97 protein-coding genes and 1 other RNA gene (2 of these 98 cut by a window edge) are annotated in these 115,343 nt (G+C 57.8%); 53 read left to right on the top strand and 45 right to left on the bottom strand.

Annotated elements, in window-relative coordinates:
* Positions 1-529, bottom strand: the start of a protein-coding gene (locus ABNH18_RS14665) for an ATP-binding response regulator (RefSeq protein WP_349383549.1). The gene continues 1,211 nt to the left of window position 1, outside the view; the window shows 529 of its 1,740 coding nt (coding positions 1-529); the start codon lies at positions 527-529; its stop codon lies beyond the left edge, outside the window.
* Between the two features lie 161 nt (positions 530-690).
* Here ABNH18_RS14665 and ABNH18_RS14660 point away from each other — a divergent pair, with 161 nt between their 5' ends.
* Complete coding sequence (locus ABNH18_RS14660; protein ID WP_349383548.1) at positions 691-2,235, top strand: hyalin; 1,545 nt, start codon at positions 691-693, stop codon at positions 2,233-2,235.
* A 77-nt stretch (positions 2,236-2,312) separates the two neighbouring features.
* Here the strand turns inward: ABNH18_RS14660 and ABNH18_RS14655 are convergent, their stop codons facing one another.
* From ABNH18_RS14655 to atzF, 4 genes are all read right to left on the bottom strand, one after another.
* Positions 2,313-3,260 (bottom strand): bile acid:sodium symporter family protein, encoded by a 948-nt coding sequence (locus tag ABNH18_RS14655; RefSeq protein WP_349383547.1) that lies wholly within the window; start codon positions 3,258-3,260, stop codon positions 2,313-2,315.
* A gap of 57 nt (positions 3,261-3,317) precedes the next feature.
* Positions 3,318-4,193 (bottom strand): AEC family transporter, encoded by an 876-nt coding sequence (locus ABNH18_RS14650; protein ID WP_349383546.1) that lies wholly within the window; start codon positions 4,191-4,193, stop codon positions 3,318-3,320.
* A 101-nt stretch (positions 4,194-4,294) separates the two neighbouring features.
* Positions 4,295-5,011, bottom strand: coding sequence for a GntR family transcriptional regulator (locus ABNH18_RS14645; protein WP_349383545.1), 717 nt, complete (start codon positions 5,009-5,011; stop codon positions 4,295-4,297).
* Positions 4,998-6,794, bottom strand: a complete 1,797-nt coding sequence (atzF, locus tag ABNH18_RS14640; protein WP_349383544.1) for an allophanate hydrolase — start codon at positions 6,792-6,794, stop codon at positions 4,998-5,000. The genes ABNH18_RS14645 and atzF overlap by 14 nt, the downstream gene beginning before the upstream one ends.
* A gap of 331 nt (positions 6,795-7,125) precedes the next feature.
* Here atzF and ABNH18_RS14635 point away from each other — a divergent pair, with 331 nt between their 5' ends.
* A complete protein-coding gene (locus ABNH18_RS14635; protein WP_349383543.1) occupies positions 7,126-7,977 on the top strand; it encodes a patatin-like phospholipase family protein in 852 nt (283 codons plus the stop codon).
* Positions 7,978-8,098: 121 nt separating this feature from the next.
* Here ABNH18_RS14635 and ABNH18_RS14630 read toward each other — a convergent pair whose 3' ends face one another.
* The 3 genes from ABNH18_RS14630 to ABNH18_RS14620 form a co-directional block, all read right to left on the bottom strand.
* On the bottom strand, positions 8,099-8,428 hold the full coding sequence (locus ABNH18_RS14630; RefSeq protein WP_349383542.1) for a hypothetical protein: 330 nt from the start codon (positions 8,426-8,428) through the stop codon (positions 8,099-8,101).
* A gap of 17 nt (positions 8,429-8,445) precedes the next feature.
* Positions 8,446-9,243 carry an aldo/keto reductase gene (locus tag ABNH18_RS14625; protein ID WP_349383541.1) on the bottom strand — a complete coding sequence of 266 codons (798 nt, stop codon included), beginning with the start codon at positions 9,241-9,243 and terminating at the stop codon, positions 8,446-8,448.
* Positions 9,244-9,416: 173 nt separating this feature from the next.
* Positions 9,417-10,625, bottom strand: a complete 1,209-nt coding sequence (locus ABNH18_RS14620; protein WP_349383540.1) for an FAD-dependent oxidoreductase — start codon at positions 10,623-10,625, stop codon at positions 9,417-9,419.
* Between the two features lie 147 nt (positions 10,626-10,772).
* Here ABNH18_RS14620 and waaA point away from each other — a divergent pair, with 147 nt between their 5' ends.
* Positions 10,773-12,053 carry a lipid IV(A) 3-deoxy-D-manno-octulosonic acid transferase gene (waaA, locus tag ABNH18_RS14615; RefSeq protein WP_349383539.1) on the top strand — a complete coding sequence of 427 codons (1,281 nt, stop codon included), beginning with the start codon at positions 10,773-10,775 and terminating at the stop codon, positions 12,051-12,053.
* 473 nt (positions 12,054-12,526) lie between these two features.
* Here the strand turns inward: waaA and ABNH18_RS14610 are convergent, their stop codons facing one another.
* Positions 12,527-13,945: a TolC family outer membrane protein gene (locus ABNH18_RS14610; RefSeq protein ID WP_349383538.1), complete on the bottom strand. Its 1,419-nt coding sequence runs from the start codon at positions 13,943-13,945 to the stop codon at positions 12,527-12,529.
* Positions 13,946-14,110: 165 nt separating this feature from the next.
* On the opposite strand from ABNH18_RS14610, the gene thiC reads away from it, so the two are divergent.
* The 8 genes from thiC (at position 14,111) to yihG (ending at position 24,318) form a co-directional block, all read left to right on the top strand.
* Positions 14,111-15,985 carry a phosphomethylpyrimidine synthase ThiC gene (gene thiC, locus ABNH18_RS14605; RefSeq protein ID WP_349383537.1) on the top strand — a complete coding sequence of 625 codons (1,875 nt, stop codon included), beginning with the start codon at positions 14,111-14,113 and terminating at the stop codon, positions 15,983-15,985.
* Positions 15,978-16,613 (top strand): NUDIX domain-containing protein, encoded by a 636-nt coding sequence (locus ABNH18_RS14600; protein ID WP_349383536.1) that lies wholly within the window; start codon positions 15,978-15,980, stop codon positions 16,611-16,613. Before thiC ends, ABNH18_RS14600 begins: the two co-directional genes overlap by 8 nt.
* Positions 16,610-17,068 carry a DUF1249 domain-containing protein gene (locus ABNH18_RS14595; RefSeq protein ID WP_349383535.1) on the top strand — a complete coding sequence of 153 codons (459 nt, stop codon included), beginning with the start codon at positions 16,610-16,612 and terminating at the stop codon, positions 17,066-17,068. The genes ABNH18_RS14600 and ABNH18_RS14595 overlap by 4 nt, the downstream gene beginning before the upstream one ends.
* Positions 17,069-17,297: 229 nt before the next feature.
* Positions 17,298-18,104, top strand: coding sequence for a 3',5'-cyclic-AMP phosphodiesterase (gene cpdA, locus ABNH18_RS14590; protein ID WP_349383534.1), 807 nt, complete (start codon positions 17,298-17,300; stop codon positions 18,102-18,104).
* Between the two features lie 210 nt (positions 18,105-18,314).
* Positions 18,315-18,905, top strand: a complete 591-nt coding sequence (locus ABNH18_RS14585) for a YqiA/YcfP family alpha/beta fold hydrolase (protein ID WP_349383533.1) — start codon at positions 18,315-18,317, stop codon at positions 18,903-18,905.
* Between the two features lie 81 nt (positions 18,906-18,986).
* Positions 18,987-20,873: a DNA topoisomerase IV subunit B gene (gene parE / locus ABNH18_RS14580; RefSeq protein ID WP_349383532.1), complete on the top strand. Its 1,887-nt coding sequence runs from the start codon at positions 18,987-18,989 to the stop codon at positions 20,871-20,873.
* Between the two features lie 154 nt (positions 20,874-21,027).
* Entirely contained in the window at positions 21,028-23,265 is a 2,238-nt protein-coding gene (parC, locus tag ABNH18_RS14575) for a DNA topoisomerase IV subunit A (protein WP_349383531.1), read from the top strand.
* A gap of 162 nt (positions 23,266-23,427) precedes the next feature.
* Entirely contained in the window at positions 23,428-24,318 is an 891-nt protein-coding gene (gene yihG, locus ABNH18_RS14570; RefSeq protein WP_349383530.1) for a 1-acylglycerol-3-phosphate O-acyltransferase, YihG family, read from the top strand.
* A 104-nt stretch (positions 24,319-24,422) separates the two neighbouring features.
* Here yihG and ABNH18_RS14565 read toward each other — a convergent pair whose 3' ends face one another.
* The gene (locus ABNH18_RS14565; RefSeq protein ID WP_349383529.1) at positions 24,423-25,163 is read right to left on the bottom strand and encodes a TIGR04219 family outer membrane beta-barrel protein; all 741 of its coding nucleotides are present in this window, start codon (positions 25,161-25,163) and stop codon (positions 24,423-24,425) included.
* Positions 25,164-25,310: 147 nt separating this feature from the next.
* Between ABNH18_RS14565 and ABNH18_RS14560 the strand changes: the two genes are divergently transcribed.
* The 3 genes from ABNH18_RS14560 (at position 25,311) to ABNH18_RS14550 (ending at position 27,434) form a co-directional block, all read left to right on the top strand.
* Complete coding sequence (locus ABNH18_RS14560) at positions 25,311-25,835, top strand: DUF4262 domain-containing protein (protein WP_349383528.1); 525 nt, start codon at positions 25,311-25,313, stop codon at positions 25,833-25,835.
* 51 nt (positions 25,836-25,886) lie between these two features.
* Positions 25,887-26,426: a DUF2058 domain-containing protein gene (locus ABNH18_RS14555; RefSeq protein WP_349383527.1), complete on the top strand. Its 540-nt coding sequence runs from the start codon at positions 25,887-25,889 to the stop codon at positions 26,424-26,426.
* A 162-nt stretch (positions 26,427-26,588) separates the two neighbouring features.
* Positions 26,589-27,434, top strand: coding sequence for a CvfB family protein (locus ABNH18_RS14550; protein ID WP_349383526.1), 846 nt, complete (start codon positions 26,589-26,591; stop codon positions 27,432-27,434).
* A gap of 73 nt (positions 27,435-27,507) precedes the next feature.
* Here ABNH18_RS14550 and ABNH18_RS14545 read toward each other — a convergent pair whose 3' ends face one another.
* Positions 27,508-29,700 carry a TonB-dependent siderophore receptor gene (locus tag ABNH18_RS14545; RefSeq protein ID WP_349383525.1) on the bottom strand — a complete coding sequence of 731 codons (2,193 nt, stop codon included), beginning with the start codon at positions 29,698-29,700 and terminating at the stop codon, positions 27,508-27,510.
* A gap of 169 nt (positions 29,701-29,869) precedes the next feature.
* Between ABNH18_RS14545 and ABNH18_RS14540 the strand changes: the two genes are divergently transcribed.
* Entirely contained in the window at positions 29,870-30,484 is a 615-nt protein-coding gene (locus tag ABNH18_RS14540; protein ID WP_349383524.1) for a trimeric intracellular cation channel family protein, read from the top strand.
* 20 nt (positions 30,485-30,504) lie between these two features.
* Here ABNH18_RS14540 and ABNH18_RS14535 read toward each other — a convergent pair whose 3' ends face one another.
* Positions 30,505-30,780, bottom strand: a complete 276-nt coding sequence (locus ABNH18_RS14535; RefSeq protein WP_349383523.1) for a DUF2218 domain-containing protein — start codon at positions 30,778-30,780, stop codon at positions 30,505-30,507.
* A 92-nt stretch (positions 30,781-30,872) separates the two neighbouring features.
* Between ABNH18_RS14535 and ABNH18_RS14530 the strand changes: the two genes are divergently transcribed.
* The 3 genes from ABNH18_RS14530 (at position 30,873) to ABNH18_RS14520 (ending at position 33,145) form a co-directional block, all read left to right on the top strand.
* On the top strand, positions 30,873-31,304 hold the full coding sequence (locus ABNH18_RS14530; protein ID WP_349383522.1) for a MarR family winged helix-turn-helix transcriptional regulator: 432 nt from the start codon (positions 30,873-30,875) through the stop codon (positions 31,302-31,304).
* A 112-nt stretch (positions 31,305-31,416) separates the two neighbouring features.
* Complete coding sequence (locus ABNH18_RS14525; RefSeq protein ID WP_349383521.1) at positions 31,417-31,989, top strand: DUF2780 domain-containing protein; 573 nt, start codon at positions 31,417-31,419, stop codon at positions 31,987-31,989.
* A gap of 70 nt (positions 31,990-32,059) precedes the next feature.
* The gene (locus tag ABNH18_RS14520; protein ID WP_349383520.1) at positions 32,060-33,145 is read left to right on the top strand and encodes a metal-dependent hydrolase; all 1,086 of its coding nucleotides are present in this window, start codon (positions 32,060-32,062) and stop codon (positions 33,143-33,145) included.
* Between the two features lie 27 nt (positions 33,146-33,172).
* Here ABNH18_RS14520 and ABNH18_RS14515 read toward each other — a convergent pair whose 3' ends face one another.
* Positions 33,173-34,183 carry a zinc-binding alcohol dehydrogenase family protein gene (locus tag ABNH18_RS14515; protein ID WP_349383519.1) on the bottom strand — a complete coding sequence of 337 codons (1,011 nt, stop codon included), beginning with the start codon at positions 34,181-34,183 and terminating at the stop codon, positions 33,173-33,175.
* A gap of 151 nt (positions 34,184-34,334) precedes the next feature.
* Here ABNH18_RS14515 and ABNH18_RS14510 point away from each other — a divergent pair, with 151 nt between their 5' ends.
* Together ABNH18_RS14510 and ABNH18_RS14505 are read left to right on the top strand one after the other, a co-directional pair.
* Complete coding sequence (locus tag ABNH18_RS14510) at positions 34,335-35,816, top strand: amidase (RefSeq protein WP_349383518.1); 1,482 nt, start codon at positions 34,335-34,337, stop codon at positions 35,814-35,816.
* 334 nt (positions 35,817-36,150) lie between these two features.
* Positions 36,151-38,391, top strand: a complete 2,241-nt coding sequence (locus ABNH18_RS14505; RefSeq protein WP_349383517.1) for a TonB-dependent receptor domain-containing protein — start codon at positions 36,151-36,153, stop codon at positions 38,389-38,391.
* 148 nt (positions 38,392-38,539) lie between these two features.
* On the opposite strand, the gene ABNH18_RS14500 is transcribed toward ABNH18_RS14505, so the two are convergent.
* The 9 genes from ABNH18_RS14500 to trxA form a co-directional block, all read right to left on the bottom strand.
* Positions 38,540-39,457, bottom strand: a complete 918-nt coding sequence (locus ABNH18_RS14500; protein WP_349383516.1) for a metal-dependent hydrolase — start codon at positions 39,455-39,457, stop codon at positions 38,540-38,542.
* Between the two features lie 15 nt (positions 39,458-39,472).
* Positions 39,473-41,218: an SDR family oxidoreductase gene (locus tag ABNH18_RS14495; RefSeq protein ID WP_349383515.1), complete on the bottom strand. Its 1,746-nt coding sequence runs from the start codon at positions 41,216-41,218 to the stop codon at positions 39,473-39,475.
* A 253-nt stretch (positions 41,219-41,471) separates the two neighbouring features.
* On the bottom strand, positions 41,472-41,840 hold the full coding sequence (locus tag ABNH18_RS14490) for a NirD/YgiW/YdeI family stress tolerance protein (protein WP_349383514.1): 369 nt from the start codon (positions 41,838-41,840) through the stop codon (positions 41,472-41,474).
* A 168-nt stretch (positions 41,841-42,008) separates the two neighbouring features.
* Positions 42,009-42,977 (bottom strand): 1-aminocyclopropane-1-carboxylate deaminase/D-cysteine desulfhydrase, encoded by a 969-nt coding sequence (locus ABNH18_RS14485; RefSeq protein WP_349383513.1) that lies wholly within the window; start codon positions 42,975-42,977, stop codon positions 42,009-42,011.
* Positions 42,977-44,257, bottom strand: a complete 1,281-nt coding sequence (locus ABNH18_RS14480) for a DSD1 family PLP-dependent enzyme (protein ID WP_349383512.1) — start codon at positions 44,255-44,257, stop codon at positions 42,977-42,979. The genes ABNH18_RS14485 and ABNH18_RS14480 overlap by 1 nt, the downstream gene beginning before the upstream one ends.
* A gap of 71 nt (positions 44,258-44,328) precedes the next feature.
* Positions 44,329-45,690: a D-arabinono-1,4-lactone oxidase gene (locus ABNH18_RS14475; protein WP_349383511.1), complete on the bottom strand. Its 1,362-nt coding sequence runs from the start codon at positions 45,688-45,690 to the stop codon at positions 44,329-44,331.
* 91 nt (positions 45,691-45,781) lie between these two features.
* Entirely contained in the window at positions 45,782-47,257 is a 1,476-nt protein-coding gene (gene ubiD, locus ABNH18_RS14470; RefSeq protein WP_349383510.1) for a 4-hydroxy-3-polyprenylbenzoate decarboxylase, read from the bottom strand.
* 179 nt (positions 47,258-47,436) lie between these two features.
* Complete coding sequence (gene rho, locus ABNH18_RS14465) at positions 47,437-48,696, bottom strand: transcription termination factor Rho (protein WP_349383509.1); 1,260 nt, start codon at positions 48,694-48,696, stop codon at positions 47,437-47,439.
* 288 nt (positions 48,697-48,984) lie between these two features.
* Entirely contained in the window at positions 48,985-49,311 is a 327-nt protein-coding gene (gene trxA, locus ABNH18_RS14460; RefSeq protein ID WP_007150985.1) for a thioredoxin TrxA, read from the bottom strand.
* 187 nt (positions 49,312-49,498) lie between these two features.
* On the opposite strand from trxA, the gene ppx reads away from it, so the two are divergent.
* On the top strand, positions 49,499-50,989 hold the full coding sequence (gene ppx / locus ABNH18_RS14455; protein ID WP_349383508.1) for an exopolyphosphatase: 1,491 nt from the start codon (positions 49,499-49,501) through the stop codon (positions 50,987-50,989).
* Between the two features lie 121 nt (positions 50,990-51,110).
* On the opposite strand, the gene ppk1 is transcribed toward ppx, so the two are convergent.
* The 3 genes from ppk1 to hemB form a co-directional block, all read right to left on the bottom strand.
* The gene (ppk1, locus tag ABNH18_RS14450; protein ID WP_349383507.1) at positions 51,111-53,225 is read right to left on the bottom strand and encodes a polyphosphate kinase 1; all 2,115 of its coding nucleotides are present in this window, start codon (positions 53,223-53,225) and stop codon (positions 51,111-51,113) included.
* A 242-nt stretch (positions 53,226-53,467) separates the two neighbouring features.
* The gene (locus ABNH18_RS14445) at positions 53,468-53,596 is read right to left on the bottom strand and encodes a hypothetical protein (RefSeq protein WP_349383506.1); all 129 of its coding nucleotides are present in this window, start codon (positions 53,594-53,596) and stop codon (positions 53,468-53,470) included.
* Between the two features lie 246 nt (positions 53,597-53,842).
* Entirely contained in the window at positions 53,843-54,853 is a 1,011-nt protein-coding gene (gene hemB / locus ABNH18_RS14440; RefSeq protein ID WP_349383505.1) for a porphobilinogen synthase, read from the bottom strand.
* Between the two features lie 281 nt (positions 54,854-55,134).
* On the opposite strand from hemB, the gene ABNH18_RS14435 reads away from it, so the two are divergent.
* The 3 genes from ABNH18_RS14435 to ABNH18_RS14425 all read left to right on the top strand — a co-directional run bounded on the left by ABNH18_RS14435 (position 55,135) and on the right by ABNH18_RS14425 (position 56,757).
* Positions 55,135-55,557 carry a VOC family protein gene (locus ABNH18_RS14435; protein ID WP_349383504.1) on the top strand — a complete coding sequence of 141 codons (423 nt, stop codon included), beginning with the start codon at positions 55,135-55,137 and terminating at the stop codon, positions 55,555-55,557.
* Positions 55,558-55,560: 3 nt separating this feature from the next.
* Positions 55,561-56,058, top strand: coding sequence for a transcription elongation factor GreB (gene greB, locus ABNH18_RS14430; protein ID WP_349383503.1), 498 nt, complete (start codon positions 55,561-55,563; stop codon positions 56,056-56,058).
* A gap of 66 nt (positions 56,059-56,124) precedes the next feature.
* Positions 56,125-56,757: a DUF502 domain-containing protein gene (locus tag ABNH18_RS14425; protein WP_349383502.1), complete on the top strand. Its 633-nt coding sequence runs from the start codon at positions 56,125-56,127 to the stop codon at positions 56,755-56,757.
* A 157-nt stretch (positions 56,758-56,914) separates the two neighbouring features.
* Here ABNH18_RS14425 and ABNH18_RS14420 read toward each other — a convergent pair whose 3' ends face one another.
* The 4 genes from ABNH18_RS14420 to fadI all read right to left on the bottom strand — a co-directional run bounded on the left by ABNH18_RS14420 (position 56,915) and on the right by fadI (position 62,891).
* Entirely contained in the window at positions 56,915-58,147 is a 1,233-nt protein-coding gene (locus ABNH18_RS14420; RefSeq protein WP_349383501.1) for an alpha/beta hydrolase, read from the bottom strand.
* Positions 58,148-58,223: 76 nt separating this feature from the next.
* Positions 58,224-59,117 carry an alpha/beta hydrolase gene (locus tag ABNH18_RS14415; RefSeq protein WP_349383500.1) on the bottom strand — a complete coding sequence of 298 codons (894 nt, stop codon included), beginning with the start codon at positions 59,115-59,117 and terminating at the stop codon, positions 58,224-58,226.
* Between the two features lie 115 nt (positions 59,118-59,232).
* A complete protein-coding gene (locus ABNH18_RS14410) occupies positions 59,233-61,527 on the bottom strand; it encodes an acyl-CoA dehydrogenase (protein WP_349383499.1) in 2,295 nt (764 codons plus the stop codon).
* A gap of 62 nt (positions 61,528-61,589) precedes the next feature.
* Entirely contained in the window at positions 61,590-62,891 is a 1,302-nt protein-coding gene (gene fadI / locus ABNH18_RS14405) for an acetyl-CoA C-acyltransferase FadI (protein ID WP_349383498.1), read from the bottom strand.
* A gap of 205 nt (positions 62,892-63,096) precedes the next feature.
* On the opposite strand from fadI, the gene ABNH18_RS14400 reads away from it, so the two are divergent.
* The 3 genes from ABNH18_RS14400 to ABNH18_RS14390 all read left to right on the top strand — a co-directional run bounded on the left by ABNH18_RS14400 (position 63,097) and on the right by ABNH18_RS14390 (position 65,989).
* On the top strand, positions 63,097-63,729 hold the full coding sequence (locus tag ABNH18_RS14400; RefSeq protein ID WP_349383497.1) for a TetR/AcrR family transcriptional regulator: 633 nt from the start codon (positions 63,097-63,099) through the stop codon (positions 63,727-63,729).
* A 128-nt stretch (positions 63,730-63,857) separates the two neighbouring features.
* Complete coding sequence (locus ABNH18_RS14395) at positions 63,858-64,775, top strand: alpha/beta fold hydrolase (RefSeq protein WP_349383496.1); 918 nt, start codon at positions 63,858-63,860, stop codon at positions 64,773-64,775.
* A gap of 227 nt (positions 64,776-65,002) precedes the next feature.
* The gene (locus ABNH18_RS14390) at positions 65,003-65,989 is read left to right on the top strand and encodes an alpha/beta fold hydrolase (protein ID WP_349383495.1); all 987 of its coding nucleotides are present in this window, start codon (positions 65,003-65,005) and stop codon (positions 65,987-65,989) included.
* Between the two features lie 225 nt (positions 65,990-66,214).
* Here ABNH18_RS14390 and epmA read toward each other — a convergent pair whose 3' ends face one another.
* Both epmA and efp read right to left on the bottom strand, forming a co-directional pair.
* Entirely contained in the window at positions 66,215-67,150 is a 936-nt protein-coding gene (gene epmA / locus ABNH18_RS14385; RefSeq protein ID WP_349383494.1) for an EF-P lysine aminoacylase EpmA, read from the bottom strand.
* Between the two features lie 2 nt (positions 67,151-67,152).
* Positions 67,153-67,722, bottom strand: a complete 570-nt coding sequence (gene efp, locus ABNH18_RS14380; protein ID WP_349383493.1) for an elongation factor P — start codon at positions 67,720-67,722, stop codon at positions 67,153-67,155.
* A gap of 24 nt (positions 67,723-67,746) precedes the next feature.
* Here efp and epmB point away from each other — a divergent pair, with 24 nt between their 5' ends.
* From epmB to ABNH18_RS14365, 3 genes are all read left to right on the top strand, one after another.
* Positions 67,747-68,775, top strand: a complete 1,029-nt coding sequence (gene epmB / locus ABNH18_RS14375) for an EF-P beta-lysylation protein EpmB (protein ID WP_349383492.1) — start codon at positions 67,747-67,749, stop codon at positions 68,773-68,775.
* A gap of 245 nt (positions 68,776-69,020) precedes the next feature.
* A complete protein-coding gene (locus ABNH18_RS14370) occupies positions 69,021-70,781 on the top strand; it encodes a cyclic-di-GMP receptor FimW-related protein (protein ID WP_349383491.1) in 1,761 nt (586 codons plus the stop codon).
* 255 nt (positions 70,782-71,036) lie between these two features.
* A complete protein-coding gene (locus tag ABNH18_RS14365) occupies positions 71,037-73,124 on the top strand; it encodes an EAL domain-containing response regulator (protein WP_349383490.1) in 2,088 nt (695 codons plus the stop codon).
* Between the two features lie 132 nt (positions 73,125-73,256).
* Here ABNH18_RS14365 and serB read toward each other — a convergent pair whose 3' ends face one another.
* Positions 73,257-74,492, bottom strand: coding sequence for a phosphoserine phosphatase SerB (gene serB / locus ABNH18_RS14360; protein WP_349383489.1), 1,236 nt, complete (start codon positions 74,490-74,492; stop codon positions 73,257-73,259).
* Between the two features lie 243 nt (positions 74,493-74,735).
* Here serB and ABNH18_RS14355 point away from each other — a divergent pair, with 243 nt between their 5' ends.
* Positions 74,736-75,929, top strand: coding sequence for a hypothetical protein (locus ABNH18_RS14355; protein WP_349383488.1), 1,194 nt, complete (start codon positions 74,736-74,738; stop codon positions 75,927-75,929).
* Here ABNH18_RS14355 and ABNH18_RS14350 read toward each other — a convergent pair.
* Positions 75,875-76,669, bottom strand: a complete 795-nt coding sequence (locus ABNH18_RS14350; RefSeq protein ID WP_349383487.1) for an ATP-grasp domain-containing protein — start codon at positions 76,667-76,669, stop codon at positions 75,875-75,877. The genes ABNH18_RS14355 and ABNH18_RS14350 overlap by 55 nt on opposite strands.
* 155 nt (positions 76,670-76,824) lie before the next feature.
* On the opposite strand from ABNH18_RS14350, the gene ABNH18_RS14345 reads away from it, so the two are divergent.
* Positions 76,825-77,586 (top strand): enoyl-CoA hydratase, encoded by a 762-nt coding sequence (locus tag ABNH18_RS14345; protein ID WP_349383656.1) that lies wholly within the window; start codon positions 76,825-76,827, stop codon positions 77,584-77,586.
* Between the two features lie 149 nt (positions 77,587-77,735).
* Here the strand turns inward: ABNH18_RS14345 and ABNH18_RS14340 are convergent, their stop codons facing one another.
* Positions 77,736-78,197, bottom strand: coding sequence for a flavodoxin family protein (locus ABNH18_RS14340; RefSeq protein ID WP_349383486.1), 462 nt, complete (start codon positions 78,195-78,197; stop codon positions 77,736-77,738).
* 178 nt (positions 78,198-78,375) lie between these two features.
* Positions 78,376-78,870 (bottom strand): Lrp/AsnC family transcriptional regulator, encoded by a 495-nt coding sequence (locus ABNH18_RS14335; protein WP_349383485.1) that lies wholly within the window; start codon positions 78,868-78,870, stop codon positions 78,376-78,378.
* A gap of 298 nt (positions 78,871-79,168) precedes the next feature.
* Here ABNH18_RS14335 and ABNH18_RS14330 point away from each other — a divergent pair, with 298 nt between their 5' ends.
* Entirely contained in the window at positions 79,169-80,848 is a 1,680-nt protein-coding gene (locus tag ABNH18_RS14330; RefSeq protein ID WP_349383484.1) for a 2-isopropylmalate synthase, read from the top strand.
* 198 nt (positions 80,849-81,046) lie between these two features.
* On the opposite strand, the gene ABNH18_RS14325 is transcribed toward ABNH18_RS14330, so the two are convergent.
* Genes ABNH18_RS14325 through mtgA form a run of 3 tightly spaced genes read right to left on the bottom strand, consistent with a single transcriptional unit; the run spans position 81,047 to position 83,933 of the window.
* On the bottom strand, positions 81,047-81,736 hold the full coding sequence (locus ABNH18_RS14325) for a type 1 glutamine amidotransferase (protein WP_349383483.1): 690 nt from the start codon (positions 81,734-81,736) through the stop codon (positions 81,047-81,049).
* A gap of 41 nt (positions 81,737-81,777) precedes the next feature.
* A complete protein-coding gene (locus ABNH18_RS14320) occupies positions 81,778-83,202 on the bottom strand; it encodes an META domain-containing protein (protein WP_349383482.1) in 1,425 nt (474 codons plus the stop codon).
* Positions 83,199-83,933, bottom strand: a complete 735-nt coding sequence (gene mtgA / locus ABNH18_RS14315; RefSeq protein ID WP_349383481.1) for a monofunctional biosynthetic peptidoglycan transglycosylase — start codon at positions 83,931-83,933, stop codon at positions 83,199-83,201. Before mtgA ends, ABNH18_RS14320 begins: the two co-directional genes overlap by 4 nt.
* A gap of 212 nt (positions 83,934-84,145) precedes the next feature.
* On the opposite strand from mtgA, the gene ABNH18_RS14310 reads away from it, so the two are divergent.
* From ABNH18_RS14310 to ahpF, 4 genes are all read left to right on the top strand, one after another.
* Entirely contained in the window at positions 84,146-86,755 is a 2,610-nt protein-coding gene (locus ABNH18_RS14310) for an EAL domain-containing protein (RefSeq protein ID WP_349383480.1), read from the top strand.
* Positions 86,756-86,866: 111 nt separating this feature from the next.
* Positions 86,867-87,157: a DUF3795 domain-containing protein gene (locus ABNH18_RS16930; protein WP_502876789.1), complete on the top strand. Its 291-nt coding sequence runs from the start codon at positions 86,867-86,869 to the stop codon at positions 87,155-87,157.
* A gap of 151 nt (positions 87,158-87,308) precedes the next feature.
* Positions 87,309-87,866 carry an alkyl hydroperoxide reductase subunit C gene (gene ahpC, locus ABNH18_RS14300; RefSeq protein WP_502876792.1) on the top strand — a complete coding sequence of 186 codons (558 nt, stop codon included), beginning with the start codon at positions 87,309-87,311 and terminating at the stop codon, positions 87,864-87,866.
* A 98-nt stretch (positions 87,867-87,964) separates the two neighbouring features.
* On the top strand, positions 87,965-89,581 hold the full coding sequence (gene ahpF, locus ABNH18_RS14295) for an alkyl hydroperoxide reductase subunit F (RefSeq protein WP_349383477.1): 1,617 nt from the start codon (positions 87,965-87,967) through the stop codon (positions 89,579-89,581).
* A gap of 292 nt (positions 89,582-89,873) precedes the next feature.
* Here the strand turns inward: ahpF and ABNH18_RS14290 are convergent, their stop codons facing one another.
* Positions 89,874-91,682 carry a S8 family serine peptidase gene (locus ABNH18_RS14290; protein WP_349383476.1) on the bottom strand — a complete coding sequence of 603 codons (1,809 nt, stop codon included), beginning with the start codon at positions 91,680-91,682 and terminating at the stop codon, positions 89,874-89,876.
* Positions 91,683-91,854: 172 nt separating this feature from the next.
* Positions 91,855-92,211, bottom strand: a complete 357-nt coding sequence (locus tag ABNH18_RS14285) for a roadblock/LC7 domain-containing protein (protein ID WP_349383475.1) — start codon at positions 92,209-92,211, stop codon at positions 91,855-91,857.
* A 79-nt stretch (positions 92,212-92,290) separates the two neighbouring features.
* On the opposite strand from ABNH18_RS14285, the gene ABNH18_RS14280 reads away from it, so the two are divergent.
* Entirely contained in the window at positions 92,291-92,437 is a 147-nt protein-coding gene (locus ABNH18_RS14280; protein WP_349383474.1) for a hypothetical protein, read from the top strand.
* 235 nt (positions 92,438-92,672) lie between these two features.
* Here the strand turns inward: ABNH18_RS14280 and ABNH18_RS14275 are convergent, their stop codons facing one another.
* On the bottom strand, positions 92,673-93,143 hold the full coding sequence (locus ABNH18_RS14275) for a very short patch repair endonuclease (RefSeq protein ID WP_349383473.1): 471 nt from the start codon (positions 93,141-93,143) through the stop codon (positions 92,673-92,675).
* Between the two features lie 70 nt (positions 93,144-93,213).
* Here ABNH18_RS14275 and ABNH18_RS14270 point away from each other — a divergent pair, with 70 nt between their 5' ends.
* From ABNH18_RS14270 to ABNH18_RS14245, 6 genes are all read left to right on the top strand, one after another.
* Positions 93,214-94,782 (top strand): DNA cytosine methyltransferase, encoded by a 1,569-nt coding sequence (locus ABNH18_RS14270; RefSeq protein WP_349383472.1) that lies wholly within the window; start codon positions 93,214-93,216, stop codon positions 94,780-94,782.
* Positions 94,783-94,954: 172 nt separating this feature from the next.
* Positions 94,955-97,633 carry a Z1 domain-containing protein gene (locus ABNH18_RS14265; protein WP_349383471.1) on the top strand — a complete coding sequence of 893 codons (2,679 nt, stop codon included), beginning with the start codon at positions 94,955-94,957 and terminating at the stop codon, positions 97,631-97,633.
* The gene (locus tag ABNH18_RS14260) at positions 97,630-98,616 is read left to right on the top strand and encodes a PD-(D/E)XK motif protein (RefSeq protein ID WP_349383470.1); all 987 of its coding nucleotides are present in this window, start codon (positions 97,630-97,632) and stop codon (positions 98,614-98,616) included. The genes ABNH18_RS14265 and ABNH18_RS14260 overlap by 4 nt, the downstream gene beginning before the upstream one ends.
* Positions 98,613-100,436, top strand: a complete 1,824-nt coding sequence (locus tag ABNH18_RS14255; RefSeq protein ID WP_349383469.1) for a hypothetical protein — start codon at positions 98,613-98,615, stop codon at positions 100,434-100,436. Before ABNH18_RS14260 ends, ABNH18_RS14255 begins: the two co-directional genes overlap by 4 nt.
* Positions 100,433-101,332: a hypothetical protein gene (locus ABNH18_RS14250; RefSeq protein ID WP_349383468.1), complete on the top strand. Its 900-nt coding sequence runs from the start codon at positions 100,433-100,435 to the stop codon at positions 101,330-101,332. The genes ABNH18_RS14255 and ABNH18_RS14250 overlap by 4 nt, the downstream gene beginning before the upstream one ends.
* Position 101,333: 1 nt before the next feature.
* Entirely contained in the window at positions 101,334-102,089 is a 756-nt protein-coding gene (locus ABNH18_RS14245) for a DUF6339 family protein (protein ID WP_349383467.1), read from the top strand.
* Between the two features lie 95 nt (positions 102,090-102,184).
* On the opposite strand, the gene ssrA is transcribed toward ABNH18_RS14245, so the two are convergent.
* Positions 102,185-102,541, bottom strand: a transfer-messenger RNA (tmRNA) gene (gene ssrA / locus ABNH18_RS14240).
* 411 nt (positions 102,542-102,952) lie between these two features.
* On the opposite strand from ssrA, the gene ABNH18_RS14235 reads away from it, so the two are divergent.
* Positions 102,953-103,237 (top strand): hypothetical protein, encoded by a 285-nt coding sequence (locus tag ABNH18_RS14235; RefSeq protein ID WP_349383466.1) that lies wholly within the window; start codon positions 102,953-102,955, stop codon positions 103,235-103,237.
* A 51-nt stretch (positions 103,238-103,288) separates the two neighbouring features.
* Here ABNH18_RS14235 and smpB read toward each other — a convergent pair whose 3' ends face one another.
* Positions 103,289-103,768 carry an SsrA-binding protein SmpB gene (smpB, locus tag ABNH18_RS14230; RefSeq protein WP_035459423.1) on the bottom strand — a complete coding sequence of 160 codons (480 nt, stop codon included), beginning with the start codon at positions 103,766-103,768 and terminating at the stop codon, positions 103,289-103,291.
* Between the two features lie 168 nt (positions 103,769-103,936).
* On the opposite strand from smpB, the gene ABNH18_RS14225 reads away from it, so the two are divergent.
* Entirely contained in the window at positions 103,937-105,499 is a 1,563-nt protein-coding gene (locus ABNH18_RS14225) for a sodium-dependent transporter (protein WP_349383465.1), read from the top strand.
* Entirely contained in the window at positions 105,496-105,804 is a 309-nt protein-coding gene (locus ABNH18_RS14220) for an RnfH family protein (RefSeq protein ID WP_349383464.1), read from the top strand. The genes ABNH18_RS14225 and ABNH18_RS14220 overlap by 4 nt, the downstream gene beginning before the upstream one ends.
* Positions 105,805-105,852: 48 nt before the next feature.
* On the opposite strand, the gene ABNH18_RS14215 is transcribed toward ABNH18_RS14220, so the two are convergent.
* Positions 105,853-106,260: an outer membrane protein assembly factor BamE gene (locus ABNH18_RS14215; RefSeq protein ID WP_349383463.1), complete on the bottom strand. Its 408-nt coding sequence runs from the start codon at positions 106,258-106,260 to the stop codon at positions 105,853-105,855.
* Positions 106,261-106,447: 187 nt separating this feature from the next.
* Between ABNH18_RS14215 and fur the strand changes: the two genes are divergently transcribed.
* Complete coding sequence (gene fur / locus ABNH18_RS14210; protein ID WP_349383462.1) at positions 106,448-106,852, top strand: ferric iron uptake transcriptional regulator; 405 nt, start codon at positions 106,448-106,450, stop codon at positions 106,850-106,852.
* Between the two features lie 185 nt (positions 106,853-107,037).
* On the opposite strand, the gene recN is transcribed toward fur, so the two are convergent.
* Entirely contained in the window at positions 107,038-108,705 is a 1,668-nt protein-coding gene (gene recN, locus ABNH18_RS14205; protein WP_349383461.1) for a DNA repair protein RecN, read from the bottom strand.
* Between the two features lie 272 nt (positions 108,706-108,977).
* Here recN and hrcA point away from each other — a divergent pair, with 272 nt between their 5' ends.
* From hrcA to dapB, 5 genes are all read left to right on the top strand, one after another.
* Positions 108,978-110,027 carry a heat-inducible transcriptional repressor HrcA gene (gene hrcA / locus ABNH18_RS14200; protein WP_349383460.1) on the top strand — a complete coding sequence of 350 codons (1,050 nt, stop codon included), beginning with the start codon at positions 108,978-108,980 and terminating at the stop codon, positions 110,025-110,027.
* Positions 110,028-110,299: 272 nt separating this feature from the next.
* Complete coding sequence (grpE, locus tag ABNH18_RS14195) at positions 110,300-110,890, top strand: nucleotide exchange factor GrpE (RefSeq protein WP_349383459.1); 591 nt, start codon at positions 110,300-110,302, stop codon at positions 110,888-110,890.
* 157 nt (positions 110,891-111,047) lie between these two features.
* Positions 111,048-112,973 (top strand): molecular chaperone DnaK, encoded by a 1,926-nt coding sequence (dnaK, locus tag ABNH18_RS14190; protein ID WP_349383458.1) that lies wholly within the window; start codon positions 111,048-111,050, stop codon positions 112,971-112,973.
* Positions 112,974-113,075: 102 nt separating this feature from the next.
* Positions 113,076-114,206: a molecular chaperone DnaJ gene (gene dnaJ, locus ABNH18_RS14185; RefSeq protein WP_349383457.1), complete on the top strand. Its 1,131-nt coding sequence runs from the start codon at positions 113,076-113,078 to the stop codon at positions 114,204-114,206.
* Between the two features lie 361 nt (positions 114,207-114,567).
* Positions 114,568-115,343, top strand: partial view of a 4-hydroxy-tetrahydrodipicolinate reductase gene (gene dapB, locus ABNH18_RS14180; RefSeq protein WP_349383456.1) — the 5' portion only. 52 nt of this gene lie beyond the right edge of the window; the window shows 776 of its 828 coding nt (coding positions 1-776); the start codon lies at positions 114,568-114,570; its stop codon lies off the right edge, out of view.

Raw genomic sequence — 115,343 nt, 5'->3', positions numbered from 1 at the left:
GCGGGAGCATTTTGATGATCCCGGGCGCCTCCGGTACGTAAACCAGAATAAAGGACAGCCAGGCCAGATAGACCGGGGTAATGAAGCCGATGAAAATGTCCGGATAGACCCCCATGGACACGGACGGAATCGAGGTGGCCACCGACAGGACAACCAGGCAGGTCAGCAGGGTTACCGGCGTGGCCCCTTGCAGGAATAGATAAGGGAAACTTGACCACAGAATCGCCCAGATCACGGCAAGGTAGAGGTTTAGCCGATGCCATTTCCGGGTTTTAGGCGCTTCGTGTTCCCGATGGGCGTTGTAAAACCGGATCAGGAAAAGCGATTGAGCTGCGACACAAAGCAGCACGGTATACCAGCCGATAAAGGGCGGCTCGGTACGCTGCTCCAGAAAAAATAATGGCAGTGCCGCCGCAATGAAAAACGACAGCACCATGCGTGACCCCACCTCTTCCATGAACAGGTTGTGGCGCTCCTGAAGGATGCGTTCGCGGTTTTCCGTCACCGCACGACGAAGGGTTTCTGGCATGGCTGGCAGGTTTGTAAAATGATGGTGTTCAGTCTAGCCCGATTATGACGGGGTGTAAGCGCCCCTCGGTGAAATTCACCCATGAGGGTGAAGAAGCGGTGTTCTCCCCGGTGCTCTAATGAGTGCCTCTCTGGGATGAGTCACTAATCGGGGTAAACGTAATGATCAACAAGCAACTCACTCAACTGGCTGCCGCCATCGGCGTGGCCACCATGATGACCGCCTGTGGCGGTAGTTCTTCCAGCTCTGGCGGCGGTGGCACCACCGTGGCAGAAGGGGGCAGTGGCTTTGTGGTGTTTTCGGCGGCTGAAAGCGCCGGTGCGATTGCCCTGCGCAGTGCCACGGCACGGGCGGCAGCGCTGACGGAATACCTTTACAAAACGGACGGTACCCCTGCCGGCACCAGCAAGATCGTTGATGACAATAACAACGGTTTTGAAGTGGGCCGTTTCGGCAGTGGTTACATGGCGGAACTGGACGGCACGTTCTACTTTGCAGGCAAGGACAGCAACGGCGATGTGGAGCTGTGGGCCACCGACGGCACCGGCGCGGGCACCGAGCGTGTGGCGGATATCTATCCCAATGGCAACGGTCAGCCGCACAATATGGTGCCCGCGGCTGGAAAATTGTTTATGAATGCTGTGGTGGATCAGTTTGGCCGCGAGCTGGTGGTTTTCGACCCCGTTGCTAATGACACAGTAGTGCTGTCGTCAAATATTAACGGCAACCCGACCAGCAATACGGCGCCTGAGTCCCTGACCCCGGTGGATGGCGGCCTGTTCTTCTTTGATCAGGATGCCGGCGATGTCTACTTCACCGATGGTACGGCGGCAGGAACCGCGAAGATCGCCACCAATAACGACACCATCATCGGCGGCTCTCTGACGAAATACCCGCAACTGATTGGCGATGATGATTGGTTGGGTTATAACGGCAAGCTGCTGTTTACCGGGCGTTTTAACGCCACCGATGCAGAAACCCGTCTGTACGAGCTGGATCAAGATGGCAATATCGAGGAAGTAGTCTTTGATGATGGTGGCAGCACGGTACGGCTCGATATCACTGAGAATGTGGTAATCAGCAACGATAAGGTGTATTTCGTTGCGGATAAGGGAACCAGCAGCACAGACCTGAATATCTTCGAGTATGATGGCAGCACGGTGACCAACCTGACCGCCAGCGAACTCAACAAGCCTTATGAAGATCGGTTGGTAGGCACCTCACTGGGTGTGTTTATGTACGTGGAGCAAGCCGGGGTAACCCCGTATCTGCTGCGCGTGGACAACACCAATAGCCCTGCAGGCATTGCTGCGGCGGTGCGTAGCACGGGCGATTATTCCTTCTCTGATGTTGAAGCCTGGACCATGGTGGAGGCTAACGGTACGGTGTTCTTTGCGGCGGATACCGAGGGCGCTGGTGGCAGTGATTTCGGTACCGAACTGTGGAAGACCGATGGCACCTCGCAGGGGACGGAGCTGGTCAAAGATATCGATGATACCGCGGCGGGTGCAGGTTCGGAGCCTTTCCCGCTGGCATTCATGTATCAGGTGCCGCCCATCGTGAATGGCGATTTGGGCAGCAAGTACCTGTTCGTTGCGAATGATGGCAGTTCAGGCTCGGAGCCCTGGGTGTCCGATGGCTCGGCCGCGGGCACGGTTATCCTGAAGGATATCAGCGCAGGAACGGGTAGCAGCGTGATCGACTGATTCAGGTTGTGAGCAATAGTAAAGCGGGCCTCTGGCCCGCTTTTTTTTTGGCAAATCCTTGCTGGCAAGTGTGTGTTTTACGGGTGATGCTTTTCGTTATCGCTATACGTGTGTGAAGTAGACGTATCCCGTTGCCACACGGTGGCGAGAAGGGAACCAGACAAATTATGCCAGACACTGAACAGGGCGCCGGGGAGCGCGGCCAGTGGGGTGAAGTGTTTGATCGCCAGCGCCACCCCCAGCCCGGAGTTCTGCATGCCCACCTCAATGGCCAGGGTGCGGGCGGTTATTTTGTCAAAGCGCAGCACTCGGGCGATGACATAGCCCCCCAAAAGCCCCAGCGCGTTATGTAGCGCCACCGCGATAAAGACCGCACTGCCGGCATCTCCAATACGGCTCTGGTTCAGGGCCACAATAATTCCGATGACCACCACGATAGCTGCCACCGAAATTAACGGGAACAGATCTCTTGCGGGCGTTAGTTGACGATGGAAGAAAGTGTTCAGTGCGCTGCCCGCGACAACCGGTATCACCACGATCTGGACCAGCGATAGCAGCATGCCCTCCACGGGCACCGGAATGCGCTCGCCCAGATACCACCAGGTGAGCAAGGGTGTTGCCGCAATAGCAATGAGCGTTGAGGCAAAGGTAATCGCCACGGACAGGGCCACATTGGCGCGGGCCAGGTAGGCAATAACGTTGGAAGCGGTGCCCCCGGGACAGGCGCCGACAAGGACAAGACCGATTAATAATTCCTGTGGCAGTTGCAGAAGCACACCAAGGCCCCAGGCAATCAGCGGCATCAGACTGTACTGCAGCAGAACGCCGAGCCCGATGACTGCCGGGCGGGTGAACACTCGCCGGAAATCGTCCCAGCTTAACGAGAGCCCCATGCCGAACATGATCAGCATTAACAGCGGCACAATGGCTGACTTGCCGCCCACCAGCCATTGCGGTTGCCAGTACGCCAACAGGGAAAACAAGAGCGCCCAGAGAGGGAAAAGCTGGGTAAGTCGCTGGATCATAATGCCGCCGTTTTGTTTTGGTTTTCGTCGCGGGTAGGGAAGCGCCGGTGATGTTTCCTACAGGGCAAGCATGAGCAAAAATGGCAGCAATAAAAACGCCAGAAGAGTGGAAATGACGACCATGGCGGCGACTTCCTCCGCGCCTTGATTATAGGCCTTGGCGAGCAAGTAATTAAATACCGCCACCGGCATGCAGGATTCGATCAGCACCACGCCCCGTAGCGGACCTTCCAGCTCCAGTGCCGTTACCACAGTCATGCCAACCGCAAACCCGATCAGCAACCGCAGAGCCGCAAACAGAGCGCCGGTACCCAGGAGGCGAATGCGTAATTGTGACAGGGAGACACCCAGGGTAATCAGCATCAAGGGAATGGTCACATCGCCGATCAGTTTCACGCTGTTGAACAGCCATTCAGGAAGCTGAATATCCAGCGCGACTAATGCGATGGCCAAAAACACAGACAGTAAAATTGGGTGGCGCAGCAAACTGGGGGACAGACGTTGGCCGCTGACCACCGCCAGGCCCAAGGAAAACTGGGCCACGGAATAGAGCATCATCCATGCCAGGGCCAGCGCCAGCCCGGTATCGCCAAACGCCAGCATGCACAACGGGATGCCCATGTTGCCGGTGTTGGCAAACACCAGGGAAGGCAAAAACACACGAAAGCGCTGTCGGCTAAGGCGAATCACCAGGGCGCTGATCAGTAGGGTCAGTACCAGCACGGTCAACGCCAGGGCGCCGATCTGCGTCAGCGCGGCCATGTCCAGATCGGTCTTGCCCAGGGTGGCGACAATCAGGCATGGGGTGGTGACTGTGACCACCAGGGAGGTGACCATCTGGGTATCGAAGGGTTTGCCTGCCCGCGACCAGAAAAAACCCAACCCGGCACAAAGCAGCACAGGCGCAATGATGGACCAGAGCGTGGCAAGCATGGAAAGGGATCTACGAATGCTGAATGAGGTTCGAAGTGTGAAAGCTACGCCGGCAGATGTCCACGGTTGCGCTGAGTAAGTGCCTGCTGGGTGGAGAATGTTTATTTGTCGGGCGGGCTCGTCGTCGCTTGCTGGTGACCTCGAGCGCGGGCCTGTTGCAGCATGTGCAGGGTGATTTTTCGTACTTCGTTACGGGATGCCTCTATATGCTCGCGCAACAGATTTTGTGCGTGCTGGCGGCGCCGTTGAAGCACGGCATTCAGCAATGCCGCATGCTCCTTATAGGTGGCCTCAATGCGTGCGGGTGCGGTGAAATCCAGTCGCCGGATAATGCGTAGGCGCTCGGTTAGCTCAGAATGAATGCGCGCCATTTCCCGGTTGCCGGCAGCAGCGACGAGCTGTTGATGAAAGCGTTCATCCATCTCACAGACGGTGGGGCCGTGATGGTCTTGCTCGCTGGGACTAACGCACCATAGGCTAGCGAGTTCTCTGATGGTGTTTTGCTGTTGCTGGTCGCACAACGTTTGCACTGCCGCGCATTCAAGAATAATGCGTACGTCATAGAGTTCTTCGAAGCAGGTGAAGTCGAAAGGTCTGACCTGCCACCCACTGCGATAAATCACCTCGACGTAATGCTCCCGTTGCAAACGAAACAGCGCCTCCCGGACCGGAGTTCGGGAGGCGTGCATGCGCTCAGCAATGTCGTTTTCACTGAAACGATCGCCGGGCGCCAAACGAAAATCGAAAATATCCTGCTTTAGCTGCAGGTAGATTCGCTCGGCCAGGTTGGCTTTTCTTTCGGCCCTAGGTCCCGTCATGGTTGTGGCTGAGTTGTGCGATGTAGTTTCTCCAGCCGTCGAGCGCGGTAATGTCGGTGGCATCTTCGATGGCCCATGGCTCGCAGATGAAGCCTTTCACCCAGCGACCATCGAGGGTTTCCAGGCTGCCGATACCCAGCGGTGCCGGAATCAGACCAACAAAACTGCCGAAGTGTTTCACCGGCATTTGCCACAGCTCGATGGGGATGCTGGCGCCTTCACCTGTTTCACTGCGGATCAGGCCGGGTTTCGGCGGCACCGTGTTGGCCAGGGCATAGAGGCGGTAACAGGGCGCGGTCCGTGTCGCTTCCAGTCGTACCGCGTTGCGCTCGGTGAGCTGCGTGTTCAGCGGCATGCCGGTCAGGTGTGCGCCAACCACCGCCACCGTAATCAGATCACTGTCGTCATCGTTGGCGGCCCGCGGCTGCGATGGAGGCAGGGGCTGGCCGGTGGCGCCGGCTTGCCAGGGCTGCGCCTGCTGCCAGCGTTGTCCGAAGTCAGCCAGCGCATGGTCCTGCCACGCGGGGCCAATCAGGGTGAACCCACCGGGCAGGCCGTCTTGACGAAATCCACCGGGAAGCGCCAGGGCACACAGATCCAGCAAGTTGACGAAATTGGTCCAGGTGCCCAGTTGGCTATTCAGCGTGATGGGGTCCGCTTGTACGGCGGCGCGGGTGTAAATGCCTGGCGTGGTGGGAAGCAGTAAGCCATCCACTGTGTCCATCAAGGTGTCCGATTGGCGCTTCAGTTCGGCGAGACGATATTGCGCGCGGAAACCGTCGGCGGCGGTCAGGGTGGCGGCGGGCTCGAGAATATCTCGAATGACTGGCAACAGCGCATCCGGTTGTGTGTGCAACAGGGATTCGGTGACGGTATAGCGTTCGGCTACCCAGGGGCCCTGGTACAGCAGGGCCGCGGCAGCCTCAAGCACCTGGGTATCCACGGTGACCAGGTCGGCAATTTTTTTGACCTGTTCCAGCTGTTGCTCCCACAACTGTTGGGCCTGAACGTCCCCGAACCAGGGAAGATCTTTGGGGATGCCCAGGGTGGGGCGCGCAGGCAGGTCGGTGGTTTGTAATGCCGGCGCCGGGCGGCTGTAGGCGTCTTCGTTGTCGAACTGGCTGACCACGCGGTAAACCTGTTGGGCATCGTCCACATTGAGGGCAAAGATGCTGACACAATCCAGCGTCCGGCAGGCGGGGACAACGCCCTTGGTGCTGATGGCACCCCGGGTGGGCTTAAGGCCCACGGTGTTGGTGAAGGCCGCAGGCACCCGCCCGGACCCGGCGGTATCGGTGCCCAGGGAAAAAGGCACCAGCCCCAGGCTCACGGCGGTGGCGGAGCCGGAGCTGGAGCCGCCACTGAGATACTCCGGGTTAAATGGGTTGGGCACCTCACCGTAGGGTGAGCGGGTACCCACCAGCCCAGTGGCAAACTGGTCTAGGTTGGTTTTGCCTACCACGATGGCGCCGGCTTCGCGCAGTAGTCGCACCACGGTGGCATCGTCTTGCGGGGTGTAGGAAAAGGCCGGGCACGCGGCGGTGGTCGGCATGCCGGCCACATCAATATTGTCTTTCACCGCGCAGGGAATGCCGTACAGGGGCAGCGAGGAATCGGTGAGGGCATTCGCCTGTTCAATTAACGATGACTCATCCAGCAGGTGGATCCACAGGGCACGTTCACTGTCGTGAAGTCGTGTCGCGAGTTCTTTCATGGCCTGTACCGGGGTGAGGTCACCGCTGCGGTAGGCCGCCTGCCATTGTTGAAGAGTCCAGCCAATCATAGGTTTGCACACCTTGTTGTATACAAGTAGGTATTCGGACTTTTGCAAATGCGGTGCCAGTCGGCGGGGGCGATATTTAACGTTTTGTTTTTACAAGAATTAATCGCGGCGGCCTTGAGAGATAAGGGCCATTGGGCGGACACTGGGTGCGCTAACCTGATGCGTTTGCGCGGTATCGGTGCAGACGCCTTGTGTGGCTTAACGCCGGTGATGTTGCGTGATCAGGGAAGCCGATGGCAGGGACAGTAAGGCTCTATTTCCACCGATTAGTTTGCTCTGGCATCGTGTTTGAAACGGATCCAATGGGTGGAACCGATGTGGAGGGAAAGTGATGTCTCAGCGGGCGTTGGTGGTGGAAGGTGGTGCCATGCGCGGCATTTTTGCTGCCGGTGTGCTGGATGCATTTCTGGAAAATCAGCACCATGGTTTCGACTTCGCGGTGGGCGTATCGGCGGGATCGACCAACCTGATTGGCTATCTGGCGGGAAACCATGGCAGAAGCCGGCGAATCATCACAGACCATGCTTGCCGTCCGGATTTTATTAACTGGCAGCGATTTATGGCCGGCGGGCATCTGTGTGATGTGCACTGGTTGTGGCATCAGTCCCGCCTGGATGTGCCATTAAGCCTGGAGCAGCATTGGCAGGGCAAGGTGCCCCTGTGGGTGGTAACTACCTCGGTGGAAGACGGCGCGCCGCGCTATTTTGAAACGCGCCCGGATAATCTGGATGAGGTAATGACTGCGTCCTGTTCTATTCCTTTTGCTTACCGGGATTTCCCCACCGTTGCCGGGCACCCCATGACTGATGGCGGGTTGGGGGATTCCATTCCGGTGCGCTGGGCTTATCAGCAGGGCGCTCGGGATATCACTGTGGTGTTGTCGCACCCTCAGGGTTACCGCAAACGCCCCAGTGCTCTGACGCCATTATTAAAGCCTTGGGTACGCGACTTTCCCGCCTTGTATGACGCTTTGCTTACGCGCACGGATAGCTACAACGAGTCGTTGGATTTTATCGACAATCCGCCAGCAGATTGTCGGGTGACCGTGGTCGCCCCAGACCCGCACTTTCCGGTAAACCGGTTAACCACCAATGGCCATAAACTGGATGTGGGCTATCAGCAGGGGCATCGGGCCGGGCTGCAATCGTTGGGGGCGGAAGTGAAACAAGCGTCGAGTGGCTAACAGCGAGTCGCGCATAGGTCTTTCGCTTTTCTGGAAGGCTGAGGCCGCGCGCAAACGTTTGGGCGCGGCCTCTTTGCTTGCCGGTGCAGCAAGCGCAATATCGTGTTGTAGCTTGTAGCGGTCAGCTATCTTCTTCTTCGCAATGCCATACCCAGGCATCCAGTTCGATGTGCTCGATCCCCCGGAACTGGCTCTCCATCATAAATTCGCGGCGATCGCTGAGCATGCCGCGATTGCCGCCGGCTTTCTTGATGGCCTTGGCGAGCTTCTTGTTCACGTTGTTATTGATGAAAGCATCGCTGAACAACATGCCCTGCATCTTGCTCCCCGACGACACCGAGACTTCCCCCTTTTCTTCGCACCCCTGAGGGGCTTCCCGGAGCAGCAATATTTTATCCGCCTGTGCTGCAAGGGAGGCGCCGAGTAGCAGAATGATCAGATAAAAACGCATGGTGTTTCCTGTTGTTGTTATGGGTCGGAAATATTGCAGGCCTGCCGGGCCTTGGCCACGTTCTCACGCAAATGAGCGGGGTTGATGGTGCCGGCAATGATACTGCTGACGCCAGCCGTGCCAAGGATCTGGTTCAGACTTTCCTGTACCGGATCCTCAAGGGTGTCGTTCAGGTGACCGCTGGCAAAGGCTTTTTTTATCAGGATGCCTTTGCGGTGGGCGGCGGCATGTTCGATCACCGGTATTTCGTCACTGTGCTGAAGGTTGTAGGTGACCATGGCCATGTCCGCGTGTTCCAGACAGGCAATGCCACCTGCCATGGTCTTGGTGGACATGCCGGTGGAGCGCACCAGGCCTTCCTTCTTCAGGTCGTTCAGGGCATCGAGGGTGCCCTGTTTGATGATCCCCATGTCATCGCCATCGGAGTGAACCAGTACGCAATCCAGGTAATCGGTATTAAGCCGTTTCAGGCTGCGTTGCACGGAGCGGCGAACGTGTTCCGGTGAGAAATCGAAATGGCTTTCACCGCTGTCGTTATTAAACTCTTCGCCCACCTTGGTGACGATGACCCAATCCTGTCGCCGGCTCATTAGCTGGCCAAGGCGATCTTCGCTGTGGCCGTAGGCCGGAGCGGTGTCGATCAGGTTAATACCAAGATCCTGCGCCTGGGCCAGCAGCTCGATTACCGCGTGGTCATCAGGGATGGTGAAACCGTTGGGGTATTTCACCCCCTTGTCGCGGCCGATTTTCACCGTGCCCAGGCCGAGTGCGCTGACGGTTAACCCTGTGTTGCCCAGCGGGCGCATGAAGGACATGAAAACTCCTGAATCATTCTCGCTGTAGGTGCGCTACTAGAGGCGCGGAAAAACAGTTTTGAGAAGCGAGTTACGAGTCGCGAACATCCAAAAATATTTTGTCTTTCGAAACTCGTTTCTTGTCACTCGCGTCTGGGTGTTCGCGCCTCTAGTGGCGCCCCTGCAGTGGGTAATTAGAAACAACGGTGCCAGTACGGCACGCCCATGGGGGCCTGCTCCAGTGTTGCCGGAATCGTTAACGGTTCGCCCGGCTGTAGACCACTTTCTTCTAGCAGCGCCATGACTCGATCACCCAGGTCAGGGGCCAGGGTGAGTTTGGTGGGCCAAGCGACGATCAGGTTTTGGTCCCGGCGGGCGTAGGCGTTATCGGGTTTCACCAGTGCCTGCTGTCTGGGTTCTGCGCGGGTCACATCCAGGGTGGCGAATTCTGCCTGGCTGAAATCGAGCCAGGGGAACAGCTGCTTGAGCTCAGCCCGACCGGCAGCCAGTTGTTCTTGGTTGCTACGCTCTACGCCTCGTTCCGCCAGGTCACCGCCCAAGTACCATACTACCTTGCCGTCGGGGCAGTCGTGGGTGGTAACAGTGAGCACCGGTTTATTACTGGTGCCTACGCAGTGGGCATATAAACGGTGGCCCATATCATGTTTCACCAACACCATTTTCAAGGGGCGCAGTTGACTTTGTTCTTGCTCCAGCAGATGGGCCTGATGGGCGCCATCCAGTAACGCCGGGTTGCCGTTGCCGGCGGCGAGCAGGGTCATTCGCGGTTCAATGCGTTGTCCATTAACGGTAACGGCGTGCAGGCCCCGTTCCTCCCATTGCAGAACGTCGCGTTCATTGTTGAACGCCAGCAGCCGGTCACGGACCGGGGCGCTGAGTGTCTCGATCAGGGATTCGGTGTTGATCACCAGATCGTCCAGTTTGTAGACGTTGCCCTTGAAGGCCTTGTTGGCCAGCGCGCTGGGGAAGTGGTCGCGCTTGAGCTTTTCAATGCGGCCGCGCAGCATCTTGCTGGCGAAAAAATTGGTCATCCGCGAGGCCACGGAGCCGCTGGACCACATGTGCTGGGTGTCACTCAGGACGTTCAGGTTGCGCAGGTCCACCGGATCGTCGCCGGCCATGGCGGCACGCCAGCGGTCGGGCATGTCGGAAATGGCTTCGGATTCGTTGGACAAGTTTCCGCCGAGGGCATATTTGAGGCCGCCGTGGATAATGCCCTGGCTGGCCAGGGTCTGGTCGCCGCCCAGGCTGGCGGATTCCAGCAGCAGGCACTGGTAGCCGGCGGCATGGAGCCGGTTGATCAGCCACAGGCCGGCAATGCCACCGCCGAAGATGAGAATATCCGGGCGGAGCGTGTCAGGTTTCAGGGTGGAGTCACTCATGGCTCACCATCGTTGAACAGTGCGGCTATGCTAGCATAGGCGAAGCCGCTGGCACGTACACAGGCGCTATAACAGGCAACTTGGATTACGAGGTTATTGCCTGTCGCGCTGCCCGCAAGCCGTCCTGACATCGAGACAAGAATATCTATGCGAACTGTTTATTCCGCCCTGTGGTATGTGCTGCTTCCTTTTCTTTTTCTGCGCCTGTGGCTGCGCGGCAGAAAGGCGCCGGCCTATCGTTTTCGCTGGAAAGAGCGCATGGCCTGGGGCTACCGGCCAGGCACCCTGAAAAACAGCCTTTGGGTACATGCTGTGTCGGTGGGGGAGACGCTGGCGGCGGCGCCGTTGATTGAGCGGTTGCTGGCGGATTACCCGGATGTGCCACTGCTGGTAACCACCACCACGCCCACCGGCTCTGAACGGGTGCAGGCGCTGTTCGGTGATCGGGTGACCCATGTGTATTGCCCCTGGGAATTGCCGTCGGCGCTGGCGCGTTTCATGCGCGCGTTTGATCCGCAACTGGTGATTGTGCTGGAGACAGAGCTGTGGCCCAACTTGTGCGCCGCGGTGAAGCGCCATGGCGCGAAACTGATGTTGATGAACGGGCGGCTGTCGGAAAAAAGTTACCGAGGCTACGGCAAATTGCCGCGCCTGATTCGACCCATGATGGCCCGCTTTGATGCGCTGGCGGTACAGACCCGCGTGGAAGCGGAGCGCTATATGGCTCTCGGTGCCTGGCCGGAGCGGGTGTATCCCATCGGCAGTGTGAAATTCGATATGACCCTGGATGAGGCAGTGAAGCAGGCCGCGTCAGAGCTGCGCGCCTCGTTCGGTGATCGGCCGGTCTGGATCGCGGCCAGCACTCACCTGGGGGAGGATGCTCCGGTGTTGGCGGCGCACAAAATGCTGCGTGAACAGAAGCCGGATGCGTTGCTGATTTTGGTGCCCCGGCACCCGGAACGGTTTGATGCGGTTGCCGCTCAGGTTCGCGAAGCCGGCTTGTCAGTGGCTCGCCGCAGCCAGCAGGAGCCGGCCGGTGATGCTGCGGTGTACCTGGCCGATACCATGGGTGAATTGCTGATGCTGTTTGGCGCCTGCGATGTGGCCTTTGTGGGCGGCTCACTGGTGCCCGTGGGTGGGCATAATCTGCTGGAGCCAGCCGCCTGGGAGAAGCCGGTGCTCACCGGCCCCCATCTGCATAACTTTACCGCCATCGCGCAGTTGCTGGATGATGCAGGCGGACTCAGTGTGGTTGATAACGGTGAAGCGTTGGGTGACAAGCTGCAGGCATTGCTGAATGACCCGGCGCAATGCGACCAGAAGGGCCTGGCCGCCGCTGCGGTGGTGGAAGCGAACCGTGGCGCGCTGGAAAAAGGGCTGGGATTGATCGCCATGGAGATGAATGTCGGATTACGCCCTTCGGTTTAATGCTACCTGCGGTGTGCTTGTCGCAGGTTGTGCATTAGAGGGTTTCTCGCGCAATGGAGTGATGGTCCGATTTGCGGGGATGTCTCTTTCTCTCGCCTTGGCAACTGCTGGACGCCGGATGCCCGACGACGGACGCTTGCATTCAAAACCTGGGCAGCCTTGGCCGCTTTGCTCTCTTGGTAAAACGTATGATCCGGTTGTGTCCTGAATATTCCTCAAAAGGAGTGCCGCAATAGCGACAACCATTCAGGTTATGGGGTTTTACATCAGGCGTTCGGCGTCGAGCGTCTGGCAACGAGCAAGGGCGTTCGCGATAAGCCAATCAAACGGCGAGAAGCGTATTACTCACTCTAGTCTCCGACGAAGCATAAAAAAACCGCTAGCCGTTGCCGGGTAGCGGTTTTTTTATGGTCCGGGGCCGTGCCTGCGTGTTTGCGTCAGGCATCGGGCATTCGGCGTCAGGCTCACCTGCCTCAGTTGATCGGCGAGTTGTCCTGCATCATTTCTTCGCTCTGGCCTTCCAGGTCCGGGTTGTAGAGATCCAGAGTCTGGTCCGGCGCCAGCCAGTTATTCACCGCCGCCAGGTCGCCTTGCTGCAGGTCACCGGTGGTGGATTTCAGGGTCAGAGAGTTAATGATGTAATCGTAACGGGCGTTGGCGTAATCGCGCTCAGCGGCAAACAGGGCACGTTGCGCATTGAGTACGTCGACCACGTTACGGGTGCCGACTTCATAGCCGGACTGGGTGGCGTCCAGTGCGGAGCGAGTGGAGCGTATGGCCTGCTTGCGGGCCTTGATGCGCAGTGCATCGGCTTCTACGGTGCGGTAGGCACTGCGCGCCTGTTGCACGATATCGCGTACCGCCTGGTCGTACTGGAAATCCGCGGCATCCGCACGCAGGTAGGCCTCCTTGCGACGGCTGTTCAGGCCGCCCCCCTGGAACAGGGGCATGCTCACTTCCACACCGATCTGGCGATTCTGGGTGTCGAACAGGGAGCTGTTGGAGTTGATGCCTGATGCGTTGGGGTTTTCGTCCGGTGACAGGTGGGAATGCTGGTACTGGGCTACCAGTTGCACCTGGGGCAGTTGAGCACCGAGCTGGCGCTTGGCGGTGTTTTCTGTGAGCTCGGTGTTGTAGAGCGCGGCTTGCACCTGGGGGTTCTGTACCTTGGCTTTTTCGATCCAGTCGTTCATGTCCGTGGGCTGGGGGCCTTCCATGGGCAGTTCGTCGCGCAGTTCTGCCAGGGTCTGCCACTGCTGGCCGGTAAGGGTTTCCAGCTGGTCACGGGCAATGTCGTACTGCTGACGGGCCACAATCAGGTTGACCTGGGTCAGGTCATAGGTTGCCTGTGCCTCTTCCACATCGGTGGCCGGTACCAGGCCTACATCGAAGCGCTCCTGGGTCTGTTCCAGCTGGCGGCCGATGGCTTTTTCTTCCGCTTTGGCTGACACCCAGGTGTCCCAAGAGCGCAGCACGCCAAAATAGCCCTGGGCCACACGCAGCACAAAATCCTGGCGGGACTGTTCGAAATTGGCCTGCGCGATATCGGTGCTTGATTGTGCCTCTTTATAGCCATACCAAGCATCAACACGGAACAGGGGCTGAGTCAGGGTAAAGGTGCTGACTTCGCTACCGTAGCTCTGGTCCACGTTCAGATCTTCGATTTCCCGGTCGTTGTCATAGCGGCCGTAGCTGGCTGACACGTTCGGGAATAAGGCGGCGCGGCCTTGTACCATCAGTTCCTGGTCGGCATTCCAGTTCATCCTCGCAGCGCGCCAGGTACCGTCGTAGCTCCAGGCTGCGTTGGCTACTTCAGTAAGGTCAGCAGCCTGAACGGCGCTGGCCAGTGAGGTAAGAAGAAGAACTAGGGGCGTTGCCGGGCTACGCTTCATTCTGGTGCACTCTTTTTGTGTGTCTGGTTAATCATTATGGTACTGGCAAGTACAGAAAATTAACACCGCCTGTTTGGGCCAGTTCCGCGGTTGTTTGGCTGTTGGGCGCTGGCGTATAGTGTCCGCCATTCCTGAATTTCCCTTATTTAGCTTCCGGAGGCCGACGTGCCAGACGATCAGCGCCCCATCGCCAACGCCATTGACGAATCCTGCCAGCCTATCGCCGGTTCACGAAAAATCTACGTCACGGGCTCGCGCCCGGACATTCGTGTGCCCATGCGGGAAATCCAACAGCATCCGACCCCATTGGCGGACGGAAAGTTCGAGGATAACCCACCGCTGTCGGTTTATGATACCTCCGGCCCCTATACCGACCCGGATACGCAAATCGACATCCGTAAAGGGCTGAACCCAATTCGGGATAGCTGGATTGGCGAGCGTAATGATACCGAGCAGCTGGCCGGGCTGACCAGCGAATATGGCCGCAAGCGAGCCAATGATGTGGCCAAGGCCGGTCTGCGTTTTGAGCATACCCGTATTCCCCGTCGCGCGAGCGCGGGCAAGAACGTGAGCCAGATGCACTACGCGCGCCAAGGCATTATTACCCCGGAGATGGAATATATCGCCATCCGTGAGAACCAGCGCCTGCGTGAGCATCGTGAGGCCGGTTTACCGGTAAACCAGCACCCAGGGCAGAGCTTCGGTGCGGCGATTCCGGCGGAGATTACCCCGGAATTTGTGCGTGACGAAGTGGCCCGTGGCCGGGCGGTGATTCCGGTGAACATCAACCACCCGGAAATCGAGCCGATGATCATCGGCCGCAACTTCCTCACCAAGATCAACGCCAACATCGGCAACTCGGCGGTGACCTCTTCCATTGAGGAAGAAGTGTCCAAGATGACCTGGGCTACCCGCTGGGGCGGCGACACGGTGATGGATCTGTCCACCGGTGACAATATTCACGAAACCCGCGAGTGGATTCTGCGTAATTCGCCGGTGCCGATCGGCACGGTGCCGATCTATCAGGCGCTGGAAAAGGTTAACGGCGTGGCCGAAGACCTGACCTGGGAAATCTTCCGCGATACTTTGATTGAGCAGGCCGAGCAGGGGGTGAGCTACTTCACCATTCATGCGGGCGTGCTGCTGCGCTATGTGCCGATGACCGCCAACCGCGTTACCGGTATCGTTTCGCGGGGCGGTTCGATAATGGCCAAGTGGTGCCTGGCGCACCATGAGGAAAGCTTCCTCTACACTCATTTCGAAGATATCTGCGAAATCATGAAGGCCTACGACGTGACCTTCAGTCTTGGCGATGGCCTGCGTCCTGGTTGTTTGGCCGATGCCAATGATGAAGCGCAGTTCAGCGAGTTGCGTACCCTGGGTGAGCTGACCAAGATCGCCTGGAAACACGACGTGCAGGTGATGATCGAAGGCCCGGGTCATGTGCCGATGCATATGATCAAAGCCAACATGGATGAGCAGTTGGAGCACTGTGGTGAGGCGCCGTTCTACACCCTGGGTCCGCTGACTATTGATATCTCCCCGGGCTACGATCACATCTCCAGTGCCATCGGCGCGGCCATGATTGGTTGGTACGGCACCGCCATGCTTTGCTATGTGACGCCCAAGGAGCACCTGGGGCTGCCCAACCGCGAAGACGTTAAGGAAGGCATCATCGCCTACAAGATTGCGGCTCACGCGGCGGACTTGGCGAAGGGCCATCCCGGTGCGCAGTTGCGTGACAATGCCCTGTCCAAGGCGCGCTTCGAATTCCGCTGGGAAGACCAGTTTAACCTGGGGCTGGACCCGGACCGGGCTCGTGAGTACCACGACGAGACCCTGCCCAAGCAGGCCCACAAGGTGGCGCACTTTTGCTCCATGTGCGGCCCCAAGTTCTGCTCCATGAAAATTAGCCAGGAAGTGCGCGAGATCTACGGTGATGGCACCGCCCAGGTGGCCCAAGCCGAAGCGGGCATGGAAGAAAAATCCAAGGAGTTCCGCGAGCAGGGCTCCGCGCTTTATCATGAGGCCCATGAGTAATCATTCGCTGACACCGCCATTCGGCCCGCAGGACGTGGAAGTGCTGGAACGGGATACCCCGTTCCAGGGTTTCTTTCGGGTGGATACGCTGACCCTGCGCCACAAGCAATACAACGGTGGCTGGGGCGAGCCGGTGCGCCGGGAATTGTTTGTGCGCCCGCCGGCGTCTGCCGTGCTGCCCTACGATCCGGTGCGCGGCGAAATCTTATTGGTGGAGCAGTTCCGTGTTGGTGCGCTGGAGTGGCGTCATAGCCCCTGGTGCCTGGAATTGATTGCCGGCATTGCCGACAAAGGCGGAGAAAGTGCCGCCGACCTGATTCGCCGCGAAGCGGTGGAAGAGGCCGGGCTGACCTTGGGCGCCATGGAGCCGATCGCGGCCTACATGCCCAGCCCCGGGGGCACCAATGAGCGTTTGCAGCTGTTTGTGGGGCATGCGGATCTGACTGGTGCTGGCGGTATTTTCGGTTGCCCGGACGAGGGGGAAGACATTCGTGCGGTGACCGTGAGCGCGGATCAAATCCCTGCGCTGCTGGAAAGCGGTCAGGTGGATAACGCTGCGTCCTTGATTGCCTTGCAATGGTTGCTGCTGAACCGTGCCCGGCTGGATGCGAGCTGGGGCGGGCAATGAGCCGCCGCGACCGTTACCGGCTGGATTTTCGTGCGCTGATGACTCAGTGCGAGGAAAACTATGCGCGCCTGTTGCCGTTGATGAAGGCGCTGGGTGAGCGCGACAGCATGGCGGTAGAGGTGGGGCATGATCAGCACCCCCATACCCTGCAGATGCGTGTGCTGGAGCGTTCTCCCTATACCACCACGGTGCGGCTGGAAGATCAGGAGCTGTTGGCTACGCTGCCGGCGTCCCGGTTAACCGTGCGCATGTACCATGATGCCCGGTTGGCGGAAGTCACCGAAGCACGGCCTTTCCGGCGGGTGAATGCCCGTTATGCGTATCCCAATCGCAACATGCATCAGCGCGACGAAAAGGTGCAATGGAACCGCTTTCTGGCGGAATGGCTGCGCCACCTCCATGACCACGGCCGCGATAGCGGCCACGCCTGGCGGCAGCAGGTCACGGGCAGTTGAGCGCAGGGTGGTGCGAGTTCGTGCCACTCTCCTGGCGCATAATCAACCCGCCTTGCGACTTATTCGTGGAGAAATGGTAACCAATTCCTGCTCTTGGACCTGTTTCCTAGAAAAGTGCCATCATCTTGGTTATAAGTGACACCAAGGGCAGCCTTGCGGTACTGGGGAGTACAAGGAGGGGCTGCCAACGAGACATGGGACCATAATAACGGTTACGGGAGCGGGGATCTTGACGCAGCAGTTGCAGCCCCTTCGAGTCGTACAGTTGTCAGACTGTCATTTGTTTGCCGATCCGCAAGGCAAGCTGCTGGGTTTGAATACCCAGTTCAGTCTGGACAAGGTGCTGGATCTGATTCGTAAGGAACAACCCAATCCGGATTTGATTCTGGCCACCGGGGATCTGTCCCAGGATGCCTCATACGAATCCTACGAGCGCCTGGATCGCGCTCTGTCCGGTTTTGATGTGCCCGTCTATTGGCTGGAAGGCAATCACGACAAGCCCGCGCCCATGTTGCAGGCGCTGGAAGCCCACCGCGAAAAAATGAGTCCGTGCGTACTGAATGTGGGCAACTGGACCATTGTCATGCTGGACTCCACCATTCCCGGTGAAGTGCCTGGTGATCTGTTCGATGAAGACCTGAAGTTCCTCGATACCGCCCTGCGTGATGCTACCGGCGACTACCTGATGGTATGCCTGCATCACCACCCGGTACCGATGGAATGCACCTGGCTGGATACCCAGGTGGTGGGCAGCGCTGACAAGTTTTTTGAAGTCATCGACCGCCATGAGCGTATGCGCGCCATTATCTGGGGGCATGTGCACCAGGAGTATGATGATCAGCGCAACGGCGTGCGGATGATGGCGGTGCCCAGCACCTGCGTACAGTTCAAGCCCAAGAGCGAAGACTTTGCGGTGGACGATGCCAACCCGGGTTACCGCTGGCTGGACCTGTACCCGGACGGCCGTATCGACACGGCCGTTAGCCGGGTGGAAGGGATCACCTTTGAAGTGGATTTCACGGTCAAGGGCTACTGAGATACGAGTTGAAAGTTCAAAGTTGAAACGCGAAGACTGATAGCAGCTAGATTGACTGGTTCTTTTTCCGCGCTGCCAGATGGGCTGAATCGCGCGCACGGCCGAGCGGCTCCAGAGGGCTCCGCACGGGTTTTTCAACTTTGAACTTTCAACTTGCAACTCCTCCCCATCACGTCAAACTCCTGAACAGCGTAGTAACGAGGAGTGATCATGGCTGCCCCGCAAACGTCTCTCATCTATATTCACGGCTTCAACAGCTCACCGGCTTCCCACAAGGCAGGGTTGTTGCGGGCGATGTTCGAGCAAGCCGGGTGCCCGGAACGCCTGATCGTGCCGACACTGCCGCCGTCGCCACGGCAGGCCATGGCAGAGCTGGATGCAGCTATTGCCGGAGCCGGGCCGGTGGCGTTGTTGGGTTCGTCCCTGGGGGGTTTCTACGCCACCTGGCTGGCGGAGCACCACGATTTGAAGGCCGCAATCGTAAATCCTGCGGTAAGACCGTGGCGACTACTGGACAAATACACAGGTATCCAGCATAACTACCATACCGGCGAAGCCTACCAGTTCGATCCGGTCTGGCTGGAGCAGTTGCGGCGCTACGAGGTGGCAGAGATCACCCAGCCGGAAAACCTGCTGTTGTTGACCCAGACGGGTGATGAAACCCTTAACTGGGAAGACGGCTGGGACTATTACGGCGACTGTCACCGCTATTGTGGCTTGGGTGGCAGCCACGGCTTTGATAACTTTGACGCCTTCATACCGCTGATGTTGCGGTTTTGTGGGATTGAAATACACGCCTGATGCCCGAGGCCAGATGCCGGACGTGTGATACATCATGCGTCCGGCATCTGGCGTCCTGCGTCTGGTGCTTCTGGAAAACCTATGGCCAATAACTATACGTCCGAAAATATTGAAGTGTTGTCGGGCCTGGACCCGGTGCGCAAGCGACCGGGCATGTACACCGATACCTCCCGTCCCAATCACCTTGCCCAGGAAGTCATCGACAACTCGGTGGATGAAGCGCTGGCTGGCCATGCCAAGTCGATCAAGGTCACCCTGCTCAAGGATGGCGGCGTGGAAGTGGAAGACGATGGCCGCGGTATGCCCGTGGACATGCACCCGATACAGAAAAAGCCGGGCGTGGAAGTGATCCTGTCCACCCTGCATTCCGGCGGCAAGTTCTCCAATAACAACTACCAGTTCAGCGGTGGCCTGCACGGCGTAGGCGTGTCCGTGGTGAACGCCTTGTCCACCAAGCTGGAGATCCTGGTCAAGCGTGATGGTCAGCTGCACCGCATGGAATTCGGTGACGGCGAAAAGCGCAGCGATCTGGAAGTGATCGATACCGTCGGCAAACGCAATACTGGCACCATTTTGCGTTTCTGGCCCGACGCCAAATATTTCGATTCACCGAAAATGTCGGTAACGCGCCTTAAGCATTTGTTGCGAGCCAAGGCGGTACTTTGTCCCGGTTTATTGGTGACACTGGATAACCAGCTCACCGGTGAGAGTGATGCCTGGCAGTTTGATGATGGCCTGATCGAATACCTGCTGGAATCCAGCCGCGGCTGGGAGCGGGTGCCGCAGGAGCCGTTCAACGGTGCCATGAGCGCAGAAACCGAAGCGGTGGACTGGGCGGTGACTTGGCTGCCCGAAGGTGGTGATCTGATTCAGGAAGCCTATGTGAACCTGATCCCTACGGCCCAGGGCGGCACCCATGTGAACGGCCTGCGATCCGGCCTGCTGGATGCCATGCGCGAGTTTTGTGAGTTCCGTAACCTGCTGCCCCGTGGCGTCAAACTGACCCCGGAAGATATCTGGGACCGGGCCGCTTTCGTCCTCAGTGTGAAAATGCAGGACCCGCAGTTTGCCGGGCAGACCAAGGAGCGCCTGAGCTCCCGCCAGACCGCCGCCTTTGTTTCCGGCGTGGTGAAGGATGCGTTTTCCCTGTGGTTGAACCAGCACACTGATGAAGCGGAAAAGCTGGCCGACCTGTGCATCAACAACGCCCAGAAACGCTTGCGAGCGGCCAAGAAGGTCACCCGTAAAAAAGTCACCAGCGGCCCGGCCTTACCCGGCAAGCTGGCGGACTGCACCAGTGATGATCCGTCCCAAAGTGAAATCTTCCTGGTGGAAGGGGATTCGGCGGGTGGCAGCGCCAAGCAGGCCCGCGACCGGGTCTATCAGGCGATCATGCCCCTGCGCGGCAAGATCATGAATACCTGGGAAGTGGATTCCAACGAGGTATTGGGTAGCCAGGAAATTCACGATATCGCCGTGGCCCTGGGTATCGAGCCCGGCAGCGATGATCTGGGCAGCCTGCGTTACGGCAAGGTTTGCATTCTTGCCGATGCGGACTCTGACGGTTTGCACATCGCCACGCTGATCTGTGCCCTGTTCCTGCGCCACTTCCCGGCATTGGTGAAACACGGCCATGTGTTTGTGGCCATGCCACCGTTGTACCGCATCGATGTGGGCAAGGAAGTGTATTACGCCCTGGACAAGGAAGAGCGCGATGGCGTTCTCGATCGCATCAAGGCCGAGAAAAAGCGCGGCAAAGTGAATGTGACCCGCTTCAAGGGGTTGGGTGAAATGAACCCGCTGCAACTGCGCGAAACCACCATGGCCCGTGACACCCGCCGACTGGTGCGCCTGGATGTCTCTACCGATGACGGCACCCACCAGCTTATGGATATGCTGCTGAGCAAAAAGCGCGCGTCAGACCGTAAGGTGTGGCTGGAAGAAAAAGGGAATTTGGCGGAAATATAGAAACGCTTCACGCAGCACGCTGAGTGTGTTTTCTGGAGCACAAAGGTTCATAAAAATTGGAAAATATTGCTGGTTTGGTTTTCTCGTAAAGCGTAACGACAGAGTGTTGCGTGATGCGTGTAAGCGTGCAGGCCAGCGAGTATAGCGAGCAAACATGGCTGACGAATTTGAAAGTTTTCCGTTAAAGGAATACACCGAAAAAGCGTACCTGGATTATTCCATGTACGTGATTCTGGATCGGGCGTTGCCCAATATTGGTGACGGCCTCAAGCCGGTGCAGCGGCGTATTGTGTACGCCATGAGTGAGCTGGGCCTGAAGTCCACCTCCAAGTACAAGAAGTCTGCGCGTACGGTGGGTGATGTGTTGGGTAAGTATCACCCCCATGGGGATTCTGCCTGCTACGAAGCCATGGTGTTGATGGCGCAGCCGTTCAGTTACCGCTATCCGTTGGTGGATGGCCAGGGCAACTGGGGTAGCGCGGACGATCCGAAATCGTTTGCCGCCATGCGGTATACCGAATCCAAATTGGCTCCCTATGCCGAGGTGCTGCTGTCCGAGCTGGGGCAGGGTACGGTGGAATGGCTGCCCAATTTCGATGGCACCATGGACGAGCCCAAGTTGTTGCCGGCCCGTTTGCCCAATGTGTTGCTCAATGGCACCACCGGGATTGCGGTGGGCATGAGCACGGATATTCCTCCGCACAACCTGCGTGAAGTGGCCAACGCCTGTATTCATTTGCTGAAAGATCCCGGCGCCTCGCTGGATGATCTAATGCAGTACATTAAAGGCCCGGACTTCCCCACCGAAGCGGAAGTGATTACCCCGATCAACGACATCATTCGCATGTATTCAGAGGGCAAAGGCTCTCTGAAGCAGCGCGCGGTGTACGAACGCGAAGACGGCGACATCGTGGTGACGGCGCTGCCGTACCAGGTATCCGGTGCCAAGGTGCTGGAACAGATCGCTGATCAAATGAACAAGAAAAAACTGCCCATGGTCAGCGATTTGCGTGATGAATCTGACCATGAAAATCCGACTCGCCTGGTGATTACCCCGCGCTCCAACCGGGTGGATGTGGAACAGTTGATGAGTCATCTGTTTGCCAGCACCGACCTGGAGAAAAACTACCGGGTTAACCTGAACATGATCGGCATCGATGGCCGGCCCCAGGTGAAAAGCCTGGATATGATCCTCAACGAGTGGCTGCAGTTCCGGATGGTCACCGTGCGCCGTCGTCTGCAACACCGTCTTGATAAAGTGCTGGAACGCTTGCACCTTTTGGAAGGTTTGCTGGTCGCGTTTCTGAATATCGATGAAGTGATTCATATCATCCGTACCGAAGATGCACCCAAGCCGGTATTGATGGAACGTTTCGGGGTCAGCGACCGTCAGGCGGAAGCGATTCTGGAACTGAAGTTGCGCCATTTGGCGAAACTGGAAGAAATGAAAATTCGCGGTGAGCAGGATGAGCTCAACGAAGAACGCGAATACCTGGAAACCACTTTGGGTTCCATGGCGAAAATGAAGAAGCTGGTGGCCAAAGAGCTGACCGAAGACGCCGAAAAATACGGAGACGACCGTCGCTCCCCGCTGATCGAGCGTGATGACGCCAAAGCCTTGGATGAGACTGATCTGCTCAGCGCTGATCCGATCACCGTGGTGTTGTCAGAAAAAGGTTGGGTCCGTGCCGCCAAAGGCCATGAAGTGGATGTGGAGGGGCTTAGCTACAAGGCGGGTGACAAGTACAAGGTCAGCGCCAAAGGCAAGTCCAATCAGCCGGTCTGCTTTATCGACAGCACCGGGCGCACCTATTCATTGCCCGCGCACACCTTGCCCAGCGCACGGGGGCAGGGTGAGCCCCTGTCCGGCCGGGTCAGCCCGCCTTCCGGCGCCAGCTTTATGGCGGCGGTGATGGGCAAGGACAAGGATGCCTACCTGATGAGCACCGATGCCGGTTACGGTTTCGTGGTTCGCTATGCGGACTTGCTGGCCAACAAAAAAGCCGGCAAGACGGTGTTGAGCGTGCCCAAGGGAGCCAAGGTGCTATCGCCGCAACCGATCGCGTCCCCCGCGGACGATTTGATCGCATTGGTGTCCAATGAAGGTCGGCTGCTGGTATTCCCGGTTAGCGAGTTGCCGGAGATGGTCCGTGGCAAGGGCAACAAGATGATGTCGATCCCTGGCGCCCGCGTGGCTGATCGGGTGGAGTTTGTGCAGGATATTCAGGTGGTTGGCCCGGACGATGCCTTAACTCTTTATGCGGGCAAGCGTCACCTGACGTTGAAAGCCAACGACTTGGAGCACTACTACGGTGAGCGGGGCCGCCGTGGTGCGAAGCTGCCGCGCGGGTTCCAGAACGTGGATGCCATGGCCGTGGAACGCAAGGGCTAATCGTTGGGGTATAGAAAGGAAAGGGCCGGTAATGCGTACGCGCAGCCGGCCTTTTTTCTGTGTAAACAGGAGCCGTCGCGACGGCCCTTCTGCAGGAAAGTGGTTCGCCCGGAGCGCTCTGCGGCGAGTGATAGGAATTGGAGTTAACGAGGTTTGCACGGAATGCTGAAGGGGATCCTGGCGGTTGTATTGTTGTTGCTCAACACACTGGTTCTGATTGGTCCAATGCTGCTGGTGGCGCTGCTGAAGCTGGTGCTACCCGGTGTGACCGCAAAGCGCGCCTGTTCGGCGACGGTGATGTGGATTGCAGAAAGCTGGGCTGAAATCTGCAAAGGTATTTTTGCGCTGCTGACACCGACTCACTGGGAGATTCGAGGGGTGGAGTCACTGCGCAAGGACACCTCCTACCTGGTGGTCAGTAACCATCAGTCCTGGGTGGATATCCCGGCACTGGTGCAGGCGTTTAATCGTAAAACCCCGTACTTCAAGTTTTTTCTCAAAAAAGAGCTGATCTGGGTGCCGTTTCTCGGGCTGGCTTTCTGGGCGCTGGATTACCCTTTTATGAAGCGCTACAGCAAGGCGTTTCTGAAAAAAAATCCAGCACTGAAAGGCAAAGATCTGGAAATCACCCGACAGGCCTGCGAGAAATTCCAAGGCATTCCGGTGACCGTGGTGAACTTCCTCGAAGGTACCCGCTTTACCCCGGCCAAACAGGCGGCGCAGCAATCCCCTTACCTGAATTTACTCAAGCCGAAGGCTGGCGGTGTGGCGTTTGTGCTGGCTGCACTGGGCGATAATCTGGATGCGCTGCTGGATGTGACGGTGGTGTACCCGGAGGGCGAGACACCAGGGTTCTGGGATTTGCTCAGTGGCAAGGTGCAGAGGGTGATCGTGGACGTGCGCACCTGCCCGTTGGAGCCGCGGCTGTGGCGCAGCGACTATCAGGACGATCCGGTGTTCCGTGAAGAGATTCAGCAGTGGGTGAGTGAACTCTGGCAGGAAAAAGATGCGCGTATTTATTCGATTCGCCGTGAACTACAAAGGCCTCAGTAGCGGCGAGCGAGGGATGTGTAGGTCGGCTTAGGCGTAGCCGTAAGCCGACACTAACCTTTCAACCGGCGCTACCGCCGGGTGTGGGATTATGTCCTTAAGGATCCCTAAAAGCCCAGTGAAATGGCGAGATAGGGCCCGCCCACGTCCAGGTCCGTGTCCAGATCATTCACGTCATCAAGCACGATATTCATGCGGCTGTATCCCAGCTCCAGACCCAGCAGGTAATCCGAACGCCAGCCCACACGGGCGTTATAGTCGTTCATTTTGCTGCCGTCGTAGGAAATGGCATTCACTTCCCCGCCCACGTACACCCCGGGGACCGGAAGTTGCAGCCGTGCGCCTGCGTGCAGCATGGGCAAGGTTTCATCAATGCTCAGGCTGGTTTTCCCCACCAGGCTGTTGAGGCGTAAATCCCCGTCCATGCGACGCACGGTCAGGCCGAGATCCAATTTCAGGGCATTGTCGATGGGGCTGTAATAGAAGGTGCCGTCGAGCATTTCCAGGTCAAAATCCGTGGCCACGCGGGTGTTGGCAACAAAGTTTTGCCCATTGAATGTGAAGTTGCGGCTGATGATATTGCTGGCACTGTCAGAGAGGTCGATATAGCGCAGGCGCACATTGGGAATCAGTGGCACGGCGTGCTCCACCCCCAGGTAAAGTACATTCTGGTCTGCCTTGTTGAAGCCCAGATCGTCCTGCACGTCGATGTTTGCCCCACCGGAGGCTACATTGCCTTCCAGTTCAGTGTCCCAGGTATAGCCGCCACCATAGATCGCCAGGCCGGGGGCCGCGTGGGCGAGAGGGGCGACCAGCAGCGTGGTTACCAACAAGCCAGCTCGTTTCATGGGGAATCCTCGTTATTCTGAATTTGTCCCAGTATTGCAGGTGCGGGGGATGGCACCAAGTGAAGGCGGACTCTGTTATGATTGCGTTTACACCGTGAAACCGCTTTCCAGTGCCCCAGGGTGCTGCCTGAACCTGATGATGAGTCTATGTTCCTTGATGAAATGCCCGGCAAATTTCGTTACCCGCAGCCGGAAGATGCTGAAGACAAAGCGCTGTTAGCGGACATTCAGCGCAAGGGGTGGCACCACTTTGCCGTCTCTGGTGGCGACGGTCAGCCGGGCTATACCTTCAGCGTGGGACATTTTCTTAACCTGAATCATCCGGAACTGATTGTGGTGGGGCTGAAAGATGCGCTGGCGAGTAAGCTGCTGGACAGCGCCGCGGTGCGGATTCGTGGCCTGAAAAAGCCCTACCAGCCGTACCGTCTGTATAACGATATTGCCGACGGGCTGGAAGTGATGTTCCTGCCGGTGGCGTTTCCGCACTACAAGGAATACTTGGGCTTTGCCAACTGGTTCTACCAGAGCCTGCCGGCACCGTACCCGGCGTTGCAGATGGTGTGGCCAGACCCGAAAGGCGTATTCCCCTGGCAACCCGGTTACGACACCCGTTTTCATCGCGCCCAGCCGTTGCTAGGCAAAGCGCCAGCGTCACCGCTGGGGTCGCGTTAGTCGTCTATTTACGGCCCTTAGGGGCAATTTGTTCATGGAGAGAGAGACCACATGGCGAATTCACTGCAGAAGCAATTATTGAAAGCCGGGCTGACGGACGAGAAAAAAGCCCGCAAGGCCAAGCAGCAGAAACGTGAGGACGTGAATAAGGCCAAGCGCGGTGAAATCGACATGGAAGACCCGGCGGAACGCGCTCGTCGTCAGCGCGAAGAGCAAGCCGAAGCTGATCGCCAACGTGAAGCCCAACGTAAAGCTGAGCGGGAAAAGAAAGAGATTGCCGCGCAGATCAAACAGATGATCGAACAGAGCCGGCTGGACCGTAATAGTGGCGAGGTGGCCTTCCAGTTCGTGCAGGATAAGAAGATCAAGAAAGCCTACGTCAGCGGCAAACAGCAAAAGCAACTGGAGCGCGGGCAAATCGCCATTGTTGCCTTGGGGGACAGCTTCGAACTGGTGCCCACCGTGGTGGCAGAGAAAATCCGCCAACGGGACGAAGCGGCGGTATTGCTGCTCAACGAACGTGGTAGTGATGCCGTGGACGAGGACGACCCCTACAAGGACTTCCCGATTCCAGACGACCTTATGTGGTAGGGCGCGTTGCGCCGGGTACACGCAATAAGCAGCACGCAGCACGCAAGATCAGCACCCCCTCTCCCTGTCCCTTCCTAAGGTCAGGATGTTCGCTCCCCTCTCCCGCTTGCGGAAGAGGGGTTGGGGGGAGGGCGCTTTCCCCAAACCAAACAGGCCAGACCCATGACCGTATCCCCCAAACTTGGCACTCGCCATTCCCTGGAAGTTCTCAAGGTCATTCGTAATGGCTTGCTGCTGGATGGCGGCGAGCTGGGCGAAGTGTTATTGCCGTCCCGGGAAGTGGAAGGCCAGACGTTGGCCCCCGGTGACAGCGTCATGGTGACCCTGTACAGCGATGGCGAGGGCCGGCCCATGGCGAGCCTGCGAACCCCGCGCGTGCAAGCTGGCCAGGTGGCGTCGCTGAAAGTGGTGTCCACCAGCAAGGTGGGGGCGTTTGTGGACTGGGGCATGCCCAAGGATTTGCTGCTGCCGTTTGCCGAGCAGAAGGGCCCGGTGCGCGAAGACGGCTGGGTGCTGGTGATGATGACCACGGACCGGGAAGGGCGATTGATGGTCAGCGCTCAGTTGGACCGTTTTTTGTCCGATACCTGCCAAGCCTACCAGCAGGGCGATGAAATCTCGCTGGTGGCGGCGCACAGCACTGACCTGGGCTACAAGGTGGTGGTGGATGATCATGCCTGGGGCATGATTGCGGCCAGTGAGTTGCGTGCGCCATTGCGCCCGGGGCAGCGGGTCACCGGGTATGTGCAGCGCTTGCGCGACGATCAGAAACTCAGCCTGTCATTGAATGCGCCGGGGGCCGCCAAGAGCGATGGCCTTACCGAACAGATCCTGGCCGCACTGGAAAAGGCGAGTGGCGAACTGCCACTGGGTGACAAGAGTTCGCCGGAAGCGATTTTTCAGGCCTTTCGTTGCAGCAAGAATGCGTTCAAGCAGGCCATCGGTGGGCTCTACAAAGAGCGCCGCATTGTTATCGAGAAAGAACGTATTTTTCTGTCTGAAGACTGAAAGCTTCGAGGTTTCGTAGGCCGGCTTAGGCGGAGCCGTAAGCCGGCATCCGCCTGCGATTGCTAATCCGCGATCAGAACCGGTAGTCCATCTTCAGGCTATACTTGCGGGCATCCCCGTAGTATCCCCCGTTATAGAACCCCAGATTGTTGTAGTACTTTTCGTCCGTCAGGTTGCTCACGTTGGCGCCCACCGACAGGGCGGGAGTCACCTGGTAGCGAGCCATCAGGTCCACCAGGGTGTAGCTTTCCTGAACAAACTTGTAGTCGGCGCTGGCCCCGGGGCGAGTCACGAATGCATAGGTCTTGTTCTGCCAGGACACAGCCGTGCCGACAGTTAGGCCGTTCAGGTCACCGCGGAAGCGGTACTGGGTGGACAGGCGAATCATATCTTCCGGTGAAGTGGTGTTCAGCTCATCGCCGTCCGGGTCTTCGGTAATGCGGTAGGTGTAGCCAGCTTGCACTTGCCAGTCGGGCAGAATTTCCCCGGCGGCTTCCAATTCAAAGCCATTGGTTTCCGCGCCATCTACCGCCTGGTAGGCCACGGAATTGGGCGGCCCGCCGATGATGGGCTGACCGGTGGATTCCGCCAGGTTGTCCTGATTGGTGCGGAACACGGCGACGGTGGTGTTCAGCCGGCCGTCATTGAATTCGCTCTTCAAGCCGGCTTCATAACTGTTGCCTTCTTCCGGGTCGAGAATCTGATTGTTGGCGTCGCGCACGGTTTGCGGCTGGAAGATGCTGGTGTAGCTGGCGTACACCGAATGGTGATCGGTCAGGTCGTACACCACACCCAGGTAGGGGACGACTTCGCCGTTCTCCTGGTAGTGCTCATCCACTGCGCCTTGCCAGTTGAAGCCTTGGGTGTCGGTTTCCCAGTCCACCACCTGGGCGCCAGTAATCACGGCCAGACGGTCAGTAGGTTTGAAGCGGGCGGTGGCGTACAGGCTGGTCTGTTTGGTGTTTTGATCTTCTACCGTATTGGGCGCGGCCCAGGCCGGTTTGGGAATGTCGCCATCCCAGTTAAGTAAATTAGGCACCACGTTATTGAAGTTAATCGGAGATTGGCCGGTGTAATCCCGGTCGGCATCGGAGTGGCTGGCGCCCACCACCAGTTCATGTTGGCGGCCGAAGAGGGCGAAGGGCCCGTTGGCGTAGAGATCGAATGTATCCTGGGTCTTGTCCTCCACAAAGCGTCCGGACCACAGGGTCTTGCCGCTGCCATCGCGGTTCAGCTGGCCGCCACCGGCGGAGGCCAGCTGAGCGTCATAGTTGTTCTGCTGGTTGGTGTAGGCGAACTTGCTGTACCAGCCATTTTCAAACTGATGCTCCAGGTTCAGGAAGATGGTTTGGGAATCTTGGGCCCAGCTGCTCCAGTCGGTGGCCGGGTTCAGGTCCCGATCCAGATCGGCCATGCCGCCGTCGCTGTAGAACAGGGGAATGCCGCCCCAGGTGGAGCCCATGGGGTCATAGTCCATGTAGTCCATGCCCACGGTGAGCAGGGTATTGTCGAACAGGTCGGCTTCGATCACCCCGTAGAACACCTGCTTTTCGTTTTCGTAATGATCCAGGAAAGACTCGCCTTGTTCGTAGGCGCTGACAAAGCGGCCGCGAACCCGGCCATTTTTTGACAGTGAACCGCTGGCGTCGAATTCCCCCCGATAACCCTCCCAGCTGTTTAACTCCACACCCACCTGGCCGGTGAAATCGCGGGTGGGTTTCTTGCGCACCAGGTTCACGGTGGCGGACGGGTTGCCGATGCCATTGAGCAGGCCGCTGGCACCGCGTAAGACTTCAATGCGGTCGTAGATGAAGGTGTCGGACAGGGCTGCTTGTTTCCCCAGGGTGTCGATGCGTGTGGATGGCATGCCATCGTAAAGGAAGTTGGTGATTTCAAAGCCACGGGCGAACAATTGCTGACGCTCAGTATCCTGGGTTTTCACGGTGACGCCGGGCGTGCGCTGCATGACTTCGGCCACGCTGTTCAGGTTGAAGTCGTCCATTTGCTGGCGAGTAATCACGGAAACAGACTGCGGCGTTTCGCGGGGCGATAGCACCATGCGGGTCGCGGTATCCGTGGCGGTGGTGCCGTATCGCTCGGTGCCTTCTGTGGTCATACTGGCATCGTGTTCATCCACGCTGCTGGCGGTGACATCAATGTTGCCCAGCGTATGCGCATCGCTGTTGCTGGTGGTGGTTTCGGAATAGGCCGCGCCGGCTGCCAGCATGAGGCTGGTGGTCAGAACGGAAAAACGGAAATAAGACATGGTTCCCCCGGGAATGAATAGTCTGCAAAGCCGATGGCGCACAAGGGCGGCCACCGGGAAATGTGATGGCTGGGGAAACCTGGCGAGAATCACAGGGCGCAGATGATAATGGTTTTCATTTGTAATGCAAAGTGGCCCCTGGGCTACCTGTGAAGCAGGGGCAAGAAATATGCTTTTAACGCTGTATCTGGTGGGCATTACCGCCGAAGCCATGACCGGCGCGCTGGCCGCAGGGCGGTTGCGCATGGACCTGTTCGGCGTGGTCATGGTGGCCTGTGTGACGGCTATGGGTGGCGGCTCCATGCGTGATGTGCTGCTCGGGCACTATCCGCTGGTCTGGGTCGTGCACCCGGAATATCTGGGCCTGACGGCGGTAGCGGCACTGGTAACCACTTGGGTGGCACCGCTGATGCAGCGCCTGCGTATGCTGTTTCTGGTGCTGGATGCGCTTGGGCTGATGGTGTTCACGGTGATCGGCGTGAAGGTCGCTCAGGGCATGGAGCTGGGGGCGCCGGTAGCCGTGTTGGCCGGTTTGATCACCGGTATTTTTGGTGGTGTGATTCGTGACCTGCTTTGTAATCGTATGCCTTTGGTCTTTCAGAAAGAGCTGTATGCGGTGATTTCACTGGGGGCGGCCTGCCTGTATTTGTTGCTGCAATTTACCTCGATGGGGGAGACGGCCATCACCCTGGTAACGCTGGCCAGCGGCTTTCTGGTGCGTATGCTGGCGATTCGTTATGAGTGGCATCTGCCCCGTTTCAAGTACAACGTGCCGGAGCAATAATGGCGGCATGAACGGTGGCTTCAGTGCCAGCGTAGCGTCACCGGTTCGCGGGTGGTGAAGCGGGCCAGGTGGCTGTCGATAATCTCGCGCAGGCGCTCCAGATCATTGCTGCCGGCCTGGCAGTGCAGATGCAAGGCCTGTTCGTCCGCGCTTAGCTCGCAGGAGCCGAACGGAAAACGGATGACCCCGTTGTGGTCGTCGAACTGTGTTTCCAGCTTGTGGCTGAAATGGCGGCAGAGTTTTTTCAGATACAGGGAAGCCTGGCCGGTGGCGGCGAATCCGTGGGCATGTTCCATGGTAGTAAATCCTGTGCATTAAGTTGATAATGTCAACTATATTCCCTCTAAATGTTGACTGTGTCAACTACTTTGACCGTTACGAGAACGCCATGCCTGATGACATTACCGCGCCCCTTGGCCGGGCTTTCACCGCCACATTGAACCGGTTGCGTGGGGCAATGCGTGAACCGCTGTCCACGCTACCGGTGTCGCTGGGGCCACCGGATATTGGGCTGCTGCAGTTTCTGCTGAATACGCCGGGCGCCACGCCCCAGTGCCTAGCGCGCCATCAGGCCCGTGACAAGGCGCAGCTCACCCGCAAGATCAAGGCACTGGAAGCGCAGGGGCTGATACGCCGGGAAGCCGACCCGGATGATGGCCGCAAGGTGCGCCTCTTCCTCAGCGAGCAAGGGCAAGCCATGGCGGATGCCGCTGAGCAGATTCGTCGGGCGGCGTTTGCTGAGCTTCTACAAGGCTTGAACCGCAGTGAGCAAGAGCAGTTGCTCGGGTTATTGCAGAAATGTCAGCAGTCGCTTGAATGACCCCTTGCGCAAAGCGTGCACAAAGTGATGGCCGTCTTCTTTTTGCATGGGTAAGGTTTGCCATACTGTTTCCCTCTGAACAGGGATGATTGACGATAACCAAGGAGCAACTATGAACGCTTTCCGTTTTGGCCTGATGGGCGCCTCTCTGTGCCTGGTCCTGAGTGCGCCAGCTCAGGCGTTTGATCTGAAATCCATGACCGACTCGGCCAACAAGGCCGTGAATGATGCGTCCGATAAGGCTAATTCCAGCGTGAATGAGGCTAACGACGCCGCTACCGGTGCCATGGACAGCGCCAACAGCAAATTGGCCGTGACGGGTGAAGCGCAGGCATTGGTCGATTCTCTGTCCACTGACCTGGGGGTGACTCAACAGCAGGCAGCAGGCGGTGCCGGCGCCTTGTTGGCCATGGCCCAGAACAACCTGTCGGGCGATCAGTTCAGCGGCATCACGAGCAAGGTGCCCGGTCTGGATTCTCTGCTGGGTGGCGGTAGCGGCATGGCCTCTTCCATGCTGGGTAATATTTCTTCTCTGCAGGGTGTGTCCAAGGCGTTCAGCGCTCTGGGTTTGAGCCCGGACATGATCTCCCAGTTTGCGCCGAAAATTCTCGGTTTTCTGGGCGGTGAAGGCGTTGGCTCTACTGCGTTGAACAGCCTGAAGGGCCTGTGGGGCGTTGCCGGTTAATCCTGTATTGACGGCCTGTTTGCAGGCCGGGTGCGATACTGTCGCCCGGCCTGCCATCATTGAGTAAACCATGGATTCACTGTCACAGGCCGTATTAGGCGCCTCCGTTGGGGGTGCCGTTCTCTCCCGCCCGTTGGGCCGCTGGGCCTTGCTCGGTGGTGCGTTGCTGGGCACCTTGCCCGACCTGGATGTGCTGATTGATTACGGCGATGCGGTGGCCAATTTCACCGAGCATCGCGGTTTTAGTCATTCCCTGCTGGTATTGTTTCCCGTCTCTTTGTTGCTGGCCGTGCTGCTGTCGCGATGTCTGCCCCGCCGGCAGACGCAAATTTCGCTGTGGCGTTGGTGGTTGTTCACCGGATTGTGTTTGATGACACATTCGCTGCTGGACGCCTTCACTACCTACGGTACGCAATTGTTCTGGCCGTTAGGCGATCCGGTCGCCATCAGTAGTGTGTTTATTATCGATCCGCTTTATACCCTGCCGTTGCTGGTCGCTGTTCTGTGGGCAATGGTAAAACCGCCGGCGGGGCGGGTGTTGCTCGGCGGGTTGGCGCTGTCCACCTTGTATCTGGTGTGGAGTGTGGTTGCCCAGCATGCGATGACCCAGCGGGTGCTGCCGGCCTTGGCTGAACGGGGTTTGTCGCAGGCGCCACGGCTGGTGCAACCGATGCCATTTTCGACGTTGCTATGGCGGATCACGGTGCTGGGTGAGCAGCAGCGACTGGAAATCGTTACCGGGATTCTTGATGGCGATGTGCCTTTGCAGGTGGAAACCTTCCCCCGTGATGAGCCGTCGTTGGCGGCGGTTAATGCGGTGCCTGCCGGGCGCAATCTGGTGCACTTCACCCGAGGTTTTGTGGCTGCAGAGGTGCAGGGGGACCGGTTACTGGCCACGGATATTCGACTGGGTTTGCCGGGGCTGCACCCGTTCCAATTCGTGCTGGCCTCGCACGGGCCATCTGGCTGGCAGCCGTTAACCGCCACCCGGCGAGTGCCTCGGGCGATGGTGCATCCGGCGGCCTGGCCAGCCCTGTTGTCGCGCACTTTTTCGCAAGTGCCGGCATTGTGTTTAGCGACCCTGAGGGTGCCTGTTGGTACAGCCGGCTGCCCTTCGCATGCGCCTGTGGGAACAGCGCGACCTCTGACGCCTTGAATCTGAGTCATGGGGTGGCAACACGAGCTAGTCCCAGCCGGCGAGTACCAGCTTGCCGACGGTACTGCCTGACTCAAGTCGTCGGTGGGCTTCTTTCAGGTTGGTGGCATTGATGGTTCCGAGCCCCTCACTGACGGTGCTTTGGATTGTTCCCTGATCCACTAAGGCGCTGAGTTGGGTAAGGATGTCGCTTTGGCGCTGCATGTCCGTGGCGAACATGGCGCGGGTGAACATGAACTCCCAACTGAAGCGGGCACTCTTGGCTTTCAGGGGGTTCAGGTCCAGGGGCGCCCGCGCATCAACGATGGCGCAAATGCCGCCGAACGGGGCCACGGCCTGGCAGGCTGGGGCCCAGTAGTCGTCCAGGTTTTGGGTGATGAAGATGCCATCAATCTGCGGGCAGCCAATGGCATCCAGTTGCGGCAGCAGTGGCTTGCGGTAATCCACAACGTGATGGGCGCCGAGGCTTTGGCACCAGTTGGCGGACGTTTCCCGGCCAGCGGTGGTAATGACCTTGAGGCCAAAGTGGTGAGCGGCTAGTTGGATGGCAATGGAGCCCACACCACCGGCGCCACCGATCACCAGCAGATTTTTTCCTTCGCATTTACCGGGCTGAAAGCCGAGCTGATCTTCCAGCGCTTCCCATGCGGTTAGTGCGGTCAGTGGCAATGCAGCGGCTTCCTGCATGCCCAGGGTGTTCGGTTTTTTTGCCACCAGCCTTTCATCCACGCACTGGTGCTGGGCGTTGCTGCCCTGGCGCTGTACCGCGCCGGCATACCAGACCCGGTCGCCGGCGGTGAAGTTTTTCACTTCCGCACCCACCGCCTCCACCACGCCGGCGGCATCGAAACCCAGAACACGGTAACCGGGTTCCTCGAAGGGCCGTTGGCGCAGTTTGGTGTCAATGGGATTGACGGAGACCGCCTGTACGGCAACCAATAGATCCCGTGGACCCGGGGCGGGCAGGTCCAGCTGGATATCCTCCAGGGCGTGAACATCCTCGATGGCTCTGGGGTGATTGAATCCAATGGCTTTCATGCAGGCTCCCTCACAGATTAGCAACGTATTCCCACAAGTGCTGGCTGCCACGATTTGGCACACTTGGCTGGGCAGACTATGCCACAGTATGGCTTTATCGTCTGGCAGCAGATCATCGCCAGCGCTTCGGAATGGTAAAAGGGAGAGCACAATGAAGTTTGAAGAATACCGTCAGTTTGATGCCATTGGGCTTGCCGATCTGGTGGCGCGGGGGGAGGCCACGGCGGCGGAGCTGCTGGAGCTGGCGATTGCCCGTGCCGAAGCGGTGAATCCGCAATTGAATGGTTTGATTATTCCGTTGTACGACATGGCCCGAAAACAGGCCATGGGCTCTCTGAGTGGGCCGCTGGCGGGGGTGCCCATGCTGGTAAAAGATCTGTTCCAGGAAATCGGCGGTGCGCCCAACTACCAGGGCAATAAAGCGCGCAAGGCCAGCGATGTCCATGCACAAAGAGACTCCACCTTGGTGGCACGCTGGAAGCAGGGCGGGCTGGTCCCGTTCGGTCGCACCAATACCCCGGAGTTTGGCGCCAAGGGTATTACCGAGCCGGATTCGTTCGGGCCGGCGCGCAACCCCTGGAATCCGGACCATACTCCCGGTGGCTCTTCCGGGGGCTCCGCAGCCATGGTTGCTGCAGGTGTGGTACCGGTGGCCGGCGCCAATGATGGCGGCGGCAGCATTCGAATTCCTGCTGCCTGTTGCGGCCTGTTCGGCCTCAAGCCAGGCCGTGGGCGAACCCCCTGGGGGCCGGAATTCACTGAGGCCATGCACGGGATAGCCGTCAATCATGTGCTCACCCGTAGCGTTCGTGATAGTGCGCTGTTGCTGGATATTGCCCAAGGCGACGAGCGCGGCAGTTTGTTTCAGATTGCCCCGCCGAAACAGCCTTACGCCCTGTCTGCGTCCAGTCGCCCTGAGAAATTACGCATCGGTTTTTCCACCCGCTCGCCGCTGGGCACCGATGTGGATCCGGAAGCGATCCAGGCGGTGGAGAAAACCGTGGCGTTGTTGCGGGATCTGGGCCACGAGGTGATCGAGGCCGAGCCGCAGATGGACGCCAAACAGATGTGCATGGACTGGCTATCGGTCTGGTTTGGTCAGTGTGCTGCCGAAGTGGATGAGGTGAAAGCCATTACCGGTTGCGGCGATGAGGGCTTCGAGTTGGATACCCTGGCGATAGCTGCTTTTGGTCGCGCCACCCCGGCCCATGAATACGTGAAATGCCAGACCCGCTGGCAGCAGTACATGATTGCCATGGATACCTTTCTGGAGCAGTGCGATTTCTGGCTGACGCCCACCCTGGCCATGCCTCCTGCAGGTATCGGTGCCATGGCGACGCCGCCGTGGCAGCAAACCGCTCTGAAGATGTTACTTAAGGTGGGCGGGGAAAAGCTGCTGATGAAAACCGGCATGATCGAGCAGATGGCCATGGAGAATTTCAAATACATGCCCTTCACTCAGTTTGCGAACGTGACCGGGGTGCCGGCCATGTCTGTGCCCTTGCATTGGTGCCAGAACGGCTTGCCACTGGGCTCCCAGTTTGTCGGTGGTCACGGCGATGAAGGCAAACTGCTGGCGCTGGCGGCGCAGTTGGAAGAGGCGGCGCCGTGGTTTAACAAGGTACCGATGTGATTTCCTGCCGGGGCGTATCTTCAGATGCGCCCCTTGAAGACCGGGCTTGGTTCTTGTTTTTGTTCAGGCTCCAGGCACCTCATACACCTCACGCACCTCACGCACCTCACGCACCTAACCCCGCGCCCCGCGATACATCTTTGTGCCCTGCCGAACTGTCAGTGCAGATCAGGTATACATAAGTCAAAGAGAGGTGGGCATATTTGGCCTCCCATCCCGGTATCGCGGGATGTCTTACAAAGATTACAAATTGAATATTATTCGCATTTGATAATCATTATCGATCAAGGAATACTTCGTCGCGTTTTGATATGTAGCGCAATGCTGAGGACGGATGATGAAACGATCTTTGGGGATGCCAATTCTGGCAGGGGTAATGGCGAATGGGCTGGCCTTGCCGGTAGTGGCCGAGGAAAACCAGGCTCATGAGCTGGGCGAGGTTAAAGTTATTTCTGCTGCAGGGTATGAGCAGAAAATTACCGATGCACCAGCCAGTATTTCTGTAATTTCCCGCGAGCAGTTAGAGCAGAAGCGAGTGGGCAGTTTGGCGGAGGCCTTGGATGATGTGGAGGGCATCGATGTTCGGGGTAACACCGGAAAAACTGGTGGGCTTAACATTAGCATGCGCGGGATGCCGTCAGAGTACACATTGATTTTGATTGACGGTCGCCGTCAGAACACAGCGGGTAATATCGCACCTAATGGTTTTGGTGAATTCAATACGAGTTTTATTCCCCCGGTTGCCGCTATTGAGCGTATAGAAGTAATACGTGGCCCCATGTCTACACTTTATGGCTCCGATGCCATGGGGGGTGTGATTAATATCATCACACGGAAGGTGGGCAAGAAATGGGGTGGTTCTATCTCTCAAGATTATACTCTTCAGGAAGAACGAGAATATGGAGATACCGCTAGTACCGATTTATATCTGAGCGGTCCATTGATCGAGAATGCACTGGGCCTGACTGTCCGGGGGAGCACGTACAAGCGGCAGGGGTCTGATCTTGAGCCGAGCGGTGATGCGGACGCCTCCACTGCATCGCTTAACTCACGTGGGCAAAGCCTGGTGGAGGCAAAAGTACAAAGCATCGGTGCCCGCCTGGATATTATTTCTGTTGAAAATCATGACTTTTGGCTGGATGCAGATTTTGCTAAACAAGAGTATGACAACGGTTCTCCCTTAGACCGGAAGTTGAGTAGTGATGACTCGCCGACAAATTGGCGCGGTTACGATGATGAGTTGGAGTTTAAGCGCGACCAGGTGGCAATTGGTCATGACAGTGACTTGGCCTTTGGCCGGGTTGAATCCAGTCTAATGCGTAACTATACGGAAACAGTAGGCCGTACTATTCCTGGTGACCCGACAGCTCCCTATGATCCTGCGACTGACGGCAATTCAGGAATCGAGGGGAAAAATGTCATGGATCCCCGTGAGCTTGAAACGACCAATTATGTATTGGATACCAAGCTGATGGCGCCCATTGGGGACAGCCATTACGCCACTCTCGGCGCACAATGGTGGCAGGCAGAGATGACCGATGGTATCGCTACAGAGGATTTCGAGCAGACCACTTGGGCCGTTTTTTTGGAAGATGAGTGGCAGGTTCTGGATAGTTTGGCACTGACATTGGGCGTGCGTCATGACGAACATGATGCGTTTGGCGGGCATACCAGCCCACGTGGCTATGCGGTGTGGAGCGCTACTTCTAATTGGACTGTAAAAGGGGGTGTTTCCGCCGGTTATAAGACCCCAAGGGTGGACCAGTTACACGATGGAATTGTTGGTGTCTCAGGACAAGGGACAGTGCTGACAATAGGCAGCCCCGATTTGGAGCCTGAAACCAGCTTGAGTAAAGAGGTTGGCCTGTATTATCAGGGTAATGATGGTTTTTCTGCCAATGCCACGGTTTTCCGTAACGACTTTGATGACAAGATTGCCTCTGGCCCATCAATCCCAAACTGTGACTTCACGGCGAATCCAAATTTGCCAGGCTGTATCTCCTTCGGCTCCGGTTTTACGCAAGAAGATTTCGGTCAGTCAATCAATCTGGATGAGGCCATCACAGAAGGACTGGAACTTGCTGCCACCTTCCCTCTTGCCCAGCGTTGGTCGCTAACCATGAATTACACGTACACCGACAGCGAAGTAAAAGAGAACGGTGAAAGTAATGGTAAGTTGGCCGATACGCCACGTCATATGGCACATGCCAGATTGAACTGGAAAAGCACGGAGCGTCTGAACCTTTGGTTCAAAGCGGATTATCGTGGTGAGAGTCGTCGGTTTAATGGTCGTACTAGCGACCTGACGGGACAGGATCTGGCGATTTACCAAGCGGTTGGTGACCTCAAAGCGTATGAATTATTCAGCTTGGGAGGAAGCTATCAAATGAACGACTATCTGACTCTCAGTGCAACCGTTGAGAATTTGGCCAACAAAGATTTCCGTAGTTTTAAAGCATATGAGTACAGTGGCTCCACTGAATATGCTAGCGAATATAGTCATTTCAGCCGCTCAACCAAGGGGGCGGTATTGGAAGGAAGGCGTTTGTGGCTTTCTGCCAATGTGGCTTTCTGATCGCTTAATGATCTTTAATGCTTGATAAAAGGCCGCTGTTACCAGCGGCCTTTTTATGTGCTGCATTAAATCGTTGTGGATTAGGTTGGAAGAACGATCCAGCCTCTCTGTACAGAGAGGAGGGTCGCTTTTTATGCATGCCTGGAGATTAAAGAACCGCGGCCGCCTGTGCCGCCGGGGAACGCGCGAGATAATCCAGCGCCTGTTGAGTGTCGCCTTCATTGATGGGATGAAAGCGCGGTGAAACCCAGCGCAGGGTGGCGTTGAACAAAAAGCTGAATGTGGGCACGTTCTGGGTTTGCTTTCCGACCTGTTGTAGCTGAATCAGCAGCTGAGGGATTAACTTGCGGCCGACTTGTCGTGCGGCTTTATCCGGATCCTGTTTGGCCAGACTGCGGCCCCCTTCAGCGATGAAGTAAATAAACAGCGGAAACACCAGTGCCATCAGCGCCTGGCGGCTAACGTAAAAACCCAGTTGGGTTTTACACAGGTGTTCAAACAGGTCGAAGGCGACGGTGCGGTGTTCAACTTCCTCGGCCAAATGCCACTTGAACAGGTCGACCATGGTGGCGTCGCCGTTCTCTTCCCAGCTTTCATTGTCCATGGCCCATTGCCCGAGCACCCCGGTGAAATGTTCGATGGCGGCGATGATGCCGACACGCAATACCAGCCAGTGTTTTTTCAGGGGCCTGCGCTGCAGCAGGGTTAAGCCAAAGGGCGCATCCGCCAGCGCGGTACCGAACAGCCATTCCACTTTGTTTAGGAACGGCTCCACACTCAAGCCATGACGCTCGAGATATAACTGGGCTTTGCTATGGGCGCGGGAGTGCACGGCTTCCTGACGGATAAACCCTTCCACATCGGCTCGTAGCTGCTGGTCTTTCACCAACGGCAGTGCCTGGTTATAGACCCGACAGAACCACAGTTCACCTTCCGGTAGTAATAAGTGGATACCGTTGATGATGTGAGTGGAAAAGGGATCATCTCGTAGCCAGTGCAGCGGCGTATTGTCAAAATCGAACTGCACCCGACGAGCTTTTAGTTGGTGTCGAACTGTGGCGTTCATGGTGTCCAGTCTCCGTCAGGGGGTCAGGTCAATGCGTGCGACGCGGCGTGACAATGCCGGGGCGAAACGGCTGAGGAGTCGGGTGCTCCAGGCTTCAGCACCGACCAGTGACAGGGCCGGGTTGTTGAGTACGGCCTTGAGGATGGCATCGGCCACGTCGTCCGGAGAAAAGTTACGCCGCTTGTAGAGCGCGTCGGCCTTGGCGCGTTTCTCGGCCTGCTCCTCGTCGCTGGCACCCGCGTAGACGGTGGCATTGGCGATACCGGTAGCAACAAAGCCGGGGCAGATGGCGCTAACGCCGATGTCGTGTTCAGCCAGCTCGGCGCGCAGGCATTCGCTGAGCATGTGCACGGCGGCCTTGCTGGTGGAGTAGGCGGCAAGTTTGCGATTAGGGGCAAAGGCAGCAGCGGAGGCCACGTTGATGATGTGGCCATGGCGATGGCCATCGATCATCTGCTGGGCGAACAACCGGGAGCCGTGAATCACGCCCCACAGGTTCACCTTGAGCAGGCGGTCCCATTCTTTGACGCTGGTATCAAGCACACCACCGGCCATGCCAATGCCCGCGTTGTTAACGACGATGTCGGCGCCACCGAGTTCTTTATCCAGCCAGTTGGCCAACCGTTGCATGGCCTGAGCTGAGCCCACATCGACTTTACGAGTCCAAGCGACGGCACCCAGTTTTCGGGCTTGGGTGGCGGTGTCTTCAGCGCTGTCTTCATCAATGTCCACACAGACCAGATCAGCCCCTTCGGCGGCAAAGCGCAGCGCGGTGGCGCGACCAATGCCGGAACCGGCGCCTGTGATGACGGCGGTTTTTCCATTCAGTGGCAGTGAGCTGCGTGCCTGGCGCACACGAGCGTGTTGCAGGGCGCCGCTCATGGTGCCCTTCTCCACACCGCTGACGAACTCGTGGACCCAGTCGGCAATGCGCGCCGGATGGCTCAGCGGCACCCAGTGGTTAGCGTTAATGTCGCGACGGTAGAGTGCATCCACCCAGAGATGCAGGTCGTCAAAAAGCTGGGTGCCCACATAGTTGTCGCGTGTCGGCACGATCAATTGGACCGGACAATCGGCGTGACGTGTTTCCGGGTTAATCAGCTTGTTGCGGAAGTTGGCGCGGTACAGTTGCACGCCATGCTTGCCGTCTTTGCCCTGGGTGGGGTTGGTGTCGGGTTCGGCAACGTTCTCTCGGTGTTTCAGGTATTGCGGCCAGAGTTTGTCCAAGCCGCTTTGCCAGGCGCCGGGGGCCAGCACAGGCAGATGAAAGAAACCGATGTACCAGGAACTGAGTACCTGCTTGAACACTTTTGCCTTGGCGGAGGCAGATAGGCTTAACGTGCGTTCGCGCATCCAGTGCCCCATGTGGTCCAGGCAGGGGCCGGAGATAGTGGTGTAGGACAGGATGCGGGATTTCAGCGGCTCGGTGGTGACTGACTCCCAGCTTTGAATGGAGCCCCAGTCGTGGCCTACCAGATGGAACCCCCGGTCGGGGATCAGGGTATCCACCACCGCGAGCAGATCAGCGGACAGCAGGTTCATGCGATAGTCCGATTGCGCGCGGGGGGCCTGTGAAGCGCCTGCGCCACGCACATCGTAGAGAATCACAAAGTAGTGTTTGGCAAGCCGTTGGGCCACCGGTAGCCACACGCTGTGGTTGTCCGGGTAGCCGTGCACCAGCACCACGGGCACCTTTTTGGCGTCGCCGAGGGTATAAGCCTGGAGTGAAACGCCCTGGCTGTTGACGGTGGTGGGGGTCATGTTGGCTCCTGATGCATGGCGACGAGGTATCTGGACAGCGTCAATTTTTTTGAATGTATCAGTGCTCAATGTAACGGTCAATGTGCAGATTGTGGCAGCAAATACCGGGGGCACAGTCCCGTGGGTCAAGAGCCCCAGGGAAAGAGGAGGAAGCAGGAAAGAAATCTGAGGGGGTGGATCTAGGAGTAAGGCGTAACGAGAAACGGCGGCCCGAAGGCCGCCGTCAACAAGGTCGGAGCAGTGAATCAGCGTATTAGTTGCTGATCGTCGCGCTCGGGCTGTTGGTGGTCGTAGTGCCTTTTACTGAATGCACCTTTTTCACATCAACCACACTGCGACCGTCGTCGTGGTCCACTTCACCGGTAAAGGACAGTTGGGTGCCGGCTTTCAGCGGGCGGTCAGCTGTCAGGTCATCGTCAAGCTCGATTTCGAACTGTCCTTTGCGATCGCGCAGCAAATAACGCTCATCACCCAGAGCCTGAACCACTTCACCGTCCATGCGCACTTCAGTGCCTTCCTTAATGCCCTGAGTGATGGCCGCGCTATCGGTGGTAATGGTATCGCCGGCCGAAACGGTAGCGGTGGCGCCCAGCAGTACAGATGCAAGAATCAATTTTTTCATGAGTCATCCTCCTTGGTTGATGTCTCAGGGAGTTAGTGGGGCGATGGGCGCATGTCGTTCCTGATGTTTGTAAAAGCTCGGTTAAAGCCTGGCAAAAGCGATGTTTTTTGCGAGCTGGCTCACAGGTTTGAAAGAGAAAAAAGACGCAGAGCCGCTGTGACGACGGTGTTATCGGGGGTGGCTATTGAAGGTGTTCCAGAAAAGACAGGGCTGGGCGGCGGTTTTTTCAATGTCGAGAAACGCCGCGAAGGCTTTGCCGCTATAGGTGCTTTCCAATGTGAGTCCACTGCGCGAGGCGGTATCCAGGGCATGGGTGCTGGCGGCGGTGGGATGGCCGTAACCCGTACCGAGATAATCGTCGTGCCATTGTAGGAAGCCGGTATCGAATTGTTCCCAGGGTAGTCCCAGTTGTTGCCAGCATTGCTGAGCCATGCGAATGATCAGCCGGGCATTGCATACCGAGAATGGGCCGAGATGGTCTTGGGCTACCTGCACTGCATGGATTCGGGCATTCAACCCGCTGAGCTGGTTGCCCACTAACAGCCCGGCCACGGTGGCGCCGGAGCCGGCGGCGACGACAATGTCGGCGGGGGCGGGACAGAGGCTGTCGTTTATCTGCTGCTTGAGCTCGAGCATGGCATTGGCATAGCCAAGGCTTGCCACCGGATTGGAGCAGCCGGCATAAAGAAAGTAGTGGTCGCGGCGTAATCGGCCTGGGTGCAGGTACCAGCCCAGTGCGGCCCGTAGCAGGCAGGGGCGGTCATGCAGCTGGGCGCCGGCCTGCTGCATGCGCTGGCGGTTCTGGCGGACCACGGAGGAGTCCGGCTGTGGGAACGTGAAGATGTCACAGGCCAGTTGCTCCTGCTCACACAGGAGCGCGGTGGCCAGCCCGGCGTTGGTGCCGGTGGCGCCCAAGGTGACTACGCGCTTTATAGGCCGTTGGCGGATTTCCCCCAGCACCCACTCCAGTTTGCGCAGTTTATTGCCGCCGTAAGGGTGGGCGCTGATGTCATCGCGCTTGACCCAGCATAGCGGGCTTTGTGCTGGCAGCGGTTCCACCGGTGTGGGCAGATCGCACAGTGCAACGGGGGCAAGGTTGGCGAGATGCGGAAACTGGACAAGTAGCGGCCAGCTCATCAGGCGCCCTTGCCCTGGGGGAGTGGGGGCCACCAACCGGCAAGGGCGCCGTTATCCCACACCGCCAGGTCACCAAACTGCAGCAATACGAACTCACTTTGCGTAGGGCGGAAAAACAGTTGATCGTCTACCTGCAGGGCGGTGTCCGGGCTGCCGTTATACATCATCTGGTTGGTGCTCACGCCGTACACCGGGTTGGCTTGAATGCCTGACGGAGAAACCGGTTCGGCTTTCCAGTAGCCGCCGTAAATAAAATAGGTGCGCCGGCGGTTGGTGTCCCAGCCTTGCCAGAGTTCGCCTAGCGGGAGTGGGCCGGGCAGGGTGAGGCCGTCCAGTTGCTTGATCACCGGGGCAGCAATAAAGGCGGCGGGCTGGAAGTCTTTCAATAGTGACAAATCGAAATCACTGGCTTTGACCAGGCATGAGCCGGCACTGAGTTCGTTGACCACGGTGGTGTCGTCGTACAGTGCCACGGTTGGGCTGCCGGCGCCGTTAAAGCACAAGGTTTGTTGCCGGTAGGCGGGGTTCAGCTGATATAGCCTGTCGATATAGCCTTGGTAGATGGCTTCGGTTTCCCGGTGGCCTTCTTCGGCACTCTGGATAAAGGCTGGTAGCTTGCCGACATGGGCGTCGTAACCCATGAAGCCGCTGAAACGCAGCCGGTCGGGGTGAGCGTCGATCAGCGCGATCATCGCATCCAGTTGCTGCGGGTCGTCGAGGCCGCCCCGGTGCAGGCCCACATCAATTTCGATATTGATGTTGAGCCGCCGGTTTTGCTCGCGGGCCAGGGCCAGGTACTGCTCAAGGCGGGCTGGCGAATCAATTAACCACTGCAGTTGTTTGTCGGCATCGAAGGCGTGGGCGGTGCCGAGCTCGGTATAGAAACGGCGTGCCGCCTGAATCGGCATGGGCTTACCCAATAGCAAGTCTGCACCGGGCTCGGCATCCACCAGGGCATTCATGAAGGGTTGGTGGAACACCATTACCCGCTGGCTGCCGGTATGGGTCATTACCTCCTGAATCAGCGGAACGCTAGGCAGGGATTTCGCCACGATGCGCAGATGGCACTGGCTGGGTAACAGGTTGACCAGCGCGCTGCAGTTGGCAATCAGTCGTTGGCGATCGATGAGCATCAATGGCCGGCCGGGGCCATGCTGTTTCAGTGTGTCGTTCAGTGACTGGAAATAGGCATTATGGCGAGCACCGCGATTGTCCGGGTGCAGCCACCAGCCACCCACGGCAAGCGCGGTTGCTCCGAAAAGAAAATGACGTCGTTTCATAAGCGATAACCGATCAAGAGTGCGTAGGCCGCAAAGGCCCGGGGGCCTTTGCGACAGGGTCGATTTCCACCCTATAAAAACAGGCGTTTGAGATGTGGATTCAGCATCCGCTCTCGTGGATCCAGTTCTTTGCGCACGGCCTGGAAACGATCAAAGGCCGGGTACAGGTCGGCCAATTCCTTACGCCCCAAGCTGTGAATCTTGCCCCAGTGGGGGCGGCCTGCGTAGCGGCGCAAAATGGGTTCTACCACGTCGAAAAGCGGCTGGTAGTCCTGCTCAAAATATTGGTGTATCGACAGGCTGGCGCCGGCCTGTTGATGGAACATGGACAGCAGGTTGTCGTCGGCGGCGACGTAACGGAATTCAATGGGGAAGAACACGTTGATGTCATGCTCGCGAATGGCGGCGCAGACTTCTTCCAGGCAAGCGATGCCTTGTTCTGCAGGGACGGTGTATTCCATTTCGTTGAAACGCACGGTGCGGTGATTGGCAAAGACTATGTTGGCCGGGCCCACATAACGGCTGTCTTCCACAAACAGGGTGGACAGCTTCTGCAGGGTGGGGGTGAGCCAACCTGCTTGCATGGCCAGCTTGGAGACCATTTCCAACAGGTCATTGTCATCGGCACGGGTGGGGCTGTCCTGGGGATCCGTGGTGATCCCCATGGTTTTGACGATGGCCTGATCGCCCAGCGGGAAGGCGAAGAATTCGATGTGGCGGAAGTTGTCTTTTTCCTTCTCCACAAAATCCATGGCCTCACGAAGCGGCAAGGTCCAGGTGTGTTCTTCCAGCCGGAAGGCCGGTTCGTGGCGAAAGCCGATTTCGGTGACCACGCCCAGGGCGCCCACATTGCAGCAGGCGGCGAGAAAACGGTCGCCGTCGGCGGCAGTCAGCTCTAACGGTTCGCCATCGGGGGTAATCAGGCGCAGGGATTCTACCTGCCCGGACAGGCTTTGTAGTCCCAGCCCGGTGCCGTGGGTGCTGGTGGCGATGGCGCCGGCCAGGGATTGCAGATTGATGTCCGGTTCGTTGGTAAAACTGTAACCCTGCTCGTAGGCCATGGCGCTGGCCATGGCCAGCCGGGTGCCGCCGCCGTAACGGAATACGTTTGCGTCGGCGCCGCGCATGCCGGCCATGGGCTCCAGGGAGATCAGGGTGTCGTCGGTGGGGACGATGCCGCTGAAAGAATGGCTGCCGCCGAAAGCTCGCAGGGTGCCGGTGCTGTTGCGAACCGTATCGAGAACCACGTTTTCATCCGTGGCGTAGACCAGTTGGCTGGGGCTGGCGCTTTGGTTGCCGGACCAGTTTTGCCAGCTGGGAGCCTTCTTGCCGGTGTTGGCCAGTAGCTGGGCGGGGCTCAGAGAGCCCACGGCGCCGGTAGCAGCCAAGGATTTTAGAAAGGCGCGGCGGTTCAGTGACGAAAAAGTGGACATTGGGGGCCTTGTTGTCTTTATTTTGTACGATCGTACCATGTTTGAGTTGGAGCGCCACACCAGCGATGTGCGGCGGTGCTCACCCCGGAGATTATTCCGGGGTATCGATGCCCAGGGATGACCATATTTCATCCACCCGGTTTTTCACTGCCGGGTCCATGGCGATGGCTCGGCCCCATTCGCGGGTGGTTTCGCCGGGCCATTTGTTGGTGGCGTCCATGCCCATTTTTGAGCCGAGCCCGGCCACCGGGGAGGCAAAGTCCAGGTAGTCGATAGGGGTGTTTTCAATCATCACGGTATCGCGGGCCGGGTCCATGCGTGTGGTCATGGCCCAGATGACGTCTTTCCAGTCACGGGCATTCACATCGTCGTCGCAGACGATCACGAATTTGGTGTACATGAACTGGCGCAGAAATGACCACACCCCCATCATTACGCGCTTGGCGTGGCCAGGGTACTGTTTCTTCATGGTGACGACCGCCATGCGGTAGGAACAGCCTTCCGGGGGCAGGTAGAAGTCGACGATTTCCGGGAACTGTTTTTTCAGAATTGGCACGAAGATTTCGTTCATGGCTACGCCGAGTACGGCGGGCTCATCCGGTGGGCGGCCGGTGTAGGTGCTGTGGTAAATGGGGTCGCGGCGGTGGGTGATGCGCTCCACCGTGAACACAGGGAAACGTTCCACTTCGTTGTAGTAGCCGGTGTGGTCGCCAAAGGGGCCTTCGTCGGCCATGTCATCTGGATAGAGATAGCCTTCCAGGACAAACTCGGCACTGGCGGGCACTTGCAGGTCATTGCCGATGCATTTCACCAGCTCGGTTTTGGAGCCACGCAGCAAACCGGCAAACGCGTATTCGCTGAGGGTATCCGGCACCGGGGTGACGGCTCCGAGGATAGTGGCCGGATCGGCGCCCAGTGCCACGCTCACCGGGAAAGGTTCGCCCGGATGTTCTTGCTGCCATTCCTGGAAATCCAGCGCCCCGCCCCGGTGGCTGAGCCAGCGCATGATCAGCTTGTTGCGGCCGATCAGCTGCTGGCGGTAGATTCCCAGGTTTTGGCGTTCCTTGTTGGGGCCACGGGTGATCACCAGCGGCCAGGTGACCAGCGGCCCGGCATCGTCGGGCCAGCAGGTCTGGATCGGCAGCTTGTACAGGTCCACCTCGTCGCCTTCCAGCACCTTTTCCTGGCAGGGGCCGGAGTTGGAGACCTTCGGACTCATGCTCAGGACCTTGCGAAATACCGGGAGCTTTTCCCAGGCATCGCGGAAACCCTTGGGGGGTTCCGGTTCCTTAAGAAATGCTAGCAGTTCACCCAGCTCCCGCAGCTCGGCCACTGAGTCGCGGCCCATGCCCAGCGCCACCCGCCGTTCAGTGCCGAACAGATTGCCCAGCACCGGGGTGCCAAAGCCCACCGGGTTTTCAAACAAGAGAGCGGGGCCGCCGGCGCGCAAGGTGCGATCGCAGATTTCGGTCATTTCCAGATTCGGGTCCACCGGGACGGTGATGCGCTTGAGTTCGCCCAGTTGTTCCAGCTGGCTGATGAAGTCTCGAAGATCGCGATATTTCATGGCGTTCCTTGTTGATCCGGTAACCGAATGGATTGTGCGCAGAGTATAGCAGCAAGGACGCTAGACGCTGGATGCCAGATGCGCGAGGTAAAGGAAAACTCAAAACCCAGCCCCCAAACAACAAAACCCCGCCGGAGCGGGGTTTTGTATGTTGCGTGAAGCGAGTCGCGTTTCTTGACTTACTTCTTCTTCATGGAATTGAAGAATTCCAGGTTTGTCTTGGTCTGTTTCATGCGATCGATGAGGAATTCCATGGCGCCGATTTCGTCCATGGGGTGCAGGACCTTGCGCAGAATCCACATCTTTTGCAGTTCATCTTCACTGACCAGGCGCTCTTCGCGGCGGGTACCGGATTTGCGGATATTCATGGCCGGGAAAACGCGCTTCTCTGCTACCTTGCGATCCAGGTGCAGCTCCATGTTGCCGGTGCCTTTAAATTCCTCGTAGATCACTTCGTCCATCTTGGAGCCGGTGTCGACCAGGGCGGTGGCGAGGATGGTCAGGCTGCCGCCTTCCTCAATGTTCCGCGCGGCACCGAAGAAACGCTTGGGTTTTTCCAGAGCGTGGGCGTCAACACCACCGGTGAGCACCTTGCCGGAGCTGGGCTGCACGGTGTTGTAGGCACGGGCCAGACGGGTGATGGAGTCGAGCAGAATCACCACGTCCTGCTTGTGTTCCACCAGTCGTTTGGCTTTCTCGATCACCATCTCGGCCACCTGAACGTGACGGGCCGGCGGCTCGTCAAAGGTGGACGCCACTACTTCACCGCGCACGGTACGGGACATTTCTGTCACCTCTTCCGGGCGCTCGTCGATGAGCAGTACGATCATGTGGGTTTCGGGATTGTTGCGGGCGATGGACTGGGCGACGCTTTGCAGCAGCATGGTCTTACCGGCTTTCGGCGGTGCGACGATGAGGCCGCGCTGCCCTTTACCGATCGGTGCCACCAGATCGATCACCCGGGTGGTGATGTCCTCGGTAGAACCGTTGCCGATCTCCATGACCAGGCGCTGGGTTGGGAATAGTGGGGTCAGGTTCTCGAACAGAATCTTGTTCTTGGCGTTTTCCGGACGGTCAAAGTTGATTTCGTTGACCTTGAGCATGGCGAAGTAACGCTCGCCATCCTTGGGGGGCCGGATTTTCCCGGCGATGGTGTCGCCGGTACGCAGGTTGAAGCGACGGATCTGGCTGGGCGAGACGTAGATGTCGTCCGGGCCGGCCAGGTAAGAGCCTTCAGCGGAACGAAGGAAACCGAAACCATCCTGCAGGATTTCCAGTACGCCATCGCCGTAAATGTCGGAGCCATTTTTGGCGGCGCGCTTGAGGATGGAAAAGATAACGTCTTGTTTGCGGGTTCTTGCCAGGTTCTCGAGGCCGAGTTCCTTGGCAATGTCCAGAAGTTCTCCAATCGGCTTCTGCTTCAGTTCAGAAAGATTCATTGGCGTCTAATTTGGTGTCTTTGGATGAATTGAGAGGATGCACCACGTGGTGCTGCAGTTGTTGTGATAATCCGGTTTATTCGGAATCTGGCCCGGCAAGCCTAAAGGGGGCCATAAGGAAAATAGGTAACCAGAGGTTCCGAGGACTAACTAAAGGGGGTGCTTTATTAAAGCTGGTTCTGGAATCTATCACTGTGGAGGCCCGCATGCAACACGCAAGATGTAACACGCTGCAAGCAGGAAAACCCTCCCCCGCGGGGGAGGAGGGTTGGGGGAGTGCCGGCTTTCTTAGAGGGTGCTGTCCAGGAATGCGGTCAGCTGGCTCTTGGACAGAGCGCCCACTTTGGTGGCTTCCACGTTACCGTTCTTGAATACGGTGAGGGTGGGGATGCCACGTACGCCGTATTTCTTGGGCGTTTCCGGGTTGTCATCGATGTTGATTTTGGCAATGGTCAGCTTGTCGCCGTACTCGCCCACCAGTTGCTCAAGGATCGGCGCGACCATTTTGCAGGGGCCGCACCATGGCGCCCAGTAATCGACCAGCACGGGGCCGTCTGCGTTGATGACCTGGGCTTCGAAGTCCGCGTCGGTCACGTTGATAATCTCGCCGCTCATTGAATTCTCCTGATATAAAGGTTTCAGCGCCCCGGAACGGTTGCTAACGGGGCCCTGCGATGGGGAATAATATCAGGTCGCGGGTGATGAATTTCAAGCGAGGCAGTCAATTATTGCTTTAGTTGTTGCCTATGACATCGTAACGCCATGATTTTTGGATAGAATCGGCTCAAAGGAAGGAGTGATTATGGAGCATGGCGAACATCTGGCTGCCATTGATTTGGGGTCGAACAGTTTTCATATGGTGGTAGCCCGCCAGGCGCAGGGGGAAATCCAGATCCTCGACGGGCTGTCTGAGAAGGTGCAGCTGGGGGCCGGACTGGACAAGGATAATCGTCTGGATGCGGATACCCAGGAGCGGGCGGTGGAATGTCTGGGCCGGTTTGCCCAGCGTATCGCCGGGATTCCCCGTGGCAGCGTGCGGGTGGTGGGAACCAATACCCTGCGCCAGGCGCGCAATGCGCGGGAGTTTATCCGCCGTGCGGAGGCCGTGCTTGGGCACGACATTGAAGTGGTGGCCGGCCGGGAAGAGGCACGCCTGATTTATCTGGGGGTGGCCCATACTCTGGCGGATGATGCGGGTCAGCGGCTGGTGGTGGATATCGGTGGCGGCTCCACGGAGTTGATCATCGGTGAGCGGTTTGAATCCACGGAAACCGAATCACTGCATATGGGGTGTGTCAGTTTCTCCCAGCGTTTTTTTCCCAACGGGGAGATCACCGAGAAAGCCTTTGACCGGGCGGTGACCGCAGCGCGTCAGGAGGTGTTGTCGATTCATGCCAACTATCGGCGCCTGGGCTGGCAGCAAGCAGTGGGGGCATCAGGCACGATTAAGGCGATTAGCCAGGTATGTGTGGAAAATGGCTGGTCCGAGTTTGGCATCACGCTGGATGGGATGAAGAAAGTCCGCAAGCGGGTGATCAAGGCCGGTGCTGTGGACAAGCTCGATCTGAAAGGCTTGCGTGAAGACCGGCAACCCATTTTTGCCTCCGGCCTGGCTATTCTGTACGGCATTTTCGAGCAGTTGGGTATCGACCAGATGGAGGTGTCCAGTGGCGCCCTGCGTGAAGGGTTGTTGTACGATCTGTTGGGCCGTTTCGGCCACGAAGATGTGCGGGATCGCAGCATTCAGGCGTTGATGAATCGCCACCATGTAGAAAGTAGCCAGGCGGAGCGGGTGTGTGCCACGGCGCAGACGCTCTACCGGCAAGTGGCCAGTGACTGGCGGATCGAAGGTGATGAGGCCGCCGATACCTTGCGTTGGGGCGGGTTGCTTCACGAGGTGGGGCTGGCGGTGTCGCACAGTCAGTTTCACAAGCACGGGGCTTACCTGGTCACCAATTCCGACCTGCCGGGGTTTTCCCGCCAGGAGCAGCAGATGGTGGCGTTGATGGTGCGCGGGCATCGCAGAAAGGTGCCACTGGCAGCGCTGGCGGAATTGCCGGACGACGAGCAGGCCGGATTGTTGCGGCTGTGCCTGGTGTTGCGTTTGGCAGTGCGTTTGCACCATGCGCGCAGCGATGAATGCGTCCCGGATATCGAGTTGCAGGCTCGAGGTGATCGGCTTGCAATTACCTTCCCGCCGGGCTGGCTGGAGGAGCATCCGCTCACCCAGGCGGACCTGGAGCAGGAACAGGATTACTTCCAGTCAGCAGGGTACGAGTTGGTGTTGGCGTGAAAAAAACAGGAGAGTAGCGGCGGGCTTCCAGCTTCTAGTTGTGAGAATAAAAACAGCTTTCAAGATGGTATCCCGCTTGAAGCGGGATGCCATATTGAAAGCTAGAAGCTAGAAGTTGCCCTTATCCCCCCAGCGTGTCCAGCAGCGTCTGTTGGGCAATAAAGATGTCTTCTCCGTCCTGGGGATGCGCCCGTTGGTAGCTGCCGTCCGGTTGTAGTTCCCAGGCGCGATTGTTGTCACGCAGGTAGATGTGCAGGCCCTGTTCCAGAATTTGTGCCTTGAGCACCGGGTCGTTAACCGGGAAACAGGTTTCCACGCGGTTGAACAGGTTGCGGTCCATCCAGTCGGCGCTGGAGCAGTACACAAGGTCATCGCCACCGTGATGAAAATGGTAGATCCGGGTGTGTTCCAGAAAGCGGCCGATAATGGAGCGCACACGGATGTTGTCCGATAACCCGGGGATGCCGGGCTTCAGGCAGCAGATGCCGCGCACGATCAGATCTATCTCCACGCCAGCCTGACTCGCTCGATAGAGCGCCTGCATGATGTTTTCTTCAGTCAGGGAATTGAACTTGGCAATAATGCGCGCCGGTTTGCCGGCCAGTGCCTGCTCGGTTTCAAAGTCGATCCACTCGATAATGGAAGTGTGCAGGGTGAACGGCGCATGCTTCAGCTGCTTGAGCCGCGCTGCCTTGCCCATGCCCGTCAGTTCCTGAAAGATTTTGTGCACGTCCTGGCCCATGCTTTTTTCACAGGTCATCAGGCCATAGTCGGTGTACAGCTTGGTAGTCTTGGTGTGGTAGTTGCCCGTGCCAAGGTGCACATAGCGCTTGATGCCGTCGCCGTCACGGCGTACCACCAGCAGCATTTTGGCGTGGGTTTTGTAACCCACCACACCGTATACCACGATGGCGCCGGCTTCCTGCAGGCGTCGAGCGCCTTCGATGTTGGATTCTTCATCGAAGCGGGCGCGTAGCTCCACGATGGCGGTGACTTCCTTGCCGTTGCGTGCCGCCGTTTCCAAGTGATCAAGAATTTCCGATTTGGTGCCGGTGCGGTACAGGGTCTGCTTGATGGCCAGTACCTTGGGGTCGCGCGCGGCTTCGGCCAGCAGGTTGATGACCGGTTGGAACGATTCGTAGGGGTGGTGCAGCAGAATGTCGCCCTGATCGATGGCATCAAAAATGGTTTCGTTCTTTTTCACCGCAGGCGCCAGCTTGGGTGTGAAGGGCGGGTAGTGCAGGCGTGGACGGTTTACGCTGGTAAACATGCGCGCCAGGTTCACCGGACCATTCACTTCGTACAGGTCGTCTGTGGTCAGCTCGAACTGCTCTAGCAAATAATGCATCAGGTGCCGGGGGCAGTTGTCCGCGACCTCCAGGCGCACTTCGTCACCGTAACGGCGTGAGAGCAGCTGACCTTTCAGGGCGCTGGCGAGATCTTCGGCTTCCTCGTCCACTTCCATGTCTGCGTTGCGGGTCACCCGGAACTGGTAGCAGCCGGTGGCCTTCATGCCGGGAAAAAGGTCGGACACGTGGGCATGAATCATGGAGGACAAAAAAACGAAATTATCGTCGCCGCCTTCGCTGATTTCATCAGGGATACGAATCAGGCGGGGCAGGGAGCGCGGCGCGGGCACGATGGCCAGCCCGGTGGAACGGCCAAAGGCGTCCTTGCCGTCCAGCGGAACAATGAAGTTCAGGGTCTTGTTCACCAGGCGCGGGAAAGGGTGGGACGGGTCCAGCGCGATGGGAGTGAGTACCGGATACACCTGCTCGCGAAAATATTTTTTGACCCATTCAACCTGCGCTTCGGTCCAGTCTTCCCGGCGAAGAAAGTCCACACCCTCTTCGCGCAGGGCAGGGAGCAAAATGTCGTTGAGAATACGGTACTGGCGATCCACCGCCTCGTGGGTGATGCGACTGATTTCCCTGAGCAGCTCGTCGGCGAGCATGCCATCCGGTCCCGGTTGTCCAGTGCCGGTTTCCAATTTGTTCTTCAGGCCGGCCACGCGAATTTCGAAAAACTCGTCCATGTTGCTGGAAAAAATCAGCAGGAAATTCAGCCGTTCCATCAGCGGGTGGTTTTCGTCCGAGGCTTGCTCCAGCACGCGCAGATTGAACTGCAACAGGCTGAGTTCCCGGTTCAGGTAGTGGTCCGGGTTGCTGAGGTTGCCGTTGCTGGCGTCGATGGCGTGGTGCTCGTTGCCACCCTGTTCACTGGAGAAAGCATTCATGGTGTCGTCCTGACCGGAACCGGGTTGTGGGATCCCTATTCCATGACATTAATGTGACACGGTAATGACAGCCGGAAAATGATTTTGTGTCCGCGCCGGCCGATCAGCTTATCGAGCATGATCCAGAGTATCGCGAGGGATGGGTGGCAGAAAGCAGCAAATGATGGCAGATGTGAGGAACGCAGACGATGAGCGACAAAAAAAGCCGGCGCGTGGGCCGGCTTTTCTGATCTGAAAACCAATCAGCCCTGGAAAATCCAGGATTGCTGGATGATATCCAGTTGCTGCATTTCGTCGTCGGTGGGGGCCCGAGTGTCGGCGGTGGTAAGGCTAGACACAGCAAGGCCCAGCACGATCATTAGAGTGCGCATCGGTATTACTCCTAGGGCCAGAGACCCAATAATAGAATCAGCAGAAAACAGCGGAATAATATCCGGTCCCCGGCGTTTTACATTGGCAGGGTTGGCCGTGCGGGGAGCTTCAAAAGCCAGTCAACAGGGTGTTGATGGTAGGGGGTGGGTGAGCGCTTGTTATCGCTAAGAGCGGTTGTGCCGGGTAGTCGCAACAGGCCGGCGGGCCACCCCTTGGCAGGGAGGGGGGCGCTGGCCTGCGTGGTGTTAGCGTTGGGCTTTCAGTTTTTGTGCTGCCGCCTTGGCGAAATAGGTGAGGATGCCATCGGCGCCGGCACGCTTGAAGGCCAGTAGGGATTCCATCATTACCTTGTCCTGATCCAGCCAACCATTCTGGAAGGCGGCCATGTGCATGGCGTATTCGCCGCTCACCTGGTAGGCGTATACGGGCACCTTGAATTCATCTTTTACCCGGCGCACTACATCCAGGTAGGGCATGCCCGGTTTCACCATCACCACGTCGGCGCCTTCCGCCAGGTCCAGGGCAATTTCGTGCAGGGCTTCGTCGGAGTTGGCCGGGTCCATCTGGTAGGTGGTCTTGTCCGCTTTGCCCAGGTTCCCAGCGGAGCCCACGGCATCACGGAACGGCCCGTAGTAGGCGCTGGCGTACTTGGCGGAGTAGGCCATGATGCGGGTGTGGATATGGCCGTGGTTTTCCAGGGCCTCGCGGATGGCGCCGATGCGGCCGTCCATCATGTCCGATGGGGCCACCATGTCGGCGCCGGCGTCAGCATGGGACAGTGCCTGTTTGACCAGTGCGTCCACGGTCACATCGTTGAGCACGTAGCCGTTGTCATCGATGATGCCGTCCTGGCCGTGGGTGGTGAACGGATCCAGGGCGCCATCGGTAATCACGCCCATTTCTGGCACGGCTGCCTTGATGGCGCGTACGGCGCGTTGGGCCAGCCCGTCCGGGTTCCAGGCTTCGCGGCCATCCAGGGTTTTCACGTCGCTCGGGGTGACCGGGAACAGCGCCATGGCAGGAACCCCCAAATCGGCCAGCTCACGGGCTTCTTCCACTAGCAGGTCAATACTCTTGCGTTCTACACCGGGCATGGAGGGTACGGCTTCGGTCTGGTTGCTGCCTTCCAGCACAAATACCGGGTAGATCAGGTCGTCCACGGTGAGGGTGTGCTCGCGCATCAGCCGGCGGGAAAAGTCATCGCGGCGCATGCGGCGCAGTCGGGTGGCGGGCCAGGGAGCACGGGTGACAGACATGCGCAGGGTTCCTCTAGTAGTATGGGCGCGCTTGGTACCAGGGTATGGCAGTTGAAAGTTCAAAGTTCAAAGTTGAAACGCGAAGCAGGGCCAATGCTATTTGGTCTTCCTGCGCCTCGCGCTCCAGAGATAAAGCGCTGGCAAGGGGAAAAGCAAAATGACGAGCTATTCCGCGCTGTTAAACTTTGAACCTTCAACTGGCCCAATAGCATCACGAGCAACGCATCTTAGAGCGTGCTGGTACCAAGCTGATGACAAGAGTTTAGCAAGAGCGGTAGACGATGGAAAAACAACCGGCCTTTCATCTGGCCTTTTTGGTAAATGACCTGGAAGACGCCGCCGACTTTTACTGTCGGGTGTTGGGCGCTCGCCGGGGGCGTGATGCGCCCAATTGGGTAGATGTAGATCTGCATGGCCACCAGCTTTCCCTGCATAAGGGCGACGATTTGGTGCCCATACAAGGTTACAGCGAAGTGGATGGCCACCCGGTGCCCATGCCGCATTTTGGCGTGGTGCTGGATTTTGCCACTTGGGAAACCCTGGTGGAGCGGATTTATGAGCATGACTGGCCGTTCCTGCTGAAACCCCGTGAGCGGTTCGTGGGCCAGCCCGCCGAGCAAGGCACCTTTTTTGTACAGGATCCCGCCGGCAATACGCTGGAGTTCAAAGGGTTGCGGGAACTGCACCGGATCTTCGAGGTATAGGCCATGGGCCGCTGGCGACCAAAGGGCACACCCGCTTCCAAGTACATCACCGTTGAGGGCTACCATAAGCTCAACGATGAGCTGCAGTACCTGTGGAAGGAAAAGCGGCCGGTGGTCACCCAGGCAGTGCAGGAAGCCGCGGCCCAGGGTGACCGTTCGGAGAATGCGGAATATATCTACGGCAAGAAACAGTTACGGGAAATTGATCGGCGGGTGCGCTTTCTCAGCAAACGCCTGGACGACATGACCGTGGTGGATCGGGTGCCGGAGGACCAGAGTCGGGTTTTTTTCGGTGCCTGGGTGGAGCTGGAAAACGAAGCCGGTGATACCGAAACCTACCGGCTAGTGGGCCCGGATGAAACCGATGCGAGTAGAGGGTTCATCAGTATCGACGCGCCGCTGGCTCGGGCCTTGCTCAAGAAGCAGGTAGATGACGAGGTGGAGGTGCGAACCCCGGCCGGCGAGCGTTGTCTTTTTATTAATCGTATTTGGTATGAGTGACGCGGCACGCAACAGTACCGGGTTTTCTGGCGTGCTGCGGCCTATTGTCCATCAAGGGGAAAATCGATGAACGGTTCCAGTCGCATCTGGTTCTTTATCCGCAAGTCGTTGCTGGGTGGGCTGACTATTCTGTTGCCCATTTCCATCATCGTATTTTTCTTCAAATGGATTTATCAGACGGTGACCGAGTTGATCGCGCCGTTTACCTCGGTGTTTATCAGCGCTTTTGGGTTGCCCAAGTTTGTGGCGGACTGGTTATCAGTGCTGGCGGTGTTGGTGCTGTGTTTTCTGGTAGGTACTCTGGTGGCGACCCGTCTGGGCAGCTGGGCCTGGCAGCAGTGGGAAGAGCATGTGATGACGCGACTGCCCGGCTATACCACGGTGCGTGAAGTGATTGCCCAGTTAATGGGAAGCAGTGCCGACAGCCCGTTCAGCCGCGGTGAAGTGGCGCGGGTGTGGTTGTATGGCAGGGACACGGATGTGTCCGTTACGGCATTGGTCACGTCCCGCCATGCGGATGGCCACGTCACCGTGTTCGTTCCCACCGGCCCCAATCCCACCAGTGGATTTATCTACCATCTGGATGCGTCACTAGTGGAATTACACCCGGAAATCGGCGTGGAAACCATGATGAAAACAGTGGTTTCCTGCGGCGCCGGTACGGCGGCGCTGTTCAAGGTGGACAAGACAACTGATTGATCGTGGGAGCTTGCCTGCAAGCGATCAGGGCGAAATCGCGGGGTTAGGCCTGCTGCACAAGCGAGTCACGAGACGCGAGTTTCGAAAGGCAAAAAACCTGTTGCTACTGACTGTTCCGGTTTTGATCTTCGAAACTCGAAACTCGCCCCTTGTTTCCTCATGCACTCAGTTCTATCGATTTTTCCTCTAGCGCCCCTTTCATAAAGTCTCGCATGGCTTTCAGGTACAGGCCTTGATCCAGGTGCACGAGGTGGTTGCCGGGGAACCAGTGCACATCGCAATTGTTCCAGTGCTGGCGCAGCAGGTGGCTGTGCTTGGGCGGGGCGAAGCGGTCGCCGGCGCCGCCGATGATCATGCGCCCGCTCTGCGGCACCTGGCAGGGCCAGGTGAGCGGCGAATGCAGCGCGGTGATTTCGCGAAGGCCGGCGGTGTTGGTGTCGTAGACCCGGCTCAATAGCTTCACTTGCTGGTTGATCGGGAACCAGCTTTTCATCAGGTCGATCACGCTGACCAGCGGCACATTGGGAATGGCAAAGGCCAGGTCCTTTTCCAGTGCAGCCAGCAGCCCGGTGGTGTAACCCCCCAGAGAAATACCGGTTGCGCCGATGGCCGGTGAGCCTTGCTCGCGTAGCATTTGCATGAACACACGCAGGTCATGAATGGCGTGGGCAAAGGTTTCGTTGAGCGTAGCCATGCCTTGGCTGAAAAACTCAGCGCCACTGAACGGGGCGAAACGGCTTTTGCGTCGGCCATGGAAGGGCAGGGTGTAGAGCAACACATCGAAGCCCTGTTTGTAGAACCAGGGCAGGGCTAGCCAGCGGGTGTTTAGCCAGTAAGGGTCAGCCACAAAGCCGTGAATCATCACCAGGGTAGGGCGCGGGCCGTCGTGATGACGCCAGTGCTGCGCCCAAGCGGTGCCGTTGCGCGTGTGGTCCAGGTAACGATCTTTCAGGGCCGGATTTTTCGGTGTAAATGGTGACCTGAAATGCAGGGTGTGGGCGTCGCCATCCTCCGGTTGAAAATGGTAACTGGATACCGGGGTGCGTTTGATTTCCACCGGCGTGGTGGGCGGGGTGAAGAAAACATTGGGGTCGCCGGCCTCCAGAAAGGGCCGGTAGAAGTCCGCCAGTTGCCGTTCTTCACGCTGGCGCGCGGCGTTCAATGTGGCGGGTAGCGCCGCCGCGCCGGCCATGCAGGCCAAGCCAGTGCGGGCCAGGGTGTCTACGGCGGCGGTACTGCTGATGCGCCAGCTGGTGTCACCGTCTGCCAGGAAGTGATCCGGCTTGGCGTGAAAGTCGGATGGCAGCGTCTGCCACCAGGGTTGGCTGAGGGTGGGTAGGTCTTCGTTACAGTAATCGTCCGGGTGAATACGGGGCAGTAATGCGCTCATGCCGACTCCTTGTGGGCTGAATCCAGTAAAAGGGGTTGGGCAGTGGTCGGCAATGACCGAATCTGCCCGGCGGATGTCAGCCTGCGTCCTGAATAAATGCGACAACCCGTTTCAGGTCTTTGTTCGCTTCCGGGAGGAACGGCACCATGATGGGCCACACATGGAATACGCCGGAGCGCTCTATCCATTCCACTTTGACGCCGGCTTGCTCAGCGGCGCGTCGTGCCCGTTTGCCATCGGCGTACAGCACTTCATCGGTGCTGGCGGTAATCAGTAGTGGGCAGATGCCGGTGTAGTCGCCCAGGCAGGGCGAGGCGTAAGGGTGGCTACGGTCGTTCGGATTGGGGATATAAATATCGGTTACGGTGCGGATGATATCCGCTGACAGCATGGCATCGCTGGCGTCCAGGGCATTCAGGATCTTGTCGTCCGGGAAGGCGCTGCTGTTGGGGGAAAAGGTCACTGCGCAGCGGGGTTGTTCCAGCCCTTTGTCGCGGATGTGCAGCAGAGTGGCCAGGGTCAGTCCGCCCCCGGCGGAATCGCCAGCAATGACGATGTCCTGCGGTTGCTTGCCCTGGCTTAACAGGTATTCGTAGGCCTCCATTACCCGGTTCACTGCGGCGGGGAAAGGGTGTTCCGGCGCAAACGGATAAACCGGCAGGAATACCTCGGCGTTTATTTTTTTTGCCAACCGCCCGGCCAGGTTGTGGTAGGTCTTGGTGATGCCCCCGATGTAGGCGCCGCCATGCAGGTAAAGTACCGTCATATTGGGCTGCTTCACGCTGATGCGGTCGCCGGTAAACGCAGGCTGCTCCACGCGGGTGACGTTGACTCCGCGGGGCAGCAGGGTCAGCACTGGGGTATCGTTGAAGACTTTGCGAAGGTGGCGCACCAGCTGTGCTTCGTTAAGGCCGGAGCGTTTGATGGTACGCCGGGTGACGGCTTTGATAAGGCGGGCCTGAAAGCTCATAAGGCTGTCCGTTGTTTTGTTGTTGTGCCGCCAAACCTTAGCCGGTCAGGCGGCGTGAGGGCAGGGTCGATCGGGCCAGTCGGGGCTGGCCCGTGAGCGTTAAGAGCAGGCGTGGTTACTCGCCGGACGCCTTGGCCAGCGCCGCCGGGGACAACGGCTCCATGCCGCCGTCACCGGTGGCACTCATGGCGGGGATGCCACCGGCGCCGTAGTACTCGTCTTTGGTGAAGACGTCTACTTCGATAGCCAGCAAGCAGGCCTCGGTGGCAGCGTTCAGGGTGGCCAGCTCGGCATCGGAAATCACGCCTTGTTCAGCAGCCTGGGAAGCCATGGCTTCCATTTTGCCTTTACCCAGTTTGCGGGCTTTTTGTGCTGCGCGAATTTTTCCGCGCACCGGTTCGGCTTCGGTGGTCAGGCGGAACGCCTTGAGCAGGCGGCCGAGGCCCTCATCACTTTCTTCCGGCATATAGTTACCGCCGACCAGGCGCTTGTATTGGTCGCCGTAGCTTTGCAGGGCCAGTGCCGCTTTGTGGCTGAGCTGATCGTTAGGCAGCTTGGCCAGCGGGTTGAGGCCCAGACCCAGACGGCCGACGGTTTTCAGGATCATGCCCACCGGACCGCCGAAGTTTTCGTAGATGCCTTCGAAAGCTTGCTGGATCTGGGTCAGACCGTATTCACCGGCGTATTGCACCAGCGCCAGGTCTTCCACCTTGCGGCCTTCCGCTTCAAAACGACGCAAGGCGGAGGTGGTGATGTACAACCAGGCAACGACATCCGCGTAACGACCGGTCAGGTTGCCGCGGGCTTTCAGTTTTCCGCCCACGAAGAACATGGCCAGGTTGGTAAGCAGGCCGAAGCGGGTGGCCGCCCAACCCAGGCGACGGTAGATGCTCTTGGTCTTCGGCTCCACGTCGGGCACCTTCACGGTGAACCAGCCGCGGGTGACACCGCGCACGATGCTCATCACGAAGCCGAGCAGGAACTGGATCATCCAGCCAGTCAGGTTTTTACGGAAGGCGCTGGTGTCGTTGTTCTCTACGGCCTGCACCACGTTGTAGGCGTAGGGGTGGCAGCGGGTAGCGCCCTGGCCGAAGATCATCAGGGTGCGGGTCATGATGTTGGCGCCTTCCACGGTGACGCTCACCGGGCCAGAATTATACAGGCGGCCCATGGTGTTGTTGGGGCCCTGCATGACGCCGTAGCCGGCGGTCACGTCCATGGCATCGGTGCCAGTGTCGCGGCCCATTTCAGTGGAATAGGCTTTCATGATGGCCGACGTTACTGGCGGCTGAATGCCTTTGTCGACGGCGGAGCAGCCGAATACGCGGGCGGCATCAAAGGCGTAGGTCATGCCGGCGGCCTTGCCGATTTTATGTTCCACCCCTTCCATGCGACCCACGGGAATACCGAACTGCTGGCGGACCATGGAGTAGGCGCCGGCGATCATGGCGCCGTAACGAATGCCGCAGATGCCGGTGGCGGGCAGGGAGACCATGCGCCCGCCGGCCAACGCTTCCATCAGCATTTTCCAGCCGGTGCCGGCGTGCTCTATGCCGCCAAGTACGTTGCTGGCTGGGACGATCACATCACGACCGACGATCGGGCCGTTGGGGAAATGCTCGCCGATGGGTTGGTGGTGGTCACCAATGTGCAGGCCGTCCAGGCCTTTTTCCAGCAGCACCACGGTGATGCCTGCGTCTTCGCCTTTACCCAGCAGATTTTCCGGGTCGTGCAAACGCACAGCCAGGGAAATCAAATTGGAGACCGGTGCCAGGGTGATATAGCGCTTGCGGAAGTTGAGCTTGAATTTGATCTCGCCGTCGCTGTCTTTGAATACCTGGCCTTCCGCCCTGATGGACGCGGCATCGGAGCCGGCGGTGGGTTCGGTCAAACCAAAGCAGGGAATAAATTCGCCGGTGGCGAGTTTCGGCAGGTAATACTGCTTCTGCTCATCGGTGCCGTAGTGGCCGAGTAGTTCAGCGGCGCCCAAGGAGTTGGGGATCACTACCATGGCGCTGAGTAGGCCGGAGTGTGAGCTGACCTTGGCCATGATGCAGGACTTGGCTTGCGTGGACATGGGGTTGCCGCCGTATTCTTTGGCGATCTGCATGCCGAAGAAACCGTTTTCTGCCATGAAGGTGAACAGTTCGTCTGGCAGTTTGCGGGTGCGCGACAGGGTATAGCTGTCCGCCATTTTTAACAGCTCTTCCACCGGGCCATCGATATAGGCCTGTTCGTGTTCAGGCAGCGGGTCATAGTTTTCGGCGAGGATTTTTTCGAAGTCCACTTTGCCGCCAAAAAATTGTCCGTCGATCCACACGTCACCGGCTTCCAGTGCCTGGCGCTCGGTGTCAGAGATTTGTGGCAGGATCTTGTTATCCCGCATCCAGTTCATTAGTAGGCTAAACATCTGTGTCTTTTCCTGTGAGTGATTGCAATGACGCGCCGGTTTGCCGGGGCGCTGAATAGACGTTATTCGGTTTCCAGTACCATGGCGGCGCCGATGCCGCCGGCAGCACAGGCAGTGGTCAGGGCGAGTCCGCCGCCGCGGTTTTGCAGCTCGTGTAGCGCCTGGCTGATCACCCGCGCGCCAGTGGCGCCGAAGGGGTGGCCGTAGGCAATGGAGCCGCCGTTCACGTTGAGCTTGCTGCGATCTACGTCGCCGAGGGCGGCGAGGCCGGTCTGGCTGCGGACATAGTCGTCATCGGCCAGGCCGCGCAGGTTGCAGGCCACCTGGCCGGCAAAGGCTTCGTGCATGTCCACCAAGGTGAGGTCCGCAAGGCTCAAGCCTGCTCTGGCCATGGCTTGCGGGGCGGCTAGGACTGGCCCCATCAGCAGGTCGTCTTTCGGGGTGCGGGCGGCGAATGCGTAGGAGCGGATGTAGCCCAGCGGTTGGTAGCCCAATGCCTTGGCTTTCTTTTCGCTCATCATCAACAGGGCGCCGGCGCCGTCGGTGAGCGGGCTGCTATTGCCGGCGGTGACCGAACCGGTCTCACGGTCGAACACCGGGTTGAGTTTGCTGTAGCCCTCGCGCTCGGACTGTTTGCGCACCAGATTGTCGTCTTTGAGGGTATTGCCGTTGGGAAGATGGGCGGTCATCACCTGACGGTCCAGACGGCCTTCGGCCCAGGCGCGGGCGGCGTTGCTGTGGGAAGCATGGGCCAGATCATCCTGTTCCTGACGGCTGACACCCCACTTCTTAACCATTTTTTCGGTGCTCTCACCCATGGTTTCGCCCACCGAGTATTCGGTGATGGACGGCGCCTGGGGCAGCAGGTCGCGAGCCTTGAGCTGGCTGAGCAGCTTGATGCGCTCTTTCAGTGTTTTGGCAAAGCTTACGTCACGCAGCACCGCACTCAGTTCCGATGACAGCGGCACCCGGGCGCTGCTGGTGGAGTCGGTGCCACCGGCGATGGCCATGTCGGTGTAGCCGGCGACAATGTTGTCCGCCACGCTGGCAGCGGTCTGGAAACTGGTGGCGCAAGCGCGGGTAATGGAATAGGCGTCTACGGTATCCATGCCCAATGAAAGTGCGATTTCGCGGGCAATGAAGGGGGCCTCGGGAATCATCACTGTCATCCCGAACACCAGCTGTTCGATTTCGTGCTGGGTCAGGTTGTTGCGGGCCATCAGTTCCTTCACGGCCATGGCGCCCAAGTCGATGGCGTTAAGATTCTTGTAGTGAGTAGCGATACGGGCGAACGGTGTGCGCAAACCATCGACGATGGCGACGCGTCCGCCACGGCCGGCCAGCTTCATTTTGCGAACAGGCATTGCAGACTCCTTGCAGGGTGCCGGTCACAGTGTAATTTTTCTTACACTTAATGTGACATTGGTTGGTGACAAAGTGAGTCGAGCCTAGAAGGGTGGGATTGGTGAGTCAATTTCGCTGGAGATACTGTCCTACATATGTGTAATATCGATTACACCTTAGGGGTTGTTTTAACGTGTACACGTAAATGAGTTAGGAGTAATGGTAATGCAGCGCCATGCTGAGCCTTTGCCGACAACCCGGCAGGACCCCGCAGTTCGCGAGCGTATCGAATGGGCCGCGGTGCAGGTTTTCGCGGATTCGGAGTTCCACCAAGTCAGCCTGCAGCAGATCGCCCGGGCAGCGCGATGCAGCCTGCAAACGCTCTACCGCTACTACGGCGATGCCCAGCAGGGCAGCAAGGAAGCCCTGTTGAGTGCCTGCCTGCACCACGGGCTGGGCCAGTTGGCTGAGCGCATGCTGGATCATCTCGCCGGCATTGACACCTTTCGCGACCGGCTCAGCAAGGTGTTCTGGGTGGTGCTGGATTTCTTTGATCGTAATCCGCAAATGGGACGGATGATGATCAACTCGGTGTACCCCGGGCGCTGGGGCAGTGACAGCACGCCGGGCCAACAGCGGCTGACCGAGTTGTTTCTCAGTGTTCTGCACGAAGGGCAGGATCAGGGCATTCTCAATGACCAGGTGGCGACCCCGATCCTGCTGGATTTCTTCTATGGAGTCTTGCTGCGGGTTTCCCAGATGCATTTATTACGTGACCGGCCGGGGCGCCTGGCGGATCAGCACGGTGTACTGTTCGATATGCTGTGGCGCGCCATTACCGTTTCACCGGCCGAATAAGCCAATCGGCTTGCGATTGCGGGGTGGGGCTTGAGGTTTGGGCTGCCCTTTTCTATGTTGATTCATTGGCAGCGAATCCATCGCGACGCTGCCCCACAAGAACAGGCCAGTACAGGAAGGGGGCACTTATGCAGTCAGGCACGGTCGCCAGTAATGGAATCGAGCTTTTTTATGAGAGTCGTGGCCCGGAAAGCGGAGAGCCCATCGTGTTCGTCATGGGGTTGTCGGCGCAGATGGTGTTCTGGCCGGATCCGCTGCTGGATGCGCTGGCAGACAAGGGGTATCGGGTCATCCGGTTCGATAACCGGGACGTGGGTAAATCCACTCGGATTCGCAAGCCCATTAATCAGGGGCCGGTATCCGCGATCCTGCGCAGCATGGTGGGCCTGTCGGTGGAGAGCGCTTACACACTGCACGATATGGTGGCCGATACCGTCGGGCTGCTGGATGCCCTGAAGATTGATCGGGCGCATTTTGTCGGCGCCTCCATGGGCGGCATGATTAGCCAGCTGATGGCCGGCACGCACCCGGAACGGGTGTTGTCTCTGACCTCGATCATGTCCAGCAACAACAGCCCGCTGTTGCCACCGCCAAAACCGGCGGCACTGAAGACCCTGGTAGCGCCGCGGGTGAAAGTGGAAACCGAAGAGCAGTTTGTAGCATTTGGCCTGGAAATGATGGCCAAGCTTGGAGGTACCTTGCCGCAGGGACAAGATGAGTTGGCTGCCATGTACCGTGCCTCTTGGGCGCGAGGCATTAATCCGCGCGGAATCCGTAACCAGTTCCTGGCGGTCATGGCCACCGGCTCGCTGACCAAAACCCTGAAGCAGATCCAGTGCCCGACCACGGTGATTCATGGCGGTGCCGATCCGCTGATCCGCCCTGCCGGTGGCAAAGCGTCAGCCCGCCATATTCGTGGTGCCAAGCTCGCCATTATTCCCGGCATGGGCCACGATTTCCCGCCATCGGTGATTGATCGTATTGGCGAGCTGATTGCGGAGACCGTTGGGCGAGCCAATTCAGTGGTGCAAACGGCAGTGGCGTAATAGTTATTAATATTTGGAAATAAAAATGGCAACGCAGGATGTGCGTTGTGAATGGAAAAGAAAGAGGCCGTGCCTATGATCTGGGTGCGGCTTTTTTTGGATGGTTGTCAGAGAAGCTACCAGCGGCAATCGCGGTATTGCTCGACATCCCGGATCGAATGGCACAATCATTTTCTGTTGAAAGGTCGGCGAGCCGGTTACGCCACCCTGCAAACGAGAGAGTCTAAATGAATACCCAATCCCCTTTGTCTGATATCAGCTTCCACTTCGTCGAGGCCAACGGCATTCGCATACGTCTGGCGACAGCGGGTGAGGCTGGGCCGCTGGTGCTACTGGTGCACGGTTGGCCTGAATCCTGGTTCTCCTGGCGGCACCAGATTCGGGCGCTGGCCGAGGCAGGGTATCGGGTTGTGGCGCCGGATATGCGTGGCTATGGCAGCACCGACGCCCCGCCAGCGGTGGAGGATTACGATATCCGCCAGCTCGCTGGCGATGTCGTCGGTATTCTCGATGCGCTGGGCGAAGAGAAGGCACTGCTTGTTGGCCACGACTGGGGCGCGATCGTGGCCTGGCATACCGCTCTGCTGTACCCGCATCGCTTCTCGGGGCTGGTTGCGATGAGTGTGCCCTATCGGGGGCGGCCCTCACGTCCGGACGATGAAGCCTGGAAACAGAAATTTGCTGACCGGTTCTTCTACGTTTTGTACCACCAGACGCCGGGCGTGGCGGAGATCGAATATGACGCCGACCCTTATGGCCTGCTGTTGCGCCTCTATCAGTCGCCTGGCGCGCCGCGGGAGGCGCCTGAAATTACGGATCGACACTATAAGGCCGGCGGCTGGATTAAACGGTTGGGTAAACCGAAGGGCTTGCCGGACTGGCTGAGTCAGGAGGAACTGGACTACTTTATCGAGGAGTTACAGCGCGCCGGATTTCGCGGTGGCCTGAATTACTACCGAAACCTGCGCCGCAACTGGGAAATAACGACGGAGCTTGAAGGCGCGACCGTTGAGATGCCGACGCTGTTTATTGGCGGTGCGGGAGATTCGGTGCTGGCCGGTGCCACACGGGAGCAGCTCGTCGACACCTTGGGCACTGTTTGCCAAGACTTGCGCGACGTGGTCCTGTTGCCCGAGGCGGGCCACTGGATCCAGCAGGAGCGCCCCCAGGAGGTCAATGCTGCGCTGCTCCAGTTTGTGCGCACGCTGGGCTGATAGGAGGGCGCGCCCGTTAATCCAGAATAAACCCCCAGTCTCCGAGCCTTCAGCACGGCCTGAGTGTGATTGTCACACTCAAACAGGCCGAACAAATCCGATACGTATTCCTTGACCGTGGCCGGTGAGATGTTGAGCTGGATGGCGATTCCTTGCTGTGCAGGGCAAGCCTAGGGGTAGCAGCTCAAGGGTGGCAAGCTGGCGCGGGGGCAGGGAAAGAGAAGGTTAGGCTCTGCTCCAATCGAACCCCAAGGTTTTGCTAATTTGAGCGGTAGCCAGTTGGGCCATTAACAACCGTTCTACGCCCATGGCGACACCGCTACAGTCTGGCAGGCCGTTTTGCATCGCGCCGAGCAAATAAGGGTCTGCGTCCATGCGGGTCAGGCCATGCTGTGCACGCTGAATATTGTCTTGCTCGAAACGTCGGCGTTGCTCTTTCGCATCAGTGAGCTCCTGATAACCATTGGCCAGCTCCAGCCCCCGGTAATAGATTTCAAAGCGGCGCGCGACGGTGGCGCCATCCTTGTCTTCATGGGTTTGCGCGAGGGCGCAGGCCCAGCCGGGGAAGTCGGTAACCACAGAGAGTTGCTCTGCGGGGAGGCCGGTTTCGACCTGGGTGGCCATCAGGTAGTCCACAGCGGCGGGTTTATTCAGGCCGTGGGGAGCGCCATGGAATTCGGCGCAGGCAATCAGGTCCTGATCACTGGCGGTGAGTGGGTCCAGCTGGGTCACGTCGGCGAACAGGTCGCGGAAACGGTAGCGTTGCGCGGGCGCGACGGGGAACAATTTAGCGAACAGGTTCAGGCATTCCTGCACCAGATCATCCAGAGCAAAGCCCGGCCGATACCATTCCAGCATGGTGAATTCCGGGTTGTGCCGTCCTCCGGCCTCGCCATCCCGGAACGCCTTGCAGACCTGATAGATCGGCCCGCTGCCGGCGGCGAGCAGCCGTTTCATGTGGTATTCCGGGGAGCTTTGCAGGTAGCCGTAACCGGGCACCGCGATGCACTGGATGTGCAGGTCGCTGACGCCGTAATGGGCCAACTGCGGGGTATCCACTTCCAGCACGTTGCGGGCATCGAAAAAGGCGCGCACTGTGCGTAACAGCTCAGCGCGCGCCTTAATGGCCTCGAGGGAGGCGGTGGGTTGCCAGTCGCTCATGGCTACTGTTTGATGCGCCCCACGTAGTCGCCGGTCCGGGTGTCGACCTTGACGATTTCACCGGTCTGTACAAACAACGGAACGCGAACCACGGCGCCGGTGCTCAGGGTGGCGGGCTTGCCGCCAGTGCCGGCGGTATCGCCTTTCAGGCCCGGGTCGGTTTCGGTGATTTCCAGCTCCACGAAATTTGGCGGGCTCACGGACAGCGGCTCACCGTTGTAGAGGGTGACCTCGCAGATGTCTTCTTCCTTGAGCCATTGCTTGGCGTCGCGCACGGCGGTGTCGTCGGCCTGCTTCTGCTCGAACGAGGTCTGGTCCATGAAGTGCCAGAATTCACCGTCATTGAAGATGTACTGCATGGACACATCCATCACGTCGGCGCCTTCCAGGGACTCGCCGGACTTGAAGGTGCGCTCCCAGGTTTTGCCGTTACGCAGGTTGCGCAGTTTCACGCGGCTGAATGCCTGGCCCTTGCCCGGCTTCACAAATTCGTTTTCGATGATGGAGCAGGGGTCGCCATCGAGCATCACTTTCAAGCCAGACTTGAATTCGCTGGTAGAATAGTTGGCCATAAAACTTTTCCAAAGAGTTGATGTATGCAACTTGAGCGGTTGGCAATGATAACGCAGGAAGCGGCCGGTTGGGAGTTGCCGGACTGGCAGCGCCAGCAGGCTGACCTGATTACCGACCCGGCGGCGCTGTTTACGCAGCTGGAAATAACACCAGAGGACCTGCCGGCGAGCCTGGCCGCCGCCGGGGACTTCCCGCTACGGGTGCCGCGCCGGTACGTGGACCTGATGGAGCGGGGCAATCCGAATGACCCGCTGTTGCGGCAAGTGTTGAGCGCACCGGATGAGCGGCTGGAGCAGCCCGGATTCAGTGCCGATCCGCTGGAAGAGGCGGATCACACGGCAGTACCCGGATTGCTGCATAAATACCACGGACGGGCGCTGTTGGTGGTTACTGGCGCCTGTGCGGTGCATTGCCGTTATTGCTTTCGGCGTCACTTTCCTTACCAGACGCATCTGAGCGGCAAGCGCTGGGAGCAGGCACTGGAATGGTTGGCGGCACGCCCGGATATTCATGAGGTGATTCTCAGCGGTGGCGATCCGCTGACGCTGACAAACCGGCGCCTTGAGCAGCTGCTGGAGGCACTGGCGACGATCCCGCACCTGCGCCGGCTGCGGATTCATAGCCGGACCCCGGTGGTCATTCCTGAGCGGCTGGATGCAGGCCTGAAGGCGCTACTGACGACCGACCGCTGGCAAACGGTGCTGGTGCTGCATGCCAATCATCCACGCGAAATCAGCCCGACCCTGGTGGCCCGTTGCCGCGATTGGCGCAGTGCCGGCATTACCCTGCTGAACCAGAGCGTGTTGTTGGCTGGAGTGAATGACAGTGTGGAAACGCTGGCGGGTTTGTCCGATGCCCTCTTTGATGCAGGGGTGCTCCCTTATTACCTGCACCAACTGGATGCGGTGCAGGGTGCGGCACATTTTGCCGTGCCGGATGACATGGCCCGGGAGCTGCATGGGAGCTTGCGTGCCCGCCTGCCCGGGTTTTTGGTGCCAAGGCTCACGCGGGAAGAGCCCGGTGAGCCCGCCAAGACGGTGCTGGCCGGTTAAGGTTTTGAGTGTATTCCCCGTAAGGCGAGCGTCGGGGTAAAAGTGCGCAGGGCAGAGTATCCACGGGGTAGACGCTGAAGCGCAGATGCTAATCTGCTCCAGTAAACCCTTTTGGGATGAATGTGAGGCAGCGTTTACAGAATTGTAGCGGTATCGTAAAGTCATGTGACACAGGACGCATAAAAACAAGAATTAATACCAAATAACTAGGTAGCCTGGATGCCGCTAAGATAAGGATTATCTGCATGGAGCAACCAGCCCAGACGGTGCGATTGAAACTGCCCGAGCAGGATCTACCGCACCTGACACTTGGCGCTGATCAGCCGAAAAAGCTACAACAGTGGGTGGAATCTCTCCCGATCATGAATATGGGAGAAACGGCCCGCCAGTTGTATCAGTTCATTCAGGAACTGAACCGGCTGCAGATTGATTCCAAACTCCGCTTTCAGTTACTGGAAGTAGTGCGTCCATCTATTCTTCATGTCAGCGAATCCCTGCAGAAGCATTATCTGAATCAGGCGCTGGTGCTGCCGGAAAAGGCGCGCCGTGTGGCGAGCCTTGCCCAGGCGTTGCAAGGGCACTTGGCCAACGGCTACAAGCTGGTGGCGGTGCGCGGCATTCGCAAGGTGAAAGACAAGGCGGTTCGGCGGGCGGTGACCACTGCCATTCACCGTGCCGTGACCGCGCTGGGTGATACCCTGCTGCGTTGTTATCAGCTCTACTTTCCCAGCCCCCGCCATCTGTGGCTGGAGCTGCATCAGTTGTTCCTGCTCGCTGAATTACACGGCATTAGCGGGGCAGTGGTGGCCGATGGTGATGGCGAAAGCAGTATCCAGTCCGCCTATGCCCGCTGTTTGTTGCTGGCCACAGCGAAACCCAACCAACTCCGTCAGCAGGAGCTGGCCGCTATCTACAAGGCGGCGTTTGCCTGGGCTCCCTTGATTGAAATCAGCACGGCCAGCGATGAGGACGACCTGTTCGTTTTCGATTTGCAGGCGGATCGGCCGCCGATTTACCGGACCCATGCGTCCCAGGCATCGGATAGTTGGCGCTATATTGATTCCACCCGCCTGGTTGGGGCCATTACTGCCTGGATGAGCGCTCCCGATGAGGGAGGGCTGCAGGTTCCGAAGAGTCTGAATCAGAGCTTGTTGTCGCACCTGCAACAAGTGTGGGGTGCACTGACCGAGCGAGCGTTCCAGCGCATGCCGGAAAGTGGCGAAATCGAATTGTGCTTTGGCCTGGTGGGGGTGCATTACTTCCTGTCCGGCAAAGTGGCTTTCGAAACCATGGTAGAGCGGGGCAGTCTGTCCGTGCTGGGTGCTGAAGACGAAAATAATCCCTTTCTGGTGAATATTAAAAAGAGCAATCAACAGAAGCAGCGTAGCGCTGACCCCTGGGCAACGGCCTATCAATCTGACTATGCCGGTGAAACCATTGAAATGGGCAAGCCGGGGAGCCAGCGCGCGGAAACCGCCTTGCCGGTGAGTTATCACTGCCAGAAGGTCAACGCGAGCCCGGGGGGTTACTGTCTGTCGTGGCAGGGGAATACGCCCAGCCTGATGCGCACCGGCGAATTGCTGGCCTTGCGTGATCACCCCGATAGCCAATGGTCCCTGGCCGTGGTGCGTTGGGTGACGCAGCTGCCGAACCATGGCGCCCGCTTTGGCGTAGAGCTGTTGGCGCCGGGAGGGCGCCCGGTAGCGGCACGGGCTCTGCGCAAGCAAGGGGTCGATAGTGATTTCATGCGTGGAGTCGTGTTGCCCGAGCTGGCCGCTGTGGGGCAGCCGGCCACCCTGCTGTTGCCCACGGTGGGTTTCAATGAAGGGGTGAAGGTGGAGCTGGTTGAAGCTGGCGAGCCGCGCCGGGTGCAATTGCTGCGTCGTACCCAGGGGGCGTCCGGATTTAGCCAGTATCCGTTTCGGGGGATGGCCACGCCGGCACCGAGCAAACCCCCGGAAGACGGGGACGATGATGCGCTGGATTCGATCTGGTCCAGTCTGTAACGGTTGATAGTGAACTGGAAAAATGTCATTCCCGGTTCGTCGTTCACAGGTTGTTGTTTAATGGCCTGTTAGAATAACAATCAGTACCGTTGCGGCGAGGATGCCGCGAAACATATTTGTCTCCATTTTGCCGTCACTTTTCATTAGGCGTTTGTCCGTACAGTATTGGCTGCAGGCCGCTGTTTTCGCCGCACGTCCTATGATGGTTGCCAAGACAGGGTAGTCAGGCACAATGGAGGGCCGTAAGAAAAGTGTATGAGTCATCACCCCATGAGCTACGCCCTCGATAATTTACGTCTTCTGATCGCCCATGATTCACAGGATGAGGCTGAGCAGCTGATGAACGCCCTGCGTAATGCCGGTCGTGCGACCCGAGCGCAGCTGGCGCTGGGCGAGGATGACTTGTTACGGGCCTTGAAAGGGGGCGCGTGGGAGCTGATGTTGTGCCGCCCGACCTTCGGCGACAGCAGTTTTGAAAGCGCTATGTCGCACCTCAATCGTCTGGGTAAGGCGATTCCAGTGATCCTGCTCGAAGACAATTTCACTCCCGATACCATCAAGGCCGGCATGTCGCTGGGGGCCCGTGGCGTGGTGCCCAATGATGATCGCGATCTGCTGTCGTTGATGGTGGATCGGGTCATCGAGTTCCTGCGTCTTCGCAAGGAGCTGCAGCACTCCGAAATCGTCCGTCACGATGCGGAAAAGCGCCTGTCTCTGCTGATGGATCAGAGCCGTGATGCCATCGCCTACGTGCTGGATGGCATGCACATCCACGCCAATGACAACTATGTGGAAATGTTCGGCTACGAAAGCGCCGACGACTTGGCCGGGGTGCCGATCATGGATATGGTCTCGGCCTCGGACCATGCCAAGCTGAAGCAGCTGTTGCGCAGCCGTGCCCAGGACGAAAGCCAGACCCATGAGCTGGAATGCAAGGGCGTGAATACCGAGGGCAGCGAGTTTGATGCCACGTTCACCTTTTCAGCCAGTACCTACGATGGCGAAGCCTGCACCCAGATCGTAATCCGCGCGTCCGGCGTCGACGAAAGCGAGATGGCAGAGCGGCTTCAGGAAATGAGCCAGAAAGATCAGGTGACAGGCCTGTTCAGTCGCAGCTGGTTTATGGATCGTGTCGACGAAAGTGTGGCCCAGGCCGCCAATGAAGGGCGCCTGTCCACCGTGTTGTATCTGCGTCTGGATGACTTTGAACACCATCAGTCCGGCCTGGGACTTGATGGCGCGGATGACATTCTGAAAAGCGTGGCCGAATGGTTACGTGCCGAGGTGGGAGAGGCTCATCTGGCCAGGGTGGATGGTGAGGATTTTGCCGTTCTTCAGCCGGTGGCGGATATGGATGAGGCGGCTGAACTGGCTGAAACCCTGCGGGCCGGCATTGAAACCCTGATGCCGGAAGTGACCGCCAAGACCGTGCACGTCACCGCCAGTGTTGGGGTGTCGTTTGTGCGCGAAGATGCCCGTAGCAGCCAGGAAACGCTCACCACCGCGTTGAAATGTTGTAATCAGGCCCAGCGGGAAAATGCCGGCAAGGGCAATGCAGTGAAAGTGCATGACCCCATGGATGATGTGGCCGCCGGGTCATCAGAAGCTGTGGCCATGCAGGTTCGTCAGGCGCTGGAACAGGGTGCATTCAGCTTGCGCTATCAACCGCTGATGAGCCTGGAAGACGAAGCAGAGCACGCCTTTGAAGTGTTTGTGAACCTGCCCCAGAAGCAGGGGGAGGCCATGGAGGCATCAGAGTTTATGTCGGTGGCGGCGGACCAGGGCCTGGTGGGCAAGATTGATCGTTGGGTGGTTCTTAATGCCATGCGCGCGGCGGCGGCCTTCAGTGAGCCGGTCAGCCTGGTGCTGAACCTGAATGGCGCCTCCCTGGCGGATGCCTCCCTGGCTGACTGGCTGGGCAAAGCCATGCGCGCAGCCAAGATGGACGGGGCACGGGTCACGTTCCAGTTCAGTGAAGGCGACGCGGCTACATACCTGAAGCAGACCGGTGCCTTTGCCGAGAAGATGAAAGCGCTGGGCTGTGGTATTTCCATCAGCCGCTTCGGCGGTGGCCTGGACCCGTTCAAGCTGTTCCAGCATATCCCTGCCACCATGGTGAAATTCGAAGGCTCCTTCACCCAGGAGCTGTCCAAGGCCGAAGGCCGCGAGCGCCTCACGTCGATCATCAAGCAGGTGAAAGAAGGCAACCGCAAAACCGTAGTGGGCTTTGTGGAATCTGCGGCACAAATGCAAGCGCTATGGACTCTTGGTGGTGTTGATTATCTGCAGGGATATTACCTGCAGGCGCCGATGGACAAGCTGGAAATTCCGGACGCAGCTTAGTTTTTAGTGGGCAGTTGATAGCTGCGCGATCAGCGCGGCCATAACCTAAAACGCAAGAGGCCGCGCCCATCGACAGGGCGCGGCCTCTTGCGTTTCAAAACACTCCGGATCAGGGCGCGTCGGTATCGACTCTCAACGCCCCTTAAGCAGTTCCGCCTGATCTTTATCCCGCACCCCAATCAGATACAGGATGCCGTCCAGTCCCAGTGTGGAGATGGCTTGTTCGGCATTCTGCTTGACCAGCGGTTTGGCGCGGAAGGCAATGCCCAGGCCGGCTTCGCCGAGCATGGGCAGGTCGTTGGCGCCATCGCCCACGGCGATCACCTGTTCCAGGCTAATGCCTTCCTGGGTCGCAATCTCTTTCAGCAGATCAGCTTTGCGCTGGCCGTTGACGATCTGGCCGACCACTCGGCCGGTGACCTGGCCGTTCTCGATTTCCAGCTCGTTGGCATGCACATAATCGATGCCCAATAGTTGCTGTAACCATTGCCCAAACCAGGTGAAGCCACCGGACAGAATAGCCGTGCGATAGCCCAGGGCACGCAGCGTAGAGATCAGCCGTTCGGCGCCTTCGGTGAGCTGGATGCGCTCGCGTACCCGTTCCAGGGCGCCTTCATCCAGGCCTTTCAGTAACGCCACGCGCGCCTTGAAACTCTCGTTGAAATCCAGCTCGCCACGCATGGCCTGCTCGGTAATGTCTGCCACCTGTTCGCCGACACCGGCTTCCGTGGCCAGCTCGTCGATGACTTCGGAACGAATCAGGGTGGAGTCCATATCGAACACCACCAGGCGACGGTTGCGTCGATAGGCGCTATCGCGCTGGAACGCGATGTCCAGATTGCGTTCGTTGGCAATGCTCAGAAAGGCGGCGCGCATGGCTTCGCCGTTTTCGGGTTCGCCGCGCACGGAAATTTCAATGCAGGCGCGGCTGTCCTGGTTCAGTGCTTCGCCTTCCAGGTGTACACGGCCTGACAGCCGGGCAATGCTGTCGATATTGAGTCCATTGTTGGCCACGGTGGTGGTCACATCGGCCAATTGCTCGGCGGTGATCTTGCGGGCCAGCAGGGTGATGATATGGCGGTCCTTGCCCTGGCCGGCCACCCACTCTTCGTAGCGGTCTTCGTCGATGGGTCGGAAGCGAACATTGATGTTCAGCTTGTGCGCTTCGAACAGCAGGTCCTTGAGTACCGACGAGGATTCCGCATTCGGCGGGGTTTCCACCAGTATGCCCAGTGACAAGGTGTCGTGGATAACGGCCTGGCCGATATCCAGAACATTGAGCCGGTAACGGGCAAGGATTCCCGTGAAGGCGGCGGTCAGGCCGGGCCGGTCATTACCAGATACCTGGATCAGAATGATCTCGCGCACGCGTGGGCTCCCAGTTCCAGAAGACAAAAAATGCCAGAAGGTAAAAAAGCGTTAGATTGTCGGTGCCATGTTCGGCCCGAAACGGCGTAAGAGTAGCAGAAATGGCGGCTCGAGAGGCAGGTTCTTGTGCCCGAAGAGGTTCCCCAACGACAGGCGACTACGCCAATTGGGTCAAGTCCTGCCCGGCCGGGCACGGTATACTGCGCCGCAGTCTTAATGGTCAAGAATACGGAAAGCAAAGTTATGTCCCTGTGGGAACAATGGCGGCCATGGATCCAGCAACAACGGAGCTTGCTGCGCGAGCTGATCCTGATGCTGCTGGCCATGTTGGTGGTCGGCGTTTATTTTCTTGAGCACTTTTCTGCCGGTCTGGAGCAGGAGCGCAAAGTGCAGCTGCAGGCGCTGGCTCAGCAAACGGCTCGCCGTGCGGCGGAAGCTCTAGCCAGTGACGACTCCATCAGCATCAATCTGATTGGCCGGGAAACCGTGCAGCTGAAAACGGTGGCGGGGATTCGCTTCGATGATACGGCTGGGGAGCAGGTGGGCGCTGCGGGGGAGAAGGCGTCGCCTCTGCGCGTGACGGTGCCGGCAGCGCTGCCTGACGGTGAGTTGGCAGGTACGCTGACCTTACTGGGCGATAACACGCTGTTACCGCGAAAGCAGATTGAAGCGGGCTTTGTACTGGCGGTGCTGTGCCTGTTGCTGCTGCGGGTGGCGGCGGCACTGATACAACAGCGCCTGCAGCCGCCGCAGGCGCAGGAGGAGCCTGAGGTCCCTGCACCTATGGCGCCGCCGGAATCCCCGCACCATGACACGCCGTTCCCGCCAGTGGCTCGGTCCCCCGTGCCAGAGGGCGCCCAGCTGCAGGCCCAATTACGCCTCAGTATTGTTAATTTTGACCATATCCGTCAGCGCTACACGGAGGATGCCCTGCAGGAGGTGCTGGCGGAATATCAGCAGCTGCTGGATCAGGTGGCCGCTCTTTATGATGGGCACAATGGGCCGGTAATTGGCGAGCAGGCAGGGCTGTATTTCTACCAGGAGCCGGCATCACGGGCGGCCTTTTCGGCTCTGTGCGCCGGGCTGCTGTTCCTGCGGGTGGTGCGTTTGTTGGCCCCGCAGCGCAAACAGGCCGGCAAGGTTTCACTAGAGTTCAAGGCGCTGGTCACCGCCGACACAGATTTGGACGAAGCCTGGGCCCTGTGCGTGGCTGGCGTACCGGGCCGCCTCAATGTGCCAGACAGCCAGTTGACCTTGGCCGAGCTGGATGTGAAAGCCCTTTACCAACCCGAGAAGGCCCAAGTGGTCAGTGCCGGTGACCACCGGGTGCGCTTGCAGCCGGTGGAGCAGCTGGCCCATCGCTACCAGGCGTTGCTACGGACTCAGGCAGAGACTTTGCTGTCGGATGACGGTGGCAGGGTGTCGCCCAGCAAATAGTCGTGCATGGCCCGCTGCACATTGCGGTTCAGTTCGGGAATGCCGGTGTTCCCGAACAGTCGATTGAATTCCAGAATGTAGGGGTGGCCATCCACCATGGCCACATCAAAGCCGGCGTGATTGATATCCAGGTATCGCGCCAGTCCTTCCACCAGCGACAGGGCGTTGTCAGGCACCGGTAGGTCCGTGCGTACCCGCCCGCCCTGGCTCACGTTGTTTAGAAAACCGGAGCCTTCCCGCCAGTAGCTGGCCACCACGTTGTCCCCCACCACTACAATGCGTAGATCGCGCACGATAGGCAGCAGCTTCTGCACATAGAGCACCGATTCCCGTGCGGCATAGTCCTGCAGTTGCTGCCGGTTCTCGATCAGGTAAACGCCCATGCCCTGGCTGGAGCGCACAGACTTGGCCACAAACGGAAAACGCCACTGATCCAGAATCTGGGCGATGCCGTATTGGTCCGCTGCGGTGATCAGGGTGTCCGGCACATGGTCCGGGCAGGCGGTTTGCAGGGCGCGGGTCATTTCCACCTTGTCGTGTCCCAGGTGGTAGCTGCACAGGCTGGGAAAAATGGGCCGCTTGAGCACGTAGTGCAGGCTGTTGATCTGCCAATAACCGGGGAATAGCAACCAGTCCGCTGCCGTGAGTTCGTCACGGTGCTGGTGCATGTGTTCCGGTTTGATATAGCGCACGCCGGGGAGCCCGAGGGTGCGGAAAGGATCGAAGGTAATCAGTTTCACGGTAGGGTTTCCGATCAAGGTGCGCTGTTTTAATCGCCTTTGACCGGTTGGTCAAGCGTCTTTGTCGTTATTCGCCCTTGGCAGGCGCGGGTGCGCCCGCTAGCCTTGCTGCGCAGGTTCTAACTACAAACATTATTGGGAGAGCGGTCGTGACAATGCCGACACTGGAAAGTGATCTGGTTCTGGTGAACAACACCGAATCGGTGATGGAAATTACCCTGAACCGCCCGGACAAATTGAATGCGCTGACCAGCGCTATGTATCGGGATCTGGTCAAGCTGCTGGCGGCGGCTGAGCAGAGTGAGGACGTTCACGTGGTGCTGTTCCGTGGCGAAGGCAAGTCCTTCAGTGCCGGTAACGACCTGGTGGATTTTCTTAATGCCACGCCCGGCGAGGCGGGTGAAGCGGCCCATTTTATTCAGGCTATTCACGATTTCCCCAAGGCTGTGGTGGCGGCTGTGCAGGGTAATGCGGTGGGCGTAGGGACTACCATGCTGCTGCACATGGACCTGGTGGTGGCCTCCGAGGATGCCAAGCTGATCACCCCGTTTGTGGATCTGGGTGCAGTGCCGGAAGCCGGTTCCTCCAAGCTGTTACCGGCCTGGATTGGCTATCAACGGGCGGCGCGCATGCTGCTGCTGGGTGAGCCGATGCTGGCCGCAGAAGCGCTGGAAATCGGGCTGGTTGCCAAAGTCGTGAAGAGTGACGAGTTGGATGCGACAGCACGCAACATGGCGGCGACGCTGGCGAAAAAACCGCCCCGTGCCTTGCAAGCCAGCAAGCGGTTGATGCGTGAATCCATCAACAAGCCGTTGCACCAGGTGGTGAAAGAAGACCTGGCCCTGTTCGGCGAGATGCTCCAGGGCGACGAAGCCAAGGCGGTGATTGCGGCCATGGTGAGCAAGAGCAAAGGCTAAAAGCAGTTGAAAGTGTAAAGTTCAAAGTTGAAAAGCGCGGGGTGGGCTGAGTGTTTTCACGTTCAGCACCCGCGCCATTACCGGTAATCGCGGGCAAGGCATTTCAAAACCCTTGTGCTTGATCCGTGTTTAAACGTTGAACATTCAACTCAAAGAATCCCCGCATCCAGTCCCGCCGCCAGATACATGCCCAGTTCTTCCACTTTGGCCTCGAAGTCGTCCTGCCATTCTCCTTTGAGTACTAGCGGGTCCTGTACCCAGTTCCAGCGCAGCCCGGTGACAATGGTTTCCACTGCGCGGCGGGTACCGGTGCCGTCATGGCCGGCACGAATGTACAGGACGCAGGGCAGGCCCTGTTTTTCTTCCAGTACGGTGTAATAAGTGCGGTCAAAGAAGTCTTTCAGGGCGCCGCTCATATAGCCCAGGTTTTCGGTGGTGCCGAGCAGAATGGCATCACAGGCCATCACGTCTTCTGGCCCGGCATCCAGTGGGGCTTTTACCGTGACCGAGACCTTTTCGATATCCTCATGCCCGGCGCCTCGCGCGGCGGCATCGCGGAGTTTCTGGGTATTCGGTGACGGGGCGTGGGCGACGATCAGCAGTTTTTTCATGGTCTCGCAATTCAACGCGGTCGATGGCACCAGCATATCAGCTCAGAGAGGGCTGTCTGTAGGCACGTCGCTGCCTGGCGGATATCACAAGTATCGAGTGACGAGGAGCGAGTTTCGAAAGGCAAAACCGTTGTTCCGTTTTTTGGGGTTTCGCAACTCGAAGCTCGTTACTCGCTTCTCAAGCATCCACATAATTCAATGGCAGCGCCGCCGTATCCACCACCCGGCGCATGACAAAGCTGGAATGCACGCCGCTCACGCCCTCGATCCGGGTGACCTTGTTCAGCAGGAAGTGCTGGTAGGCGTCGATATCCGGCACCACTACTTTCAGCAGGTAGTCTGCATCCTGCCCGGTGACCAGGTAGCACTGTTGCACTTCCGGGAAGCCCGCCACCTTCTCCTCGAAATTGGCAAAACGTTCCGGGGTGTGGCGGTCCATGCTGATCTGGATCATCACAGTCAGGTCCAGGCCCAGCTTGCGAGCATCCAGCACCGTCTCGCGCTTGATGATGATGCCCGCCGCTTCCAGCTTCTGCACCCGCCGGGAGCAGGGCGATGGCGATAACCCTACGGTTTCTGCCAGTTGCTGGTTGGTCAGGCCGCCGTTGTGCTGCAGGGCATCGAGGATGCGCAGGTCAGTGCGGTCCAGTTTTGCCAATTCCTGCTTGCTCATGGTTTATATCTCATTGTTTCGCGTTAATGGCGCAATATTATTGCTTATATGGCGATAATTGGATGAAAAAAGCAAGCTCATTGCGGGGCGGGTGCCGTAAAGTATCTCTCGTGGGGCGATGATGCGAACCGCCAAAAGCGGGCCGCCACTCTTTGTTGCCACCGGTGCCTATCGGCGCTCAGACCGAGACCCAAGGTCACAGGAACGCCAGACGCTAGACGCCTGATGCCGAGAGCGAAATCCGCGACGGCCTTTAGCGTCCGGCGTCCAGCTTCAAGTATCCAGCAAGGAACTAACCATGAGCTTTGATCACCGTAAATATCGTCCCGTTGCCGTTATCGACAAACTCGACCGTCGCTGGCCAAACCAGCGTATCGAGAAAGCCCCTCTATGGGCGGCGGTGGATCTGCGTGATGGAAACCAGGCGCTGATCAAGCCCATGTCCGTGGCGCAGAAGCGCCGTTTTTTCCAGATGCTGGTGGAGTTGGGCTTCAAGGAAATCGAAGTGGGTTTCCCGTCGGCCAGCCAGATCGATTTTGATTTTTGCCGGGCTCTGATTGAGGAAAATCTGGTGCCCGACGATGTGCATATTCAAGTGCTCACCCAGGCTCGGGAAGAGCTGATCGAGCGGACTTTTGAATCCCTGCAAGGCGCGAAAAATGCGGTGGTACACATCTACAACGCCACCTCGCCCACGTTCCGCGAGCAGGTGTTCAACGTGGACAAGGCCGGCTGCAAAGCCATTGCTGTACGTGCTGCCGAATGGGTGCGTGGCTGCGCGGCCAAACAGCCGGAAACCCACTGGAGCTTCCAGTATTCCCCGGAAACCTTCAGCGCCACGGAGACGGACTTCGCCATTGAAGTGATTGATGCGGTGAACGCCGTGTGGCGCCCGGACCAGGGTCAGCGAGTGATCATTAACTTGCCGGCCACGGTGGAAGTCAGCTCCCCGAACGTGTTTGCCGATCAAGTGGAGCTGGTTAACGACAATATTCAGTATCGCAGCGACGTGATTATCAGTGTGCATACCCACGACGACCGTGGCTGTGGTGTGGCCGCTGCGGAAATGGCTGTGATGGCTGGGGCAGATCGGGTGGAAGGTACCTTGCTCGGCAATGGTGAGCGTACCGGCAATATGGATCTGGTGACTGCCGGCATGAACCTCTACAGCCAGGGTATTGATCCGGAAATCGATTTCTCTCGTATGAAAGAGATTGTGGCGCTGGTGGAAGAGATCACCGATATCCAGACCCACCCTCGCCACCCTTATGCGGGTGATCTGGTATTTAGCGCCTTTTCCGGTAGCCACCAGGATGCCATTCGTAAATGCCTGGCCCGCTATCAGGAAGGCGATATCTGGACCGCAGCCTATCTGCCGATTGATCCGGCGGATGTGGGACGGCGCTACGAAGAAGTGGTGCGCATCAACTCCCAGTCCGGCAAGGGCGGGGTCGCCCACGTGCTGGAACGGGATTTCGGCATCGATTTGCCGCGCTGGTTGCAGCAGGAGTTGGCTGGCGTGGTGCAGAACGATGCGGAAGAAGACGGTGGCGAGATCACCAGCGAACGGGTGCATCGCCGTTTCAATAGCGACTACCTGAATGTGCCCATGGGCTGGGTGTTGCGCTCGTATGACTTGAACCGCAGCAACGAACAGGTGCAGGCGCAGATCAGCATCGGCGATGAAAGCCAGCCGGTGACGTTGTTGTCCGGCCGTGGAGACGGCGCCATGTCGGCCCTGGTCGATGCCTTGAACCGTCGTATCGGCGGCGAGGTGAAAGTGATGTCTTTCGACGAGTATTCGTTGGGCGACAGCACCGAAGCCAACGCCATGGCATGTGTGCGGGTGCAAGTAGGTGATACCACCCAGAGTGCCGTGGCCATGGCCGCGGATACCACGGCGGCGGCTTTACAAGCGATTCTGTCTGCGGTGGGCCGGGTGCAACAAGCGAGTGAGCAGTTAGTCGTTAATAGTTAGCAAGCTGTCGCGTTGATTGACTGGAAAGTGAAGAAGCCGTGTTCCTGGCAGGGGCGCGGCTTCTTTGTTTTTGTGGTGGTGCAAACATCCAGTGACATGTCGGATTACGCCTTTCAGGCTAATTCGACCTACAAAATCCAGCCTTCCAAGTAGGTCGAATTAGCCTGAAAGGCGTAATCCGACATAGGGCATGTCAGGTCATCCCAGAAACGCATTCAGGACGCGCCCTAACAAGGCTTTTGATGCGCTAAAACGCTGCGGGTCGTCGAGCAAGTTGTCGCGGCTTTCCACCCAGCGACCCGGTGCCAGATCATCCGGGCAAGCATCGCACAGGGCTTGTGCATTGCCGTTCTCCAATTCCAGATGAAATTGCAGGGCCAGCACGTTATCCCCGTAGCGGAACGCCTGATGGCGGCAGCCTTCGCTTTCCAGTAAATGCACGGCGCCATCGGGAATGGCAAAGCTGTCGCCATGCCAGTGCAGCACGGCGGGAGCGTTCGCAAACAGCTTGCCGATACTGTCGTTCTTGCCGGCGGGCGAGGGGTATACCGGGAACCAGCCAATTTCCTTCTCCGGGTTGGCGGTAACCGGGGCGCCCAGCACCCGGGCGATCAGTTGTGCGCCCAGGCAGATGCCGAGCACCTTCTTTCCCGCCGCGATGCTCTCGCGGATCAACACCTTTTCCGCGCTCATCCAGGGAAAGCGATCATCGTCATCGGCGCCCATGGGCCCGCCCATGACCACCAGCACATCAAAATCCGCCAGGCTGGGCAGCGCGTCACCGGCGAACAGCAGGGAACGGCCAATGCTGATATCTCGTTCCTGAAACCAGTTTTCCATGGCGCCCAGTTGTTCGAATGGAACATGGGACAGGTAATGAACACGCATGGCGATTTCCCTTTTTTGCGGTTTGTTCAATCCGTGTCGTACTACAGGTAGATGGCCTGGAAACTGGCCACCGCCTGGTCATCTTTATCAAACAGGGTGAGCAGCTCGCCGTCGATGCGGAAATGATCGCTGGCCTTGATGGCGTCAAGGTAACGGCTTTCGATGGCGCTGGTTGGGCAGGCTTTGCGCGTGGTCGCCAGGTCGGACAGCGCCAGTTGCTGGTCGTTACGCTGGTAACTGCCGTTCAGGCTGTTGCAGCTGCCATGGCCTTTGACTTTGCCGTCAGCGTTGAAGGTGAGGAACGGCACCTGTGCTGCGCTGCCCAGAATAATGCGATCCATGCCCAAGTGGGTCAGCTGCCAGCGGGTGTTGGGCAGTTCGGCGGTGGGCAGTTGGCAGTTCTCCACGCCTGTTTCCAGGTTGAAGCTCTCCACGATGAGGGCGGCTTCGGTGCTGCCGTCCTGGTCACCGGGGACCTTGCGCACCAGCCCGCTGACGGTGGCCACGCGGGGTTGTTGCGGGTAGCGAATGGCGTTGTCGTAGGCCTCTAGCAGGTCGTCGCTCTGCGGGCCGCGGATCAGCAGGCGCCGGTCGCTATTGCACAGGGTGAAGGTGTCACGGTCCTGGCCGGGCTTGCCGCGGGTGATGGCGCCGCGCAGGGTTTCGCTGTCGGTCATCACCTCGGTGAGTGGCAGGGTGACATCGTCAAAACCGTGTTTACTGCGCGTGAGGGTAACGGCATCGGACTGATAGAAAAGCCCGCCATCGGCCAGAATCTGGCTGATGATCTGATACTCGTGGTCGGTCTTCAGGTCGTCTGGCAGGTAGTACAACCGGAAAGGCAGGGTGGTCGTGTCTTCATCCAGACGGATCAGGCGTTTGGCAACGGGCTGTGCCCCTGCGGTGCCGGTGTCGATCTGGCTATCCAACAGCGCAACGGTGAGCACGGCGTTGGCTGGCAGGTCGCTGTCTTGTGGACGCGTGGCGGTGCCGCTGATATGGGCTACGGCCTGGTTGGCACGCTGGTAGTCGCCATTGAACAGTGACGGGGTTGTGTCTACGTTTTCTGTCTCGGTGCCCGCTTCGGCCTGTGGCTCAGGGGCTTCGCCGTCGCTGGCCTGCGCTGCCGTAGGGCTCAGGGACAGGGTGTCGCCCTGTTGCAGGCCCGTGGCGGTGGCCTGGGTGACGCGCTGTTCGCGGTTGTCCAGGTAGTTGAATGTGAGGGTGTCATCCTGTTGTTCCCAGTGTAGCCCCTGGAGGCTGTTGTCCGAGGGCAGGTACAGGTCACCGTTGGCTTCCAGCACCACCACCTGCTGGTCGTTCTGCCACACACCGGCAATGCCATTGGTATTGTCGTTACCGGCGGGGGCGGGTTGGGTGGTGTCGTTGGTGTTGTTGTCACTGCAGCCCAGCAGGGCAAGGCCGCTAAAACACAGGGCGGCAAAGGGGACGGCATACTGCTTCATTGCGTGTTTCCTTCGGGGGGCTCCGGTTCAGGTGGCGGTGGCAGGGGCACGGTTCCCGGATCGGGAATGCGTACCAGCGCCATCTGGGCCTGAATCCAGTGTGCCCGTTGTTGTACGTAGTCAGTGGGGCCTTTGAAATCGTAAAGATTGGGGCGCGGCAACATGGCAGCCAATTGCGCTGCCTGCAGGGGCGAGAGCTGAGCCGCGCTGACCTGAAAGTAATGCCGGGCGGCGGCTTCGGCGCCGTAAATCTGGTGCCCCCATTGGGCCACATTCAGGTACAGCTCCAGAATGCGGCGTTTACTCAGGCCGATTTCCAGCATCAGGGCGATCACCGCTTCCTGCGCTTTGCGGGTATAGGTGCGCTCTCCGGACAGGTACAGATTTTTGGCCAGCTGCTGAGTAATAGTGGAGCCGCCGGCCACCGGCTTGCCCGCTTCCATATTGCGTTTCAGGGCATAGCGAATGCCTTCCCAGTCGAAGCCGATGTGTTGGGTGAAATGGGCGTCTTCGGAAATCAGCACCGCCCGTTTCAGGTAATCGCTGATCTGATCGTAATCGCGCCAGTGCTGCTGCACGGTGCCCTGCTCCTGGGCGCGGTGCATATAAGCGCTGTTGTCAGGGTTATGGTGTTGCAGGCGTAATACCTGGCCCAGATACCAGAGCTGGGCCAGGGTCGCGGCCACAAACAACAGGGCCAGACACTGTAATAGGCGTCGTCGGAACGTCATGATCGGCGCTGACAGGTGTCAGCTTTTCTTCTCCCTGGGGCTTCCGGGATGCCCGGACGCGATAGAAGCCGGGAATCCCTGTAACAGGCCCCAATTGTCGGTGAAAGTTCCGACTTTGTCAGGTGAAGCTGGTCAGGGGCCCGAGAGGCGTCCAAAAAGTGAGCAGTGAGCAGGAAAGGCTCAAGACAAAACCACAATAATGGACGATTGCCATGCAGGGTGTGCTGATTGGGGCTGTTGCCGCCACGGTAGTGTTGTCGGTAGCACTGTTTGCAGCGCTACTGTTCCGGCGTAATAGGGTGGGGCTGGCCCAGGTAAAAGACAGTGAAATCCGCTTTCGCCTGGCCATGAAGCATTCCGCCATCGGTATGGCGTTGCTGAGCCCTCGTGGAGAATGGCAGGCAGTGAACCATGCCTTGTGTGATCTGGCGGGCTATGACGAAGCGGCTCTGTTGCGTACTTCTTTTCAGGATATTTCTCACCCGGATGACCTGCTCAAGAGCCGGGGCATGCTGGCGGACCTGCTGGCTGGAGACATTACCGGCTACTCACTGGAACAGCGCTTTATTACCCGGCGAGGCGCCGATCTCTGGGTGCGCCTGTCGGTATCGGCGGTGCGGGTTGAGGGGCAGGTCAGCTATTTGATTGCCCAAGTGGAAAATATCCATGCAGCCCGGCTGTCGGAGCAGGCGTTACAGGAGAGCCGGCAGCGCCTGCAAATGGCCTTGAAGGTGGGGGGGGTGGGTATCTGGCAGTACAGCCCGCAGAGCGGTGTGTTGTTCTGGGATGAGCGCATGTACGAGCTGTATGGGGTGCAGCCCGGCGCTCCCGGTGATGGCACCTTGCAGATCTGGCGTGATCAGGTGCACCCGGACGATTACCTGGACATCAATGCGGCGTTCGAGCGGGTGATTGCCGGCGAGGAAGACCTGGATACGGAATTTCGAGCCCTGCGACCCGGTGGCGAAATTCGCCATATTCGCGTGCGGGCAGAAACTGTAGTGCGTGATGACGGCGGGGAAACGCTGGTGGTGGGCACCAACTGGGATGTGTCGGCGGAAAAGGGCATGCAGGAATCCCTGGCCCATGAGAAAGAACGCCTGCGCGTTACCCTGACCTCCATCGCCGATGGCGTGGTGGCCACGGATGAGGCCGGACGGGTGACCTTTATGAACCCGGTGGCTGAGTCCCTCACAGGCTGGCGGGAAGAAGAGGCCGAAGGGTTGCCGGTGGGCGAGGTGCTGATGCTCAGCGACGACAGCGCCACCATTCCGGTTCCCAACCCGATTAGCGTGGCCCTGAGCGGGGGCGATGTTTGTTTCCTGCGTGAAGGCAGCATGCTGCAAAGCCGGGACGGCAGCCGCTACGAAATTCAGGATTCTGCCGCGCCGCTCAAATCAGCAGATGGCCAGGTGACCGGGGCGGTAATGGTGTTCCGGGATGTGACCTCACGGCGGGCCATGCAGAAAAAACTGCGCTACCACGCCACCCACGACGCTCTGACCGGCCTCACTAATCGCCGGGAGTTTGAAAACACGCTGCAGGAGTCTCTTGATGATCCGGGGGGGGAACACAGCATGTTGTGTTTTATCGATCTGGATCGTTTCAAAGTCGTGAACGATACCGCCGGCCATGTGGCAGGGGATGCCTTGCTGCGCGAATGCGCACGGGTGATTGGTCGGCAAGTGCGCGAAGGCGATGTGGTGGCCCGGCTGGGTGGCGACGAATTTGGTTTGTTGCTACGCCATTGTCCGGCGCAGCGGGCCATTCAGATTGCCGAAAGGCTGATTGGTGCGCTGGGTGATATCCGCTTTTCCTGGAAGGAATCGCTCTACGATATCGGCGCCAGTGCCGGGCTGGTGCAGCTGGATGCCAACGTGATCACCGTGGAAGAGGCCATGAGTCGCGCGGATGTGGCCTGCTATGCGGCCAAGCACCGGGGTCGCAATCAGGTGTCGGTGTACACCCCGGACGACAGCGAAGCATCTCGGCGCCATCTGGAATTACAGGTGGCCGCGGGGCTGCGTGAAGCACTGGAATCGAACCGTTTCCTGCTCTATGCCCAGGAAATTCGGCCGATCAATCCCGACGTTGAACAGTCCCATTACGAGGTATTGCTGCGCCTGCGCGACCGCAATGGCGATATTCTCAACCCCGGCTCATTCATTCCGGCGGCAGAGCGCTACCAGATGATGCCGCACATCGACCGCTGGGTGCTGACGCAGCTATTGGTGACCCTCAGTGACGAACTGGCGTCGTTGCCGCAGTTGAACATCGCCATCAACTTGTCGGCCACCTCGCTGGACGATCCATCCTTTATTCCGTTCCTGGAAGCGCTGCTGAGCAAAACATCGCTGTCACCGGAGCGGCTCACGTTTGAATTGACCGAAACCACGGTGGTGAACCAGTTGTCCTCAGCCAGCGATTTGTTTGGCAGCATTCGTGAGCGGGGCTGCAAGGTGGCTCTGGACGATTTTGGCAGTGGTTTCAGTTCGTTCAGTTACCTCAAGCACTTCCCGGTGGACTTCATCAAGATTGACGGCAGCTTTGTGCGCAACCTGCTGCACTCCAGTGTGGACCGTACTATTGTGGAATCCATCAACGAGGTGGCGCACCGGTTAGGCGTGAAAACCGTGGCCGAATACGTGGAAGAGCACGCGTTGATAGGCGTGCTGGAAGAGGCCGGAGTCGACTTCGTTCAGGGCTATGCCATTGGCCGGCCGCAGCCACTGAGCGCGTTGTTCGAGCAGCAACACCGCGATGTGGGGTCTGCCCATGGCGCGGAAGGGCCGGTGAAACAGGATCGGGTGTTGCCGCGGTGATCAGGGGTCGCTTTTGCCCGGTGTTGTCAGTTTGCTGTCTGGCTTCCATCGGTCCAGTTCACGGGTCATGGAGGGCTGTGTGGTTTCTTCCTGTAGCTCCAGGGCCCGCTTTTGCAGTCGGCCTTCGGCGCTGTCTGCACTGCTTGTGCCTCCTTTGCTCAGGCCGGGCTGCGGCACGCTGGTAAGGCCGTCGTAATCCACCCCGTATTGGTAGTCCTCCTCGTAGACGTCGTCACCACGGATGTAGTCGTACCCGTCGCCATACGCCGGTGCGACGGTGCCTGCGGCGAATATCACTCCGCCCGCAGTCAGCGCTGCCCTGTACCATCCTGTGCGTTTCATAAAGGCCTCCTGTTCTGCTCTTCTTCACATGGGACAGGGCTGCGGTCGGCTGGTTCCTGAGCCCGGTTCCGGGTGCGCATTAGGTATTGCCTATCGCTGCAATGAAAGTATCCAAATTTACCAATCGCCATAAAACCCCCATTCTTACTTCCGACGAAAACGTTTACCCAATCGTTTTACCGATAACCTAGGGAGTCTTAGAGACATGGCACTGATCAACAGCGAGATCCAACCGTTTAACGCCACCGCATTCAAGCAGGGCGAATTTGTTGAAATCTCTGACGCAGACGTAAAAGGCAAGTGGGCGATCTTCTTCTTCTATCCCGCCGACTTCACTTTTGTTTGCCCCACTGAGCTGGGCGACGTGGCTGACAAGTACGAAGAGCTGCAGAAAATGGGCGTGGAAGTCTTCTCTGTATCCACCGATACCCACTTCACCCACAAAGCCTGGCACGACACTTCCGACACCATCGGCAAGATCAACTACTACATGGTTGGCGACCAGACCGGCACCATCACCAACAACTTCGAAGTGATGCGTGAAGGCCAGGGCCTCGCAGACCGAGCCACCTTCCTTATCGATCCGGATGGCGTGATTCAGGCCATGGAAATCACTGCCGAAGGCATTGGCCGTGATGCAGACGACCTGCTGCGCAAAGTGAAAGCGGCCCAGTACGTCCGCAACAACCCAGGCGAAGTGTGCCCGGCGAAATGGAAAGAAGGCGAAGCCACTTTGGCACCGTCTCTGGACCTGGTTGGCAAGATCTAATATTGCTTCAGGTTGCAACAACTCCGGCGGGGTCGCCGGGGTTGTTCTCCCCCGAATTTTTACGTCACTGAATACTCTTTCAATTTAAGGGAATACCCATGCTCACGAATGAAATTTTGCAGGCTCTTAAGGGCTACGCCGCCAACATGCAGAAGAAAGTTACTTTCGTGCTGCAGGAAGGCTCCCATGAAAAGCGCGATGAACTGGCTTCGTTCCTGTCTGGCATCGCTGGCGTCAGTGACAACCTGGCGTTCGAAGAACGCGACTTGGGTGGCGTATTGCGCAGCCCGATCAGTTTTCTGTTGGAAGCCGATGGAGAAGACACGGGTATCCGTTTCTCCGGTATTCCTGCAGGCCACGAATTCAATTCCCTGGTGCTGGCGTTTCTGCATGCATCCGGGACAGACATTAAGCTGGATGACAGCCTCCAGCGCATGGTCGCCAATGCCAAGGGCGACATGCATTTTGAAGTGTTTATCAGCCTTAGCTGCCACAATTGCCCGGACGTGGTGCAGGCCCTTAACCAGTTTGCCTTGTTGAGCCCAAATATCAGTGCCGAAATGATCGATGGCGGGCTGTTCCAGGATGTGGTCAACGAGCGCGATATTCAGGGTGTGCCCAGCGTCTACCTGAATGGCGAACTGTTTGCTAACGGCAAGGTGACCGCGGCGGAGCTTATCGACAAGCTTCTCGAACATGATCCGAGCATTGCCCAGGCGGGCGCTGGCGAAAAAATGCCATTACAGGACGTGACCGTGATTGGTGGTGGTCCTGCCGGGGTGGCGTCCGCTATCTACAGTGCCCGCAAGGGCCTGAAAGTCACCCTGATTGCCGATCGTATTGGTGGCCAGGTGAAAGACACCATGGATATCGAGAACCTGATTTCCGTGAAGAAAACCACCGGCCCGGAATTGTCCGGTGCCTTGCAGGCACACATGAACGAGTACGACGTGACGGTGAAAGAACACCTGAAGGTCAGCCGGGTGGACAACGGTGAAATCAAAACCGTAGTGCTTTCCTCCGGTGAAGAAATTGATACCAAAACCGTGATTGTGGCCACCGGTGCTAAATGGCGCGAACTGGGTGTCCCCGGTGAGAAAGAAAACATCGGTAATGGTGTGGCCTATTGCCCGCACTGCGATGGTCCTTTCTTCAAGGGTAAGGATGTGGCGGTGATCGGTGGCGGTAACTCTGGTATCGAAGCGGCGCTGGACTTGGCCGGTTTGGTCAAATCCGTGAATGTGTTCGAGTTCATGCCGGAATTGAAAGCCGACAAGGTGCTGGTGGACAAGGCAGAAAGCAAAGCCAATATCACCATCCACAAGAACGTGGCCACCAAACAGATCACCGCCAGCAATGGCAAGGTGGATGCGATCGAGTACGTGGATCGTGAAACTGAACAAGTGCACACCTTGCCGCTGCACGGCGTGTTCGTACAGATCGGCCTGGTGCCCAACAGTGGTTTTCTCGATGGTGTGGTAAATCGCAGCCCCATGGGCGAAATCGAGATTAACGAAAAATGCCAGACTTCGGCAGACGGCATCTATGCCTGCGGTGACGTAACCACCGTGCCGTACAAACAGATTGTGATCAGCATGGGTGAAGGGGCCAAGGCATCATTGGCAGCCTTTGAATATTTGATGACACAGAGTGATCGTCTTGACGACCTCTATGAGAATGGCAATGACGAGCAGAAGGAGTCTGCCGTCGCCTGACCCCGCTGGCGCTCACCAGTAAAACCCAAAAGCCACCGTTCGCGGTGGCTTTTGGGTTTAAGAGACGCAACACGATGTTGTGGGAGCTTGCCTGCTAGCGAAAGGTCCGGAGACTATCGCGGTGGAACCACCGCTCCTACAAAAACGGCCGGTTCCACCCTCTCCAGGGTAGAGGCGAGAGGTGTTGTCACGGTGTTACGTGAAGCGTGATACATGCAGCGTCTCTTTCTTTAAGGCACAAAAAAACCGACGCCCCAGGAGGGAGACGCCGGCAAATATTGAACAGTAAACTTTATGGGTTGGTGAGCAACGTATAGGCACCGGAGCCGCTCTGGGCCTGTACCTGCCAGCGGTAGTAGCCGCTGTTCGCGCTGGAGTGGATCTCTGCTACTCCGCCTTGCGGGCTGGCGGACGTTACATTGTTCCAGCCGCAGAAGAACAGGAAGCAGCTCTGACGTTGCAGGGTGACTGTGAAGCTGGCCCCTGCGGGGCTATACAACCAGGCGTCAATTTGCCCACCGGAGAAGTTGAACCCGTTGGACGGCAGGATCACGGAGCCGCCGTTATTCAGCTGGCCTTCATAGCTTGTGCAGTCCGGGCAGGGAGAGGTTTCTGTGCCAACGCTCAGTGTTTCATCGGTACTGCCGGTTTGGTTGGCCGTATCGGTAACCGTCAACGTGACAGTGAACTCGCCATTCACGCCGTAGTCATGGCTAATTTGCTCGCCGCTGGCCACATTGCCGTCACCCAGAGTCCAGTCCCAGGCTGCTACGGCCACATCATCACTGGAGCCGCTGGCATCCAGCTGACAAACCGTGCCTTGGCAATCAGCGGTAAAGGCTGCGGTCGGCAGGCGGTCAACCCCGGAGCCATCTTGCTGAGTGATCTGCAGCAAACGGTTAGGCGATTGATTGCCCGCGTTGCTGATGGCCCCTGTTGCGGTGTCGTTTACCAGAGCCAGGTTTACCGCATCAGGCGTGGCGCTGGGGTTGGCGGCCAAATACAGGGCGGCGGCGCCGGCTGCATGCGGGGCTGCCATGGAGGTGCCATCAATACTGTTGGTCTGGGTGTCCGACTGATACCAAGCCGAGGTGATGTCGCTGCCTGGTGCAAATAGATCCACACAGGCGCCATAGTTGGAGAAGGAAGAGCGTGCGTCGTCACGCGTCGTGGAGCCGACAGTCAGCGCTTCAGGCACCCGATTAGGGGAGCCGTTACAGGCATCGGTGTTGTCATTACCTGCAGCAACCACCATGGTCACGCCAGCATCGACGGCGTTGGCGACGGCAGTATCCAGTGCGGTAGAGGTGAAGCCCCCGAGCGACAGGTTAGCAACGGCAGGTTTTTGGTGATTGCCGGCAACCCAGTCGATGCCGGCAATAACAGCAGAGGTGCTGCCGCTGCCAGAGCAGCTAAGGACTCTTACTGGCACCACGTTAGCCTGTTTCGCAACACCATAGGTGCTGCCGGCAGCGGTGCCGGCCACATGGGTGCCATGGCCGTTACAGTCTTCGTAGTTTTCAGGATCAACGCTGCCGCCAAACAGGAAGCTCAGAGGGTTGTCGCTGACAAAGTTACGTCCGGGCACTACGCGGCCGGTAAACTCTTGGTGGCTGGTGCGCACCCCGGTATCCACTACGTAGATATTCACATCCCGACCACCGCTATCCGGGTATTGGAAGCTGCTATCCAGCGGCAGGGCTGGCTGGTCCACACGGTCCAGCCCCCAGGTGGCGTTATTCTGCACCGCCACCGTGGTCACTACGCGGTCAGGCTCAACAGAAATAACACCGGGCAGGATGCCGAGCAGGCTAGCCTGTAGGTTCGTCAGCCTTACGGTCATGCCCAATAAGGCGTTGTCATAGGTGTAAAGCACCTCGCCGCCACCAATGCCTGCCAGCAGCGTCTGAATGGCCGTGGTCAGGCTGTTAAGGCCCAGCTGTTCGGTAATATTCGGTACCAGAGTGACAATATACTGGTTTTGGATAATGTCCCCGGCAGCGGGGCTTTCGGTGGTGTTGTCATCGGCCCAGGCAGGCGATATGACACTACCCCCAATAATAGCGGCCAGTATCGCGGCCTTGAATGTCGATCGCGCCATTGTGTTCCCTCCAGTACGTTAGTTTCAGAACGCTAAGGAAACGCCGTGTATCTCTCCATGGGCGGGATGTAGGATTTTTGTTGCTATGAAAATGATTCAGGGGCCTGTAAGCCCCGCTTTTATTGGGCTGCAGAAAAAATGAGAACTGGTCGTGAAGGGCGGTAAGCGATATTCAGATTAACCCGCTCAACTGGGAAACGGTTTTCCACACCAGCATCTGCATGCGCTGGGAATTGATCGTTGGCTTCGCCAGGCAGGCAAACACCATATCCTTCACCGGCCAAATACTGATGCAGCCCTCCCGGCAACGGATAAACACCTCCTCGCTATCACCCAGTTTCAGCCCCTCCAGTACCCGGTCACAGGCTTTCTTCATCTCAAAGAACAGCGCACTCTGATCATCAAAATCCAGCCCTTCACCAAAGTGCACGACCGGCATCCCGTCGCTGCTGATCAGGGAGACCAGAAGAATCTCGTCGGAGGAGGTGTGCAGGGATTCCAGGGGAGGGGTGAGGGTGGTGAGCTTCATTATTGTTATCCGTGCGTTGGAGGCTTGGGTTTTAGCTTAGGGGGCAGGCGAAGACGGGTCAAAAGAAGTTGACAGGCACTTGGCAGAAAGGATTGAAGGCGCGGATCAGGGTTTTACTACTGCTGTCTTTATGTGCAGTATCGCAGCAAAGGAGGTTGCCATGTTTAGTGAAAAGGATATTCCTGACTGGGGCGATGAAAGTAAAGCAGGGCTCTTCGAGTGGTGATATGTAATGGCGAATGGAGGGATGGCCTTTCACCCGGATGATGCCCCATCAACCATTGTATTCATCGAGAGCGGAGAGCCGATGTTTACTGCTGGAGCCTGTCGCAAGCTCGAAAATATCTTTGTCCGGATGGAGCACCAACACGGGAACAGCATTTACGATGCCGGTTTTCAGGCGGTGTGGGAATGCTTGGCTACAAGTTAATCAAGGGTGATCGGGTGCGGCTGCAGAACCATCAATTTGGCCGACCCGCGGGTCTCTGTCTAATTTCGGCGTCATTTTCATCAAACTGCAGCCAGCGCACAGCGGTTTCGATTGTTTCCTTGATACCCAGCATGTTTTTGCCCTTAAGGGCGCATTCCCAGATGGTGAGCGTCTTCCATCCGAGTTTTCGGTATTCGACAAGGTTGGCCGCATCTCTCATGCGAGTTTGTTCAATCTTCTGTTGCCAAAACGCTTGTCTGGTACTGGGCCATTTAAATAGATGGCAATCATGGCCATGCCAAAAGCAGCCATTGATCTGGATTATTGCCTTGTATTTGGGGAAAACCAGGTCTGGTTTGCCGGGCAGGCGTTTCTCATGAAGTCGGTAGCGGAAGCCACGCCTGTGAAGCTCGGATCGTATGATGAGCTCTGGCTTTGTGTTCTGCCCCTTGATGTTGGACATCATTCTTGATCGGGTTTTCCGATCAACGACATCAGTCACAATTAATGCCTCCTGGCATACACCTGCTTTCCTGGTATGCTAGCCCAACTAATAGAATCTGGCTTAAAAAATGTCAAAGAATATCAATGTGATAGACCTTTTTGCGGGCCCGGGAGGTCTAGGTGAAGGCTTTAGTGCCTTCGAGCCAAAGGGAAAATCCAAAGGTGGCTTCCGGATTCGTATGTCTGTCGAGAAAGAGGGTAGCGCTCACAAGACGCTCTCTCTAAGGGCTCTGTACCGACTATTGAAGGGCTCTGGAGACGCCAGACACTACCATCAATATTTCGCAGGACATACCGATCGATCTGAGTTCCTAGCAAAGGTGCCAGACGCATGGCAGGAAGCAAATATCGAGTCTTTGGGCGGCCCCAAAGCGCTAGGTGAAGACAATGAAGTTATTCACAAGCGTCTAAGAGAATTAGTGAAAGAGAAAGCAGGAGAGCCATGGGTGGTTATAGGTGGCCCGCCATGTCAAGCGTACTCGCTCGCCGGGCGCTCACGGAATAAAGGGATTAAAGGCTATAAGCCCGAAGCGGATAATCGGCATTTCCTGTATCAGGAATATCTGCAGGTGCTGTCTATAATTCAGCCTGAAGTATTCGTCATGGAGAACGTGAAGGGAATTTTAACCTCGCAGGTTGGAGGTGAGCGTATTTTTCCTTCTATCAAAAAAGACTTGAAGAACCCTTCTAAGGCAGTGAGGGACGCTCGGGTCGGCGGTAAGGAATATAAAATCTATTCTTTTGTGGCTGAGCCTGATGAATGGGATGAATCCGGCAATGGGTATGCCAATGATTCTGATTACATTATCAAAGCTGAAAATTTTGGTGTGCCGCAGGCTCGTCATCGAGTGATTTTGCTAGGGGTGTGCACAGATATTGATCGAACCCCAAGCCTGATAGCAACGCAGGAGCCTGTCCAAATCGAGAGTGTTCTCGCTGGGATGCCCCCGCTGAGGAGCAAGTTGTCGAAGATGGCTGACAGTCCTGAAGCTTGGGAAGAGGTTATTAAGGATCAGGCTCGCTCTATGATTAGAGAGCTGGGCCGGCAAGGGTGCAATGCGGATCTGGTGGCATGCATTGAGAGAAATGTAGAGAAGCTACAATCCCGGAATCCGACTCTTAGCAAGAAACGGAAAAAGACACCCTTTTCAACAGATATACCCATGGGCCTTAAGGCTTGGCTTAGTGATGACCCGCAAGAGGTGTTTAGGAATCACGAGTCTCGTGGCCACATGGAATCCGACTTGGGGCGCTATTTTTTCAGTGCCTGCTGGGCGGAGGCGTATTCAGTAGCGGAAAATCCAATCCCGAAAGCGGCAGACTTCCCAGATTGTCTTGCGCCAGCCCACGCAAACTGGAAGTCTGGGCACTTTGCTGATCGATTCAGAGTGCAAAGAAAGGGGCGGCCAGCCACAACGGTGACCAGCCACATTTCGAAGGATGGGCATTACTTTATTCACTACGATCCGACGCAGTGTAGGGCGCTGACAGTAAGGGAGGCTGCTAGGGTGCAAACATTTCCTGATAATTATCTTTTTGAGGGTAACCGGACACAGCAATATGTGCAGGTGGGAAATGCAGTGCCCCCGTTCCTTGCTAAACAGCTTGCTGGAGTGGTATTTGATCTGATTCGCTGACTATTAGACTGGTCAGTTGCGTTTGGGTCTAATAATTTGGGCGGAAAGATTGGGGGCTGTCTCTCCTGGTTTGCTAAAGACTTGGACTAGGTGCATTCGTGCTGGGATCATGGATTTCTGGTTCGAGTAGTGATAAAGGAGGGCGAATAATTTAGTTTATGAAGGAGAGGGTATGGGCGCCAATAAAAGAATAAAAAAGCTGGAAGACAACCTGAATATGGAGATCCAGCACAGGGGGTTGACGCTGGAACAGGCTTTTGACTCTGTTCGCGATCAGCTTGAGGGGTATTTTGCCGCGACTGAGGCGTTTGAAGACCTCGACCAGGCCAGAAAGAATGTCGCAGCCAGCCTTCAGAGTATTGACCATCTGACTAGGGTAAATGCTGTTCGAACCAGAAGGATGCCTTGGTACAGTGGTCCCAGCGCCCAATCGTCAAACTGGGATGCCTACAGATCGTTTCTGATGGAGAAGGGCTGGGAGAATACGATCCCCAGCATTGACGAGAGCTCTAGTGGCGTAGTTGCTTCTCTGTACAACCCTGGTACACCAAGGTATGAGTCCCGAGGTCTGGTTCTCGGTTATGTTCAGAGCGGAAAGACTGCCAATATGACGGCTGTAATCGCGAAGGCTGCTGATGCGGGCTACAAGTTGGTGATTATTCTAACAGGTATGGTCGAGAAGCTCAGAAAGCAGACCCAGAGAAGAATCGAGTCAGATTTGATACTCCGGCCGGGAGCGCAAAAGTGGCATCGCTGGACGACGGAAGATGCTGACTTCACGCTGCAGCCTACAAATCCGGGGTTTCAGTTCAATCCTTCTGAACGGAATATTCTGGTTGTCAAGAAGCAGAAAGATGTTCTTCAGCGCATAGTTGAAAAGCTGAGCAACACTTCCGCTAATACAAAAAATGATACTCCTGTTCTTATCATCGATGATGAGTGTGATCAGGCCTCAATCAATGCTGCAGGTCGCGATAATGAGATCACCACGCTTAATCGCCTGATACGGGAAATAATGAATCACCTGCCCAGGCATAGCTATGTAGGTTACACAGCTACGCCATTTGCCAATGTCCTCATCGACCCATCGGTAAAGCCTGACGAGCCATTGGATCTGTATCCCAAGGACTTCATCTATACACTTCCCAAACCAAAAGAATACTTTGGTGCGGAGCGTTTGTTTGGCCGCGACCTAATTGATGCAGAGGAGCCACTTGGAGAGGATGAGGAGTTAGACGTCATAAGGCTTATACCGGAAGAGGAGATTCCCTCTCTTTCCGTGTCCAAAGACGATCCCGATTTTGAGCTAACGGAATCTGCAGCTGAGGCCCTTGATTATTTCCTTCTGGCGACAGCGATCCGGGAGCTCCGTGGGCAGTGTGATGAGCACTCAACCATGCTATATCACACTTCTCACCTTCGTCAGGTCCATGGCCAAATTGCTCGTGAAGTAACGAGGCTTCTTCAGCATCGTCGCGATATGATAGAAAAGAGGTCATCATCCTATCTGAAGACTATTGAGGATCTTCTGGATCGAGAAATGGCAAAGGTTCCTCCCTCGCTCTATGGTTATGAAGAGCCAGATATAACGGATCTTGTGCCACATTTACATACTGCTGTCCGGGCTGCTGAGGTTGTGGTTGTCAATTCGGAATCCGATGATGATCTTGACTATGGAAATGCAGAGGGGGAAAGCGGGAAACGTTATATAGCAGTTGGAGGGAATGTTATTTCTCGCGGTCTGACCCTGGAAGGTTTGGTCAGTTCCTTTTTCATGCGCACCTCCAAGCAGTACGACACCCTTATGCAGATGGGTAGGTGGTTTGGATACAGAAAGGGATATGAGGATCTGCCGAGGGTCTGGATGACTGCGCAGATGCAAGAAAATTTTTATCGACTGGCTACAGTGGAAGCGGATATCCGGGAAAAAATTCGGGTTTATGAACAGGAAGAGCCTGATATAACTCCATTGGATGTAGCAGTAAAGATTCGACAGATTCCAGGGTTGGCAATAACAGCAAGGAACAAGATGCGCGCAGCAAGACGCTGCAGATTTAGTTTTGCAGGTGAACATCGGCAGACCACCTGTTTCCAGCATAAGAATACGAGAGTCCTTAATAGCAACTGGAGCGCTGCTGAGCTGCTGGTTAATCAGGCAGCTCAAGCATCTTCCCTTGAACATGTAGACCGTGGTGTCATTCTGCGTGGCGTGGACAGGGAGCTGGTGGAAACATTCCTGAACTCTTATGTTATCCATGGCAAGCATGCTGATCTCGTTGATTACGGGTGTAATGCAAACCACCTGCTCAGATATATCAGCAGGAGAAAGCAACAGTCGAGTGATAACCTAAAGTACTGGAACATCGGAATTGTTCAGCCTAGGGGAAATAGACTTTTGGCAGAAACGGAGATAAGGGGGTTGTCAGGTCTTTCGCTCATTAACCGCTCAATGTTTCAAGAGTTAGTGAATGGCGATGCAGATATCAAGGCCCTCATGTCTCGTGGTGATATAGCCATCGATATGGATGACTATGTTCCTGGTACAGAGAGCTGGGCTGCAATCAAAGCTGAGAGGGTGCGTAGTGGCATGAATGTACCGCTATTGCTGTTGTATCCCATCGATAAGGATTCTGCGCCTGCGGAGCGAACAGTGAAAGGCTCTGGCAAGGTTATTGAATCAAAACGACATCCTTTGGGGGCATCGGCTCATGTCATGGGCATGGGAATCCTTTTTCCTAAAGTGGAGGAGGGGGATGATGAGGCGTCTCATTACGTAGAGGTAGTGCTTCCAGAGCCTGAGGAGGCTGATCTTTCTGACGAGGAAGAACTGGATGAGGTGAGTGCGTCATGAGTCTTGAGAGCAGCATTAGGTCTTTGAGGGAGGACAGGGCTGGATACTCCTCTGAGCTGAGAGTCCCGTCCAGTCCTGTAGGCTCAACATTCGTTCATGGAACGGAGGTGAGGGTTGCGCTTGGGGGGCATGATCGGCCAATGCTGCTTTTGCCTGTGTCATCTGAAGAGCTAAGAAAAAAATTGCCAGAGGCTGAAGGGCTTGTTATGGAGTATGCCCAGTACAAAGGTACCAGCTCGGCAACAGGTTTTTTCCTCCAGGTATCCAGCAGGGATAAGCAACTAGAAAGCGTTTTTCTCGATCTGGTAGAAAATATATGTGGCCGTATCCGAAATGGTGAGGGCGGTCATTCTGCTTTGGCTGAAGCGATTGATGAATTTCGTAACCTTCTAACCCGCTCTCGCCATGCGGTAGAAAAAAGCCGTATTTTGGGGTTGATGGGGGAGCTCATTTTCCTGAGTAAGGCTCTTGACTGCAATTCTGAGTCAGTCGATTTTTGGACGGGGCCAACGGGTGCGCGGAGAGATTTTCTGTTTCCTCAAGCAGCCGTTGAAATTAAGACTACTCAGCAATCAATGGGACGAAATGTAACCATTCATTCCTTGGCGCAGTTGGCTACAGACGATGCAGAAAGTCTTTTTGTTATGTTTTATCGGCTGGAAGAGGATCCGGGAAAAGGAACAAGCGTCAGCGAGCTGGTGCAGGCCATAAAGTTAAGGCTTGATTCCGTTGATGACTTCGAAGAGAAGCTGGAGTTAATAGGATACAGTGCAGCTTGTGCAGATGCATGGGATGCATTTAGGTGGACGCTACTAGAGGCGCAATCCTACCAAGTTTGTGATGGCTTTCCTCGCGTTATAGTAACCTCATTCCCTGATGGCCTGCCCCTAGGTGTGTCACAGGTCAACTATCAGCTTGATTTGGATCAAGCAAAAGAATACAGGGTATCTACAGGGAGTCTTTCTGAAAGGTTGTCATCATGAAGGCGTTTGAGCGTCAGTCCGAAAAGTATTCCCGGTTCGGAAATATGTCTGCCCAAGGTATCAAGCGTTTGTTGGGTACTCCAACAATTGATCAGCTTCAGACCGTTATTCGTGAGGCAGTGCAGAACTCATGGGATGCAACTGTCGGGCGGAATAAGCCTCAGTTTATTGTGCATCTCCGCCAGTTGAATGATGGAGAGATGCAGACGGTACGTGAAGTGATATTCGCAGATTACGTGCCAGAAGAGACCTCTGACTGTCTTGCCGGGTTCCTTGCACAGGAGAGGCCTTGGGTTCTTGAACTATCAGATATAGGGACCAGCGGTTTGGGAGGGCCTACTGATGCTTCAGTTATTACCCGTGAAGATGAAGACAGTGATTTCGTGGATTTTGTGCGTAATGTGGGGACCCCGCGAGACACCGTTCATGGTGGAGGCACCTATGGCTATGGAAAATCTTCTCTTTACAGCCTGAGTCGTTTGGGCACGATCATTATCGACAGTCAGACCCGATTCAAGGGTGGGAATGAGCGCCGGCTGATTGCCTGTCGAGTGGCCTCCAGCTTTATTGTTGAAGGAGGGGCGAACAGAGGGAAGTACACAGGCCGCCACTGGTGGGGTAAATATGACCTGTCGGGAGAAGGGCTTGATCCTGCCACCGGAAATACGGCCAAGTCCGTCGCTCGAAAGGTTGGAGCATTGGAGCGAGAAGAAAAGGATTACGGCACGAGTATCATGATTCTGGATCCGGTAATGGATGATGAGCCGGAGAAGGTGATGAATGCGATCCAGCGGGCATTACTGTGGAACTTCTGGCCTAAAATGGTTACTTATCCGGGCAAAGGGGCCTCCATGGCCTTTCGCACTATGCTTAACGGTGAGGAGATGGTTCTCCCCGATATTGACGATTGCCCGCCACTCGATATCTTTGCCACTGCTTTGAGAAATTTGAAGGGGGGGGAGGGTATTAACATTGATTGCCTGCGGCCGCAGAAGCACCTCGGTCTCTTGCGTATCGAAAAGGAGCCAAGGGGGCTGCGTCTTCCGGGATTTGGTCCCCAGGATGATGACATGTTTCCAGAGGCTGCCTGCCATGTTGCCCTGATGCGGCCAGCCGAACTGGTGGTGAAGTATTTGGATGGCAACCTCCTGCCGCCTGTAGCGGAGTGGGGAGGTGTATTTGTTTGCACTGATGAACATGACGTTGAGCATGCCTTTGCGATGTCGGAGCCTCCTGCCCATGATGATTGGTGCCCGAAATCAATGCCGAAGGGCAATGCCAAAACTTTTGTGCGAGTGGCGCTTCGGCGAATCAAGGAAAATATGGAGCAGGTTGCGGGCACAGCCCAGATAGACACGGCCGGACAGGGTGCTGAACTGGCTAGAGTGTCTGGCAGGATGGGGGCCTTGCTTGCTGGCGCCATTGGTGACGGGCTGAGTCCTTCAAGACGAGCGGGTAGGCGAGGAAATTCTCCGAGAAAGCCTAAGTCTCTGCGAATTACAAATCTTGAGGGCTATGGTCCCGCAGAGTGGAGTGAAGGGGAGGTGCTAGCTTGGTTTTCTTTTGAGGTTGAGAGCCCTGAATCGCGGGAGATCACCATTTCAGGGCATCCAAAAGTATTTATAGATGGCGAGAACAGCGACGATGCCCCAGATGGGACGCGTCCAGAAATCCGGGCCTGGCTCAATAAAGATGAGGAGCTTCTTGGCACGAGTGAGAGGCTCATTGTTGACTCTAATCTTGCAAGCACGGTCTGGGTGGGTATCACGATTCCCGCTGATTGTGCTGTGAGCTTTACGCCAGAGATTGTCGAGTCATGAGGAAGAATGTTGTTCTGCCGTATACCGTGCTCCGGTCGAACTCTGTCGCATTGGATGCAGGCAGCTGGTATCAAAAGAAAGATGACGATCGAATCCTCTGGCTTGAGGATGGTGGTGCGGTCCCAGACTGGAGCTATGATACCCCCCTGACTTTGGGCCGAGAGATACATATCGACGGACCAAGATTGCTTGATGAGCTGGAGCTCACGGATACTGGCGCGTCATTTGAGCTGATTTATACCCTGCATGTCAGTAATTTAAGGCAGAGAAAGGTGATTCATCGGGAGGCGCTGGACTTAATTGGCGATCATCGTAGCGAGTTCCTAAAAACCCTTAATAGCAACCTTCTGTGTGAGCAGATCAAGCTGACCTGTAGCTTGGTATTGAAGGAAGATCTGGATTTCGGTCCGCGTTGGGCGCCTTCGGTCAAGGGCGCTGTTTGTTGGCAGGATGACACGATTCTTGACCTAGAGGGGGAGGGTAGTCGCTTTCCGATGCGCGATTGCGCCTTTTCTGAGCATTACCAGCTTCCAAACGGGGCCGCCTGGCACCTGGAATGGCGGCCAGCGCTGTTACATTATTCATTCAATAGTGCGGTGACACTTCTGTTGAACTCAGAGCGCAAGGAGTTTCTCGATAAGGTCCAGGCTGGAGATGGCATTCTTGTGGAGCAGGTCATGTCAGCGATAACCGGAGAAATTTGCGCCAGCGTGTTGTGCTCAGATGAGTTTATATCTGATGCTGGCGAGCACCCCGAGGGGTCTTTGGGGGCGGTCGCCAGAAGTTGGCTTCTGGGCGCTTTGCCGGGCAAGAGCCTGTCCGATATCAAGGCACTATATGAGCAATCCCCGGCAGAAGTGCATACTGCACTTCGTGGTTTGACCGCGGGAGTATGAGATGACGGTTCTTTATCCTAGGCTTTCTCCCGCTGATGCTGCTTCACTGTGGGAGTCATTTTCTGACATGAGCGTAGAAGAACTTCGTGGCCGAAGCGATACGTCCTGCCAGAAACAGACTTTTGCAGCTGTGGGTGGAAGGCGTATTCAGCCCCGCGAGCTTGAGGAGATGGCTAGTCGAATACGTGGACTTGCGGAATCTTGTGGGTATCCCGCCAAAGCTCAGCGAACGGCTCTGTCTAAATTCGATACAGAGTTATGTATCTTCTTTGGTGAGAGCTTGGACATGCTAGAGGGAGAGGCCTTGCGGCCTCAAAGCTGGGCATTTATTTCATTAGTGCTTCTGCCTGATGTCGTGAAATGGCGTTTCCCAAAGTTTAGTATTTCTCGCTGTACGGGAGGAAGGAGAGACTGCTTTCATCGGTTATGGCTAAGAGCGAAGGCGTTTGATCTGGGGCCGGAAAGTAATAATCGTTGGGTGTTACTCAGCAACCTGACTGAGGATTCTTTTGTATCGATTATGGAGAGGCCAAGCCTTGCTGGTAGTTCGGATATCTGTCGAGTAATTGGTGCCTCTTGGCTGAAAACGGCTGCCTCAGTGGGAAAGGGTCAAATGGAATCTATTAACCGTCGAGCCATCAAGCGCTTGAGGGCGAAGGGGACTGTGATCCTTCTGGATGCATTGGACTATAGCCAGTTGAAAGAAGTAGTTGAGTGCTGTTACGCGGAAGCTGGTGACTCGCTACCAGTTTTTTAGGAAGTATCATATTGGCATCAGGCATCAGGCATCAGGCAGCCGCAACGCGACAAAAAAAGGGCCACCCCATCGGGGCAGCCCTTTTTTTTGCTGTTTGGTGGAGCCGGCGGGAATCGAACCCGCGTCCGTCAGCAATCCATCTGCAGATCTACATGCTTAGCCAAATTTATTAATTTAAGCCTTCACAGCCCAATTGGCAGGACGTGAAGGCCGGGCCCCTAAGAGTTTTAACAGCGCCATCCGGGGCGGACTTTGCTGCGAGCCTATGTTGCGATGCTCGCCGCTCTTCCCCATAGGCAGGGTCGATTGGCGATAAGCAGGGTTTAAGCTGCTAGTGCGTAAGAATCGTCGTTAGCGATTGCTTTAATGTGCCACAAATGATTTACGAGACTCGTGACCTTCTCGGCATGCACCACAGAATTCAGTACCGGCGTCGAATCCAGGTCGGCCCCTGTGATGGGTTCATTCTAAGGGATGGGGGTGGGGAAGTCGATTTCAATGTGTGCTCGTGCGAGTTATTGGGTGACGGCGGAACTGACCATGTATTGGTGGCTGGCGGCATGAATATTGTTCGTTTTGTAATCGGAACGTGAAAAGTGTTACCTGAATACCCATTTATTGTCTGACAATCCAACCTAATAACCTTGTGCTGTCATCTTTCGGGCGCACTATAGCGGTGTCATCACGGTAAAGTTACATCGGCCAGTGGTGAGGTTGAGCAAGAGATGGTCTGGCAGCCATAAGCGACCCAAGAACATCTGGCTCAAATATTGTGTACCACACAATGGCTTTACAGCGAGCCTTGAGATTGACGTATCAAGAAGGCCGCTGATCAAAGCATTGTCGTTCATTGAAGGAGAAGGATGATGAACACGATCTTTCGGTCAGCAGGGCAAGTTTCCGAGAAGGCACTGTCGCCTTTGAAGGCTCAGCCGCTGCTTTATAGAGCGTTGCAGTTGGTGTTTGCGCTGGCTGCGTACGCAGCAGGTATCTACCTGGTGGATATGGCGACGCCGGAAGCACGCATTCCGGTTATTCTGTTCGCCGTTTACTTCCTGCCTGCGGTGCTTCGCGCCTGGTTGCAACTTTACTGGCAGCTGCGTGGCGATAGCCGTGCACAGGATGTGAATACCCGCCACGCGGCGTAATCACGATAGCCTGAGACAGTGCCCAGCGGCAGTGGGTGACGCCTTACGGTGTTACCTCTGCCGTAGTACGCGCTGCTTCTGGCGATTCCAGTCGCGCTCTTTCTCTGTGGCGCGCTTGTCGAATTTCTGCTTGCCTTTGGCCAGTGCGATGTCGCACTTGGCGAACCCTTTCTTCCAGTACAGGCTCACCGGCACACAGGTGAAGCCGTCTTTCTGTACGCCACCAAATACCCGCCCCAGCTCTCGACGGTGCAGCAGCAGTTTGCGCGTGCGTGTCGGGTCAGGGTTAACGTGGGTGCTGGCGGTGTTGAGCGGCTCGAAACGGGCACCGAACAGGAAGGCCTCGCCGTTTTTCAGCAAGACATAGGCTTCTGTCAGGTTGCCTTTGCCGGCACGCAGGGATTTCACTTCCCAACCTTCCAATACCAGGCCGGCTTCGAAGTGCTCTTCCAGGTGATATTCGTGGCGTGCCTTGCGGTTTTGCGCAATGGTGGCCGACGGTGCTTTGGCTTTTTTGTTGGCTTTTCCCATAGGGCGGCGATTATAGAGCAAGGGGTGAGTGGCTGATAGCGGTTTGTCTTGTATGGCCGTTGCGGAGTGGGTGATGGCTTACCCGTGTTTACGGGGTTACCGGCTGTCACTTGAGCCGCCCTGCCAAAAAAAAGACAATACCGCCACGCGAACAAGAGTAATGGTGTTATGAAGCAAGAAAACAAGTCGGTCCATGGAATGTGGGGCAGCCGCTGGGTGTTTATTTTGGCGGCGACCGGGTCGGCAGTGGGGCTGGGTAACATCTGGCGCTTTCCGTATATCACCGGGGAAAACGGTGGCGGTGCTTTTGTGCTGCTGTACCTGCTTTGTATTGCGGTGGTGGGGATCCCCATTATGGCCGCCGAGGTGATGCTGGGCCGCAAGGGGGGGCTGAGCCCGATCAACACCATGCGCAAGCTTGCCGGTGAGAGCAAAGTCACCCAGCGCTGGGCGGGTATCGGGATTATGGGCGCCTTGTCCGCGTTTCTGATTCTGTCGTTTTATTCTGCGGTGGCCAGCTGGGCGTTGTATTACACCTGGGAAGCGGCACGGGGTGCCTTTGAGGGGATTACGGCGACGCAGTCCGAGGCGCACTTTGACAATATGCTGGCCAACCCCTGGTTAATGTTGAGTTACCACTCGCTATTCATGTTGCTCACTATGGTGGTGGTGGCTCGCGGGGTGAAAGGCGGGCTGGAAAAAGCCGTGCAGGTGCTGATGCCGCTGCTGTTTGTGCTGCTGCTGGTGCTGGTGGGCTACGCGGCCACCACGCCCGGCTTTAGTGAAGGTATGCATTTCCTGTTTGCATTTGATTTCTCCAAGCTCACTGGCAAGGCCGTGTTGGTGGCCGTGGGGCAGGCGTTCTTTACGCTGAGCCTGGGGATGGGGGCGATTATGGCTTATGGGGCCTATATGCCCCGCGAGGTGACTGACGCGAAAACCGGGAAAAAGAAACCGGTATCGATTCTCTCTACCGTGGCGATTATTGCGGTGCTCGATACGCTGGTGGCGCTGGGTGCCGGCATGGCCATGTTCCCGCTGCTGTTCTCCGGTGGCCTGGAAGTAGGTCAGGGACCGGGCATGATGTTTGTGACCTTGCCGCTGGCGTTCGGCAATATCCCCGGCGGTGTGTTGTTCGGTTCCCTGTTCTTCCTGCTGGTGGTGTGTGCGGCCTGGAGTTCGTCCATTAGCCTGGGCGAGCCGGTGGTGGCCTGGTTGGTGGAAAAGGGGCTGACCCGCGCCAAGGCCGCTATTGTGGTCGGGCTGGGGGCCTGGTTGCTGGGCGTGGGCTCGGTGTTGTCGTTCAATGTTTGGAAGGATAATACGTTCCTGGCAGGCACCTTCTTCGACAATATGGAGTTCCTGTCTACCACCGTGATGTTGCCCTTGGGCGGCCTGTTGATCGCCATCTTTGCTGGCTGGGTGATGAAAGAGACTCAGGCGCGCAAGGAGCTGGGCATCAAGAACTTCAAACTGTATCTGGTGTGGCGCGCGCTGGTGCGAATTTTCTCCCCGGCGGCGGTGGTGGCGCTGTTTGTGTACTCGATCTGGACTGCGCTGGCCCCGGCCGATGAGGCCGCAGCGGTGGAGGCGGCGGAGCCGGTTGCGCCGGCGGTGTCTGAAGCGCCGGGCGTTGGCGGCGAAACCGAGGTGCCCGCGCCGGTGGCAGAGCCTGCCGACGATGCTGAAACCGCTGAGGTGCCGTCGGCGCCGGTGGAGCCCACCCAGTGAGTGACGCGATGATTCACGTGGAAGTGACCTATGCATTGCCGGAAAAACAGCGTTTGATCGGCCTGGATGTGCCTGAAGGCACCACCATGCTGGAGGCCGCCCGGTTGTCGGGAATCGATGAACAGTTTGTCGATCTCGAACTGGGTAAGGCGCCGATGGGAGTATTCGGCAAGGTGGTGGCCAACCCCGCCGGGCATGTGCTGAAAGCCGGAGAGCGGGTAGAGATCTATCGCCCGTTAACGGCGGACCCGAAGCTCAACCGCAAGAAGCGGGCGAAAGAAAAAGCCTCTGCAGGCAAAGGCTGAGAAGCTCTGTAGCGGTGAGGCAGCAAGGTGCGCGATAAAGAGTGACGTTTACTCGGCGTCATCCTTGCGGTCGGCGGCTTTGCGTTGCAATTCCAGATCGTTACGGCCGGAGGTCTTGGCCTTGAAATCGTCGATCACCTCGCCTTCGTAGCGGCTGTAAGTGCCGTTTTCGAAGTAAACGGAAATGGTCTGGCTGACCTTGTCGCCCTTGCCGGGTCGGTAGGTCATCGGATAGAGCCACAGGTCCGGGGTGAAGGGGTCCACCAGGGTGGGCGCCCCGAGAACATAGCGCACTTGCTCCGGCGACATGCCAGGCTGCAGTTCGCTGAGCATGTCTTCGGTGACGAAGTTGCCTTGCGGGATATCAATTCGATAAACGCCGGGGAAGCGCAGTGAGCTGCAGCCAGCGGTGGCCAGAAGGGATATCAATGTCAGTGAAACAAGAATGCGGGGCATGATTTTCGACTTCGCTAAGTGTTCGGGCGATAATACAGACTTGGGAACCTATGACAAACTCCGGTCTGGCTGTCTGGACCTGTTCCATGGACAGCCAGCGGGGCGATGAGTTCGCCCTGGTGCCTCGGTTGTGCAGATTTCCCGCCTTTTTCAAAACCGCCATTGATTGGCAGATGGAGCATACGCATTGGATAATCAGGATCTCAGAAAAGCGGGCCTTAAAGTGACTCTGCCGCGGGTGAAAATCCTGCAGCAGCTGGAAAAGTCCGAAGAACGCCACCTGAGCGCGGAAGACATCTACAAGTCACTGATGGATTCCGGCGAAGACGTAGGGCTGGCCACGGTATACCGCGTGCTGACTCAGTTCGAGCAGGCCGGCATGGTGTTGCGCCACAACTTTGAAGGCGGCTCCGCCGTGTTCGAATTGGCCGATGAGGACCATCACGACCATATGGTGTGCATGGAAACCGGTGACGTGATCGAGTTTATGGATGACGTGATCGAAAAACGCCAGCACGCCATTGCCGAGGAGCACGGTTACGAAATCGTGGATCACTCGCTGGTGCTGTACGTTAAGCCTAAGAAGAAATAGTAACTCCTCACGCAGCACGCTTCACGCGACGCGCGGGGCGTATCTGCGTGTGCTGGCGGTTCAGTGGGAGCGATGGTTCTACCGCGAAAGCCGGCGAACAGCGAGCTGGGTTTCGTGGTCGAACGACCACTCCCGCAAAGGCTGTGTAGGGTTTGGTGCCGCCGTGAAGCCTGTTGCGTCTCTTTTTATGCTGCCTGGGCTTTGCTCAGCATCTCTTTGGCGTGATTGCGGGTGGATTCGGTGATTTCCACGCCGCCCAGCATGCGCGCCAGCTCCTCCACCCGGGCGGTTTCGTCCAGGCCCTGAATGCGGGTGTGGGTGGTGTCGTCCCCCTGAATTTTGTGTACTTGCCAGTGCTGATGCCCTTGGCTGGCCACCTGTGGCTGGTGGGTAATGCACAGCACTTGGGCGTGCTGTCCTAGCTCACGCAGTAGCCGGCCAACGATTTCGGCTACACCGCCGCCAACGCCCACATCCACTTCGTCGAACACCAGACTGGGGACGGTCAGGTTGCGCGCGCAGATAACCTGAATAGCCAGGCTGACCCGTGACAGCTCGCCACCGGACGCCACTTTGCCCAGCGGTTTGAGCGGTTGGCCCGGGTTGGCGGAAAACAGGAATTCCACGTCTTCCAGGCCGTCGAGTGTGGGGCTGCATTCGCTGAGGCGGGCATCCAGCTGGGCGGCTTTCATGCCCAGGGCGATCAGTTGTTTCTGTACCTGCTGGCTCAGTGTCTTGGCGGCACTGCGGCGAGCCTTGCTGAGCTTGCGGGCGCTGTCCATGTAGTGTTGCTGGGCGGCGCTTTCCTGTTCGGCCAAGGCGTGTAGATGGGCGTCCACGTTGCCCAGCGCGTCGGACTCGGCCAGCAGGTTGCTGTGATGTTCCACCAGCTCTTCCGGGCGAATGCGGTGTTTGCGGGCCAAGGTATAGCACTGGCTCAGACGCTCTTCCAGCTGGCTTAGGCGTGCCGGGTCCAGGTCCAGTTTTTCCAGATAATGGCGCAAATCATCGGCGGCGGCTTCTACTTGCAGGCGGGCCGATTCTACTGTGTCGGCAATGCTGCCCAGGCCGTCGTCGTTGTTGCGGGCATCATCCAGCCAGTGGCTGACCTGGCTAAGATGGTCATTGCAGGTGCCGTCCTCGCCTTCGTATAAGGCGTTGAGTGACTGCTGACAGGTTCGGATCAGGCTTTCTGCGTTGCCCAGCCGTTGTTGCTCCTGTTCCAGTTGCTCCAGTTCGCCATCTTGCAGGGCGAGGGCGTCCAGCTCTTCCAGCTGGAAGCGCAGCAGCTCTTCCTTTTCGTTCTGCTCGCGGGCCTGGTTGAGGGCCTCGTCGTGGGCGCGGCGGGCTTTTTGCCAGTGGCGCCAGTGTTCGCGCACGTTGTTGGCCAGATCCCGTGCATCGGCAAAGTTGTCCAGTAGCTGCCGGTGGGCGTCTTTTTTCAGCAGTGCCTGATGTTCGTGTTGGCTGTGGATGCTGATCAGGCGCTCGCCCAGCTCGCGCACTTCGGCTAGCGGGGTGGGGGTGCCGTTGACGTAGGCCCGGGAGCGGCCGTCTGCGCGCACGGTGCGGCGCAGCAAGCACTGTTCTTCATCGTCCAGTTCCCGTTCGGCCAGCCATTGGCGCGCGGCCAGGTTGTGGCTGACATCGAAAGTGGCCAGCACCTCGGCGCGGTCGTGGCCGTGGCGAACGATGGATGAATCGGCGCGATCCCCGAGGGTGAGCCCAAGGGCGTCGATGATCACGGATTTGCCTGCCCCGGTTTCGCCGCTGATGACAGTGAGCCCGTTTTCTGGCTCCAGCTCCAGCTGGTCAACGGTGGCAAAATGACGAACGCTCAAGTGTGTCAGCATGGTGTTCCTCCGCAACAGGCGAATCGATGTTAAGCAGTCGGGCTCTGGGTCTGATCAGGCCTGGCCGGGCGCTGGGCGGTGCCGCCTGGCGCTGTGTCGGGGAGGTTCGGGTTTTGGTTGGTCATGATGGTCCCTTGCCGCAACGACTGTTCTTATGGTCAGTATTGGTAATGGTAGGGGATTCGCGCGGAGAGTGTAAGCCCTTTGCTCAATGAAACCCTGTCGCAGTTCTCTATATAATAGAGGGGCGATTTTCTGGTACATATACCCCCATGGCAAAGCTGGATCTCAACGAACGAAAACAACGCCTGCTAATGACGCTGGTGGAGCGGCATATCCGTGATGGCCAACCGGTGGGCTCGAAGACGCTGGCCAGTGGCAGCGGCCTGACGGTAAGCCCGGCTACGGTGCGTAACATCATGTCGGAGCTGGAAGAGCTGGGTGTGCTGAGTAGCCCACATACCTCGGCGGGGCGCATTCCCACGGAGCTGGGCTATCGCCTGTACGTGGATTCGCTGTTGGCGACCAGTGTCATGGAGCGCCCGGATCACCGGTACCTGAAAAAAGAGCTGCGCCAGCTGCTGGCCCCGGAGCAGTCCTCCCAGGAGTTGATCGCCCAGGCCTCGAAGACGTTGGCAGAGCTGACGCGGATGGCGGGCTTGGTGGCGGTGCCACGCCGCGAGGTGTCGACCCTGCGGCAGGTGGAATTTCTGCCGTTGTCGGGCAAGCGTGTGCTGGTGGTGCTGGTGGTAAACCGTTCTGAAGTGCAAAACCGCATTATCCATACCGATCGGGATTACGGGGATGTGGAGTTGCGCCAGGCGGCCAATTACATCAACCACACCTATGCGGGCTGCGATTTAAATAGCATCTGCGATGGCTTGCTGAATACCATGAATGCGGATCGCCAGCAGATGGATGCCCTGATGCAGACGGCGGTGGCAGTGGCGGATAAGGCCCTGCGCACCGAGCGGCCCGATTCCGATTATGTGGTGTCCGGGGAATCCAACCTGATTCAGACTGCCGAGGCGGAAAATCTGGGGCAGCTGCGAAACCTTTTCGATGCCTTTAACCATAAGCGCGACATCCTTCATTTGCTGGAGCGCTCCATCAAGGCGGATGGGGTGCAGATTTTCATCGGCCGAGAATCCGGCTTCCAGCCGTTTGAGGATTATTCGCTGATTTCCGCGTCCTACAAGGCGGACAACGGCCCGGCGGGTGTGCTGGCCGTGGTTGGGCCTACCCGCATGGATTACGAAAAAGTCATTCCCACCGTGGATATCACCGCCAAAATCCTCTCGGCGGCCCTCACTCAGCTTTAAGATCAGCTACAAGCTACAAGCTACAAGCTACAAGCGGCAATGCGGTTCAGGGTGTTTTGCTCTGCGACACGTAAGTGCCGCGATTCGGGGTCAGGGTGGTTCTTCTGGGCGAATCGCGGGCGGTAATGTGGGACGAATGGCCCCCTTCTGCCCCGCGTTGTCGCTTGAAGCTTGAAGCTTGCCTGCCTCCCCCCTTGAATCCCACCCGATAGCTCCCATATATTCGCCGGCTTTCCTGAGATAAGGCCCCGGTCGGGGATGTGGAGTGAGTAATGAGTGAGCAGGAAAAAGAACAGAAAGGCGCCGAGCCGCAGGTAGAGACTGTGGAAGAGCAGCAGGCTGCGGCGGCCGCAGAGGCAGAGGCAGAGGCTGAACAGGCTGAACCCACTGCTGACGAGAAGCTGGCTGAGGCGGATGCCGAGCTGGCCAAGGTCAAGAAGGCCCTGGCCGAGGCGGATGTCCGTGCCCAGGCGGAAGTCCAGAACGTGCGCAAGCGTGCCGAGCGGGATGTGCAGCATGCTCGCAAATTTGCCCTGGAGAAGTTTGCCGGCGACCTGCTGAGCGTGGCGGACAACCTGGAGCGTGGCTTGGCGGCGCTGGATGCGGACGATGAGGCCCTGAAGGGGGCTCGTGAAGGCATCGAGCTGACGCTGAAATCCCTGCTGGATGCATTTGCCCGGTACAACCTGGAGCAAATCAGCCCGGCGGATGAGCCGTTCAACCCGGAATTGCACGAAGCCATGACCATGGTGCCGGTCCCGGATGTGGACCCCAACACCGTGATTGAGGTGCTGGAAAAGGGCTATCAGCTCAATGGGCGCCTGATTCGCCCGGCACGGGTGGTGGTCAGTAAAGCGCCCTGATCCCGGGCTCGATGGCTGATGCTTGAGGCTGGATCAAAATCAACAGGCTCCCTTGAAATGGCGGTAGCGACCGCCATATAGGAGCCAGACGAGTTAACAATTCAACTGCCTGGGGCGCCGATAGGGTCCCGGCTGGTGTGAAGGAGATAGAACGACTATGGGTAAGATTATCGGTATCGACCTGGGTACGACCAACAGCTGTGTGGCCGTGCTGGAAGGTGACAAGACCAAGGTTATTGAAAACGCAGAAGGTGCGCGCACTACGCCGTCCATCATCGCCTACACCGACGACAAGGAAACCCTGGTCGGTCAGTCGGCCAAGCGCCAGGCGGTGACCAACCCGGAAAACACCCTGTATGCGGTGAAGCGTCTGATCGGCCGTCGTTTTGACGACAAGGTGGTTCAGAAGGACATCAAGATGGTGCCCTACAAGATCACCAAGGCTGACAACGGCGATGCCTGGGTAGAAGTGAAAGGCGAGAAAATGGCGCCGCCGCAGATCTCTGCGCAAGTGCTGAAGAAAATGAAGAAGACCGCGGAAGATTACCTGGGTGAAACGGTCACCGAGGCTGTTATCACCGTGCCGGCTTACTTCAACGATTCCCAGCGCCAGGCCACCAAGGATGCCGGCCGCATCGCGGGTCTGGACGTGAAGCGTATTATCAACGAGCCGACGGCTGCTGCCCTGGCCTATGGCCTGGACAAGAAAGGCGGCGACCGTACCATCGCGGTTTATGACCTGGGCGGCGGTACCTTCGACATCTCCATCATCGAAATTGCCGAAGTGGATGGCGAGCATCAGTTTGAGGTGCTGGCGACCAACGGTGACACCTTCCTGGGAGGTGAAGATTTCGACCTGGCGTTGATCAACTTCCTGGCCGACCAGTTTAAAGCCGACTCCGGCATTGACCTGGGCGGTGACCCGCTGGCCATGCAGCGTCTGAAAGAAGCGGCCGAGAAAGCCAAGATTGAGCTGTCCTCCGCTGAGCAGACTGAAGTGAATCTGCCGTACATCACTGCAGACAGCACCGGGCCCAAGCACCTGGTGGTGAAAGTGACTCGCGCCAAATTGGAAGCGCTGGTCGGTGATCTGGTGGCGCGTTCCCTGGAGCCGTGCAAAACCGCAATGGCTGACGCCGGCGTAAAAGCGGCCGACATTACCGACGTGATTATGGTCGGTGGCCAGATCCGTATGCCGCTGGTTCAGCAGAAAGTGACTGAGTTCTTCGGCAAAGAGCCGCGCAAGGACGTGAACCCGGATGAAGCGGTTGCCATGGGCGCTGCCATTCAAGGTGCGGTACTGAGCGGTGATGTGACCGACGTGCTGCTGCTGGACGTGACGCCGCTGACCCTGGGTATTGAAACCATGGGTGGCGTGATGACGCCGTTGATCGAGAAGAACACCACTATCCCGACCAACGCGTCGCAGGTGTTCTCCACGGCCGATGACAACCAGACAGCTGTGACCGTGCATGTGCTGCAGGGTGAGCGTAAGCAAGCGACCCAGAACAAGTCGCTGGGCCAGTTCAACCTGGAAGATATTCCGCCGGCACCGCGCGGCATGCCGCAGATCGAAGTGACCTTCGATATCGACGCCAACGGCATCTTGCACGTGGGCGCGAAAGACAAGGCCACCGGCAAAGAGCAGACCATTCAGATTAAAGCCTCCTCCGGCTTGTCCGACGAGGAAGTGGAACAAATGGTGCAGGACGCCGAAGCCCACGCGGACGAAGACAAGAAGTTCGAAGAGCTGGTGCAGACCCGCAACCAGGCGGACCACTTGGTACACGCGACTCGCAAGACTCTTGAGGAAGCCGGCGATAAGGCGACCGACGAAGAGAAGGAAGCGATCACCAAGGCCGTGGACGAGCTGGAAGAAGCCGCCAAGAGCAGCGACAAGGACGACATCGAAGCCAAGATCAAGGCGCTGTCTGAAGTGTCCGCGCCGCTGGCTGAGAAGATGTACGCCGAGCAGGCCCAGCAGGCTGAAGGTGCCGCCGGCGCCGAAGGCGGCGAGCAGCAAGCGGGTGATGACGTGGTCGATGCCGAGTTCGAAGAAGTCGACGACGACAAGAAGAAGTAAGTAACGCCTGACGCCCGACGCCGGATGCTGAACGCAGATACCTTTCGAGGTTGAGCGTTTGGCCTCCGGCGTTCGGCGTCTGGCTAAGCCAAAGGCTTATCTATGTCTAAGCGTGATTATTACGAAGTCTTGGGTGCGGCAAAAGACGCCAGCGCCCAGGATCTGAAAAAAGCCTATCGTCGCCTGGCGATGAAATATCATCCGGACCGTAATCCGGATGACGAAGGCGCCTTGGCTAAATTCAAGGAAGCGAAAGAAGCCTACGAAGTGCTGGCCGATGAGCAGAAGCGTGCGGCCTATGATCAGTTCGGCCATGCCGGCGTGAATGGTCAGGGTGGTGGCGCCGGTGCTGGCGGCGGCTTCGGCGGTGGTGGCTTTGGTGACATCTTCGGCGATATTTTTGGCGACATCTTTGGTGGCGCCGGTGGTGGGCGTCGCGGCCCTGCTCGCGGTGCAGACCTGCGTTATACGCTGGAGCTGAGCCTGGAGCAGGCGGTGCGCGGTTGCGATGAAAAGATCCGCATCCCTACCTGGGATGGCTGTGAGGTCTGCCATGGCACTGGCGCGAAAGAGGGCAGCCAGCCGGTAACGTGCTCTACCTGTGGTGGTGTTGGTCAGGTTCGCATGCAGCAGGGTTTCTTTACCGTGCAGCAGGCGTGCCCCACCTGTAAGGGTGAAGGCAAGATCATCAAGGATCCCTGTGGTAACTGTGGCGGCCAGGGCCGGGTGCAGAATACCAAAACCCTGTCGGTGAAGATTCCTGCGGGTGTGGATACCGGTGATCGCATTCGCCTTGCCGGTGAAGGTGAGGCGGGTATGCATGGCGCGCCATCCGGCGATCTGTACGTACAGGTGGCGGTGCGTGAGCACGACATCTTCCAGCGTGACGGCGACAATCTGTACTGCGAAGTGCCGATCAGTTTTGTCGATGCTTCGCTGGGCGGAGAGCTGGATGTGCCGACCCTGAATGGCAAGGTCAAACTGAAAGTGCCGGCGGAAACCCAAAGCGGAAAACTGTTCCGCCTGCGCGGCAAAGGCGTGGCACCAGTCCGCGGCGGCGCACCGGGTGACCTGCTCTGCAAGGTGGTGATCGAAACCCCGGTCAAGCTGTCTGGCGAGCAGAAAGACTTGTTGCGCAAATTCCAGGAATCCCTGGAAAGCGGCGGCAACCGCCACAACCCGCGCAAGAGCAACTGGTTCGAAGGCGTGAAACGGTTCTTCGATACCAAGTAAGCTTTGCCGTGATGGAAAAAAGCCCGGCGCGGTTTCCGCTCCGGGCTTTTTTGTGTATTGATTGTGGGTATGGCGTCTTTCGGTTCGTACTGCTTGCTTGCGTCAGGCATTCGGTTGCCGTTGCGTGAAACCCGGAAGCCGGAAATTATACGCTCGGACGTTCCTCAATTTCGCGAGGAGCCTGTTTGGGGGCTGTCACAAAGAGCGCATTTGCGCGCGGTGACCCTGTCGCCCTTTCTGGTAGAATAGCCCGCTTGATGCCGGACGTCGGATGCCGGACGCTTAACCTTTCCCCATGGGGTGCTGGGTGGGGCGTCCGGCGTCCGGTGTCTGGCGTCCGGCGTTTAATCAAGGAGACACCATGAAAGTAGGTATTATCGGCGCTGCCGGTCGCATGGGGCGAATTCTGATCGAGGCGACCCTGGCCAACCCGGACACCACCTTGGCGGCGGCGGTGGATGTGCCCGGTTCCAGTTTGATCGGTGCGGATGCCGGTGAGCTGGTGGGGCAGGGCAGCAGTGGTGTGTTGCTGGCGGATGACCTGGCCAAGGTGGTGAACGATGCGGATGTGTTCATCGACTTCACTGTGCCGGAAGCCACGGTAAAAAATCTTGAGGTTTGCCGGGCGGCGGGCACCAAGTTGGTGATCGGCACCACCGGCTTGGATGACAGCCAGAAAGCGGCCCTGCGCGCCGCCAGCGAAGATATTGCCATCTGTTTCGCGCCGAATTATTCCATTGGTGTGAACCTGTGCTTCAAACTGCTGGAGACTGCCGCCCAGATCATGGGTGATGAGGTGGATATTGAAGTCATCGAGGCGCATCACCGCCACAAGATCGATGCGCCGTCTGGCACCGCGCTGCGCATGGGTGAAGTGGTGGCCCAGACTCTGGGGCGCGACCTGAATGAATGCGCCGTGTATGGCCGTGAAGGCCGCACCGGGGAGCGTGAGCGCCACACCATTGGCTTCGAGACCATTCGCGCCGGTGACATTGTCGGTGATCATACGGTGATGTTCGCCGCTGAAGGTGAGCGGGTGGAGATTACCCACAAGGCGTCCAGTCGCATGTCCTTCGGGCGCGGCGCCGTGCGGGCTTCTGCGTGGCTGGCTGGGCATGACAAAGGCCTGTTCGACAT

Source organism: Alcanivorax sp., assembly GCF_040118815.1.
In the GTDB taxonomy this organism is placed as follows: Bacteria; Pseudomonadota; Gammaproteobacteria; order Pseudomonadales; family Alcanivoracaceae; genus Alcanivorax.
Note: the sequence above shows the minus strand (reverse complement) of the source record. Positions and strands in the feature narration are given on the sequence as shown.

Coding starts and splice junctions, on each gene's coding strand:
- ABNH18_RS14250 (WP_349383468.1), top strand. CDS start 100,433: ATGAGGAAGAATGTTGTTCTGCCGTATACCGTGCTCCGGTCGAACTCT.
- ABNH18_RS14560 (WP_349383528.1), top strand. CDS start 25,311: ATGTTCCTTGATGAAATGCCCGGCAAATTTCGTTACCCGCAGCCGGAA.
- ABNH18_RS14520 (WP_349383520.1), top strand. CDS start 32,060: ATGGATTCACTGTCACAGGCCGTATTAGGCGCCTCCGTTGGGGGTGCC.
- ABNH18_RS14535 (WP_349383523.1), bottom strand. CDS start 30,780: ATGGAACATGCCCACGGATTCGCCGCCACCGGCCAGGCTTCCCTGTAT.
- atzF (WP_349383544.1), bottom strand. CDS start 6,794: ATGATTGGCTGGACTCTTCAACAATGGCAGGCGGCCTACCGCAGCGGT.
- ABNH18_RS14595 (WP_349383535.1), top strand. CDS start 16,610: ATGAGCCGCCGCGACCGTTACCGGCTGGATTTTCGTGCGCTGATGACT.
- ABNH18_RS14505 (WP_349383517.1), top strand. CDS start 36,151: ATGATGAAACGATCTTTGGGGATGCCAATTCTGGCAGGGGTAATGGCG.
- ahpF (WP_349383477.1), top strand. CDS start 87,965: ATGCTCACGAATGAAATTTTGCAGGCTCTTAAGGGCTACGCCGCCAAC.
- smpB (WP_035459423.1), bottom strand. CDS start 103,768: ATGGGAAAAGCCAACAAAAAAGCCAAAGCACCGTCGGCCACCATTGCG.
- ppk1 (WP_349383507.1), bottom strand. CDS start 53,225: ATGAATGCTTTCTCCAGTGAACAGGGTGGCAACGAGCACCACGCCATC.
- ABNH18_RS14425 (WP_349383502.1), top strand. CDS start 56,125: ATGAACGGTTCCAGTCGCATCTGGTTCTTTATCCGCAAGTCGTTGCTG.
- ABNH18_RS14340 (WP_349383486.1), bottom strand. CDS start 78,197: ATGAAAAAACTGCTGATCGTCGCCCACGCCCCGTCACCGAATACCCAG.
- ABNH18_RS14395 (WP_349383496.1), top strand. CDS start 63,858: ATGCAGTCAGGCACGGTCGCCAGTAATGGAATCGAGCTTTTTTATGAG.
- ABNH18_RS14635 (WP_349383543.1), top strand. CDS start 7,126: ATGTCTCAGCGGGCGTTGGTGGTGGAAGGTGGTGCCATGCGCGGCATT.
- ABNH18_RS14655 (WP_349383547.1), bottom strand. CDS start 3,260: ATGATCCAGCGACTTACCCAGCTTTTCCCTCTCTGGGCGCTCTTGTTT.
- ABNH18_RS14285 (WP_349383475.1), bottom strand. CDS start 92,211: ATGAAGCTCACCACCCTCACCCCTCCCCTGGAATCCCTGCACACCTCC.
- ABNH18_RS14660 (WP_349383548.1), top strand. CDS start 691: ATGATCAACAAGCAACTCACTCAACTGGCTGCCGCCATCGGCGTGGCC.
- grpE (WP_349383459.1), top strand. CDS start 110,300: ATGAGTGAGCAGGAAAAAGAACAGAAAGGCGCCGAGCCGCAGGTAGAG.
- ABNH18_RS14610 (WP_349383538.1), bottom strand. CDS start 13,945: ATGAAGCGTAGCCCGGCAACGCCCCTAGTTCTTCTTCTTACCTCACTG.
- ABNH18_RS14345 (WP_349383656.1), top strand. CDS start 76,825: ATGCCGACACTGGAAAGTGATCTGGTTCTGGTGAACAACACCGAATCG.
- ABNH18_RS14625 (WP_349383541.1), bottom strand. CDS start 9,243: ATGTCCTTCATGCGCCCGCTGGGCAACACAGGGTTAACCGTCAGCGCA.
- ABNH18_RS14600 (WP_349383536.1), top strand. CDS start 15,978: ATGAGTAATCATTCGCTGACACCGCCATTCGGCCCGCAGGACGTGGAA.
- recN (WP_349383461.1), bottom strand. CDS start 108,705: ATGCTGACACACTTGAGCGTTCGTCATTTTGCCACCGTTGACCAGCTG.
- ABNH18_RS14620 (WP_349383540.1), bottom strand. CDS start 10,625: ATGAGTGACTCCACCCTGAAACCTGACACGCTCCGCCCGGATATTCTC.
- ABNH18_RS14490 (WP_349383514.1), bottom strand. CDS start 41,840: ATGAAAAAATTGATTCTTGCATCTGTACTGCTGGGCGCCACCGCTACC.
- ABNH18_RS14235 (WP_349383466.1), top strand. CDS start 102,953: ATGATGAACACGATCTTTCGGTCAGCAGGGCAAGTTTCCGAGAAGGCA.
- ABNH18_RS14585 (WP_349383533.1), top strand. CDS start 18,315: ATGGCTGCCCCGCAAACGTCTCTCATCTATATTCACGGCTTCAACAGC.
- ABNH18_RS14645 (WP_349383545.1), bottom strand. CDS start 5,011: ATGACGGGACCTAGGGCCGAAAGAAAAGCCAACCTGGCCGAGCGAATC.
- waaA (WP_349383539.1), top strand. CDS start 10,773: ATGCGAACTGTTTATTCCGCCCTGTGGTATGTGCTGCTTCCTTTTCTT.
- ABNH18_RS14330 (WP_349383484.1), top strand. CDS start 79,169: ATGAGCTTTGATCACCGTAAATATCGTCCCGTTGCCGTTATCGACAAA.
- ABNH18_RS14365 (WP_349383490.1), top strand. CDS start 71,037: ATGAGTCATCACCCCATGAGCTACGCCCTCGATAATTTACGTCTTCTG.
- ABNH18_RS14390 (WP_349383495.1), top strand. CDS start 65,003: ATGAATACCCAATCCCCTTTGTCTGATATCAGCTTCCACTTCGTCGAG.
- ABNH18_RS14480 (WP_349383512.1), bottom strand. CDS start 44,257: ATGAAACGACGTCATTTTCTTTTCGGAGCAACCGCGCTTGCCGTGGGT.
- epmB (WP_349383492.1), top strand. CDS start 67,747: ATGCAACTTGAGCGGTTGGCAATGATAACGCAGGAAGCGGCCGGTTGG.
- parC (WP_349383531.1), top strand. CDS start 21,028: ATGGCTGACGAATTTGAAAGTTTTCCGTTAAAGGAATACACCGAAAAA.
- fadI (WP_349383498.1), bottom strand. CDS start 62,891: ATGCCTGTTCGCAAAATGAAGCTGGCCGGCCGTGGCGGACGCGTCGCC.
- ABNH18_RS14215 (WP_349383463.1), bottom strand. CDS start 106,260: ATGCCCCGCATTCTTGTTTCACTGACATTGATATCCCTTCTGGCCACC.
- ABNH18_RS14545 (WP_349383525.1), bottom strand. CDS start 29,700: ATGTCTTATTTCCGTTTTTCCGTTCTGACCACCAGCCTCATGCTGGCA.
- ABNH18_RS14320 (WP_349383482.1), bottom strand. CDS start 83,202: ATGAAGCAGTATGCCGTCCCCTTTGCCGCCCTGTGTTTTAGCGGCCTT.
- ABNH18_RS14310 (WP_349383480.1), top strand. CDS start 84,146: ATGCAGGGTGTGCTGATTGGGGCTGTTGCCGCCACGGTAGTGTTGTCG.
- ABNH18_RS14510 (WP_349383518.1), top strand. CDS start 34,335: ATGAAGTTTGAAGAATACCGTCAGTTTGATGCCATTGGGCTTGCCGAT.
- ABNH18_RS14370 (WP_349383491.1), top strand. CDS start 69,021: ATGGAGCAACCAGCCCAGACGGTGCGATTGAAACTGCCCGAGCAGGAT.
- ABNH18_RS14555 (WP_349383527.1), top strand. CDS start 25,887: ATGGCGAATTCACTGCAGAAGCAATTATTGAAAGCCGGGCTGACGGAC.
- hemB (WP_349383505.1), bottom strand. CDS start 54,853: ATGTCTGTCACCCGTGCTCCCTGGCCCGCCACCCGACTGCGCCGCATG.
- hrcA (WP_349383460.1), top strand. CDS start 108,978: ATGGCAAAGCTGGATCTCAACGAACGAAAACAACGCCTGCTAATGACG.
- ABNH18_RS14540 (WP_349383524.1), top strand. CDS start 29,870: ATGCTTTTAACGCTGTATCTGGTGGGCATTACCGCCGAAGCCATGACC.
- ABNH18_RS14435 (WP_349383504.1), top strand. CDS start 55,135: ATGGAAAAACAACCGGCCTTTCATCTGGCCTTTTTGGTAAATGACCTG.
- ABNH18_RS14475 (WP_349383511.1), bottom strand. CDS start 45,690: ATGTCCACTTTTTCGTCACTGAACCGCCGCGCCTTTCTAAAATCCTTG.
- ABNH18_RS14485 (WP_349383513.1), bottom strand. CDS start 42,977: ATGAGCTGGCCGCTACTTGTCCAGTTTCCGCATCTCGCCAACCTTGCC.
- ABNH18_RS14530 (WP_349383522.1), top strand. CDS start 30,873: ATGCCTGATGACATTACCGCGCCCCTTGGCCGGGCTTTCACCGCCACA.
- ABNH18_RS14400 (WP_349383497.1), top strand. CDS start 63,097: ATGCAGCGCCATGCTGAGCCTTTGCCGACAACCCGGCAGGACCCCGCA.
- ABNH18_RS14420 (WP_349383501.1), bottom strand. CDS start 58,147: ATGAGCGCATTACTGCCCCGTATTCACCCGGACGATTACTGTAACGAA.
- ABNH18_RS14225 (WP_349383465.1), top strand. CDS start 103,937: ATGAAGCAAGAAAACAAGTCGGTCCATGGAATGTGGGGCAGCCGCTGG.
- yihG (WP_349383530.1), top strand. CDS start 23,428: ATGCTGAAGGGGATCCTGGCGGTTGTATTGTTGTTGCTCAACACACTG.
- mtgA (WP_349383481.1), bottom strand. CDS start 83,933: ATGACGTTCCGACGACGCCTATTACAGTGTCTGGCCCTGTTGTTTGTG.
- ABNH18_RS14245 (WP_349383467.1), top strand. CDS start 101,334: ATGACGGTTCTTTATCCTAGGCTTTCTCCCGCTGATGCTGCTTCACTG.
- ppx (WP_349383508.1), top strand. CDS start 49,499: ATGGAGCATGGCGAACATCTGGCTGCCATTGATTTGGGGTCGAACAGT.
- ABNH18_RS14255 (WP_349383469.1), top strand. CDS start 98,613: ATGAAGGCGTTTGAGCGTCAGTCCGAAAAGTATTCCCGGTTCGGAAAT.
- ABNH18_RS14325 (WP_349383483.1), bottom strand. CDS start 81,736: ATGCGTGTTCATTACCTGTCCCATGTTCCATTCGAACAACTGGGCGCC.
- ABNH18_RS14650 (WP_349383546.1), bottom strand. CDS start 4,193: ATGCTTGCCACGCTCTGGTCCATCATTGCGCCTGTGCTGCTTTGTGCC.
- epmA (WP_349383494.1), bottom strand. CDS start 67,150: ATGAGCGACTGGCAACCCACCGCCTCCCTCGAGGCCATTAAGGCGCGC.
- ABNH18_RS14630 (WP_349383542.1), bottom strand. CDS start 8,428: ATGCGTTTTTATCTGATCATTCTGCTACTCGGCGCCTCCCTTGCAGCA.
- parE (WP_349383532.1), top strand. CDS start 18,987: ATGGCCAATAACTATACGTCCGAAAATATTGAAGTGTTGTCGGGCCTG.
- efp (WP_349383493.1), bottom strand. CDS start 67,722: ATGGCCAACTATTCTACCAGCGAATTCAAGTCTGGCTTGAAAGTGATG.
- ABNH18_RS14410 (WP_349383499.1), bottom strand. CDS start 61,527: ATGTTTAGCCTACTAATGAACTGGATGCGGGATAACAAGATCCTGCCA.
- ABNH18_RS14445 (WP_349383506.1), bottom strand. CDS start 53,596: ATGCGCACTCTAATGATCGTGCTGGGCCTTGCTGTGTCTAGCCTTACC.
- ABNH18_RS14515 (WP_349383519.1), bottom strand. CDS start 34,183: ATGAAAGCCATTGGATTCAATCACCCCAGAGCCATCGAGGATGTTCAC.
- ABNH18_RS14525 (WP_349383521.1), top strand. CDS start 31,417: ATGAACGCTTTCCGTTTTGGCCTGATGGGCGCCTCTCTGTGCCTGGTC.
- ABNH18_RS14270 (WP_349383472.1), top strand. CDS start 93,214: ATGTCAAAGAATATCAATGTGATAGACCTTTTTGCGGGCCCGGGAGGT.
- rho (WP_349383509.1), bottom strand. CDS start 48,696: ATGAATCTTTCTGAACTGAAGCAGAAGCCGATTGGAGAACTTCTGGAC.
- ABNH18_RS14355 (WP_349383488.1), top strand. CDS start 74,736: ATGTCCCTGTGGGAACAATGGCGGCCATGGATCCAGCAACAACGGAGC.
- ABNH18_RS14550 (WP_349383526.1), top strand. CDS start 26,589: ATGACCGTATCCCCCAAACTTGGCACTCGCCATTCCCTGGAAGTTCTC.
- ABNH18_RS14260 (WP_349383470.1), top strand. CDS start 97,630: ATGAGTCTTGAGAGCAGCATTAGGTCTTTGAGGGAGGACAGGGCTGGA.
- dnaJ (WP_349383457.1), top strand. CDS start 113,076: ATGTCTAAGCGTGATTATTACGAAGTCTTGGGTGCGGCAAAAGACGCC.
- ABNH18_RS14335 (WP_349383485.1), bottom strand. CDS start 78,870: ATGAGCAAGCAGGAATTGGCAAAACTGGACCGCACTGACCTGCGCATC.
- greB (WP_349383503.1), top strand. CDS start 55,561: ATGGGCCGCTGGCGACCAAAGGGCACACCCGCTTCCAAGTACATCACC.
- ABNH18_RS14415 (WP_349383500.1), bottom strand. CDS start 59,117: ATGAGCTTTCAGGCCCGCCTTATCAAAGCCGTCACCCGGCGTACCATC.
- ubiD (WP_349383510.1), bottom strand. CDS start 47,257: ATGAAATATCGCGATCTTCGAGACTTCATCAGCCAGCTGGAACAACTG.
- ABNH18_RS14500 (WP_349383516.1), bottom strand. CDS start 39,457: ATGAACGCCACAGTTCGACACCAACTAAAAGCTCGTCGGGTGCAGTTC.
- ABNH18_RS14290 (WP_349383476.1), bottom strand. CDS start 91,682: ATGGCGCGATCGACATTCAAGGCCGCGATACTGGCCGCTATTATTGGG.
- ABNH18_RS14495 (WP_349383515.1), bottom strand. CDS start 41,218: ATGACCCCCACCACCGTCAACAGCCAGGGCGTTTCACTCCAGGCTTAT.
- dnaK (WP_349383458.1), top strand. CDS start 111,048: ATGGGTAAGATTATCGGTATCGACCTGGGTACGACCAACAGCTGTGTG.
- ABNH18_RS14565 (WP_349383529.1), bottom strand. CDS start 25,163: ATGAAACGAGCTGGCTTGTTGGTAACCACGCTGCTGGTCGCCCCTCTC.
- trxA (WP_007150985.1), bottom strand. CDS start 49,311: ATGAGCGGCGAGATTATCAACGTGACCGACGCGGACTTCGAAGCCCAG.
- ABNH18_RS14265 (WP_349383471.1), top strand. CDS start 94,955: ATGGGCGCCAATAAAAGAATAAAAAAGCTGGAAGACAACCTGAATATG.